This window comes from Microbispora sp. H13382 (genome assembly GCF_014161445.1).
Taxonomy (GTDB): domain Bacteria; phylum Actinomycetota; class Actinomycetes; order Streptosporangiales; family Streptosporangiaceae; genus Microbispora.
On the sequence record NZ_JABBXA010000012.1, the window covers coordinates 112,615 to 227,957 of the forward strand.

Below are 115,343 nucleotides of genomic sequence, written 5' to 3' on the forward strand. Positions count from 1 at the left end.
CTGATCGTGCGGGGGTCGAAGAAGTCGGGGTCCGCCGCGGGGTCAGGCGGCGAGGACCCTTCCACGGGGGCGGGCGGGGTGCGGACGGGCCGGCGCGCCCGGGTGCGCCGGGCCGCGGCGAAGACGCCCAGCACGACGACCGTGGCGAGGCTCAGCACGATCACGATCGCTGTCGTCATGGCGCGCGATCCTACTGGAGGCGGCTGACCGCCGCATCGACGCGCTCGTCCGTCGCGGTGACGGCGATGCGGACGTGGCCACGCCCGGCGTCGCCGTAGAACTCGCCCGGCGCGACGAGGATTCCCCTGTCGGCCAGGGCACGCACCTGGTCCCAGCAGCCGGAGCCGTTCGTGGCCCACAGGTAGAGCCCCGCGGCCGAGTGCTCGACCCGCCAGCCGGCCCGCTCCAGCGCGGGCCGCAGCACCGCCCTGCGCCGGGCGTACCGCTCGCGCTGCTCGTCGGCGTGCGCGTCGTCGTCCAGCACGGCCGCCGTCGCGGCCTGGACCGGGGCGGGCATCATCATGCCGGCGTGCTTGCGCACCTCCAGCAACCGCCGTACGAGCCGGGGGTCGCCGGTGACGAAGCCCGCGCGGTATCCGGCGAAGTTCGACCGCTTCGACAGCGAGTGGACCGCGAGCAGGTTCTCGTGGGAGCCCTCGCACACGTCCGGATGGAGGACGGAGACCGGGTGCTCCTCCCAGCCCAGCTCGATGTAGCACTCGTCCGACGCGACGACCGCGCCGCGCTCGCGCGCCCACGCGACGACCTTGCGCAGGTGCTCGGCGGGCAGGACGCGCCCGGTGGGGTTGGACGGCGAGTTGACCCAGACGAGCGGGACCCGCTCCGGGCCCAGCGCGAGGAGCCCGTCGGACGCGTAGGGCTCGGCCCCGACCAGCCTCGCGCCCACGTCGTACGTGGGATAGGCGAGCTCGGGGAAGACCACGCGGTCGCCGGGGCGCACGCCGAGCAGCGTCGGCAGCCAGGCCACCAGTTCCTTGGAGCCGATGGTCGGCAGCACGTCGCCGGGATCGACCGTGACGCCGTGCCGCCGCCGCAGCCAGCCCACGGCCGCCTCACGCAGCCGCGGCGTGCCGTACGTCAGGGGATAGCCGGGGCTGTCGGCGGCGGCGGCGAGCGCGTCGCGGGCGACCGGGGGAACCGGGTCGACCGGCGTGCCGACCGAGAGGTCGACGATCCCGCCGGGATGCGCCCGCGCCAGGTCCTGATAGGGCACGAGCCGATCCCATGGGAAGTCCGGCAACGCAAGCAAAGAAAATCCCCCAGTCGTCACGGACCACGCCGGTCAGGCGTCGGTCAGTGGTCCTCACCCTGCGGCGGGAGCGCCGCGACCAGCGGGTGGTCCTTGTTGATCTTGCCGACCTTCGAGGCGCCGCCGGGCGAGCCCAGCTCCTCGAAGAAATCGACGTTGGCCTTGTAGAAGTCCTTCCACTGCTCGGGAAGGTCGTCTTCGTAGAAAATCGCCTCTACGGGGCACACCGGCTCGCACGCACCGCAGTCCACGCACTCGTCGGGGTGGATGTAGAGCATGCGTTCGCCCTCGTAGATGCAATCGACGGGGCATTCCTCGATGCACGCCTTGTCCAGGACGTCCACGCAAGGCTGCGCGATGACGTACGTCACCTCGGGCTCCTTCTGGGTTGCACGGCTCGACCGCGGGTTGCTAGCCCTAGTATTGCGGTGCCTGCCGACTAGCCGGAACAGGAGGGGGGCAATCGTGGTGGCCCCTCGGCTCGGAGCCCGTCTCGTGGTCGCCGTCACCCCCGCCGACGTGGGCAAACGGGTGACTACGCGGCGCAGGGTGCCCGGTGGGTACCGGGACGCGGTCGGCGTGTTGGAGTCCTGGCACGATGGGGTGCTCATCGTGCGGAAGCGGGACGGAAGCCTCGTGGAGATCGCCGAGGACACCCTGGCCGCCGCCAAGATCGTGCCGCCCGCGCCGCCCGCCCGGTAATCCCCGCGCCCGGTAATCGGCGTGCATGGTGCGGACGCCGACTCGGTAATCCCCCAGCGCGCCGACGCGAACGGCCCCCGCGACGCGGGGAGCATACGCGGCGTGACCATACGTGCCTGCGTCGTGACGATCTCCTCGGCGGCGATCCTCCTGTCCGCGGCCTCCGCGTGCTCGAAGCCGTCGTCGCCGTCCTCGTCGGACAAGCCGCTGCCTCCTCTGAACCCTCGCGCCGACAGCCTGGAGTCCGGGTTCGGGACCATGGACAGGCTCGTCGACGCGGCCAAGAAGGAGGGCGCGCTCACCGTCGTGGGCCTGCCGGGCGGCTGGGTGGGCTACAAGGAGATCATCGCCAGGTTCTCCGACAAGTACGGCATCAAGGTGACCTCGATCGTGCCGGAGGCGAGCAGCAAGCAGGAGATCGAAACCGCGGCCAGGCTGAAGGGGACCAAGCAGGCGCCGGACGTCTTCGACCTCACCCTGGAGGTCGCGGTCGCCAACGCCAAGCTCTTCGCGCCCTACCGGGTGACCGGCTGGCCGGACATCCCCGACGACGTCAAGGAGCAGAGGGGACGCTGGTTCGCCGCCTACGGCGGCTACATGTCGATCGGCTACGACCCGCGGAAGGTGCCCGCCCCCGCGTCGTACGGCGCGCTGGCCAGGCCCGGGACCGTGGTGGCGCTGCCGGGCGACCCGCGCCGGGTGGCGTCGGCGTTCGACGCCGTGATGGCCGCCTCGCTCGGCAAGGGACTGCCGGACGCCGCGCGGGGCGTGAACCTGTTCGCGCGGCTGAAGAAGGGCGGCATGCTCGGCCGGCCCGACCAGGCGACCGCCGTGGTGGACTGGGACTTCATGAACGCGGCGCGGGCGGCCTCCGGGCGCGGCGCGGCGGCCTGGCGGGTGACGATCCCCAAGAACGAGGTGCTCGCCTCCTACTACATGCAGGCGGTCAGCGCCGAGGCGCCGCACCCCGCCGCCGCACGGCTCTGGGAGGAGTTCCTGCTGTCCGACGAGGGTCAGAACCTCTTCCTCAAGGCGTTCGCCCGCCCCGCCCGCCTCGAGGCGATGGAGATGCGCGACACGCTGGACGGGGACGCCGCCGCCAGGCTGCCCGAGGTGTCCGGCGACCCGGTCATCCTGAGCGTCCCCGAGCAGGACCAGGCCAAGTCGTACGTGGCCGCGAACTGGGCCCGGATGGTCGGCTGAGCCACCTGATCTCGCGGGGGCGACGGAAGCCGTAAAGTGTGTCGTCAGCCCAGCAGTCTCACAAGTCGGCATGAGACTGCGGCAATCCCGACACAGGGCACCACGTGTCAGAATGCGAGCCGATCTTGAGGTACGAAACTCCCAGTCTCACCCGATGGAACGCTCGCGCCTACGACAGCTCCTTCGGCTACGTCTCCGCTCACGGCGCCCCGCTGGTGGAACTGCTCGACCCTCGCCCCGGTGAGCGCGTGCTCGACCTCGGATGCGGCACCGGCGTGCTCACCGCCGACATCGCCAGGCGCGGCGCCCACGTGCTGGGCATCGACGGCTCCCACTCAATGATCGAGCAGGCCATCGCGCACCATCCCGGACTCGACTTCACCGTGGGCGACGGTTACGACTTCACCGTCGCCCAGCCGTACGACGCGGTCTTCTCGAACGCGGCCCTGCACTGGATGAGCCGTGACCCCGACGCGGTGATCGACTGCGTGCGGGAGGCGCTGCGGCCGGGCGGCCGGTTCGTCGCCGAGATGGGCGGCGCCGGCAACTGCGCGGCCCTGACCGCCGCCGTGTTCACCGCCTGGCGCGAGTACGGCCTGCGCGAGCCCGAGCTGCCGTGGTACTTCCCCAGCCCCGCCGAGTACGCCCTCCGCCTGGAGAAGGGCGGCTTCACGGTCCGGCTGCTGGAGTATTTCGACCGCCCCACTCCCCTCGACGAGTGCCCGAACGGCGCGGCCGACTGGGTCCGCATGTTCGCCGGATCGCTGCTCGACCGGGTTCCCCCGGCGGCCGTGGAGCCGCTGCTGCGCCGGGTCAACGAACTGGCCGCCCCCGCCCTGCGCCGGGAGACCGGCTGGATGGCCGACTACGTCCGCCTCCGCTTCGCGGCCGAACGCCGCTGAGTCGCGTGCACCCCGAACCTCCACCACAGCGGGGGCGATTTGCCAGACTATGGACTGGTCTCTGTGAGTGATGAGGAAAGCATGAACTTCTGCCTGAGTGACCTCGTGCCACCGCTGCGCTGGAGTGACGCTGCCCGTATCACCGCGCTGACCGACCGGCCCGGCCTGCCGGACGCCTGGTGGCGGACGCTGCCCCTGCACCGCGTGCTCGCCGTCCTGGGCGCCGAGGCGCTCGGCGACCTGCTCACCGGGCTCGCGCTCGACCACTGGCCGGCGGCGGCCGTCGGCGACGTGCTGCCCGCGCTGCACGTGATGGACCCCGACGAGGCCGACGACCCCCAGGTCGCGATCGCGCTCGACCGGGCGGGGTCGTGGCACGGCCTGCTCGCGCTGTCCGGCCGGGAGCTCGCCGACCAACCGTTCGTCAAGGCCCGGCCCGTGCTGACGGCTCTCTTCACCGCCGTGTTCTTACAGATGTCCCCCGAAGAGACGGCCCCCGAAGAGGCGCCCCCGGAGGATGTGGCCCCGGAGGAGGTGGCCCCGGAGGAGGTGGCCGAGCCGGCTCTGGAAGAGGACCTGCCCGCGCTCATCGACGCGGCGTTCGGCGACCTGGACGACCAGACCTGGATGGTGGCGCAGAACCGGGTCTTCACCGGCGAGCCGTCCGCGCCCGAGCAACTGGCCAAACTGCTGGCCGTCCCTCCCGCCGTCATCCACGAGTTGGAAGCGGCCCTGCGCGACCGGCTGTCGCGCTGGCTCGCGCTGCCCGCGGCGACGCCGTACAACGAGCACCTGGCCCGTCTCGCCGACGAGCTCGGAGCCGCGGCCCCGAAGGCGCGGTTCGTCGCGGCGGCCGGGTGGCACGAGCGCGAACTGCGCTCGCTGGAGGTGCCCGCCTGGCGGTTCGTGCTCGCCACGCTCCCCGGCCACCGCCTCTTCGGCGACTGGCTCGTGGCCGGCGACATCGAGGAACTGCGGGAGAAGACGCGGAACCTGATCGCCTCGGCCGAGCGCCCGCCGACCGTCTCCCAGGCACTGGAGATGATCTCCTCTCTCGGCATACGTCCCGACGTGGCACGGCAGTGGCTGGAGAGCGTGCCTCAACTACGCGCCCAGAAGGCGGACCGGCAGCAGAGCGGGCTCAAGGACGTGGCGCTGACCCGGCGGTGTTTCCGGCAGCCGGACGGCAGGTGGTGGCTCAGGGTGGACGTGTCCGGCCGGCACCTCGACGGTGTCGAGGTGCCGCTGCCGAGCGGGTTCGCCGCCTACATCGGCCTCGCGCCGGGCGACGACCGCACGGTGCACAGCGCGGCCGGCGAGGTCGGACTCTCCTGGCGCGCGCGGCCGGCGCTGAGCTCCCTCCAGCGGATTCTCAGCGAGATCTCCGCGGAGGAGGGCAGCCACATCTTCCTGACCCTGTCCGAGGAGGGCATGCTGCGCGTACGGCACCTGCCCGCCGCCGACGGCGGCGACCAGGCGAGCCGGGCCCTGCGCCTGGTGGGCTACACCACGCCGAGCGACACGCCCGAGCAGGCGGAGCAGGTGATCGCGACGCGCGTCGGCCTCACCGGAGCCGTCGAGCGGCCGGAACTCCTCGCGCGGCTGCGTGAACGCGGGGACCGCGACCTGCTGACCCTGCTGGGATAGCCCATGCCCCGGCTCGCGATCTCCCCGGAGTTCCTGCGCGGGCTCGGCGCGCTCACCCGGCCCGTCCGCCGGGACGTCGCCGTAGCGGTACGCCGGTTCCTGCTGAACGCGTCCGCCGCGCCGCACCCCGAGAGGGTGCGCAACAGCCGCGATTCCCGGATCGCCACGCTCCGGCTCGCCGACCGTCACCGGGGGGTGGTGGTGCGGCAGGAGGACGTCTACTGGCTGCTCACCGTGCTCCCGGACGCCGAGGCGTGGTCGTACGCCCAGCGGCACAGGGTCGGCGTGAACACGGCGATCGGGATCGTCGAGACCTGGGACGCCGAGGCCCTCGATCGGATCGAGCCCGCGCTGCGCCGCGCGGCGGGGACCGGCGGCCGGCCGCTCTTCGAGAACTGGTGCGACACCGACCTGCTGAACATCGGCGTCGACGCCCGCCTGCTGCCGCTGCTGCGGCTGATGACATCGGAGTCGCATCTCGCGGCCGTGGAGCCCATGCTCCCGCAGAGTCAGTACGCGCCGCTCGCGGCGCTCGCCCGCGGCGGCTCGCTCGCCGCGGCCTGGCGCGAGCTGGACGCCTACCGCTCGCGCGTCGCCGACGACGTCGACCCCGAGGACCTGCTCGCGGCGCTGCGGCGCAGCCCCGACCGGGCCGCGTTCGCCGCCGACGCCGCGGAGCTCGAGCGCGTCCTCACGCTGCCCACCTGGTGCACGTTCCTGTACCCGCCGCAGCACACGTACGCCAACTGGCCGGCGTACGAGCAGCCGGTGCTGATCACCGGGGGCGCGGGCACCGGCAAGACGGTCATCGCGCTGCACCGGGCCGCCCTGCTGGCCCGCGCGGCCACCGGCCCGGTGCTGCTCGTCACGTTCTCGCAGGGCCTCGCGACCGAGCTGTCCGCGCGGCTCGACGTGATCATCGATGACGAGCTGGTCCGCAAGCGCGTCGAGGTGGGCAACGTCGACAGGATCGCCCACCGCATCGTCGCCGCGGCGGAGGGCCGCGCCCCGGCGCTCGTCTCCTCCGACGACCTGGCCGACCTGTGGCAGGAGGCGGCCGTCGGGCGCTTCGGCAGCGCCTTCCTGCTGCGCGAGTGGGAGCAGGTGATCCTCGCGCAGGACCTGCGCACGCTGGAGGAGTACCAGGCCGCGGCCCGGCCCGGCCGCAGCGTCCGCCTGGACGCCGAGGCGAGGACCGTGGTGTGGGAGGCCGTCCAGCACGTCGTACGGCGGCTGCGCGAGTCCGGCCGGCGCACTCTGCTCCAGCTCGCCTCCGAGGCGGCGGGCCTGCTCGGGCGGGCCGTCGGCGATCTGCTGGGCGACGAGGCGCCGGGGCGGGAGCCGTACCGGCACATCGTCGTGGACGAGGCGCAGGACCTGCACCCGGCGCAGTGGCGGCTGCTGCGGGCGGCGGTCCCCGCCGCCCCGAACGACCTGTTCATCCTGGGGGACCCGCACCAGCGGATGTTCGACACGCGCGTCGCGCTGGCGGACGTCGGCATCCCCGCCCGCGGGTTCCGCCTGAGGATCTCCCACCGGCTGCCCGCCGAGATCCTCTCGTGGGGGGTGCGGCTGCGGGGCGGCGGCCCGGTGGACGGTCTGGTCGCGGGCAACGCCGCGATGTACGGCTACCGCGCGCTGGAGCACGGCCCGCGTCCGATGGTGCGCGAGTACGTGAGCGCGGAGGCGGAGATCGCCGGGCTCGTCGCCACCGTGGCCGAGTGGCTGGAGGAGGGCGTGCCGACCGCACAGATCGCGGTCGCCGCACGCACCCCCGACCTCGTGCGTACCGCCCGCACCGCACTACGCGAAGCGGGCATCACGGTCAAAGTCACGTCCCTCCATGGCATGAAAGGGCTGGAATTCCGTCGGGTGGCCGTGATAGGCGTGGCTGACGGAATCGTGCCGGCGCCGGACGCGCTGACCCCGGCCGACGAGGACCCGACGGCCCGGGCGCACGATCTGCAACGCGAACGGGGGCTGCTCTACGTGGCATGTACGCGGGCGGGGGAGTTGCTCTACGTGTCCTATTCCGGCCGAGCCAGTCCCTTCATCCCGTCCTGACGTCGGATCCCCTAGTCTGAACTGCGGATATATTCCCCTTGCCGGTTGGACCTGCATGAACCTCAGCCTTAGCGACATCGTGCCTCCGCTGCGCTGGACCGCGCCCAGCCAGGTAGAGCCGATCGCGAGCGACCCCGGTCTTCCCGACGCGTGGTGGCAGGCGCTCCCCCTCGACCGGGCCTGTGCGGCGGTGGGGACCGGCCAGGTCGCCTCCCGGCTCGCCGACCTCACGATCGCCTGCTGGGCGCACCTGGTCCTCGGCGACATCCTGCCGCTGCTGAGGTTCACCCACCCCGAGGAGAGCCTGCAGACGCCCGGCCCCCGGGAGAGCGTCCACGAGCTGTACGTCGACGTGATCGACAAGCTGCTGGCCACCGAGCCGGCGCGGGAGCCGGCCGGGGCCGCGGTCCCGCCCGCCCTCCCCGAGCGGCCGATGCCCGAGATCATCGACGAGATCTTCGCCCGGCTGGACGACCGCCAGCGGGCCATCGCGCGGGACCGGCTCTACTTCGACGCATCCCAGCAGCCGGGCCAGGCCCAGCGGGCCACCCTGGACGAGCTGGCCCAGCGCTTCTCGGTCACCCGCGAGCGCATCCGGCAGATCGAGCGCGACCTGCGCGACCACGTGAATGACTGGCTGAACGGCCCGGCGGCCGCGCCGCTGAACGCGCACCTGTCCTGGCTGCGCACCCGGCTGGGCTCGGCCGTGCCCGCCGACGACCTCGCGGCGGCCGTGCCGTGGCACCGTACCGAGCTGGTCACGCTCGCGATCCCCGCCTGGCGGTTCGTCCGCACGCTGCTCACGGGGTACGAGCAGGTGGACGGCTGGCTGGTCGCGGGCGGCGCGGACGAGATCAGGGAGAAGACGCGGCAGCTGTTCACCGACGGCCCCCGGCCACTCGACGAGGCGGTCTCCCTCGTCGCCCAGCTCGGCATCCGGGAGGACGTCGCCGAGCGCTGGCTCGCGTCGGTGCCGCACCTGCGCGTACTGGACGGCCACGTCGTCCCCTGGCCGCGCAGCATGGGCGACAAGGCGGAGGCCGTGCTGGCGGTGACCCGCGCGCCGCTCACCCCTGAGGAGATCCAGACACGCATCGGCGAGGACTACAGCCTCGTCGGCATCCGCAACCAGCTCGCTTCCGACGAGCGGTTCATCCGGCTCGACCGCAGCAAGTACGGCCTGCGGCGCTGGGGCGGCGACGAGTACCTCGGCATCCGGGAGATGATCATCCGGGAGATCGAGCGCGCGGGCGGCGAGGCGTCCGTGAGCACGGTGGTGGACAACCTGACCTCCCGCTACGACGTGAGCGAGAGCTCCATCAGGGCGTACGCCGGAGGGCCCGGGTTCGAGCGGACCCAGCGCGGCTACATCAGGGTGGCCGGGCAGGACCAGGCCGAGCCGTACCAGCCGCGCCGTGACGTGTCGACGACCCGCCGCTGCTTCCGCAGCAGGGACGGCCGCTGGTGGCACCGGGTGGACGTGAACGCCGAGCACCTGCGCGGCTCGGGCTCCCCGCTGCCGACCGGTTTCGCCGCGCACCTCGGCATGGCGCCCGGCGGCCAGCTCACCGCCTCCACCGCGTCTGGCGAGGTGGTGATCAGCTGGCACAACCAGCCGACGATCGGCTCGATCAGGAACGTGCTGGCCGAGTACAACGCGTCCGAGGGCGACCACGTCTTCCTCACGGTCTCCGACGGCGGCGAGCTGCTGACCCGTTTCCTGCCCGCCGCGGGAGCCGGGCTGCCCGCGATCAACCAGGCGCTGCACCTGATCGGGTACACCGCTCCGGTGGCGTCGGAGGCCGAGGGCCTGCGGCTCATCGGCGCGCGTATCGGCCTGCCCGAGGGGGTCGCCCGCGAGGAGGTCCTCGACCGCCTGCGCGACCGCGGCGACCGCGACATCCTGACCTTCCTCGCCTGACTCCGGGCAAAGGGATGTCGGGGGCAGCACATAGGCTCAGACCATGTTGCGGCTCCACGACACCCTGACCCGGCAGGTCGTGCCTGCCGCCCCGACCGGCTCGCGGATCCTGCGGGTGTACACCTGCACCGCACACGAGACCGCCGGTATCGCCGACCTAAGGCCCGCCCTGCTCGCCGACCTGGTCCGCCGCGTCGCCGAGCGCGCCGGACTGCGGGTGCTCGCCTGCCGCAACGTCTCCGACCTCCGCGGCGGAGACGGCGCCTCGCTGGACGCCGACACGCTCGCACTCAACATGCGCGCCCCCGAGCACTCCCCCCGGACCAGCGAGACCATGGGCCTGGTGATCGAGCTCATCGGACGGCTCATCGAGCGTGGCCATGCCTACGTGACCCCCGAGGGGGCGGTGTTCTTCGACGCGGCCTCCTTCCCCGCGTACGGCGACATCTCCGGCAAGCCGGGCTCGGTGTCCGACTGGCCCCTGTGGGAGCCTCTGGGGGATGCGGCGGGCGGCGGTGCCGGGGCGGTCTGGGACGCGCCCTGGGGACGCGGTCTCCCCGGCCGCGACATCGAATGTTCGGCCACGCCGCTGCGGTTCCTCGGCGCGCGCTTCGACCTGTACGTGGGCGGGGCCGACCTGTGCTTCCCCCATCACGAGAGGGCGCGGGCCCAGTCCAACGCCGCGACGGGTCAGGAGGCCGCCGCCCACTGGGCGCACTCCGGGCGCCTGCTGTTCGACGGCCGCCGGGCCGGCGCCGGTGACGTCGTCTCGCTGTCGGGCGTCGCCGCCGCCGGCCTCGACCCCCTCGCCGTACGGCTGGCCCTGCTCGAGCACCACTACCGGCGACCGGTCGATCTCACCTGGGACGCCCTCCGCGCCGCCGACGAGGAACTGCGGCGGCTTCGGCGGCGGGTGGCCGAATGGGCCGAATCGCCGAGCCGCCCGATCGACGACGCCCACGCCGAGCGCGTCCAGCGGGCACTGGACGACGACCTCGACACGCCGGGGGCGCTGCGCCTGCTGCGCGACCTGGAAGCCGACGAGTCGGTCGCGCCGGGCTCCAAGTTCGAGACCTTCCTCCACTTCGACCACGTGCTCGCCCTCGGCCTGCCCGCCGACATCGGCCGGATCTGACGGGCGCTCCTTCCCTCGCAGCCCAACCTGTCGCTCCAACAAATCGCCGCTCATAGGTGTTCGCGATGCGATGGCGTGAAAGAATTCATACAAGAGTTCGAATCAGATTGGGAGGCGCGATGGACCCGTTCGCCGTCGATCCTGACCGCTCTCGCCGTTCGAATGGCTCCGACGGCGGCTGGTGGGAACGACTGACGGCCGACTCACCGTTGTGGGCCTCCAAGGAGTCGTGCACCTGCGGCGGCGGCGAGGAGGCTGGCGGCGCCGGTAGCGGTCCTCTTGGGGCGGATGCCGCTGGCGCGGGTGATCGCCGGGGTCGGTCGTCGTGGGTGCTGATCGGTTCTGTTCGTGAGTTGGCGCAGGCGTTGGCGTTGGCGCTGGTTCCGGACGATGTGGATATCTGTCTGGCCGAGGCCGAGGAGTTGGTGTTCGCGCGGGATCGGATCACGTGTGCTCTGGCTGATCGGGTGGGGCGGGTGCATCGGGCGGGGCAGGCCCGGCGGCACGGGCATGCCTCCACCCGCAGCTGGCTGCGCACCGCCGCAGGGATGACCGTGGCGGGTGCGGGCCGGCTGCTGAGCCTGGGGATCGAGTTGGCCCGCCTGCCGAAGGTGCGGGAGAAGTTCGCCGCCGGTGGGTTGGCGGCGGGGGTGGTGGAGGCCATCTGCACCGCCGTTGCCGGCCTGTCCGATGAGCAGGCCGCGGTGGCCGAGCCGATCCTGCTGGAGCTGGCGGGCAAGGCGGGCGCGGCGGAGGTGGCCAAGGCGGGCCGTTATCTGCGGGCGGTGCTGGACCCCGATGGTGAGGACCGTGATGAGCGGGCCGATTACGGGCGGCGGTTCCTGCGGGTGCGCCCCGGCAAGGGCGGCGGGCTGGAGGGGGAGTTCTATCTCCCGCGTGAGCATGCCGCCCGGTTGCAGGCCTTGCTGGATGCGTATGCCAGGCCGAAGGCGGAGGGCGATGACCGGCCGCTGCGAGTGCGTCAGGCGGATGCGTTCATGGCGTTGCTGGAGGAGAAGATCGCCGCCGAGCTCCTGGTGCTGGTCAACGCCGAATCCCTCCCTGCCGACCCCGCCACCGGCCCCGAGAGCGCCGACCATCCCGAGACCCCCGAAGGCACCCAGGGCACCGAGCACACCGAGGGCGTTCGGAAGACGCAGGACGCCGAGGCGGCTGAGGAATCCGTTTCGGTGGTAGGTGCCGGTGCCGATGTAGCGGCAGAGGCCGCCGTCGAGAGCACCGCCGAGAGCGCCGTCGAGAGCACCGTAGACAGCCTCAACCTGGCGACCGGGTCCCGTGACGTGCAGTCCGGCGATGACGCGACCGGACGCGTGCAGGCGAAGAGCACACAGCGGAGCGAGTCGCAGCAGGAGCCACAGCAGAGCGCGCCACAGCGACAGGAGTCGCGTTCGTGGGAGTCGCGGTGGGGCGAGTGGCGATCGCCTGATCCTCCCGGGGACACCTGTGCCCATCACGCCCACGCCGGGCCTCGGCCTGCGGGGGACTGCAGGCACGCGCAGGCCACGCGTGAGGACGACGGCCACGAACACCAGGGGCACGGCCAGGGCGCGTGCGGGTGCGGGTGCGGGTGCGGCAGTAGGGCGCGGTGCTCGTCCACAGCGCCGGGGGCGGGACCGGACAGATCGGGAGGACCCGGAGGGCCGAGAGCGGAGACGCGGGAGGCGCCCGGCGCGAGGGGACCAGAGCCGGGGACGCCACCGGGACCGGAGCCGGGGGCGCCGCCGGGCGTGCTGGGACCAGAACCGGAGGCGTCATCGGGAGCAGAGCCGGGGTCGCCACCGGGAGCAGAGCCCGGAGCAGCGGCCGGAGGGCTGCCGGGGGCGCTGCTAGGGACGGCGTTGGGGACGGCGCCGGGGTTGCTGCTGGCGACCGGGCAGGTGCTGCCCGTCTCCAGCGTGCACCGACTGGCCCGCACCTCCACCCTGGTGCGGATCGTCATGGACGCCGACGGGCAGGTCCTGGACATGGGCCGCAAAGTCCGCCTGGCCACCCCCGCCCAGCGGCGGGCGATCTACGCCCGCTACGCCACCTGCTGGATCGACGGCTGCCCGCTCCCGGCCACCAGGTGCCAGATCGACCACGCCGACAACTGGAGCACCGGCGGCCTGACCGACCTCAAACTGCTGGGCCCGGCCTGCCAGTTCCACAACCGCGACCGCTACCAGCACCCCGACCGCTACACCCGCCGAAGGGTCGGCACAGACCGCTGGGCCTTCACCTACCACCCGGCCCGGACCAGGCGGGTGCGGATCTAGGTCCTGTACGGCGTTCAGATCTTCCCGAGGACCTTGAAGCCTGATGACAACGGTGACCACAACGTCGGCCACCCGCTTTCCATGGAGTCAGAGATCTCCTTGCCTCAAAGGATCACGGGCGCCCTCGGACCGTGACGTTGTGCGTGCCGCTTGTGTACATGAAGACGTTCTTGCCGTCCCACCGGACCTCATACATGTGCTGACCGCCCACAGTGGGGGTGTCGACAAAGCCAAACGATCCCTCGCTGTTCGTGTTCACCGTCCCCACCAACTGCAGGTTTCCGCCAGAGACGGTCCGGTACACCACGAGCAGGGCGCCCGATGGAGGAGTTTGATCGCCTGCGTCCAGATGGGTGCCTGGCCACGGTGACAGTTGCAGAGGCCCGGCTCCATCGGAAGTCCGCGTTGCCGTTCCAGAGCACCTCGTACGTGATCGCCCCGGAGATCGGTGGGGTGTCGGTGAAGGTGAACGCGCCGTCCGGGGAGGTTGTCACGCCCGGAATCGTGGTACTGGTGCCGTCGGGAAGTTTCCGGGTCACCGCGAGTGGTTGCGGCCCAGGAGCCGAGCCGTCCGCCGGCGTGAGCTTGCCCATTGCAAGTCTCCGGCCTGCCTGAAGATCGGAACCTCGTACAGGTCCTAGTGCTGGGCACACACGTTCACCGGGCTGGAGGGAGCGGAGCGGAAGGGAGCGAGGACCGCAGCGAAGGCCCAGCGGAGCGGGCCTCGCGAGGACCGGAGGTTCCTTCCGGCGCAGTGACCGACCGGGCCAAGCATCGTGGCAGTGACCGGCCGGGCCAACCATCGTGGACCGCCCACGATCAGGTGTCGAGGTGATGCTCGCTGAGGAGGATGCCGTCCTCGTCGCTGTAGAGCCACTCCCCCGGAGTGAAGGTCACATCCCCGAAGGTCACCGGGACGTCGACCTCTCCGAGGCCGGTCTTGGCGCTCTTGCGGGGGTTGGAACCGAGCGCCTTGACGCCGAGGTCGAGCCGGTCCAGGGCGGCCGTGTCCCGCACAGCGCCGTTGATCACTACGCCGGCCCAGCCGTTCTTCACGGCCGCGGCCGCGATCATGTCGCCGAGCAGCGCGGTGCGCAGCGACCCGCCGCCGTCGACCACCAGGACGCGTCCCCCGCCGGGCGTCGCGAGCGTCTGCTTGACGAGCGCGTTGTCCTCCAGGCATCGGACCGTCGAAATCTGTCCGGAGAACCGCGCGCGGGCGCCGTACGAGCGGAACTGCGTGACGCAACTGCGCAGCGCGTCGCCGTGGGCGTCGTAGAGGTCAGCGGTCGCGAAGCTCATGCCCGAATTGTGCCAGGGCCGCCCGGCGTGGCCCCGCGCCCCGCCCGGAGCCGTCCCCTCAGGGGAGCGTACGGCTCTCGCCGACGGCGAGGTCCCACAGGTCGGCGGGGTCGAGGCCGCGTGACTCCCACACGGCGCGGGCCTCGCGTACGGGCTCCAGCAGGGGCTCGCCCGACAGCACGAAAGTGCCCCAGTGCATGGTGGCCATCCGCCGCGCACCCACGTCGAGGCACCCCTGCACGGCCTGGGCGGGATCGACGTGCGAGACCTTCATGAACCAGCGCGGCTCGTAGGCCCCGACCGGCATGAGGGCGAGGTTGATGCCCGGGTAACGCTCGCCGATCTGGGCGAACCGCTCCCCGTAGGCCGTGTCGCCGGCGAAGTAGACCCGATGGTCGCGGGAGGTGAGCACCCATCCGCCCCACAGGGTGCGGCAGGTGTCCCACAGCGTACGGCGGCTCCAGTGGTGGGCCGGGACGAAGTCGAACGTCACGTCGCCGAGACGGGCCGACTCCCACCAGTCCAGTTCGGTCACGTCGCGGAAGCCGCGCCGCCGGAACCACCCCGCGAGCCTGGCCGGCACGAAGACCGCCGTGTCCCTCGGCAGGCGGCGGATCGTCGGCGCGTCCAGGTGGTCGTAGTGGTTGTGGCTGATCACGATCGCGTCGACCTTGGGCAGGTCGGACCAGGCGACGCCGGGAGGGGTCAGCCGCTGGCGGACGCCGGGGATCTTGCGGGACCACACCGGGTCGGTCAGCACGGTCAGCCCGCCGATCTGGAGGACGAACGTCGCGTGGCCGACCCAGGTCACCACGGTCTCGGTCGCGGCGGCGCGGGGCAGGCCGACGCGGTGGACGGGAATCTGGTCGCTGTCGCCGATGTCGGGCCGCAGTTGCCCATGCCACATGACGCTCGTGACCTCGCGGAAGTCCGGGAGAGGTGCGGTCAGCCTGTCGGCGAAGCTGGACGGCCACCGGCGGGGTCCCGTCGGCGCGGTCGGCTTCGGCGGCGCTACCGGAACGGAGGGAACGGGAGAAACGGGAGAAACCGTAGAAACCGCAGAAACAGGGACCTCAGGGCTTTCCGGTTGGATCGTTTGCGACATGGGGAACTCCCTTCCGCTCTCCATGATCCCCACAGGACCGGAAATATTCCTCCTACGACCGGCCGATTCCGCTCACGTCGCCTCCGCCCTCAGAGGGAACGCGATCTCCTCCACCGTGGATGAACCCGGGGATAACCGCCGTCGTCGAGACCGGCCATCCGCTCGAAGAGGTTCCACGAGGCCGGGTGGCCGCAGACGGCGTACGAGACGGCCGAGGCGAGCACGTACAGCGCGAGCATGGGCAGGCCGACGCAGAACGCGTACTGGGTGGCGTGCCGGGACTCGTGGTCGAGCAGGCAGCCGGTGAGGTAGCCCTCCCCGTGCTTGGTGAGGACCACGTTGCCCACGGTGAACGCCCCCGCGACGGGAAAGGGGATGCGGTAGCCGTGGGCGTAGACGAGGCCGCGCTCCCCTCTGCGGGTGCGGGCTCCGCCGATCCGCGCGATCAGCAGCCCGAGGGGCGTGGAGAGGTTGACGTAGTTGATGACCTGCCGGACCCGGTGCGACCGCCGCATGCCCCCAGCATCGGCGACCAGTCCCACCTGAACAAGCTCACGCGCGGCCGTACGACTTCAGCAGCCACGAACCGGTGGAGCGGGTGACGACCACGGCCGCCGCGACCGCGACGGCGCCGCCATACAGATACCAGTAGCCGGCCGAGTTGCCCGCGACGGCGAGGTCGCCGGCCCGCTGCGGTGTGGCCAGCAGGAACGACACGAGGAGCCAGCCGACGGCGGGGACGAGCGCGGCCAGCTTGCCGCCCATCAGCCTGCCCATGGCGTACGGCACGGCGAACAGCACCGCCAGCCAGGCGATCGCGGCGACCGGCATCTGCCCGACGTACCACGCGTGCTGGAAGCCGCCGACGACGCCGAGCACCACGCCCAGCAGGAAGAGCACACCGTACGCCGCGCCGGTCACGACCCCGGCCAGCAGGCCGGGGGCGTCCTCGGTGGGTTCGACGCCGATCTGCGCCTCCTGGGTCATACCGCCCAACTTAGCCGATGCCGGCGAACAGGTCGGTCTCACGGTTGTACGGCTCGCCCAGGCCGCCGACCTCGGGCGGAGCGCCGATGCCGGGCCGGCCGGGAACCCCCGCGCGCAGGATGAAGTGCTCGATCCCGAGGGCCTGCTGGCCGACGTTGTTGGACAGCGCGAACCACGGCGCGTCCACGGCGATCTGCGTCGCGTGCGCCCGCATCGCGTCGAGCTTGGCCTCCACGTACGGCCGGGCGTCGATCTCCGTCGTGACGTCCTTGTCCGCGCATCCCGGCATGTCGTCGGCGGACTCCGGCACCCAGAAGTCGACGTCGGCCTCGCGCATGGTCTCCATGGTCCGCAGCAGCACCGACTTCGGCATGGCGGTGAGGTAGAACTTGGCGATCCGCCACGGCTCCCCGCCGGGGAACTCGGGGTCCGCGGCCAGCTCGAAGGCCCGCCAGGCGACGCGGTGCGCCTGGATGTGGTCGGGATGGCCGTAGAAGCCGTTCTCGTCGTACGTCACGAGAACCTGGGGCCTGACCTCGCGGATCACCGTGACCAGCTCGCCCGCGGCCTCGTCGAGGTCCGCCTGCCAGAAACAGCCGGGACGGTCGTTGGTCGCCGCGCCCATCATGCCCGAGTCGCGCCAGCGGCCGGCCCCGCCCAGGAACCGGTGATCGGTGACGCCGAGCGCCTTGCACGCGGAGGCCAGCTCGCCGATGCGGTACTGACCGAGGGTGTCGTCCCTGTCGGCCGTGTGGTGGGCGAGCTCCGCGGGGATGACCTCGCCCTCCTCCCCCAGGGTGCAGGTCACGAGCGTCACGTGCGCGCCCTCGGCGGCGTACTTGGCCATGGTCGCCCCGGTGCCGATCGTCTCGTCGTCGGGGTGGGCGTGCACGAGCAGCAAGCGACGGTCAGTCATGCCTCCGAGGGTAGTGCCCTTGTGCTGGCAGTATGAGGAGCTATGACGGAGAGCTTCCCACGGTTGCATGCCAGGACCCGGCGCTTCACCCTCGGGGTGCCGCGCAACTTCACGATCTCCCCTGACGGCGGTCGGGTGACCTTCCTCAGGACGAGATCGGGCACCGATCCGGTCACCTGCCTGTGGGAGCTGGACGTCGCGTCCGGAGCCGAGCGGCTCGTCGTCGACCCCCTCGCCCTGGGCGCCGCCGACGAGGACCTGCCGCCGGAGGAGCGCGCCCGCCGCGAGCGGTCGAGAGAGTCGGCGGGCGGCGTGGTGGCGTACGCCACGGACCGGGAGGTCCGGCAGGCCGTCTTCGCGCTGTCGGGCGACCTCTACCTGACCGACCTCGCCTCCGGCGAGTCGCGGCGGCTCCCGGCGGCCGGACCGGTCATCGACCCCCGGCTCGACCCCACCGGCACCCGGGTCGCGTATGTCACGGGCGGGGCGCTGCACGTGCTGGAGCTCGCCACCGGAGCGGACACCGGAGCGGACACCGCACTCGCCGAGCCGGAAGGCGACCAGGTCACCTACGGCCTCGCGGAGTTCATCGCGGCCGAGGAGATGGAGCGGATGCGCGGCTACTGGTGGTCGCCGTCCGGAGACCGGCTGCTGGTGTCTCGCGTGGACGAGTCGCCGGTGGCCCTGTGGCACATCGCCGACCCGGCCAACCCCGGCCGCCAGCCCGTCTCCCAGCGCTATCCCGCCGCGGGCACGGCCAACGCCGAGGTCACACTGCACGTCATCGGCCTGGACGGCGCGCGTACGGCGGTGCCGTTCGAGCAGGAGTACCTGGTGACGGCGGCCTGGGACGCCCACGGTCTCGCGATCGTGACGCTCTCGCGCGACCAGCGGACCATGCGCCTGCTGTCCGTCGACCCCGGCACGGGCGAGACGACGCTCCTGCGCGAGGACACCGACCCCGCCTGGGTGGACATCGTCACCGGTGTCCCGGCCCGCCTGTCGGACGGCACCCTGGTCTGGGTCGCCGACGCCGACGGCGGTCACCGCCTCGTGGTCGGCGACGAGCCGGTCACCCCGCCGTCGCTGCAGGTCCGGGCGGTGCTCGACGTCGACGGCGACACCGTGCTCTTCTCCGCGAGCGGCGAGCCCACCGAGGTCCACGTGTGGACGTACTCGGCGGGCACCGGCACAAAGGGCACCATCAGCCCGGTGACCACCGAGCCGGGCGTCCACTCCGGCCGCCGCGCGGGCGGCGTGACGCTCGTGGCCCGGCAGAGCCTCGACACCGAGGGCACGACGGTGACGGTCGGGTCGGTCTCCATCAAGTCCCTCGCCGAGCGGCCCGGCCTGGAGCCGCGCGTGTCGCTCGTCCGCTCGGGTTCGCGCGAGCTGTCCACGGCGGTCCTGCTGCCCTCGTGGCACGTGCCCGGCTCGGGCCCGCTGCCCGTCCTGATGGACCCGTACGGCGGGCCGCACGCCCAGCGGGTGCTGTCGGCCCGGCGGATGTTCCTGGAGTCCCAGTGGTGGGCCGAGCAGGGCTTCGCGGTCGTGGTGGCCGACGGACGCGGCACCCCGGGGCGCGGCCCGGCCTTCGAGCGCGAGATGCTGCACGACTTCACGATCGCGCTGCAGGACCAGGTGGACGCCCTCCAGGGCGTGGCGGCCCTGCACCCCGGTGACCTCGACCTGTCGCGGGTGGCGATCCGGGGCTGGTCGTTCGGCGGTTATCTCGCCGCGCTCGCGGTGCTGCGCCGCCCGGACGTGTTCCACGCCGCCGTCGCGGGCGCGCCGGTCACCGACTGGCGGCTGTACGACACCTGCTACACCGAGCGCTACCTCGGCCACCCGGACGAGGGGCACTACGAGAGGTCGTCCCTCCTCGGCGATGCCGAAAAGGATGCCGAGAAGCTGGAGCGCCCGCTGCTGCTGATCCACGGTCTGGCGGACGACAACGTGGTCGCCGCGCACACGCTGCGGCTGTCGTCGGCCCTGCTCGCGGCCGGCCGCCCGCACACCGTGCTCCCCCTGTCGGGCGTCACCCACATGACGCCGCAGGAGGTCGTCGCCGAGAACCTGCTGCTCCTGCAGCTCGACTTCCTCAAGAAGTCGCTCAACGTGAGCTGAACGTGAGCTGAACGTGAGCCGAGTCAGCGGGCGGTGCCGTGCCAGCTGTCCCACAGCGCGGCATAGGCGCCGCCCGCCGCCACCAGCTCGTCGTGCGAGCCCAGCTCGCTGATCCGGCCGTCCTCCACCACGGCCACCCGGTCGGCGTCGTGCGCCGTGTACAGCCGGTGCGCGATGGCGATCACCGTACGGCCCTCCAGCACGGCCGCGAGCGACCGCTCCAGGTCGCGGGCGGCCCGTGGGTCGATCAGCGAGGTGGCCTCGTCCAGCACGAGCGTGTGCGGGTCGGCCAGCACCAGCCGGGCGAGCGCGAGCTGCTGCGCCTGGGCCGGGGAGATCGCCGTGCCGCCGGAGCCGACGACGGTGTCCAGCGCGCCGTCGAGGGCGGCCACCCAGTCCCAGGCGTCCACGGCCTCCAGCGACCGGCGCACCTCCGCGTCGGAGGCGTCCGGCCGCGCGATGAGGAGGTTGTCGCGCAGCGTGCCCCGGAAGACGTGGTGCTCCTGGGTGACCAGGGCGACGTGCCCGCGCAGCTCGTCGAGCGGCAGCTCGACGATCGGCACCCCGCCGACCGTGACCGACCCGCTCCCCGGCGCGTGCACCCCGGCGATGAGGCGGCCCAGCGTCGACTTGCCCGCCCCTGACGGCCCGACCATGGCCAGCCGTTCTCCCTGGCGTACGTCGAGGTCGATGCCGTGCAGCACGTCGTGGCCCGCGCGGTAGGCGTACCGCACGCCGCTGACCTTCAGCTCCTCCCCCACCGGCCGGGCGTCGCCCGCGCTGCGGTCGTCGGGCACGTTGGCCACGCCCAGCAGGCGGGCCATCGAGGCCCCGCCGACCTGGAGCTCGTCCACCCACGACAGCAGCCGGTCGAGCGGGTCGATGAGCTGCTGGACGTAGAGCGTGGCCGTCGTCACCTGGGCCACCGTCACCCAGCCCTCGATGGAGAACAGCCCGCCGAGGAACAGGGTCGCCACGACCGGGATCACGTAGCCGAACTCGACCGCCGGGAACCACACCATGCGCAGGCCCAGGGTGTACCGCTCGGCCGCGAACGACCGGGCGATGTCCCGGTCCGTACGGGCCCGGCGGCGGCCTTCCAGCCCCAGCGCCTCGATGGTGCGCGCGCCCTCGACGGTCTCCGCCAGTCCTTCGGTCATGTCGGCGTACGCCGCGTTCTCCCGCAGGTAGCCGTCCCTGGCCCGGTTGAGGTACCAGCGGGTGGCGCCCCACAGCAGCGGCACGGCGACGAGCGACGGCACCGCCATGACCGGGCCGACGAGGATCACGGCGCCCACGACGAAGGCGCCGGTCACGACCGCGATCAACGTCTCCGGCACGGCGTGGCGCACGCTGCGGGACAACGCGTCCACATCCCTGGAGGTGCGGGTGAGGAGGTCGCCGGAACCGGCCCGCTCGACCGTCGAGAGCGGCAGCGCGAGCACCCGGTCGACGAACTCCTCGCGCAGCTCGGCCAGCACCTTCTCGCCCAGCCGTGACGACGCGTACACCGCGAACCTGACCAGCACCCCCTGCGCGACCACGAAGCCGGCGATGGCCAGGGCGACGGCGTCCACGCGCAGGTCGGCCCGGCCCTCGGCCAGGCCCTGCACCAGCTCGCCGAGCATGCGGGGCGCGAACAGACCGGCGACCGCCGCGAGGGCGTGCAGGGCCAGAGCCAGGGCGAGCTCGCGCGGATACTTCAGCGTCAGCCGCCGCGCGTAGGCGCGCACCTGCGCGCGGTCGGCGACCGGCAGGATCTCGCGGGCCATGCTCAGTCCTCCCCTCGTGTCACGGTCGAGCGATAACCGGGCTCCGCGTCCAGCAGCGCCCGGTGGGTGCCTTCGGCCCGCACCACGCCGCCCTCGACGTACAGCACGTGGTCGGCCCGGTCGAGCACGAGCGGGCTGGTCGTGCAGACCAGGGTCGCGCGGCCCGCCCGCGCCTTGCCCAGCCGTTCGGCGACGCGCGCCTCCGTGTGCGCGTCCACGGCGCTGGTGGGCTCGACCAGGATGAGGATCTCCGGGTCGGCGAGCAGTGCCCGGGCCAGCCGCAGCCGTTGCTGCTGGCCGCCGGAGAACTCGCGGCCCGACTCGGCCACGTACGCGTCCAGGCCCTCGGGCAGCGCCGTCACGATGTCCTCGGCGCAGGCGGCGTACAGCGCCTGGCGGACCTCCTCGTCGCCGGCCGTGCCCCGCACGTCCAGCTCGTCGCGCAGCCGTCCGCTGAACAGCCGCGCGCCGTTGTCGGCCACCAGGATGTGCCGCCTGACCTCGGCGAGCGGCAGCTCCGCGAGCGGCCCGCCGCCGAGCGCGACGTCGCCGGGGGCGAACCCGCCGAGCCGGTCGGCGATGGCGATGGCGTCCTCCGGCGCGGCCGCCGCGAGCGCGGTGAGCCGGCCGGGCCGGACCTCGGCGCCCGACCCGCCGTCGCGGAGCGTGCCCTCACCCGTGAAGAAGCGGCCGTCGCCGCCCGCGATCTCGGGCTCCAGGGACAGGATCCGGCAGACGCGGCGCGCCGCCACGTGCCCCTTGGTGAGCTTGTCGGCGGCCTCGGTCAGCGTACGCAGGGGCGCGATCAGGAAGACCGCGTAGCCGTAGAACGCGACGAGCTGACCGGGGGTGATGCGGCCCTCCAGTGCGAAGTGCGCGCCGAGCCAGGTCACGCACGCGATCAGCAAGCCGGGCAGCAGGATCTGGGCGCCCTCCAGCAGGGACTCCACCGAGGCCACCCGCACACCCGCCCGCCGTACGAGCTGCGACTCCTCGCGGTAGCGGGCGGCGAAGACCTGCTCGCCGCCGACGCCCCGCAGCACCCGCAGGCCGGCCACGATGTCGGCCGCCCGGGTGGCCAGGTCGCCCTGCAGGTCGCGTTGCGCGTGCTGGCGCCGGTGCAGCGGCTTGAGCAGGGGCCCCACCGCGGCCGCCATCAGCGGCACTCCGACCAGCACGACAAGACCGAGCGGAACCGAGGTGGTGATGAGGATCACGGTCACCGCAACGACCGCGACGACCGCGCCGGCGCCCCGCAGGAGGATGTCCATCGCGTTGCCGATGTGCGCGATGTCCGAGTTGCCCACGCTGACGACCTCACCCGTCGACAGCCGCTTCGGCAGGGTCGCCCCGAGCCTGGCCGCCTGCCGTACGGTGACCTGCACCGTGCGATAGGCCGCCGACAGCCAGGTGAAGACGGCGAAACGGTGCCGCAGGACGCCGGAGACCGCCTGGACCACGCCGAGGCCGAGCACCACCGCCGACCACTTCACCAGCGTGCCCGCGTCCCGCTGGGCCATCGCGTCGATCGCCTTGCCCAGGGCCGCGGGCACGAGCGCCTGTCCCAGCCACCACAGCACCGCAAGGCCGACTCCGGCCAGCAGCGGAGCGGCCTGGGCGCGCGCCACCCACCACAGGTAGCGGAGCGGCCCGCGGGCGTCGGGAGTGCCGGGATCGGCCACAGGAAGAGAGCGCATGGTCGTTCCAGGCTCGCAAACACGCAGGTCGACGGGCAAATCGTTTTCCCGCAGGATGAATGCGTCAACCAAGGTTGACAGTAGGCCGATTGTCAACCTATGTTGACGGCATGAGCGATACGGCACAGCTGGCGAGCGACGCCGGCAGCCGCGATCCGGCCGTCGGTCTGCGGGCCGTACGGGCCCTGCGGCTCCTGGTGGAACGGCTCGAAGCGCTGCAGGTGGAGAACGCCCGCACCGCGGGGTGGTCGTGGCAGGACATCGCGCTCCTGCTCGGGGTGTCCCGGCAGGCGGTGCACAAGAAGTACGCGGGCGGCCGAGGACTGCTGAGACGGGAGAAGTAGATGTTCGAACGGTTCACCGACGACGCCCGGCAGGTCGTCAAGCACGCGGTGGAGCAGGCGCGCGAGCTCCGGCACGGGCAGGCGGGCACCGAGCACGTCCTGCTCGGTCTGCTGACCCCGCAGACGTCGTCCGCGCGCCTCCTCGCGGCCCACGGGATCGACCACGCGCGGGTGCGCGCCGAGATCGTCCGCAGACACGGCGACCTGACCGGCGGGGACATCGACGCCGAGGCCCTGGAGTCGATCGGCATCGACCTGTCGGCCGTGCGGGAGAAGGTCGAGGGCGTCTTCGGGCCCGGAGCCCTGGACCGCGCCCCGCAGCGCGACCGCCGAGGGGTCCTCGTCAGCGGCTGGCGCGTTCCGTTCGGGCCCCGGGCCAGGAAGGTGCTCGAACTCTCGCTACGCGAGGCTCTCGCGATGAAGAGCCGGAGCATCCGGGACGGGCACATCCTCCTCGGCGTCATCCGGGAGGGCGAGGGCATGGGCGCCCGCATCCTGGCCGACGCCGGAGTCGACCTGCCCGCGCTCCGGGTGGAGGTCGTGAGCAGCCTCTGACGGGCCGGCGTCAGTCGTCCAGCGCCGCCAGGGCGTCCGCGGGGGTCTCGTAGATGGGGAACGCCGCGTGCAGCCCGGTCACCGTGAGGATCCTGCGGAAGACGCCCCGGACGCCGGCGAGCTTCATGAACCCGCCCGCCTCGACCGCGCGATCGTGCGCCTCCAGCAGCAGCCGCAGGCCCATGGAGTCGCAGAAGGTCAGCTCGGACGCGTCCACGACCAGCCGGGTGTTGCCCTCGTCCGACAACTTGCCGAACACGGTGCGCAGCCGCTCGCCGGAGATCACGTCCAGTTCGCCGGTCAGAGTGACGAGAGCGTGCGTCGCCTCATGGCTCACCGTGACGCCAAGTCTCGTCGTCATTCCCTGTCCTCGGTCCGAAGATCTTCACCCGGAAGATCTACAGAGAAGTTACACCTCTAATTACCCCGGCAGGCAGGGGGAGGCAAGGCAATCGGGCTTCACCTTCGTGGAGGACAGATGGTGCGGTCCGGCCCGGCTCAGCGGTCACCGGCGGTTTCGTACAGTCCGCCCGAGCCGGCGCCCGAGTCGCCGTCCGTTCGAGGGCGGCGCGGACCGGCGTCCGCGGCCTGGCTGAGCGCCTCCGCGACCGTCTCATGCTGCTCGAACACGTTGCGCAGCCCGGTGATCGTCAGCACCCGGCGCAGCACGCCCTGCACACCGGTCAGGATCAACCGGACGTTCAGGGCCTGACCGCGCTGCAACGCGGAGATCAGCTCGCTCAGCCCACGCGAGTCGCAGAACATGATCTCGGCGACGTCGATCACGAGGACGGACGTCTCGGGCGACTCCCAGACCCGGTGCAACTCGTCGTGGAGCAGGTGGACGGTGCCGGCGTCGAGGTCCCCTTCCACACGCACGACGACGGCCGCGCCGTGGACCGCGGACGCGACCTTCAAAGTGGAACGTGGACCGGACACGGGCATGCTCACTCCCTCGCCTGCGGGATCACGGCAGGCGTGTTACGCCAACACAAAGGACACGTTACCCGGGAGGAGGGGGGATTAGTCGCAGTGAAGGCGTGAGCCGTGCGGCTCACGCCTTCTCCGGATGTGGTCACGCTACTTGGAGGCGGCCTTGATGTAGTCGGCGTTCATCTGGGCGATGGTGTCGAACGGGATGCCCTTGGGGCACACCGCGGTGCACTCACCGGTGTTGGTGCAGCCGCCGAAGCCCTCGGCGTCCATCTGCTCGACCATCGCCCGAGCGCGGGACTCGCGCTCCGGCTGGCCCTGCGGCAGCAGGCCCAGGTGGGTGATCTTCGCCGCGGTGAACAGCGAGGCCGAGCCGTTGGGGCAGGCCGCGACGCACGCGCCGCAGCCGATGCAGGTCGCGGCGTCGAAGGCGGCGTCGGCGTCGGCCTTCGGCACCGGGACGGAGTGCGCTTCGGGGGCGGACCCGGCGGGGACGGAGATGAAGCCGCCCGCCTGGATGATCCGGTCGAACGCCGACCTGTTCACCACGAGGTCCTTGATCACCGGGAACGCCGCGGACCGCCACGGCTCGATGGTGACGACGTCGCCGTCCTTGAAGTGCCGCATGTGCAGCTGACAGGTCGTGGTGAGCTTCTGCTCGCCGTGCGCGACGCCGTTGATGACCATGCCGCACATGCCGCAGATGCCCTCACGGCAGTCGTGGTCGAAGGCGACCGGGTCGTCGCCCTCCAGGATCAGCCGCTCGTTCAGCACGTCGAGCATTTCCAGGAACGACATGTCCGGCGAGACGTCTTCGACCCGGTAGGTCACCATCCGTCCCTTGTCCGACGAGCCGTTCTGCCGCCAGATCTTGAGGGTCAGGTTCACTTGTAGCTCCGCTGGGTCATCTTGACGTACTCGTAGTCGAGCTCTTCCTTGTGCAGGACCGGGCCGTCCGGGGTCCACTCCCACGCGGCGACGTAGGCGAAGTTCTCGTCGTCGCGCAGCGCCTCGCCGTCCGCGTCCTGCGACTCGGCCCTGAAGTGACCGCCGCACGACTCCGTACGGTGCAGCGCGTCGATGCACATCAGCTCGGCGAGCTCGAAGAAGTCGGCCACCCGGCCGGCGCGTTCGAGCGCCTGGTTGAGTCCCTCGGCGTCGCCCGGCACCTTGACGTTGTTCCAGAACTCCTCGCGCAGCTCGGGGATGCGCTCCAGCGCCTTGCGCAGCGACTCCTCGGTGCGCTCCATGCCGCAGTAGTCCCACATGATCCGGCCGAGCTCACGGTGGTAGGAGTCGGCGGTGCGGTCGCCGTTCACGGACAGGAGCTTGTCGATCTTGTCCTGGACCGCCTTCCTGGCCTCCGCGACGTCGCCCTCCTCGACCGGGCCGAACGAGCCGGCTCCGGCGAGGTAGTCCCCGATCGTCGTCGGCAGCACGAAGTAGCCGTCCGCCAGGCCCTGCATGAGCGCCGAGGCGCCCAGTCGGTTGGCGCCGTGGTCGGAGAAGTTGGCCTCACCGACGACGAACAGCCCGGGGATCGTCGACTGCAGGTCGTAGTCCACCCACAGTCCGCCCATCGTGTAGTGGACGGCCGGGTAGATGCGCATCGGCACCTCGTACGGGTTCTCGCCGGTGATGCGCTCGTACATCTCGAAGAGGTTGCCGTACTTCTTCTCGACCGCGTCGCGGCCCATCCGGGAGATGGCGTCGGCGAAGTCGAGGTAGACGCCGAGGCCGCCGGGACCGACGCCGCGGCCCTCGTCGCAGACGTTCTTGGCGGCGCGGCTGGCGATGTCACGCGGGACGAGGTTGCCGAACGCCGGGTAGATGCGCTCCAGGTAGTAGTCGCGCTCGTCCTCGGGAATGGCGCCGGGGGCCCGGTTGTCGCCCTTGCGCTTCGGCACCCACACGCGGCCGTCGTTGCGCAGCGACTCCGACATCAGCGTCAGCTTCGACTGGTGGTCGCCGCTCTGCGGGATGCAGGTCGGGTGGATCTGCGTGTAGCAGGGGTTGCCGAAGTAGGCGCCCTTCTTGTGCGCCCGCCAGATGGCCGTGGTGTTGCAGCCCTTGGCGTTCGTCGACAGGAAGAACACGTTGCCGTAGCCGCCGCTGGCGAGCACGACGGCGTCGGCGAGGTGGGTCTCGATCTCCCCGGTGACCATGTCGCGGACCACGATGCCCCGGGCCCGGCCGCCGCTGACGATGAGTTCGAGCATCTCGTGGCGGGTGTGGACCTCCACGTTCCCCGCCGCGACCTGCCGCTCCAGGGCCTGGTACGCGCCCAGCAGGAGCTGCTGGCCCGTCTGGCCGCGGGCGTAGAAGGTCCGCGACACCTGGGTGCCGCCGAAGGAGCGGGTGTCGAGCAGGCCGCCGTACTCGCGGGCGAACGGCACGCCCTGCGCCACCGCCTGGTCGATGATGTTCACGCTGACCTGGGCGAGGCGGTACACGTTCGACTCGCGGGCGCGGTAGTCGCCGCCCTTCACGGTGTCGTAGAACAGCCGGTAGATGCTGTCGCCGTCACCGCGGTAGTTCTTGGCCGCGTTGATGCCGCCCTGCGCGGCGATCGAGTGGGCCCGGCGGGGCGAGTCCTGGTAGCAGAAAGACTTGACCTTGTAGCCCAGCTCGCCGAGCGTGGCCGCGGCGGAGCCGCCGGCCAGGCCGGTGCCGACGACGATGACGGTCAGCTTGCGCTTGTTGACCGGGTTGACCAGCTTGGCCTGGAAACGACGCGTGTCCCAGCGGTCCTCGATGGGACCCTCCGGCGCCTTGGTGTCCCGGATGGGCTCGCCCACCCGGTACATCCCGGGAAGGCTCACGCGCTCCTCCTGCTGCTGGGCGCGGCGGCGGAACTTCACTTGACCACTCCGATCATGATGCAGATGGGCGCGGCGACGAATCCGAGCACCAGCACCGCGGAGACCGCGGCGGCGCCCGTCTGCAGCGCGCCGCGAGAGCGGGGACGGCGGGTCAGGCCGAGCGACTGGAACGCGCTCCACAGGCCGTGGCGCAGGTGGAGGCCGATCATCACCATGGCGACCAGGTAGAACACCGTCACCCACCAGCGCTCGGGCTGGAAGCCGGCGATCATCCGGTCGAACGGCGTGGCGTCGCCGCCCTTGGGGTTGACCGTGCCGAAGGTCATGTCGAGCAGGTGCCAGATCACGAACAGCAGGATGATCACGCCGCCGTACCGCATGGTGTGGGTGGCGTACCCCTTGGCCTGCGACTTCCGCTTGGCCGCGTACTTCACGGGCCGCGCCTTGGCCGCCCGGCGGGCGAGCGACACGGCCGCCCACATGTGCAGCACGACGCAGAGCGCGAGCACGATCTCGGTGATCGTCAAAATCGTCCGGTTCGGCAACGCGGGCGAGCCCACGGTCCGCAACCATTCGGCATAGTGGTTGAAGGAGTCGGCGCCCAGGAAAATCTTGAGATTGCCCAGCATGTGGGTGATCAGGAAGAGCACGAGAACGGCGCCGGTGACGGCCATGACGGCCTTCCTGCCGGCCGAGGTGCCGAGCAGGCCGCGACGGGCAGGCGTACGCGGCGCGGCCCCGGCGGGCTTGCGAGGTGCCTCGTGCGCGGGAACCGGCGCGGTCGCCGAGCCCCTGTCCACAGAAGCATGGTCCACGGAGTGGTCAACAGTGGCAGTCACGTGAATAAACGCTAGGTTCGCGCTTTTCAGGCGTCCAAGTCATGACAGGTCTGGTCTCGATAGCCGCTGGCTATGCGCTCTGTCCCCTCCGGTTTCCAAGAGTCGAAAGTCACAAGGTGTGCGACGAAATTCACACCTGTTCCCCGTGCGGGACCCGCATCGAGCCGGTTCCGGCGATAGCCCTAGGCTATTGAGTCGTGCAGCTCCAGCAACTGGCCTACTTCATGGCCGTGGCCGAGACGCGGCACTTCACCCAGGCCGCCGAGCGGATGCGGGTCGCGCAGCCGTCGCTGAGCAAGCAGATCAAGAGCCTGGAGACCGAGCTGGGAGCGCCCCTGTTCAGCCGGGCGCGGGGCAACGTCACGCTCACCCCCGCGGGTGAGGCGCTGCTCCCGCTCGCCCGTCGCATGCTCGCCGACGCCGAGACCGCCCGGCGCGAGGTCGCCGAACTGGCGGGGCTACGGCGGGGGCGGGTGCGCCTCGGCGCGACCCCGTCGCTGTGCGCCGGGCTGCTGGCCGACGCGCTGGCGCGCTTCCACCACGACTACCCGGGGGTGGAGCTGCAGGTGGAGGAGGGCGGATCCCGCGACCTCGTCCGCGATCTCGCCCGGGGCCAGCTCGACCTGGCGCTGATCATCCTCCCGCTGCAGAGCAGCGACCCGTCCCTGGTGACCCAGGAGATCCTGAGCGAGAACCTCGTCGTGGCCTCCATGTCGGCCCGGGGGCGCAGGTCGTACATGCGGATCGAGGACCTGCGCGGACGGCCCATGGTCATGTTCCGCCGGGGCTACGACGTGCGGGAGGCGACGCTGGCGGCCTGCCGGCAGGCGGGCTTCGAGCCGCGCTTCGCGGTGGAGGGCGGGGAGATGGACGCGGTGCTGCGGTTCGTCGAGGCCGGGCTGGGAATCGCGGTCGTGCCCTCGATGGTGCTGGAGAACCGGCCGAGGCTGACGGGCACGCCGCTGCTGCCCGGGCTGCGCCGTACGGTCGCCCTCGCCCACCGCAAGGACGTCGAGCCGACCCGGGCGGCGCAGGCCTTCCGCGGGACGCTGCTGTCGTTCCTCGGCGAGGCGGCACGTGACGGCACGCTTCCCCAGGGAATAGAGGCGCTCGTTGATGTGTGACCCCTAGCGCCCGACCCCCAGACGATAGGTTTGTGCCCACGATGATGCCGACGCTGACGAGAGGCGTTCGTGACCCCCGTCTCACCTGATCTGCCCGATCCGCTCACCCTCCTGCTGATCGAGGACGACGCCGGCGACGCGTTTCTCGTCGAGGAGTTGCTGGCGGGCGCCGAGAGGCCGCCGAAGATCACCTGGGCGCGGACGCTCGCCGAGGGACGGGCGCGGCTCACCGACGACGTGCAGTGCGTGCTCGTCGACCTCTCTCTTCCCGACGCCTCGGGACTGGAGGCGCTCCAGCAGATCCTCGCCATGGCCACGGACACGGCGGTGCTCGTCCTCACCGGACTCGGGGACGCGCACGTCGGCATCGAGGCGGTCGCCGCCGGGGCGCAGGACTTCCTGGTCAAGCAGGACGTCGACGCCCGGCTGCTGATCCGCGCCATCCGGTACGCCATCGAGCGCAAGCGCGCCGACCTCGCCATGCGCGAGCTCCTGCAGGAGCGCATCGTCAGCAAGGAGAACTCCCGGCTCGAACGCGGCCTGCTGCCCGTCCCCCTGCTCGACCCCATGCTCCTGCACCACCAGGCCCGCTACCTTCCCGGACGTACGGGCGGGCTGCTCGCGGGCGACTTCTGGGACACGGTGCAGACGCCCGACGGGGCGGTCCACGTGCTGATCGGCGACGTGTGCGGGCACGGGCCCGACGAGGCCGCGCTCGGCACGGCGCTGCGCATCGCCTGGCGCACGCTGGTGCTGGCCGGGCAGACCGGCAACGACGTGCTGCGCACGATGGACACGCTGCTGCGGCACGAGCGCAAGTCGCCGGAGATCTTCACGACGTTGTGCACCGCGGCCATCTCCCCCGACCTCACCAGCGCCCGCCTGCACGTGATCGGCCACCCGCCGCCGCTGCTCCTGCGCGACGGCCGGCTCGGCGTGGTCACCGAGACGCCGTCGGGCCCGCCGCTGGGCATCTTCCCGGACATCGAGTGGTCGCCCATCGACGTCACACTGGGCGACAGGTGGTCGCTGCTGCTCTACACCGACGGCCTGATCGAGGCCACGGTCGGCGAGAACCGCGACCTGCTCGGCACCGAGGGGCTCGCGAACCTGATCCGCGCCCAGGAGGGCATCGACCTCGACCGCATCATCGCCAGCCTCGACGGCGCGATGCACGACGACGTCGCCGCCGTGCTCGTGGCCCGCGGCCACCCCGAGCAGCGTGTCCGGGAGGCCGGAGCATGACCGTGCCCGACGTCACGACCCCGCCCCCGCTGCCCCCGCTCGCCCCGTCCGGGCGGGGCGCCCGCCTGCCGGTCGGCCGATGGTTCCTGCTCGCCGGTGCGGGCGTCCTGGTCATCTTCGTGATCGCGCTCAGCGCGATCCTGCTCGCGCTCTCCACGACGTACGAGGCCCGGCGGACCCTCGTCGACGCGGTCGACCCCGCCGCCCTGCAGACGCTGCGGGTCGCCCGGGCGGTGCAGACCCAGGAGGGCGCGATCCGCGGCTACGGGCTGACCGGCGAGCAGCAGTACCTCGACAGCTATCGCCAGGGCGTCGCGGAGGAGGAGTCGGCCAAGGACGCCATCGCCAAGCTCGTCCCCGAGCTGCCCCAGGGATACGGCGTGCGCCACCAGATCCGCGAGCTCACCGACGCCACGGGCGCGTGGCGGCGCGACTACGCCGAGCCCGTGGTCGAGCGGACGCTCAAGAGCGGCCCGGGCCCGCTCACCGACCTGGCCAGGCACAACCTGCAGCACTTCTCGGCGGTCAGGGCCGCCCTCGACGAGCAGCAGGCCCTGCTGGGACGGCTGCACGACGTCGCCAGGGACCGGCTCTACTCCGGTTGGAACACCATCTACTGGGCGGTCGCGGCGCTGGCCGGCGCGATGGTACTGGCGATCGTGTTCTGTGCGATGATCGTGCGCCGCGCCGTCGCCGGCCCGATCGCGCGGCTCACCCGGCAGGTCCGGGCGGTCGCGGCGGGCGACTTCGACCACGAGCTCGGGGTCGAGCGGCCGGCCGAGCTGTGGGAGCTGTCCGGCCACATCGACGGGATGCGCCGCCGCATCATGACCGAGTGGCAGTCGTCCGTCGAGGCCCGCCAGCAGCTCGCCGAGCAGGCCGAGGAGCTCAAGCGCTCCAACCGGGAGCTGGAGCAGTTCGCCTACGTGGCCAGCCACGACCTGCAGGAGCCGCTGCGCAAGGTGGCGAGCTTCACCCAGATGCTGGAGCAGCGCTACGCCGACCGCCTCGACGACCGCGCGCGGCAGTACATCGGCTTCGCGGTCGACGGCGCCCGCCGCATGCAGCTGCTCATCAACGACCTGCTCGACTTCTCCCGGGTGGGCCGGGTCGGCGGCGAACGGGAGGAGATGGACACGGGCGACGCGCTGGCCGCCGCCCTGCGCAACCTCGACTCCCGGCTGTCGGAGACCGGCGCCACGGTCACGAACGACGACCTGCCCAAGATCCTCGGCAACCGCACGCTGCTGACCCAGCTCTTCCAGAACCTGGTCAGCAACGCGCTCAAGTTCCGTTCCGAGGAGCCTCCCCGCGTCCACGTCGGCGTACGGCGGGACGGCGACATGTGGGAGTTCAGCTGCGCGGACAACGGCATCGGCGTCGAGCCGAAGTACGCCGACCGGATCTTCCTGATCTTCCAGCGCCTGCACCCGAGGGACGTCTATCCGGGGACGGGCATCGGACTGGCCCTGTGCCGCAAAATCGTCGAATATCATGGCGGCCGGATCTGGCTCGACACGAACGAGAGCGCCGGAGCCACGTTCCGCTGGACGCTGCCGGCCCTGGGAGATCCCGATGACTGAACTCCGCCCGATCGAGGTCCTCCTGGTCGAGGACGACCCGGGCGACGTCCTGCTCTGCCAGGAGGCGTTCTCCTACAACAAGGTCGGCAACAACCTCCATGTGGTCAACGACGGCGAGCAGGCGCTGGCCTTCCTGCGCGGCGAGGGGCCGTACGCGTCGGCGCCCCGGCCCGACCTGGTCCTGCTCGACCTGAACCTGCCCCGCGTGAACGGCTTCGAGGTGCTGGAGGAGGTCAAGAAGGACCCCTCCCTCCGGAGCATCCCCGTTGTGATCCTCACCACTTCGGAGGCCGAGCAGGATATTCTGCATGGATATAACCTGCACGCCAACGCGTACATCACCAAACCCGTGGATTTCGACCAGTTCACGCGGGTAGTACGGCAGGTCGACGAATTCTTCGTGACCGTGGTCAAGCTGCCGGGGAAGTGACCGAGATCACATGGGGGAGGAGTGACCCTCCTCACAGTTCGTGATGTGCTCGTCGTAATGTGTGCCCCACCAATAACGCGCACGGCCTGAGCAGTACGGCGCGGTCGCTCCGGCGTGCGCGGAGTCAGTGAGGGTGGAAGGTCTCCGATGACCCAGACAACGGCCGAGAGCGCGGCAAGGAAACAGCGCGCGCAGATCAGGGTGCGCACTCTTCGCACCGACCGATGGTGGCTGGCCCCGGCGCTCACGTTCGCCGGGCTCCTGTTGTTCTTGATTTACGGTGTGTGGGCGACCTTTGACGGGAGCTACTTCACCGACCCGTACATTGCGCCCTTCTCGTCGCCGTGTCTGGCGACGTCGTGTCCCGAAGGGGCCCGGTTGTTCGGGTTCGCCCCCTTCGGCGACTGGTATGCGCTGCCGCCCGGGATACTGATCCTCGGACTGCCCGGTGGGTTCCGGCTCACCTGCTACTACTACCGCAAGGCCTACTACCGGTCGTTCTGGCTGTCGCCGCCGGCGTGCGCCGTGGCCGAGCCGCACGGGAAGTACACCGGCGAGACGCGTCTGCCGCTGATCCTGCAGAACATCCACCGCTACTTCTTCTACTTCGCCATCGTCATCGGCCTGATCCTGACGTACGACGCGGTGCTCGCGCTGGTGCACAGGCCCGCCGGGCTGGGCAGCTGGATTCTGCTCGTGAACGCGGCGCTGATCCTCGGCTACACGTTCGGCTGCCACTCGTGCCGTCACATCACCGCCGGGCGCCTGAACCACTTCTCCAAGCACCCGCTGCGCTACAAGGCGTGGACCCTGGTCTCGAAGCTCAACGCCAGGCACCAGCAGTTCGCCTGGGCCTCGTTGTTCTCCGTCATGATCGCCGACCTGTACGTGCGGCTCGTCGCCAAGGGCGTCATCAACTTCCCGTTCGCATAAGGATTTCACGTGGAGCGTCACGAATACGACGTCGTCGTCATCGGAGCCGGTGGAGCGGGACTCCGCGCGGCGATCGAGGCGCGGCAGCAGGGCAAGCGGACGGCCATCGTCTGCAAGTCGCTGTTCGGCAAGGCCCACACGGTCATGGCCGAAGGCGGCGCCGCCGCCGCGATGGGCAACGTCAACAGCAGCGACAACTGGATGGTGCACTTCCGCGACACCATGCGCGGAGGCAAGTTCCTCAACAACTGGCGCATGGCGGAGCTGCACGCCAAGGAGGCCCCGGACCGCGTCTGGGAGCTGGAGGCCTGGGGCGCGCTGTTCGACCGCACCAAGGACGGCAAGATCAGCCAGCGCAACTTCGGCGGCCACGAGTACCCTCGCCTCGCCCACGTCGGCGACCGTACCGGCCTGGAGCTGATCCGCACCCTCCAGCAGCGGGTCGTCGCCCTCCAGCAGGAGGACGAGAAGCTGCACGGCGACCCCGAGGCGTACATCAAGGTCTTCGCCGAGTGCACGATCACCCGCCTGATGAAGGACGGGGACGCGATTTCCGGGGCCTTCGGCTACTGGCGCGAGACGGGCGACTTCATCGTCTTCGACGCCCCCGCCGTGGTGCTGGCCACCGGCGGCATCGGCAAGTCGTACGTCGTCACGTCGAACTCCTGGGAGTACACCGGTGACGGTCACGCGCTGGCCCTGCTCGCCGGCGCGAAGCTCATCAACATGGAGTTCATCCAGTTCCACCCGACGGGCATGGTCTGGCCCCCGTCGGTGCGCGGCATCCTGGTGACGGAGTCGGTGCGCGGCGACGGCGGCGTCCTGCGCAACTCCGAGGGCCGCCGCTTCATGTTCGACTACGTCCCGGACGTGTTCAAGGACAAGTACGCCACGACCGAGGAGGAGGCGGACCGCTGGTACGACGACCAGGCCAACAACCGGCGTCCGCCGGAGCTGCTGCCCCGTGACGAGGTGGCCAGGGCGATCAACGCCGAGGTGAAGGCCGGGCGCGGGTCACCGCAGGGCGGCGTGTTCCTCGACGTGTCCACCCGGCTCCCGGCGGCCGAGATCACCAGGCGGCTGCCGTCGATGCACCACCAGTTCAAGGAGCTGGCGGACGTCGACATCACCAAGGAGCCCATGCAGGTCGGCCCGACCTGCCACTACGTCATGGGCGGCGTCGAGGTGGACGCCGACACCGGCGCGGCGTCGGTCCCCGGGCTGTTCGCGGCCGGCGAGGTCTCCGGCGGCATGCACGGCTCGAACCGCCTCGGCGGCAACTCGCTGTCAGACCTGCTGGTGTTCGGCCGCCGGGCCGGCGCGGGAGCCGCCGCGTACGTGGACGGGCTGGCCAGGCGGCCGGCGGTGACCGGCCTCGACGAGGTCAGGGCCGAGGCGCTGGCCCCGCTGGAGCGCAGCGGCGGGGAGAACCCGTACGAGGTCCACCACGAGCTGCAGCGCACGATGAACGACCTGGTCGGCATCATCCGCAAGTCCGAGGAGATCAGCGAGGCCCTCCAGGTCATCGAGAAGCTCAAGGAGCGAGCCAAGAACTGCGCCTCCTCGGGCAGCCGGATCTACAACCCCGGCTGGCACCTGGCGCTCGACCTGCGGAACATGCTGCTGGTGAGCGAGTGTGTGGCGAAGGCCGCGCTGCTGCGGGAGGAGAGCCGCGGCGGTCACACCCGCGACGACTACCCGGGCATGTCGGCCGAGTGGCGGCGCAGGCTGCTGGTCTGCTCCGCCTCCCAGGACGGCACGTCCATCACGGTCGAGGAGCAGGTCCAGCCGTCCATGCGGGGCGACCTCATCGGTCTGTTCGAGCGCTCCGAGCTGGAGAAGTACCTCACCGAGGAAGAGCTGGCGGAATACGACGCCGCGGTCAAGGAGTCGTGATGGGATACAAGGCGAAGTTCCGCGTCTGGCGCGGTGAGGGCGGCGAGGGCCGCCTGGAGGACTTCACCGTCGAGGTGAACGAGGGCGAGGTCGTCCTCGACGTCATCCACCGGCTCCAGGCCACACAGGCGCCCGACCTCGCGGTCCGCTGGAACTGCAAGGCCGGCAAGTGCGGGTCGTGCTCGATGGAGATCAACGGCAAGCCCCGGCTGGGCTGCATGACCCGGATGTCCACCTTCGAGGAGAGCGAGACCATCACGGTCACGCCGCTGCGGACGTTCCCGGTCATCAAGGACCTGGTGACGGACGTGTCGTTCAACTACCAGAAGGCCCGCGAGGTCCCGTCGTTCACGCCGCCGGCCGACGTGAAGCCGGGCGAGTACCGCATGCAGCAGGTCGACGTCGAGCGGTCTCAGGAGTTCCGCAAGTGCATCGAGTGCTTCATGTGCCAGAACGTCTGCCACGTGATCCGCGACCATGAGGAGAACAAGCCGGCCTTCTCCGGCCCGCGCTACTTCATCCGGATCGCCGAGCTCGACATGCACCCGTACGACGTGGCGGAGCGCAAGGAGTCGGCGCAGGACGAGCACGGCCTCGGCTACTGCAACATCACCAAGTGCTGCACCGAGGTCTGCCCGGAGCACATCAAGATCACCGACAACGCGATCATTCCGATGAAGGAGCGCGTGGTCGACCGGAAGTACGACCCGCTGGTCTGGCTGGGCTCGAAGATCTTCAAGCGTCAGCGCTGAGCCCGGGGAGGAAGCGCCGATCGGCCGGTCCGATCGGCGCTTCTCGTTTTCAGCGGCGGCTGCCCGGGTCCTCGCCGGCGCCGGTGGCCTCGGCCCAGGGGTCGGCCGGGGCCGGATACTGCTGCTGGCCCTGTGCCTGCTGCTGGGCCTGCATCTGGGCGGGGTCCGCCGGCGGATAGCCGTACGGCTGGGCGTAGCCGTACGGCACCGGGTAGCCGTAGGGCTGCTGCGGATACCCCATCGTGTAGTGCTGGACGGGCACGAAGCCGACCATCGGGGCGTAGCCGGGCGTGGCCGCCGGGTACGCCGCCGGCTCGGGAGCCGCCGTCCGCGCCGCGGCCGGGCCTCCTCGCCGTACGGCGGCGGCATGCGCCATCCTGCGCAGCCGGCCCTCGAAGATCAGCCAGGCGATCAGCGCGATGCCCACGAGCACCCCGGCGGGGATGGCGAGCCGGTGGGCCAGCGTCGGCTTGTCGTACTCCGGAGACGCGTTGCGGATCTCGATCGGCACCGTCTCGGGATCGGGCTGCTCGAACGACGCGCCCGCGGTGGGGGTCTGCTGCGCCACGTCCGGTGACGCGGACGCCTGGGGCAGCTGCACCTGTCCGACGTCCTCCGGGGACGGGGTGGGACTCGGGGTGGAGACCTCGTTCAGCGAGGGGAGCGTCTGCGTGTTCTGCGGCGGGAGGTCCTGCTCCGTGGTGGACGCGGGGGGAGCGGTGGTCGTCGCGGCCGGCTTGGGCGTCTTCGTCTTGGTCGGCTTCGGCGTCGGCGTGATGGTGACGGTCTTGGTCACCACGGGCTCCGCGGTGGGGCTCGCCGCCCCCGAGGGGGTGACCGGCGGCGTCTGGGTGACAGTGACCGTGACGACGGCGCACTGGGGGTCCTGGACGGGGTCGCACGGCTCCACGGGGTCGGCGTTGGCGCCGATCACCGGGCCCATGGCCAGGATCGCCACCGTGGCGATGGCCACGGACGCGACCGCCGAGGACGCGGCTCTCATGTACGCGCGTCCGATCACCGCTCGCCTCCCGTCGGCCCGGCTCCCAAGTCAAGACCGATTGTAGTTCGGTAAAAGGAGGAGCCAAGCCGGATCTTGCGAACGATTCGGCGACTATGTGGTCGCGGAACCGGGCAGCAGCTTCTCGATCGCGGCGACGACCGGCAGGTCCGCCGGAAGCCAGGCGACGTCGTACAACTCGTGCGGCTCCAGCCACCGCAGCTCGAGGTGCTCCAGCGGGCGGGGCACGCCCGTGACGACGGTGGCGAGCCACACGTGCATCAGGTGGCCGCCGGGCAGTGGCCAATCCCCGCCGACGCGGCGTCCGAGGACGACCTGGACGCCGAGCTCCTCCGCGCATTCGCGCACCAGCGCGGCGTGCTCGTCCTCCCCCGGGTCGACCTTCCCGCCGGGGAACTCCCAGCCGCCTCGCAGCTCGGGGGGCGCGGCGCGCTGGGCGGCCAGGAGGCGGCCGTCCCGGACGATCGCGGCGCCGACGACGAGGCGCGTCATGTCACGGCCCGCTTCAGCTGCGCGACGACGGTCTCGTTCTCCAGCGGGCGGGTGAAGCCGACGATGTTCGGCCGGTCGCGGTAGGTCGTGACCTTGATCGGCCCGCACAGCGTGCACCGTGCCTCGATCATCTTCCCGGGCGACACGACCATGCCGACATGCCCGGGATTGTCCGCGGACGTGCCCGGACCGGCGTTGAAGAAGACGAGGTCTCCGGGCCGCTCCTCGCCTTCCTCGATCTTCATGCCGAAGGGCCACTGGCCGAAGGTCGTCCGGGGAATGGTCAGACCCGCGTTCCGGTAGGCCATGTAGATGATCCCCGAGCAGTCGAAGGCGTCCGGGCCGGTACCGCCCCACCGGTACGGCTTGCCCCGCTGCGCCAGGGCGTACTCGAGGATGTCGCGCACGACGTCGTCGGTGGCGCTGTCGACGTAGCCGGAGTCGCAGGCCGGGTCGGCCTCGGGCGGCACGCCGATGTCCCCGGTCGCCGCGTAGCGTTTGGCGATCTCCAGCACCTGGTCCACGTACCAGGTGGCCCGGTTGTAGACGAAGATCGCCTTTCTGAGGTCGTCGGGCGCGCCGTTGCGCTTGAGCATCTTGGCGGCGCCGAGAATGGCGTCCGCCGGGTTGTAGACGTCGCCGTAGCCGTCCCCGTCGCCGTCGGAGGCGTAGCCGTTGATGCCCGGCTCGATCTTCATCTTGGCCTGGCCGCCCCAGGTGCTGATGAGGAACTGCATCGGCCCGGCGGCCCCCGCGTAGTTGGTGCCGCTGCTCACGCCCGGCAACGTCGAGCGCCCGTGATTCGTCTCCCGCTTGCCGATGGCCGCCAGGACGTTCCACTGCACGCCGATCTGCTTGCCGAACTTCTTGTAGAGCTCCAGGTAGTCCGTCGGGATGTCGCCCTGGGCCGTCTGGGAGACGTCCGCCGTGTCTCCTGTGGCCGCCTCGGCACAGTTCTCGGCCGCGCCGCCGCCGAGGAGGATCGACGGGCTGGGGGTCATCAGGATGATCGAGCCGAACAGCGTGACCGGGACGATCACGACCAGGGCCACGGCGATCGTCCGCCAGTCCCGCCCCGCCGACGCGAGCCTGCGCACGACGCGCGTCGAGGCGGTCACGGCGAGGTGTCCCCGTCCTGACCGGCGTCGGCCAGTTGCAGGTCGTACACCCGCCAGTCGGTCCCCGCCTTGACCACGGTCACGGCGAACCGCTCCGGCACGTCCTTCTGACCGTTCTTGTCCGTCACGTGGCGGACCGAGTCGACGACGAACGCCACCTGGTTGGCCGTCATGTCGCGGATCGTCGCCACCTTCGCCGACCCCTTCGAGGTCACCTGGTCGGCCTCGTTCTGGTCCACCACCGCGGGGTCGGTGACGGTCCTGGTGAGCTGCCCGGCGAACTCGTCGGTCGCGAACCGCTTCAGCCGGTCGGCGCGGGCCGCCGGCTCCTCACCGGCCGAGAAGGTGCCGTACGCCTCGGTGAAACGGCGCGCCAGGTCGGCCGCCGCGCCGATCTCCTCCCTCGACAGCGGCAGGTACGCGTAGACGTCGAAGGCGCCGGGGGTCGTGGCCACCGGGCTGGGCTCCCGGACCGCCCTCGTCGCCGGAGCGGTGGCCACGACGGACTGCTCCCGCGGCTGCTCGTCGCCCTCGGACGGCGGGGCCATCGTGAGATAGACGCCGACGGCGGCGAGCACCACGACGGCCGCCGCGAAGGCCAGGCCCTTGCCTCGATCGCTGTTCCGGCTTCTCATCAGTCGCCGGAGTCGCGGTCGGCGGGCTTGGCCCAGAACGGGGTCGGCGCGTCGCTGTCGCGGCGTGTGCCCGCTCCCCTGCTCGGCAGCCAGAGCGGGGGCGGCTCGGCCGAACGGGAACGGCTGGAGGACGAGCCGGAGTCGCGTGGCGGGGCGGGGCGGGAACGGCCGCCGTCACTCCGCCGGGACGAACCGCCGAACAGGCCACCCGAGCCACCCGAGCCACCCGACCTGCTCGACCCAGCGGACCTGCTCGAGCCGCCGGACGAGCCGCGCGAGCCGCCGAAGAACCCGCCCGAGCCGCCGCCGGACGGCCGCGGGGACGACGGCCGGGAGGCCCAGCCGCCCGACCTGCCGCTGAACCAGCCGCCACCCGAACCACCGCTCGAACCGCCACGGGACGGCGCGGCGGACGCGGCTGAGACGCCGGTGACCCGCTGCGGCGGGGCGGCCGGGCTCCCCGCCGACGGCGCCGCCGACGACCCCGACTGTGGGGCGGACCGGGCCGGGGAGGCGGGCCGAACGCCCGACAGGTTGAGCGGCGGGGCCGTTCCCGGACGGGAGGCGGCGACTCCGGCCTTGCGGCGACCGGCCCCCTGCGCGTCGGCGTCGAGCGGCGCGGGTTGCGCCCCCGCACGTGCTCCGACCTGGGCGGCGACGTTGCCCGCGCCCTCCTCGCCGCGCACGCGTCCCTGTGCCACGCCCGCCGCGGCGGCGGCCGCCGTGCCCGCGCCGGTGGCCATCGCGGCCGCGCCGATGACCGGCTCGGCCTTGCGCAGGCCCCACCGGCCCGCCCGGACCGCCGCCACCGGCGGCAGCGCGTTGGCCGCCCGCGACAGCGTCGGCGCGGCGGTGGCCTCGCCGAGCATCCGGGTGGTGATCGTGTGCCCGTCCATCGAGGCGAACAGATGCTGGAACGGCCGTCTGTAGAAGAAGACCGCGATCGTCATCAGCGCCATGAACAGGATCTGCATGCCCCAGGGCAGGTTGGTCGAGATGATCAGCGCGTAGCCGTACACGAGGATCCCGAGCACCAGAGCCAGCACGGCCTGGCGCAGCAGGGTGCCGACCAGCATCTCCACCCAGCGCATGGCGATGATGCGGCCCGAGCCCGGATGCACGCCGATCAACAGGAAGATCGGCCCGAGCATCAGCAGCAGGAGGAAGCCGACCTTCAGGACGAGCAGCGACACCGCGACGAGGAAGATGAGCAGACCGGCGACCATCGCCGCGATGAACGCGCCGATCGCGATGCCCAGGCGGCTGGTCCAGTCCTTGCCCTGGAAGAGGAAGTACGCCGGGGTGCTCTCCAGCGGCTTGGCGACCTCCTCCTCGAACCGCTTCTGGTGGGAGTCGGAGGCCGGCGTCTGCCTGTCCGCCTGTTCCGCCGCGTCGATCGCCTGAATTCCGAGCAGCTTCGCGCCGAGGCCCTTGACGAGACCGGCGTCGGGATCGGCCGTGCCGAACTCGCCCATCAGCCACGGCTTGCAGACCAGGACCGACCACAGCGCGTCGGCGTTCTGCGCCACGCCGGGCGTGCCCTGGCGGCCGTAGCCACCCGCGGTGGGCTCGCTCGGCACCTCGCCGGGCGCGGTCTCCTTCATCGGCAGACAGGACGCGCCACCCGCCCCGGGCAGCCCCGAGAACGCGGAGTTGACGATCTCGCCGGTCTTGTCGGTCACGGTCTTGCCGAGGCTGGTGAAGTCACCCGGGCGGCTGAAGAACCAGATCGCGACCGTGACGGCGAGGACCATCCAGATGACGCCCTCGGTGGTGGTCGTCGCGCGCTTGCGGATCAGGCCGTACCACGCCAGCCAGATCGCGCCGAGGATGACGATCGGCCGCAGGTACGGCCAGTACATCGCGTTGGCGAGGTTGGTGACGATCTCGTCGGCGACTTCCTTGATGGGCTGCAGCGGGCCCTCGGTGGCCGCCGCCTGGTAGGTGCTGATCGTCAGCCGGTCGACGGCCTTGGCCCAGGAGAAGACCGTGTTGGCCCAGGCGTTGCCGAGCACGGCCGTGACGTCGGAACACCCCAGGTCGTAGGTGTGCCAGAACTGGCCGGCCATGCCGTACCGCTCGTAGTTGGTCGCCGGTTCCTTTGGCGTCTGTGCGGTGTTCTGGCCGTCGGCCGCGCTCACGTCCCCGGCCGGCGGCTGGACCAGCCCGTCGACGCCGCCGCCCACGATCTCCGGGGCGAGGGCCGGCGACAGGTCGCAGGGCCCGACGGCGCTCGCCGTGTCCGCCGGGAAGACCAGCGGAAGCGTCACGAACGCCGCGAAGGCGACGAACAGCAGGGCCAGGGTCCGGCGGACCCGCCTGCCTCGTCTGCCGCCCTCTCTGGTGCGACCTCTGGGACCGTTCCTGCGCACGCTCACGATCGCACCTCCTGCGTGACCCCCGACCGACCGGAGCCCCCGTCAAGAAGATCATGCACGTTCTCGTTGGGTTTGTCGTGTGTCGGATTGGTGTCGAGCCAGCGCAGCAGTTCCTCCGAGATAAGGTCCACCCCGATACGGCCTGCCCGGCCGTCCAGATCCCGGAAGACGCACTCCCCGTTGCCCAGGGAGCGCAGCACCGCCTTGTGCTCCTCCGACGGGTCCACGCCGAGGAGCTCCATCACGTGCTCGACCTCCACGCGTTCGGTCGATCGGAACGCGAAGACCGACGACAGACAGTTGGTCACCTGCTCGTTGAGCAGGTCACCGGCGTTCTGCGAGACCAGGACGAGCGCCGTGTTGCGCGAGCGGCCCATCCGGGAGACCTCGGGCACGAGCTTGGCGCCCTCGGGCGTGGACGTGATCGCCCACGCCTCGTCGAGGAAGATCGCCTTCGGCGTGCGCCGGTCGAGCCCGTTCATCAGGCGGCGCGCGAACTGCGACACCAGGTAGAGCAGCGCGACCGACAGCCGCTGCTCGTAGGAGTAGTCGTCCCTGGCCGTCATCACGTCGGGCAGCGTGAGGCCGCCGAGCGTGAACACGGTCGTCCAGCCCTCGGTGTCGATCTGCTCGCCGCCGGAGGCGTCGAAGCACAGCCGGGCCAGGTGCATCTCCGACATCGACCGGAGCACGGCCCCCAGGTTCTTGGACGCCGGGTCGGTCGACTGCTCCAGGTGGTCGACCACCTTGCCCAGCGAGGGGTCGGGTTCGTTGGAGATCGCGGCGACCGCCTGGATCATGGCGGACTCACGCTCCTCGGACATCCTCGGCAGCAGCAGCCGCAGGGTCTCGGTCGCCATCGTCTTCTTCGTCGCGATGTCGTCGCCGAACGAGAACGGGTCGAGCAGGCCCGGCGCGGCCGACCCCAGCGGGATGACCCGCGCCTTGCGGCCCCGCCGTTGCAGCAGCCGTACGAGCGACTCGGCGTCGCCCTTGGGGTCGATGACCGCGATCGTGACGCCGCGCAGCGCCATCTGGTAGATCAGCAGCAACGCGAGCGTGGTCTTGCCGCCGCCCGGCTCACCGGTGATCGCGATGGCGGTCGGGCGGTTGCGCGCCGCCGCGACGAGCGGGTCGAAGTGCACGATGCTGCGGGCCCGTCCCAGCGTCTCCCCGACGTACGGCCCGATCCATCCGGCGTTCGACTCGTCCACCCGGTCGCCGAGCTCGACGGTCGCGGTGGCCATGCCGCCCGCGATCGTGCGCAGCGGCTGCCGCTGGGCGTACGCGTTGACCCGCAGCCGCTCGCCCGGAAGTGCCTCGCAGAACAGCGAGAACTGGTCGCCGGTGGAGTTGACGACGTCGATGCCGATATCGCGGTAGTGCTCCACGACGGCCTCGACGCGCTGCACGCACATCTCCTCGGTCGGCGCGCTGACGCTGAGCCGGTGCCAGCCGTACACGAACGGCAGGCGCTCCTTGGTGATGCCGTGCTCCAGCATGCGGGCGGCGTCGATCTGCTCGGCCAGCGCGAGCGGCGCCTCGGCGCCCGCCTCGCGGATGTGGATGTCCATGTCGCGCGCGTGGGCCAGCTTGCGCGCCACGTCCTTGCTCGCCCTGACCGGGGGGATCAGCCGCATCCGGCTGGAGACCTCCACCGGGAACGGCAACTGGTCGGCGAAGTGCAGCCACGGCTCCCCGTCGGGGAACGGCATCAGGTCGGGGAACCGGGCGAACGACAGGTGCGCGGTCCAGGAGTCTCCGGCCGGCTGCTCGATGCGCAGCAGCGACCTGCCGTTGTGGATCTGCCCCTCGACCAGCGACTCGATCTCGCCCTTGCCCCACCTGCGGCGCGGCGTGGCCGAGGGCAGCGGCTCACCGAGGCCGCCCGCCGCCGCGTGCTGGTACAGCCAGGCGATCTCCGTGGAGGTGGCGTGGCGGGCGTACAACGCGCTGGAGGCGAGCGCCCGGCCGAGCCGTTCCGCGGCCTCGGTCCACCGGGCGATCTCCTTGTCCGGCACGTGGTCGTCCTCGATGCCGAGCGTCTTCTCGCCGCGCTGGTAGAAGCCGAAGAGCTGGGCCAGCACGCCGGTGCCGAGCTGCGCGCCGCGCGGCCCGAGCCGTACGCCGAGGTAGATCTCCTTGCTCCAGAAGTCCTTCGCCCAGACGTGGCGGTACATCTCCTCCAGGTACTCCCGCCAGCCCGGGCCCTCGTCCGAGGTCGAGTTGAGCGCCATCGCCCACTCGGCGGCCGGATAGGCCCGGTGCGCGATCCGCAGGTGCACCTCGGCGTCCTGCATCCTGATCGCGGCCAGCGCGATCGTGATGTTGGTGGCCAGCGCCTCGCGCTCCTCGGGGGTGAGGAACTCGTAACTCACCGTCGGCAGCCGGAAGTAGGCCCAGGCCGCCGAGTCGGTGAGGAGAACGCGATCGTCGAAGTAACGCACCGCGAGGCGACTGCGCGCCCTGCTCATCGACCTCTCACCAGCTTCCTCGCTCGCCCCTCATCTGGCCACCTCCTGCTTGGCCTGGACAGTCGCCAGGCCGCTAACGATCACACCCGCAAGCGCAACGTACGCCCTGCGGCCGCCTATTCGGAGGTGATTGACGTCGACCGGTCCCGGCCGCCCGGGAGCCAGCTCGTCCTCCCAGGGCACCCGGACGATGGCCCGGCAGCGGCCGCTGGCCACCGCCTCGGCCTGCTCCACCTCGGGGAGGCTGCGGCGGCTCACGCCGTTGATCACCATCACGGCGCGGCGCCGCAGGTCGGAGCAGCCGTGCCCATCGAGCCACTCGTAGGTCATCGCCACCGCCTCGGAGGCGTCCTCGCTTGCGGGGGCGACCAGCACGAGCTGGTCGGCGTACGGCAGGAGCCGGGCCGCCAGCGCGGCCGCGGGGTCGATCACGGTAAGCCGGTAGTGCCGGTCGAGCGCGGCGAGCGTCCTGCGCCAGTCGGCCAGGAAGGCGCGGTCCGCCAGGCGCTGCGTCACCCGGTCGTCGGTGTCCGCCCCGACGACCTCCAGTCCCGATTCGCAGCGCGTCGTGTACGCCCGCATGCCGAGGTAGCCGGTCACCTCTTCCGAGCTCTCGATGAGCGAGCTCAGCGTCTCGGGCGAGTCGGCGGCGATCCTCGTCGTGAGGGTGTCCTCTCCGGTGTTCGCGTCGAGCGCGAGCACGCGGTCCTCCCGGTAACGGGCCAGCGTGTGGCCCAGCATTAACGCCGTGGTCGTCTGCCCGGCGCCGCCCGTGCAGCCGAGCACCATGATCCGGCTGCTGCTGGTGAGCGGGACGCGGGCCCGGGCCTCGTCGACCTCCATGCCGTCTGTACGGCTGCCGCCCACGACGACCTGTGCCAGGCGCCGCCAGCCGCCCGATGTGTCACGGCCGACTACGGCCTCGACGCGGCGCAGCCGCGGCGGCTCCTCGTGCGCCGGCCTGCCGGGGGTGGTCCTGTGCGCGGCGGGCAGCGACGGCCGGGCGGGACCGGCAGGGCCGGCCGCCCGGGGTCCCGCGGGCACGGCCCGGATCGACACCCCCGCGGGGGCCGCGGGAGGCGTCACGGCGGGGCCGGCGCCGGTGCCGCCGGGGGTGGTGCCACGGGGGGCGCCCCCGGCACTCTCGTACGGCCGGGACCCCGGTGTGTGCGTCCCCTCCCGCGTGGCGTCCGGGGAGGAACCGGCGTCGGCCGTCGTGGGCTCCGCCGGAAGGTCCGTCGCGGCGGGAGCGACCGTCGCGGGCTCGTCCGTCTCCGCGTCTCCCGTCTCCGCGTCTCCCGTGGCCGCGTCTTCGGTGGCCGCGGGCGCTTCGTCCGCCGCCGGAGGCGTCCGCTCCGGCTCCGGCGAGGATGTCCGGGACGTCTCGCCCCAGGCGTCTCCCGGCACCCGTGGCCGTACGAGCCGCGGCGGCCGGCCCTTGCGATGCTGTTCGAGCGCCTCGGCGTCCCGCTCGCCACCGGCGGACTCCTGGGGCGCGGACGGCGCCTCCTCCGTCTGTGCCTCCTCCCCCGGTGTCTCCTCCGCCGGTGTCTCCTCCGCCGCCTGCTCGCCGGGCCGCGGGGGCGCCTCGGCGAAGGGCGTCACACCGGAGTGCCCTATGGCGCGGGGTTCGGCCGAAGCGGCGAGCCGGCGCAGGCGGCGCAGCGCCTCCGTGCCGATGGGCGGGACGGCGGGCGCGTCCGGAGCCTCGGCGGGAGCTGCGGGAGCGGCGTGCGAGGCCGCAGTGACGGGGCCCCGCTCGTGGCCCTCGTGCCTCTCGTGGCTCTCGTGCTGCTGCTCGCGCTCACGTTCCGGGCCGGTGGCGTAGCCGCCCCGCGCCTCCTCACGTACGGGAGGTGCGGACGGCTCCGGGAGGTAGAGGACGCGCTCACCGGTGGCGCCGGCACCGCCGCGGGCGGTCTTGGCCGAGGTGGTGGCCGGGATGGGGGCCGGGGTGTCGGCGACGACCGGTGCGGCGGCGGCCGCGGCGGCCGCCACGGCGGGGCGTACCACGCGTGAGGGGTCCACCTGACGCGCGCCCGCTCGCACGGCGGCCCCCGAGGCCGGCCGTGCGCCGGTTGCGGAGACCTCCGGGACCGGCACCTTGACCGAGACGGCACGGCGCGCCTTGCGGGCCGCCCTGCCGTTCCCCGCCACGGCCGGCGGCGTGGTCCGCCAGACGCGCGCCGTGAGTGCGACCTCGTCCGGCTCGTCGAACGGGGCCATCCGGCACCACGTCCGGGGCTCGCTCATGTAGCGGAGCTGTGACTGAAGCAGCTCGGTGAGGCGCTTGCTCTCGATGACGGGACGGGTGGACAGCCAGGTGAGCACGCCGGGGGGAACCAGGTAGATGACGTGCCACGGGGCCGCGAAGGGCAGGCCGATCAGGTAGAGGAAGACCCACCACGGCACGGAGACACCCACGAACACACCGATCCAGACGACCGGAAGCGGCATCGGCAGCCGTAGGTCGTACAGCTTGTACAGCCGCTTCTCGATGCGCCAGATATTGGTATATGTGGGCAGATCCACCCCGAACCTCCTCTCCGCCCGCTCACTTGATGCCAAGTGCGCCCGCGATCGCCTTCGCCGTCACCTCGATGATGTTGGGAACGTAGAAGATCACGCCGATCGCGATCGCCAGGATGATGAACTGGACGAACCTGGTGATCTCGCGGGTGAAGAGGAAGAAGAGCGCCACGACGGAGACGACCGCGAGGAAGAGCGGAGCGAAGAACTTCCGGAGGAAGTCGGCGAGACCCTCGGTGTTGATGCCCGTCGCCGGGGCAGGCGACGGCGCGGCCAGATCAAGGACGTGGTCCGCGATGGTCTTCAGTATCAACTCTCGCCCTCCCGGGGGTATGGATCAGCGATGTCTTTGCCGGGCATGCGCTACCCCACGGACCGGTTCGCACCCTGGATGTCCCTGACGAACCACTTGCCGCCCTGCTTTTCGATCGTCAACTGATAGGCCTGCTCGAGACCGGCGGGCTGCGCCGCCGGGTCCTGCGACGGACTCGCCAGTGCCGCCTGCTCGCCGGACGCCACCGCCCACACGACCACCGCCGTGACCTTCCTGCTGTCGGTGCCGCCCGGCGGGACCACGACGTCCTTCAGCTCGGCGAGGGTGAACTCGCCGCCGAACCCGTTGACGGTCACCCCGCTCGCGACGTACCGCTGCAGGTCGACCTGGTTGCCCGCGGCGTACGCCTTGAAGAAGCCTTCGAGCTGGGGACGCAGTTCGGCCTCGGTGCTGGAGTCGCGGTCGGGGTCCGGGAGCTGCGGCAGGCCGGCCGGCCCCGGCGCGGGCAGCAGGGCCGGTTGGGCCGCAACCACGAACCTGCCGTTTTCGTAGTAGACCGGCACGGACAGCAGCCCACGGCTGCCTCCGGACTGGTACGTCACCGTCACCCGGGCGTTGTGGTCGTCGACGACGTCGATCCCGGCGAACTGGAAGGCCCCGGCCGACATGCGCCCGTAGCCGTTCCAGCCGAACTGGTCGTCCGCGCCCTCCGGCAGGAACGACTTCAGCCGTTCCGCGCGCTGCTGGGGGTTGGCCGCGTCGTAGTTGAGGTAGACCGCCGCGAACTGGTTGGCGAAGGCCGCCGCCTGCGTCGCAGGGAACCCGGAGGTGGCCGTCCCGGCCGGCGTCGAGGGGGCGCCGTCGTCCTGTAGGGAGCGCTCGAACACCGCACGGACGCCGTTGACCACGATGACGACGATCAGCGCCCAGAGGATGACCCGCCCGGTCCAGACGAGCCAGCGGCCTCCGCCGCCGCTCCAGCCTCTGCGGCGAGGGGCCGCGGCGCGCGCCGCGCTCGCCGGATCGAAGCCTTCCAGTGGGTACGGGTCAGGGTCGCCAGCGATCCGCGGATCCTGCTGGACGTCTGACCTGCGAGCCATCACGCCTCCGCTCGCGCCGATCCCTCCGGCTGGCGCGGTTTCCTCTTGCTCTCGATCCGGTTAACCGCATTGAAGTATTCACCCTAGCGGTCTCGCCAATTCTTCCAGGTAAGCCACGCCCATGGTGCAAGCATCGCCGCGACCGAGCAAACCGGGTCCACATCCCGTCGAGACGCCCCACGCCTATCCACTCCGCGGAAAAGCACGTTACGCCTGGCCAGCCGGGGCATCGATTACCTAACCGCCACCTATTGCTGTCTTCGCAGCTCGCAGGCATATCGAAACCGACCGCACCCCCGCACCCGGACAGCCGACGGCCCCGCGCGAAGCGGGGCCGTCGTGTCGTGAACGGGCCTGCGCCCTACTGGCACGCCTCCGAGGAGGACGAGGAGGACGACTCGATCGAGGTCTCCGGGATGCCCGCCGGCGGCGCGCTCTCCGGACCCGTGATCGTGGGCGGGATGCTCTCCGGCGCGCTTCCCAGAGCGCTCTCCGGAGCACTTTCCGGAGCGCTCTGCGGCAGCGAGGAGCTCTGCGACTCGCTCGCCGACGACTGCGTCTCCGACAGCTGCTGCTGTGCGTGCAGGGACATCTGCTCGATGCGCTGCTGCGCGTTCATCGCCTCCTGCATGATCTGCTGCTTGGCGCTGCTCGCCTCGTCCCTGATGGTCTGCCGGGCCTCCTCCGCCATCTGCTCCATCGACGCGGCCGGGAACGCCTCGCTCCGCAGGCTCGCGCCGGCTGAAGACTCGCTGCGCCACGACGAGCCGCTGGAACCGCTGTACTGCCGTGCGGACCACTGCGCCGGGAACTGCTCGCGGACCGTGACCGAGACGGTCCGCGGCAGCGCCGAGGCGGACATCTGCGGCATGGAGACGGTGAGCTGCGGCGCCTGGGGCACCAGGCCGGTCGGCGGGAGCACCTCAGGGGCGAAGACCGGCGCGCTCTCCGCGATCAGCGGCGCGCTGATCAGCGGAGCCGAGATCGTGCTGGCCTGGGATGCGGACTCCGTCGCCAGCAGCGGCTCGCTGATGGTGTACGACGTCACCCGCACAGATCCGCCGGGCTCACCCGCCTGCGGGGCGCCGGTGGCCGCGGAGGCGGTGCCGCCGAGCAGCGCGATTCCGCCGGCCGTGAAGGTCGAGGCGACAATCGCCGCGAGAGCGAGCTGTCTGGATTTCCGGTGCATGGTCCCCTCCTTGGGCCCGATCGGGGCCTCGGCAGGTCAGGCCACCTGGGCTTTTCCCGGTGCCCGAATTCGGCCGTCTCCCTTCCGCCCACGCCGGATTACGGCACCGATGGAATTTGTCACGAAAAGGGAGAATTCACGGGCGACTTCGCGCCCAAACGGCCTCATCTCGATGCTTCAACGAGCCTCCCGAATGCGTCTAGGGCAGTTGGCCCAAGCGTTTCCGCAGGCCATGGAGGATCTGACCGGAGGGAGGGCTGCGGCAGGTGATGCCCCAGGGTGGTTTGCGGCTTCTTATACGCCAGAGCAGTCTGCGATGGTCCGGCCCTGATCGTCGCCAGGTTCCGGCACCCGGAGAACGGCGAGCCCGCCGCTCACGCCCGATGACGGGTCCCCGCCACCGTGACCGCCGCTTTGCGTGATCCCCCGTCCCCGCCGACCGGCTACGGCCGTTCGAGATCGTAGGTGACGTCCGCCACGCGGACCGTCCGGACCAGCGGATCCTCGATGATCTTCCGCAGTTGCCCGACCGTCGCCAACGAGTCCACGTAGGCGTAGGCCAGGCCGGCGTTCGCCGCCTTGCGCAGCCGGGCCAGGCTCAAATCGAAGTCGTGCAGGTTGTCGTCGTCGTAGTCCTTCAGCATGCCCACCCAGCGGCGGAAGTTCGCGAGGTCCAGCTTGATCGCATCGTCGGGCTCGATCCAGCCTTCCGGCACCGGGGCCCGGTCCCACATCGTCAGTCCTCCCCACGTGATGGGGATCGACCTGGGACGCCGTTCGAAGACCACCTTCTCGGCGATCGACTTGTACCCGGCGGTGAAGGCGGCCAGCTCATCGGTGGTGAGCGGTTTGGCGAACTCGACCACCGCCAGCGCGTTGAGCCCTTCCGGGAGCCTGGCCAGCACCTTGCGGCCGTCCTCCTTGGGCTGATTGCCCGTGCCCACGTTGATCAGCGCCCTGCTCAGCGTGGTGCCGGCGTAGGTGCCGAGTGGCAGCCTGCCCACGTGACCGAAGAAATCCTGGGTGACGACATGCTCCACGCCGCCGTAACCGTCGGCGAAACCTCCGACGGCCCGCATCGGCCTGACGGCCACCGTGAACGACATCGACAACGGTGCGGTGGCACCCCTCTCCCGAACTTCGATGTCGTAGCCGGGATTGTAGATCTTGAAGGCGGTGCCCAGCACGTCGGTCATGCGCAGTTCCCGGTCGCCGCGCCGCTGCACCAGGCCAGAGCCCACGGTCGCCGCCAGGACGAGGGCGAGCAGTGCCGCCAGCACCGTGATCGCGGTGCGGACGACACCGCGCCGGACGGCCCGTCGGGTCGCCTTCTGATCGAAGTCGGGCATGGGCGGCAGCAGATCGTCAGTCATGAGGAACTCCGTAGAGATCGGCGAAGGCGGTCCTGGCCCGCCACACGGCCGTTTTGATCGTGGTGTGCTTCTTGCCGGTCATCGCGGCCACCTCGACCAGGGAGAAGCCCTCGAAGTAGACCAAGGTGAGCAGCCTGCGATGCTCCTCGGACAGCCGTTCCAGGACATCGCGCACGGCCAGCGACTCGGCGTGCAGCGCGGGCACGCCGAGCTCGTCGGGATGGGGCAGGCCCAGTTCGAGGCGGTGGCGCCGGAGATGGTCGACCAGGACGTTGCGGGCGATGGTGAGCAGCCATGCCGCCGGGTTCTCACCGCGCCAGCCGAGCAGCGCCCTCGTCGCCTTGACGAACGTCTCCTGGGCCAGGTCCTCGGCGAGATGGGGGTCGCGGGTGCGGCGTAGAAGGAACCCGCACACGAGCGCCCAGTGCTCGCGGTACAGCTCCTCGATGATGATGCCCCCCGCGTTCTTGTGTCTGTCACAACAGACCAGACGCGATCGGGGCGGGAATGGTCACACCGCTCTCTCTAGCGGGGTGAAGGGTGACGGCTCAGCCGCCTATGCCGCTGGTCTCGGGGTCCTTCCGCACCCAGGGGCCACCGGACCGGTCGCCCGGGTCCTCAGAGGGGCTGGAGCCGGGCGTGCAGGAGGCAGAACTCGTTGCCTTCCGGGTCGGCCAGGACGTGCCAGTTCTCGGTGCCGGTCTGGCCGACGTCGGCGGGCCTGGCGCCGAGAGCGAGCAGCCGCTCCAGCTCGGCGTCCTGGTCGCGGTCGGTGGCGTTGACGTCGATGTGCAGCCGGAGCTTCCCGGTCCGCGGGGCGCTGCTGGGGCTGAGGATGAGGGTGGGCTGCGGGCCGCCGAAGCCGGTGCCGGGCGGCCCGATCTCGATGCTCCCGTCGTCTTCCCTGCCGAGTTCGACGTAGCCGAGGACCTTGCTCCAGAACTCGGCGAGCCGTTCGGGATCGGCGGCGTCGATGACGAGCTCACTGATGCGGCATGCCATGCCCGACAGTGTACGTAGACGACCCGGGAGTCGATCTACACCGGTTCAGACGTTGAAGCGGAACTCCACGACGTCGCCGTCGCGCATCACGTAGTCCTTGCCCTCGATCCTGGCCTTGCCCGCGGCCCGGGCGGCGGTCATCGAGCCCGCCTCCACCAGGTCGTCGAACGAGATGACCTCGGCCTTGATGAAACCGCGCTGGAAGTCGGTGTGGATGACCCCGGCGGCCTCGGGAGCGGTGGCGCCCTTGCGGATCGTCCAGGCCCGGGCCTCCTTGGGCCCGGCGGTCAGGTACGTCTGCAGGCCCAGCGTCTCGAAGCCGACCCGGGCGAGCTGGGCGAGGCCGGACTCCTCCTGGCCGACCGACTGCAGCAGTTCCAGCGCCTCGTCGTCGGGCAGCTCCACCAGCTCGGACTCGATCTTGGCGTCGAGGAACACGGCCTCCGCCGGCGCCACGAGCGCGGAGAGCTTGGCCCGCAGGTCGGCGTCGGTCAGCTCGTCGGCGTCGAGGTTGAAGACGTACAGGAACGGCTTGGCCGTGAGGAGGTGGAGCTCGCGCAGGTCGGCGAGGTCGATCCCGGCCGCCTTGCCCCCGGCGTACAGGGTGGTGCCGGTGTCGAGCAGCTTCGCCGCGGCCTCGGCGGCCTCCAGGAGGACCTTGCGGTCCTTGTTGGTGCGCGCCTCCTTCTGCAAGCGGGGCAGCGCCTTCTCGATCGTCTGCAGGTCGGCGAGGATCAGCTCGGTGTTGATCGTCTCGATGTCGCGCTCCGGCGCCACCTCACCGTCCACGTGGGTGACGTCGGGGTCGGAGAAGACCCGGATGACCTGGCAGATCGCGTCGGTCTCGCGGATGTTGGCGAGGAACTGGTTGCCCCTGCCCTGCCCCTCCGAGGCGCCCTTCACCAGGCCCGCGATGTCGACGAACTCGACCTTGGCCGGGAGGATGCGCGCGGAACCGTAGATCTCCGCCAGCTTGTCCAGACGCGGGTCGGGCACGCCGACGATGCCCACGTTCGGCTCGATCGTGGCGAACGGGTAGTTGGCCGCCAAGGCGTTCGCGCTCTTGGTCAGGGCGTTGAAAAGCGTGGACTTGCCGACGTTGGGCAGGCCGACGATGCCGATGCTCAGGCTCACGTACCCCGAGTTTAGGGGGCTCGGTGGGTGCGCCGGACATCGACGGCCTCGGCCCGCTGCCAGGCGCGCCTCCCTGTTTGGCACGCCAATGCCTGAAATCATCCAGACCGTGGATGTCGTGGCACTCGTACTGGGACTCGCCGTGGGGCTGGTGATCGGCCTCGCGCTGGCCGCCGCACGGACCGCGGGCCGTGCCGCCCAGGAGGCCGCCAGGGTGGCCGAGGCCGAGGCGAGGACGCGGGCGGCCGAGGACAAGGTGGCCTACATGGAGAACCAGCTCACCGAGCGGTTCCAGGCCATCTCCGCGCATGCCCTCGACGTGGCCAACCTGCGCTTCCTCGAACTCGCGGAAAACCGGCTGAACACCACGAGGGCCGAGGCCGCAGGCGATCTCGACCAGCGCAGGCAGGCGGTCGAGAACCTGGTCGCGCCGCTGCGGGAGACCCTCGCCAAGGTGGAGAGCCAGCTCAGGGAGAGCGAGTCGGGCGCCCGCGCCGCCCGCGCCGAGCTGAGCAAGCAGATGGAGTTCGTACGGCAGAGTTCCGAGCGGCTCAAGGCGCAGACGGACGCGCTGGTGCGGGCGCTGCAGCGGCCGGAGGCGCGGGGGCGCTGGGGAGAGCTGCAGCTGCGCCGGGTGGCGGAGATCGCCGGGATGGCCCGCTTCTGCGACTTCGACGAGCAGGTGAGCGCCGTCACCCGCGACGGCGTCGTCCGGCCCGACATGGTCGTACGGCTCAGCGGCGGCAAGAACGTCATCGTGGACGCGAAGGTGTCGCTCGCCGCCTACCTGGACGCGGCCGAGGCCGCCGATTCCGACTTCGCCTCGGCGCGGCTGGACGCCCACGCGCGGCACCTGCGCGAGCACGTGGACCGGTTAGCCGCCAAGTCCTACTGGCAGGCGTTCAGCCCGTCGCCCGAGTTCGTGGTCCTGTTCATCCCCGGCGAGGCGTTCCTCGCGCCCGCCCTGGAGCGCGATCCGGGGCTGCTGGAGTACGCCATGCGCAAGCGCGTCCACATCGCCACTCCGACGACGCTCGTCACGATGCTCCGCACCGCGCAGTACGCCTGGCAGCAGACCGCGGTCAGCGAGAACGCCAAGGCCGTCTTCGATCTCGGCAAGGAACTGTACGACCGGCTCGGCGGCCTCGGGCGGCACGTGGACAGCCTGGGCAAGGCGCTCACCCGAGCGGTCACCGCGTACAACCAGACGGTCGGCTCGCTGGAGAGCCGGGTCCTGGTCAGCGCGCGGAGGATGAACGACCTCGGCCTGGTGGACTACTCGCTCGACGCCCCGGCGGCGGTGGAGGAGGTCCCCCGGCCGGTCGCCATCCCGGAACTCGAAGGTGAAGAGCGGGTAAGCCCCCCACCCCCGCATCCTCAGAACGGTAAATTGACGCGAGACTTGTCGTAAGGGGGGCCCGATGACAGGCACCGGTCGAGCGGGGCTGCGGCTGACCGCTCGGGGGGCGATCGTCATGCTCTTCGTGATCACGCTGGTGGGCATGCCGTTCCTGCCCGGGCCCGTGTTCGTGGCCGGCTGCCTCGCGGCAGCCCTGCTGGTGCGGCCCCGGGACCTGCTGCCGCTGGTGGTGACGCCTCCGCTGGTCTTCTTCGCCGCGGCCCTGCTGGTGGAGCTCGTACGGGCGCTCGGGTCCGGTTCGATGCTCAAGACGTTCGGGCTCGGCATGTTCACCGTGCTGTCGTCCGGCGCGCCGTGGCTGTTCCTCGGGTCCGCGCTGGCCCTGGGGGTCGCGTGGTTCCGCGGCCTGCCCGCCAACTTCATGGAGCTGCGCGGTGCGCCGGCGCCCAGCGCGGCGCCGGCCTCCCGCTCCCGCCGTGGCCGCGCGTTCGACCCCGAGCCCGAGGGCTACTTCGAGCCCCGCGTGTACGGCAGGTCCGCCGACGAGTGACCCCGGCGGTTCAGACCGCGCGGAGGTCCTTGCGGAGCTCGTGCGGCAGGGCGAAACGCATGCTCTCCTGCACCGACTCGACCTCCTCGACGTCGGTGAAACCGTGGCCGGCCAGCTTGGCGAGCACGCCCTCCACCAGTTCCTCCGGCACGGAGGCGCCGCTCGTCAGGCCGACCGTGCGCACACCCTCCAGCCACTCGTCCCGTACGAACGAGGCGTCGTCGACGAGGTAGGCAGCGGCGGCGCCGTAGTCCTTGGCGACCTCGACCAGCCGCTTGGAGTTGGAGGAGTTGGCCGAGCCGACGACGATGACCAGGTCGGATTCGGCGGCGATCCGCTTGACGGCCGTCTGCCTGTTGGAGGTGGCGTAGCAGATGTCGTCGCTCGGCGGGTCGATGAGGTTCGGGAACCGCGTCCGCAGCCGTGCGACCGTCTCGGTGGTCTCGTCCACCGACAGGGTCGTCTGGGAGAGCCAGACCACCTTCTCCGGGTCGCGTACGGACACTCCGTCGACGCCGTCGAGACCGTCCACGAGCTGGATGTGCTCCGGCGCCTCGCCCGCGGTGCCCTCGACCTCCTCGTGCCCCTCGTGTCCGATGAGCAGGATGTCGTAGTCCTTGGCCGCGAACCTCTTGGCCTCGTTGTGCACCTTGGTCACCAGCGGGCACGTCGCGTCGACGGTGCGCAGACGGCGGCTCGCGGCCTCCTCGTGCACGGCCGGCGCAACGCCGTGGGCGGAGAAGACCACGATGGCGCCCTCGGGGACCTCCTCGGTCTCCTCCACGAAGACGGCGCCGCGCTCCTCCAGCGTCTTCACGACGTGGGTGTTGTGCACGATCTGCTTGCGTACGTAGATGGGCGCGCCATACTGCTCCAGCGCACGTTCCACCGCCTGCACCGCGCGGTCGACCCCCGCGCAGTAGCCGCGGGGCTTGGCGACCAGGACACGGCGGGTCGCTGAGGTCTGCACGTCCATGTTCCTATGCTATGTGGAACGCGAGCCGCTTCTTGACCCTGGTCTTGCAAGACTGGGCGTACCAGATACACATCTCCCCGGGAGCCGAAATGTCCGTCCTTAGAGCAATAACGACAGTGCTACAGACCGCTCTGAACGGGGTCGGGCAGGCACTGGTGGCCGGCGACAAGATCAAGACCACGATCAAGCATCGCTTCGCCGGTGGTGAGGCGCAGGACGGCGAGCGTCCCGAGACCGCCGACGCGACCGGGACCGAGCAGGCCGCCGCCCAGTCCACCGCACAGTCCACCGCACAGTCCACCGCACAGGCCACCGAGGAACGGACCGAGCCCCGCAAGCCCGTCATCTACGCCCCTCGCCCGAGCAAGACCGAGCAGGCCGAGCGGGCCGAGCAGGCCGACGCGGTGACCACCGAGACGCCCGCGGCGGCCGAGACACCGGCCGAGACACCCGCGGAGACACCCGCGGAGACACCGGCGGCGGAGCCTGCCCCGGCCGAGACGGCGTCCGCCGAGGCCGAGACCCCCGTCGCCGCCGAGGTCGCGGACCAGGCCCCCGCCCCCAGGAAGCCGCGCACCCGCAAGGCCGCCGCCAAGCCCGCGGAAACGGCCGAAGCCACGGAAAGCGCCGGAACCGCCGAGGCCACCGGAACCGCTGAGGCCACGGGAACCGCCGAGGCCGCCCCCGCCGAGGCGCCCAAGAAGCCGCGCACCCGGCGCAAGGCCGCCGCCGAGACGCCCGAAGCCGCACCCCAGACTTCCGAAGCGACCCCCGAGGCCGCGGCCGCCGCCGCGCCGAAGGCCACCAGGACCCGCCGCAAGGCCGCCGCCCCCGAGGCGCCGGAGAGCCCCGCCGAGGCGACGGCAGAACAGCCCGCCGGGGCCGCCGCCGAGCCCGCCGAGCCCACCGAGCCGATGCCGGGCTACGCGAACCTCTCCGTGGCGTCGCTGCGGGCGCGGATGCGCGGCAAGTCGGCCGAGCAGGTGCACGCGCTGCTGGACTACGAGCAGGCACACCTGAACCGCCCCGAGGTGGTCCGGATGTTCCAGAACCGGCTGTCCAAGCTCCAGTCCGAGTCCTGATCCCCGGGCCGCGCCCGCCCGGCCGCCGGTGGATTGTCGGCGGGTACGGCTAGCCTGCAGGTGCGAGCGGCGAGCGTACGGCGGGTGACGCGGCCGGGTCAGGCGAGGAGGGCACTTGAGCGCGAAGACGTCCCCGGAGGCGCCCCTGCCGATCAGGTCGGTGCTGCAGATGGTCGCCCAGTGGATCGGCAAGCTGGGCACCGTCTGGGTCGAGGGGCAGATCACCGAGCTGACGGCCCGGGGCGGCACCGTCTTCCTGACGCTGCGCGACCCCGTGGCCAACGTCTCGGCGCGCATCACCTGCGCGCGGGCCGTCTACGAGGCGAGTGTGCCGCGTCCCGTGGACGGCGCACGCGTCGTGATGCACGTCAAGCCGGACTTCTGGGTCAACAGGGGCTCGTTCGCGTTCACGGCCCTGGAGATCCGCCCGGTCGGCATCGGCGAACTGCTGGCCCGGCTCGAACGGCTCCGTCAGGTGCTGGCGGGCGAGGGCCTGTTCAACGTCGACAGGAAAAGACGGCTGCCGTTCCTGCCGGGCACCGTCGGCCTCGTCTGCGGGCGGGACTCGGCGGCCGAGCGCGACGTGCTGGAGAACTCCCGCCGCCGCTGGCCCGCCGTCCGATTCAAGGTGGAGCAGGTCGCCGTCCAGGGGCCGTACGCCGTGGGCGAGGTGACCGAGGCGCTGCGGAAGCTCGACGCCGACCGCGAGGTCGACGTGATCATCATCGCCAGGGGCGGCGGCTCGCTGGAAGACCTGCTGCCGTTCTCCGACGAGTCGCTGGTGCGGGCCGTCGCGGCCTGCCGCACACCCGTGGTGAGCGCCATCGGCCACGAGCAGGACAGCCCGCTGCTCGATCTCGTGGCCGACGTGCGCGCGTCGACCCCGACGGACGCGGCCAAGAAGGTGGTTCCCGACGTGGGCGAGCAGCTCACGCTGATCCACCAGCTCAGGGACCGGGGCAGACGGGTGCTGCGCGGCTGGGTCGACCGTGAGATGTCGTGGCTCGAGTCCGTCCGCTCCCGGCCGTCGCTCGCCGATCCCGTCCGGGAGCTCGACCGGCGGGCCGAGCAGGTCGACGCGTTGCGCGAGCGGTCCAGGCGCTGCCTGTCGGCGTCCCTGGACCGCTCGGCCGACTCGCTGGAACATCTCAGGGCCAGGCTCGTGGCCCTCTCCCCCGCGGCGACCCTGGAGCGGGGTTACGCCATCGCGCAGCGTCCTTCCGGAGAGGTCGTCCGCCTGGCCGGGGACGTCAAGCCGGGTGACGAGCTCACGATCCGCTTCTCCGACGACCGTGTGACGGTGACCGCCCAGGACTCGTGACCCGGCTTACGCGCCGCAGCGGGTCAGATCGCGAGGCGCACGTCGTAGGCGCCGAGCCACGCGTTCATCTGCAGGATGCCCTCCAGCGACGTCCGGGCGCCCTGCAGGCTGACCGCGCCCATGGGCTGGTCGAGCATCGTGCGCACCTTGCCCGCGTCCACCAAGCAGCCGATGGCGGAGTCCCCGTCCAGCACGCGGGTGACCTCGGCACGCAGCGCGCGCTCGTAGGCCGGGTCCTGGGTCGAGGGGTAGGGCACCTTGCGGCGCTCCACCACCGAGCGGGGCAGCACGTCGGCCGTCGCCGCGCGCAGCAGGCTCTTCTCGTGCCCGTCGAAGGTCTTCATGGCCCAGGGGGCGTTGAAGACGTACTCGACCAGGCGGTGGTCGCAGAACGGCACCCGGACCTCCAGCCCGACGGCCATGCTCATGCGGTCCTTGCGGTCGAGCAGGATCTGCACGAACCGGGTGAGGTGCAGGTAGCTGATCTCCCGCATCCGCTTCTGCAGCCCGGTCTCCCCCGGCACCCGGGGCACCTCGGCCAGCGCCCGCTGGTAGCTGTCGGCGCGGTAGGCGGGGATGTCGAGCTTGCGCAGCAGCTCCTCGTTCAGGAACTCGCCCCGGCTGGACAGGCCCGTCTGGCCCTGGATGGCGAGCCACGGGAAGGTGCCGGAGTTGACCGCCTCCGGATCGTGGAACCACCGGTAGCCGCCGAACACCTCGTCGGCGGACTCCCCCGACAGCGCCACCGTCGAGTGCCCCCTGATCGCCTTGAAGAGCAGGTAGAGCGAGGTGTCCATGTCGCCGATGCCGAGCGGGAGGTCCCTCGCCCGCAGGACGGCCGCGCGGACGGCGGGATCCATGAGATCGGCCGAGTCCAGCACGATGTCCGTGTGATCGGAGCCGACGTGCCGCACGACGTCGTGGACGTACGGCGTGTCCGGGGTGTCGCGCATGTCGTCGGCCTGGAAGTTCTCGCTGTAGCCGGCGAAGTCGACGGAGAACGACCGCACCCCGCCCTGGCCGGCCAGCGCGCGGGCCGCGAGCGCGGTGACCGCGCTGGAGTCGAGCCCGCCGGACAGCAGCGTGCACAGCGGCACGTCGGAGATGAGCTGCCGCTCGACGATGTCGTCGAGCAGCTCCCGCACGGTCCGGATGGTGGTCTGCAGGTCGTCGGTGTGCTCGCGCGACTCCAGCCGCCAGTAGCGCCGCTTGCTCAGGCCCTCGCGCCGCAGCTTCACCACCTGGCCGGGCCGCACCTCGTGCATGCCGCGGAAGACGGCGGACTCGGGCGTCTTGACGAAGGCCAGGATCTCGCGCAGGCCGTCGGCGTCGATCACCCGCTCGGCGAGCGGGTTGGCCAGGATGGCCTTGGGCTCGGAGCCGAACAGCACCCCGTTCGGTGTGGGGTAGTAGTACAGGGGCTTGATCCCCATGCGGTCGCGCACGAGCAGCAGTTCCTCGCGGCGGGCGTCCCAGATGGCGAAGGCGTACATTCCGTTGAGGCGGGAGACGAAGTCCTCGCCCCATTCGAGGTACGCCTCCAGGACGACCTCGGTGTCGCTCTGCGTCCGGAACCGGTGCCCGCGCCGTTCGAGCTCGGCGCGCAGCTCCCTGAAGTTGTAGACCTCGCCGCTGTAGGTGAGCGCGGCCACGACCTCGTCCCCGGTCCCGGCGGTCATGGGCTGGCGCCCGCCCTCGATGTCGATGATGGCCAGCCGCCGGTGGCCGAACGCGACGTGCGGAGCGAGCCACGCCCCCTCGGCGTCGGGCCCCCGGCACGCCATCGTGTCCGTCATGGCCTGCACGGTCTCCCGTTCGCGACGAAGGTCACGTCCGTAGTCCACCCAGCCGCTGATTCCACACATAAGGATGACCCCCCGATCATTGCCCCCGAAGATGGTTAGTACAGCTAAATAACGGACTAATCACCTCTTTTATGCCCAAAGCGGACAGCTCTAAGGGACCGCGGAGTGTCGGCCCCGGCCTCTAAGGTGGGGGACGTGGCTGAGGACAAGCAGACCCCGTCGGACAAGCAGACCCCGTCGTACGAGCAGGCCCGCGAGGAGCTGACCGACGTGGTCCGCCGCCTGGAGACCGGCGGGCTCACGCTGGAGCAGTCGATAGAGCTGTGGGAGCGGGGAGAGCGGCTGGCCGCGATCTGCGAGGAGTGGCTCCAGGGCGCCCGCGCGAAGCTGGCCGCCGCGATGGCTCAGCGGCAGGAGCCCCAGCCCAACGGCCCGGAGGAAGCGCCCTTCTGACTCCTGGGCTCGGCTGCGACGCGTCCGCCTTGCTCCACGCTCGCGAGGGGCGACAACTGCCGGACCCTCAGGCGTTCCAGAGGGCGGCGAGCTGCCGGGTGGCCAGCCGGGACGGCACGGCGCGCAGCAACGTGTCACGCAGCCACGCGGCGATGCCGGTCCGGGAGGTCAGCCGTGACTGCCGGGACGCCGCCCGCATCATGTGGTTGGCGCGGGGCCTGCGCTCGGTGTCGTAGCGCAGGAGCCGCTCGGCCACATCCACCGGCTCGGCGTTGCCCAGGTGGCGGCACAGTGCGGCGGCGTCCTCGAACGCCTGGCTGGCACCCTGACCGAGGTCCGGTGACATGGCGTGCGCGGCGTCGCCGAGGAGCGCGATCCTGCCGACCGCGAACGAGGGCAGGGGTTCGGCCAGGCAGGCGATCGGATCGACGTAGACGGCGGCGGGCGGGGTGGCCTCGATCAGCGTCGTGACGAGGGGGTGCCAGTCGGCCATCAGCGACAGCATTTGGCGGCGCGCCTCGTCCGCGTCCGGCGGCGTGCCGTGCAGGGCGGAGTCGGTGAACCAGTACAGGCGGTCCTCGCCGACGGGGAACAGGCCGAACATCGCCCCACTCCGGCGGTCGACCAGCTGGCCGGCGAGCAGATCCGGGTCCAGGCCGGGCGGACGGGGCAGCATGCCGCGCAGGTCCATCCGGCCGGTCCGCCGCAGCCCGGGGTGGGCGGGGAACAGCTGTGCGCGCAGCGTGCTTCCGATGCCGTCGGCCACGATCACGGCGTCCGCTCTCACGACGGGGTTTCCCTCGCTGATCACCGTCACTCCGGTGGGGCCGGGCTCCAGGCGTTCGACCGGAGTCGCGGTCCGCACCAGCTCGGACGGCAGCGGGGCGCGAAGCGATCGGTGCAGTTCCGCTCGCTCGATCATGGCGGGCGCCCCGATCTCCTGCCGCGCCCGGGCCATGTCGGTGACCAGCAGCGGCCGCCCGCGCCAGTCCCGCAATCCCCCGTGGGTCACCCGCATCACGTGCCCGCGGACGTCTTCGGCCAGCCCCAGTGCGTCCAGAGCGCGTAGCCCGTTGGGCATGACCACGATCCCGGTGCCCGCTTCCCTCAGCTCGGCGCCCCGTTCGAAGAGTGTCACCTCATGACCCAGGCGATGCAGCCCCACCGCCGCCGCCACTCCGCCGAGCCCGGCGCCGACTACCACGACCCGCACGAGACCTCCCGGTAGGTTCACTACGCTCGTACTACTACGGGTATTGGTAGCATGACCCCATGCCGCCCACCAACGCGGCCCGGCGCCGGGCCCTGACCGATGCCGCCATCGGCTTGCTGGCGTCGGCGGGCGTGCACGGCCTGACCCACCGGGCGGTGGAGAAAGCGGCGGACGTCCCACCGGGAACCGCTTCGAACTACTTCCGCAGCCGGGAAGCGCTGCTGGTGGCCGCCGCGGAGCGCATCGCCGAACTGCATCACGCGGACACCGGCCAGGCCGTCAAACAGCCGGCGACACTGGTCGACCTGCTGACGGACTCGTTGTTCACAGCGGCGACCACACTCCGCAGCCGCTACCTGGCGATCTTCGAACTGCAACTGGAGGCCGCGCGCCGGCCGGTGCTCGCATCGGCGCTCGCGGGCCTGCGGGACACGGCGTCGCTGGTCACCGCCGGGCACCACGACGAACTCGGCCTCGACATTCCACGCGAGAAGATCCCCGCCCTGATCGCGCTCTACGGCGGTGCGCTGTTCACCTTGGTCGGCGCACCACCGGAGCACGTCAGCAGGGACGTCGTGCGCAGCATGGTCGAGGTCATCGTGCACGGCTGTATTCCGCGGACGTGAGCGTGGGTCCGGCGTGATGGCAGGGGTCGTCAGACGCCGGACCGCCGCGCGTCCACCTCGATCTCGATCTTCATACGGGGGTCGGCCAGGCCGCACGCCAGCATCGTGGCGGCCGGCCGTACCTCGCCGAACCGGCGGCGCAGGACCGGCCAGCACGGCTCGAAGTCGGCCCGGTCGGGCAGCAGGTAGCGCACCCGCACGACGTCGGCGAAGGTGCACCCCGCCTCGGACAGCGCCGCCTCGATGTTCCGCAGGCACTGCTCGGCCTGCTCCACCACGTCCTCGGAGATCGTCATCGTGGCGTAGTCGAAACCGGTCGTCCCGGAAACGTGCACCCGGTCGCCGTCCACCACGGCACGGGCGTAGCCGATCTGCTCCTCGAACGTCGAACCGCCGAGGATCGCGCGTCGCTCTGTCATGCGCCAGAACGCTAGGCCGAGGCATGTCGATACGTCTAATACATCCTCAGACATCGCCTGATATCACTGGGCATATGGAGCGCCCCGAACTCCCCCTGGCGCAGTTGCACGCCTTCGTCGTGCTCGCCGAGGAACTGCACTTCGGCCACGCGGCCGCCCGCCTGGGCATCGCCCAGCCGCCGCTGAGCCAGCAGATCCGCCGCCTGGAGGACAAGGTCGGTCACGCGCTGTTCACCCGGGAACCGGGACGTGTCGCGCTGACCGCGGCGGGCCGCGAGCTGCTGCCCGCCGCCCGGCGCGCCCTCGCCGATCTCGCCGACGGGCTGTCCGCCGCCAGGGCCGCCGGCAGCGGCCGGATCGGCCGCCTCCGTATCGGCTTCGCCGCCTCCGCCGCCCTGACCGTCCTGCCCGGCCTGCTGCGCGCGTTCCGGCGGCGTTACCCCGGCGTCCGCCTGGACATCCAGGAGATGACCACCGCGCCGCAGATCGCCGCCCTGCGCGACAGGACCATCGACGTCGGACTGCTGCGCGAGCCCCCCGCGGACGAGCCGGACCTGAACTTCCGGACGGTGCTCACCGAGCCCTTCGTGGCCGTGCTGCCGTCCGCCCACCCGCTGGCCGCCCTGCGGTCCGTACGGCTCGCGCAGCTGGCGGACTCGCCCTTCGTGCTTCTGCCCCGCGCGGCCGGGCCAGGACTCCACGATCAGATCGTCGGTCTGTGCGCGGCGGCGGGCTTCACACCCCGGGTCGCTCAGCGCGCGGTGGAATGGCAGACCGTGTGCGCCCTCGTGGAGACCGGCCTGGGCGTCTCCCTGGCCCCGGCGAGCATCCGGCGCATCCGCCTCAAGGGTGTGGCCTTCCGCACGATCGAGTCCGGCGCGCGTACCCGGGTCGCCGTCGGCTGGCGCGAGGACGACCGCAGCCCCCTGGTCGCGCATCTGCTGGCGGCCGTCAGCCCGGCTCCCGAATCAGCCCGCTGACGGCGTCGCAGAGGGTTTGGCCTGGGGGGCGAGGGTCCGGACGAGGGCGGTCAGCTCGTCCCAGTCGGCCGACCCGGTGACGACCACCGCGTGGTCGGGGAAGACGCGGACCAGCGTCCGCTGGTTCTTGTCCTGGCGGAACCGCTCCTCCCAGGTCACGCCGTCGATCTGACGGCTTCCGCCGGGCTTGTCGGTGTTGGCCATGCGGTTGACGAAGTCCGCGGACGGCCTCTCGTCGCTCTGGGCGAGCATGGCGTGCTGACGCTTGGCGGTCGCGAACCCCAGCCGCCACGTCACGACGCCGTTCTTCTGGGTCAGCGAGGAGCTGTTGGGGACCCAGTTCTCCGGAACCCGGCTCGGGGCGACGACCTCGTACGGCGCGGTGCGCGCCGCGTTGACCTGGTCGATCGAGAAGTCCACCCGCGGGATGTGCTCGGTGCGGTTTTGCGGCGTGATGAGCAGGAACACGCCGACGGCGGCGAGGCAGACGAAGAGCGCGAACGCGTAACCGTACAGTCCCTGGGTGAATCGTCCCACGTGATGCGAGACTAGCCGGTGATGCGGGCGGTGGCCGTACCGGCCGTCACGGATGCCGAATATCGCCGATGATGCGAAGAGCGTCCTCGGCCATCCTGCGGGCCGCCTCCGGGTCGTCGGACAGCGTCACCTCCTGCACGACGGCCGCCAGGGCGCCGGTGACGACGACGACCAGCGCGTCCTCGTGCTCGAACAGCGCCGCGGTGCGCCTGGCCCACTGCCGGAGCCGGTCGCGCATGATGACCTCGAACCCGGGCGGGGCGTCGCCGCGCAGGAAGAGCGCGGCGAGGTCGCGCTCGGCGAGGCAGCCCTCCAGATAGGCCCGCGCCGCGGCGAGGAACTGGGGCATCGGGTCGGTCTCTCCGGCCCCCCGGGCCTCCTGCACGGCCTGCCGGGTGCGCTGGGCCTGCCGCTTCTGGAACTCCTCGAACAGCGTCAGGTAGAGGTCGGCCTTGCCGGAGAAGTGGTGGTAGAGGCTGCCGACACTGGCGCCGGCCCGGGCCACGACGTCGGTGACGCCCGCCTCGGCGAAGCCGCTCGTGATGAAGGTCTCCTTCGCGGCCTCCAGGAGGGCTCCCCTGGTCGCCGCGCCCCGCTCCGACGTGCGCATCGTCACTGGTCGTTCTGTGTCGCTGCTCATGCGGCGACGATATCCCCGAGCCGTCCGTTCCGGGGGTCCGCACTCGCAAATGGCCTCCTACCTGGCCCAACAGGTCCAGACCAATCGGACAAGAACGGCTTCGCGAACTACGATCGCTGGAACGGCACCTACCTAAAAGGGGACTAATGGCTGATCACGTACCGGCCGCTCTGGCGACGGGGGAACGCGCACCCGACCGCAATCTGGCTCTGGAACTGGTCAGGGTGACCGAGGCGGCGGCGATGGCGGCCGCGCGCTGGGTGGGACGGGGAGACAAGAACGGGGCGGACGGCGCCGCCGTGAACGCCATGCGTCAACTGATCAACACGGTCTCGATGAAGGGCGTCGTGGTGATCGGCGAGGGCGAGAAGGACAACGCCCCGATGCTGTTCAACGGCGAGGACGTCGGCGACGGGACCGGCCCCGAGTGCGACGTCGCCGTGGACCCGATCGACGGCACCCGGCTGTGCGCGCTCGGCATGAACAACGCGATCTCCGTGATCGCGGTCAGCGAGCGCGGCTCGATGTACGACCCGTCCGCGGTCTTCTACATGGAGAAGCTGGTCACGGGCCCGCAGGCGGCCGAACATGTGGACATCAACGCCCCTGTGGGCGACAACATCCGCGCGGTGGCGCGGGCCAAGGGCGCCAAGCCGTCCGACGTCACCGTGGTGATCCTGGACCGGCCTCGGCACGAGCGGATCGTCAAGGAGATCCGGGAGACCGGCGCGCGGATCCGTTTCATCACCGACGGCGACGTGGCCGGCGCGATCATGGCGGCGCGCAGCGGCACCGGCGTCGACCTGATGCTCGGCATCGGCGGCACGCCCGAGGGCATCGTCGCCGCCTGCGCCCTCAAGTGCATGGGCGGCGTCATCCAGGGCAAGCTGTGGCCGCGCGACGAGGAGGAGCGCCGCAAGGCCCTCGACGCCGGGCTCGACCTCGACCAGGTGCTCACCACCGACGACCTCGTACGCTCCGACGACGTGTTCTTCGCCGCCACGGGCATCACGGACGGCGAGCTGGGGCACGGCGTGCGGTTCCAGGGCGGCGCGGCGGTGACGCACTCCCTCGTCATGCGGGGGCGGTCGGGCACGATCCGGAAGATCGAGAGCGAGCACCAGCTCTGGAAGCTCGGCGCCTACAGCGCCATCAACTTCGACACAGCGGTCTAACGCCCGAACAGGCGGCGGCGGGGGCGCTTCGGCGAGCGGGCGACGACCTTGCCGCCGAAGACGAACCCGGCGAGCTCGATCACGGGCGCGTCCGGCGCGAAGTCGGTCGCGCCCGGCGGGAGCCGTACCTCGTTCCTGAACGACCGGACGCGGGCGTCCGGGGCGGTCACGATCCGCACGCCCTCGGGAACCGTCAGGTTGACCGTGCCGGCCATGACGGCGAGCTGGACCACCACGTGCCGCGACTGGAGCAGCGCCTCGCACAGGTCCATCGACACCGTGCCGCCCAGGGACGTCACCGGCACCTGGGAGGGCACGACCCACCGGCCGCCGCGGGTCTCGGTGCGGAAGAAGGCGGTGACGGGACGGCTGTCCATGCGGAACGGCTGGCTCTCCGGCGGCAGCAGGTCCACGGTCAACTCGGCCAGCTCGCCGAGGGTGCGCGCGGCCCACACGCGCTCGATCCGTTCCTCGTGCTCGATCGGGGTGAGCCGCCCGTCGGTGACGGCGTCCGCGAGCACCGCGACGATCCGCTCCCGATCGGCGTCGGAGGCCCGTAGCAGGGAGGGGTCCGGCGTGTCGGCGGTGCGCGGCGAGAGAAAGGCGGAGATCCACTTCGCGGCTGAGGACTCGCTGCTGCTCACACCATCGAGAGTAAGCGGTCTTCACGCGGCGGTCACCACGCGACGCGGCGCCCGGCCCCGACCGGCGGCGACGTTGACCGGGGACTCGTGGCCGCTTAGCGTGAGGAGGTGGTCGCGGGGGCGGTGACACGGCAGGTCGGCAACCTTCCGGCCGACCTGACGAGTTTCGTCGGCCGCAGGCGTGAGCTGGCCGAGATCAGGCGGCTGCTTTCGGCGTCGCGCCTGGTGACCCTCACGGGAGTGGGCGGCGTCGGCAAGACCCGGCTGGCCCTGCGGGCGGCCGCCGAGCAGCGCCGCGCGTTCGACGGCGTCTGGCTGGTGGACCTGAGCACCGTCGGCGACCCCGGGCTCGTCGCGGAGACGGTGGCGGCGACCATGGGCGTACGGGACGAGGCCGCGGCCTGCCCGCTGGACGCGCTGGAGCGGGTGCTGTCCTCCCAGCGCACCCTGCTCGTGCTGGACAACTGCGAGCACCTGCGCGACGCCTGCGCCGTGCTCGCCGACCGGCTCCTGCGGGCGGCTCCCGAACTGCGCATCCTCGCGACGAGCCGGCAGTCGCTCGGCATCACCGGCGAGCACCGGATGAAGATTTCGCCGCTGCCCGTCCCGGAGCCGGACCGGCCGCTCGACCGCAGGTCGCTGGAGTTGTACGACGGGGTCAGCCTGCTGACGGAGCGGGCGGCCGCGGTCCTGCCCGGTTTCGCCGTCACCGAGGACAACCAGGCGGCCGTCGCCGAGCTGTGCCGCCAGCTGGACGGCATCCCCCTGGCCATCGAGCTGGCCGCGGTGCGGCTGCGGGCCCTGTCGGTGAAAGCGCTGGTCGAGCGCCTGCGCGACCGCTACCGCCTGCTCACCGGAGGCAGCAGTACGGCGGTGCCGCGGCAGCAGACCCTGCACGCGCTGGTCGACTGGAGCTTCCAGCTGCTGCCCGCCGCCGAGCGGACGTTGTGGACCCGGTTGTCGATCTTTCCCTCGCACTTCGACCTGGACGCCGTCGAGGCGGTGTGCACCGGCGACGGCATCGAACGCGACGACGTGCTCGACCTGCTCGACGCGCTGCTGGACAAGTCGCTGCTGCTGCGTGAGGAGCACGCGGGCGCGGTCCGCTACCGCATGCTGGACACCCTGCGCGAGTTCGGCCGCAAGCGTCTCGGCGGCCCCGCGGAGCGCCGGTCGCTCCAGCGGCGGCACCGGGACCGGTATCTCCTGCTGGCGCGGCGGGCGGCCGCCGAGTGGTTCGGCCCCGACCAGCTCTCCTGGTTGCGGCGGCTCGACCTGGAGCAGGCGAACCTGCGCGCCGCGATGGACTTCTGCCTGCAGGAGCCCGGGGAGGCGGAGACCGGGCTGCGGATGGCCCTCTACCTGACCGACCCCTGCTGGCTGCCCAACGCGTACTACAACGAGGGCCGCCACTGGCTGGACCGCATGCTGTGGGCGGTGCCCGCGCCCACCGTCATGCGGGCGCGGGCGCTGTGCGCCGACGCGGAACTGGTGCTCACGCAGGGCGACACCGACAGGGGCCGGCTCCTGCTGGCCGAGAGCCGGAGGCTCGCCGAGAGGCTGGGCGACCCGGAGGCACTCGCCCAGACGTCCCTTGTCGCCGGGCTGGCGGAGCACTACGCCGGCGACTACGCGAGGGCGGCCCCGCTGCTGGAACGGGCCGTCGAGGAGGAAGAGGCCGTCGGCAACCTGAGCGGCCGGCTGATCGCCCTGATCACGCTGGCGGCGGGCGTCGGCTACCTCGGCGACCGGGCCCGCGCCAGGGAGCTGTTCGAACGCGCGCTGGCGCTGACCGAGGCCCACGGCGAATGCTCCGGCCGGGCCTGGGTGTTCACGATCTTCGCCGTCCATCTGTGGCAGGACGGGGAGAACGACCGCGCGCTGGCGATGGCACGTGAAGCCCTCCTGCTCGCCCGCGACCTGGGCGACCGGATGAACATCGCGACGAACCTGGCGGTCCTCGCCTGGGTGCAGGCCGGCGAAGGCCGCCACGCCCATGCCGCCCGGCTGCTCGCGGCCTCGGAGGAGATCGGCCGCAGGGTCGGGCTCGTGCCCAGTCGCGACAAGCGGTTCGCCGAGTTCCACGAGCGGTGCCTGACCGATCTCCGTACGAATCTGGGCGACCGGGCCATGAACCGCGAGACCCGCAGGGGGCAGCGGCTGACGCCGGACGAGATGGTCGAGGAGGCGCTCGGCGGCCGGGCCGAGGGCGCGCCCGCGCGCCCGGACGACGCGGCCGCAGGCGCCGAACCCACACGACCCGCGACGGTGGTCTCCGCGGCCGAGCCGTCCCCGCTCACCCGGCGGGAGCGGGAGATCGCCGAACTGGTCGCCCAGGGACGCAGCAACAAGGAGATCGCCTCGGCCCTCGTCATCTCGCAACGCACGGTGGAGGGCCACGTCGAGCACATCCTGGACAAGCTCGGCTTCGCCTCCCGGGCCCAGATCGCCGCCTGGGTGGCGGCACGCGAAGCAGGCGGCAGGCCCTGACCGGCGCACCCCATTGACCGGGCGGGTGGCGGATCCTACGCTGGCGAAAACTTGAACCACCCTCATGTTTCGGAGGCCCGCGGTGTCAGCAGAGGGCACGGTGCCCACTCCTCGGCCCACTCCTCGCGACCGGCAGGCGCGCCTGGCCACGTTCGCGGTGTTCTTCGTCCAGGGCCTCACCTTCGCCACGCTGCTCACCCAGGTGGCGGCGTTGCAGAAGAAGCACGGCCTGACGGACGGCGAGCTGACCATCCTGCTCCTGGTCGTCCCGGTCATCGCGGGAGCCGGGAGCGTGCTCGCCGGCGCCGCCGCGTCGCGGTGGGGCAGCCGGCTGATCCTGCGCCTGGTGCAGCCGCTCGCCTGCGCCGCCGTCGTGCTCGCGGGCCTCGCCGCGAACGTCCCCATGCTGGTGGCGGCCAACGTCCTGTTCGGCCTCGGCCTGGGCGGGGTGGACGCCGGCATGAACATGCAGGGCGTCGCGGTCGAGCGGGAGTACGGCCGGGCGGTGCTCACCGGGTTCCACGCGCTGTGGAGCGTGGCGGCGGTCATCGGGTCGCTGTGGGCCTCGGCGGCGGCCACGCTCGGCCTCGGCCTGCCCGTCACGTTCACAATCGCCCTCGTCCCGGCCGCCGCGCTCGCCGTCCTGTCCTCCCTCTGGCTCTACCGGCCGCAGGAGGAACACCGCGCGTCCGCGGACCGCGACGAGCACGCGGACGCGGGCGGGCCGGCCGGGGTCGCGTGGCGCCCGATCATCCCTCTCTGTCTCGCGATGGCGTTCCTCTACGTCGGCGACTCGTCGGTCTCCAACTTCGGGACCGTCTTCATGGACAAGGTCCTGCACGCCTCGGCGACCGTGATCCCGCTGGCTCTGGGGGCCTACCAGCTCACGACGTTCCTGGTGCGCGTCGGCGGCGACTTCGCGGTGCGCAGGTGGGGCCCGGCGGCGATCGTGCGCGCCGGGGGCGCCGTCGCGACGCTGGGCTTCGTCGCGATCGTGGCCGCGCCGTCCGTGCCGCTGGCGATCGCGGGCTTCGCCCTCACCGGGATCGGTCTGTCCGTCGTCGCCCCGCAGTCGTTCTCCGCGGCCGGCCGCCTCGACCCGGCGGGCACCGGCGTGGCGATCGCCCGGGTCAACATGTTCAACTACGTGGGCTTCATCGTGGGGGCCGCGCTCGTCGGAGGCGTCGCGGACGCCGCCGGCTTCCGCGTCGCCTTCGCGGCTCCGCTCGCGCTCGCCGCCGCGATCATCCTGCTCGCGCGCGGCTTCCAGCCCCGTACGGCCCGCCCCGCCCCTACGACGGCTCCCCTGACGTCCTAGCCGGGAGCGTGGCGGCCAGGGCGCGGACGGCCTCGGTCACGCGGTGGGCGGGCAGGCGGGCGAAGCCGATCACCAACCCCGGCGACCCGTGGGCCGGCGTCACGACCTCGGCGGACAGGCCGGCGGCGTGGGCGGCCGCCACCAGCGCGGACGGGTCGCCGTCCGGCTCGGCGTACAGGTGCAGCCCCGCCGAGATGCCGTGCACGGTGACCCGTGGCAGGTGCTCGGCCAGGGCGCGGACCAGGGCGTCCCTGCGCCGCCGGTACTCGCGGCGCATGCGGCGCAGGTGCCGGTCGTACGCGCCGACGGCGATGAGGTGGGCGAGCGCGTACTGGTCGATGACCGGCGAGCCGAGGTCGAGCTCCCCGCGCGCGAGCCGTACGGCACCGGCGACGCGCGGGGGCGCCGCGACCCAGCCGAGCCGCAGCCCCGGGGCGAGGGCCTTGCTCACGCTGCCCGAGAGCACGACCCGGTCGGGCGCGAGGCCCTGCAGGCACCCGACGGGGTCCCGGTCGAAGCGCAACTCGGCGTCGTAGTCGTCCTCGAGTACGAGGGCGCCCGTGCGGCCCGCCCAGTCGACCAGCGCGGCGCGGCGGGCCGGAGACAGGACGACACCGGTCGGGTACTGGTGCGCCGGGGTCACCAGCACGGCGTCGGCGTCGCCGGGCAGGGCCCCGACGACGATCCCCTCCCGGTCGACGGGCACGGGGACGATGTCCGCTCCGGCTCGCCGGAGCAGTGGAAGCTGACGGGGGCTCGTCGGGTCCTCGACCGCCAGGACGACCCTGCGGCCCAGATCCCGCGCCAGCGCCTGCACGGCGAGGCTGAGCCCCTGGGCCACCCCGGTCACGATCACCACGTCATCCGCCGGCGCGTCCGCCGCGCGCACCCGGCCGAGGTACGCGGCGAGTTCGCGGCGCAGGGTGGGCACCCCACCCGGGTCGCCGTAGTCGAGCGCGTCGTTCGGCAGCGTGGCCAGGACGTGGCGGACGGCGGCGAGCCAGGCCTGCCGGGGGAAGGTGCCGAGATCGGGCGAGGTGGGCCGATGACCGTAGTGAGGCCGGCCGTCCCGATCCTGCGGGGTCTGCTCGGCGGCGTGCCGCCCCGCCCCCGCCGCGACCCGGGTGCCGGCGCCCGTCCTTGACTCGAGGACGCCCTCGGCCACCAGTTGCTCGTACGCCTCGACCACGACGCCGCGCGACAGGCCGAGGTCACGGGCGAGGTCGCGGGTGGCGGGCAGGCGGGTGCCGGGGGCGAGCCGGCCGGACCGGACGGCCTCCCGCACCTCGCGGGCTATCTGGGCGGCGAGCCCGCCCGCGGCCCTGTCGACCACAAGGTGAAGATCGGCCATTGGTCCACGATAACGCGCCACGATTGGACCGGTTGCGAGGACCAAGGTCTTCCTAGCATCGCCAGACATGAACACTCATGTCGCCGGTGCCGCCGGAGCGATGTTCCTCGTGGGGACGCTCGCGGCGGTCTCGGATGTCATCGCCGGCTATCCGGTCTACGGCGGCCAGGCGCTCCGCTACGCCCTCGCCGCCGTGATCCTGCTCGCCGCCGCCCGGGCGCGCGGCCTCGGCCCGGTACGGCTGCGGCCACGCCAGTGGGGCCTGCTCGGCGCGCTGTCGCTGACCGGGCTCGTGCTGTTCAACGTCTGTGTGATCGAGGCGACCCAGGCGGCCGGGCCGGCGCTGCCCGGCATCGTCCTCGGCGCGGTGCCGCTGGCGCTCGCCCTCGTGGGGCCGGTCGCGACGGGCGCCCGGCCATCGCCACGCGTCGTGGCGGCGGGCCTGGTCGTGGCCGCCGGGGCGGTCCTGGCGACCGGCGCCGGCAGCGGGAACCTGGCCGGGCTGCTGTGGTCCGTCGGAGCCCTGGCCTGCGAACTCTGCTTCTCGCTGCTGGCCCTGCCGCTGCTGCCGGTGATCGGGCCCGTCAGGGTGTCGGCCTGGTCGGCCGCGCTCGCGGTACCGTTCCTGCTGGTCGCCGGCGTCGCCCTGGACGGCCGTCACGTGCTGCGCGTGCCGACCGCCGCGGAGGCGGCCGGTCTGGCCTACCTCGCCGTGGTGGTGACGACCGTGGCGTTCTTCCTGTGGTACCGCTCGCTGCCCCGGCTGGGCGCTGACCGGGCCGGGCTGTTCGCCGGGATGATCCCCGTGGGCGCGATCGCCACGGCGGCCCTCCTGGGCGTGGCCATCCCCTCCGCGGCCGACCTGGCCGGAGCGGCCCTCGTGATCAGCGGGATCGCCCTCGGGCTCCGTTCGTCCTCACCTCGTCCGCCGGTTCGGGTCGCGGCTCACGAGATGCCCTGACCTGGTCCGCGGCCTCGCTCGACGGCGGCCACTCACCGGAGGGCCGCCCCGCGCCGGGAGAGGACAACCATGTGATGTCGCCGTCCTTGACCTGCCGCAGCACGAGCGTGAGCAACGACACCGCCAGGGCCACGAGGATGCCGATCGCGAATATGACCATGACCCATACTTCGCCGTCCATGGCCCCTCCCCTCTCTATGTCTCAATTATCCCCTTTTGTGCTCGGATATTCAGTATGAACTTATTCAAAAGCTACTCATAGCCCGGACATGATGACCGCGGCCCGCGCGCCGTACGCTGTGCAAAGACCATGGGCGGTCCGCGCGGCGGGCGCGCCCGACCAGGCAGACCACGAGGAACCGAGGACGATGCCGGAGTTCGACTACACCGACCTGCTCCCGCTTGGACCGGACGAGACGGAATACCGCCTGATCACCACCGAGGGGGTGCGGGTCACCGAGGCGGCCGGGCGCAGGTTCCTGGAGGTCGAGCCCGAGGCCCTGCGGCTGCTCACCGAGACCGCGATCCACGACATCTCGCACTACCTGCGGGCGTCCCACCTGGCGCAGCTCCGCAAGATCGTCGACGACCCCGAGTCGAGCGGCAACGACCGCTTCGTCGCCCTCGACCTGCTCAAGAACGCGAGCATCTCGGCCGGCGGCGTGCTGCCGATGTGCCAGGACACCGGCACCGCGATCGTCATGGGCAAGCGCGGCCGCCACGTGCTCACCGACGGGCGCGACGCCGAGCACCTCAGCCGCGGCGTGTACGACGCCTACACCCGGCTCAACCTGCGCTACTCGCAGATGGCCCCGCTGACGATGTGGGACGAGAAGAACACAGGCTCCAACCTGCCGGCCCAGATCGAGCTGTACGCCGAGGACCCGAACGGGCACCCGGACGAGTACAAGTTCCTGTTCATGGCCAAGGGCGGCGGCTCGGCCAACAAGTCGTTCCTCTACCAGGAGACCAAGGCGGTGCTCAACGAGAAGCGCATGCTCGCCTTCCTTGAGGAGAAGATCCGCTCGCTCGGCACCGCCGCCTGCCCGCCGTACCACCTGGCGATCGTCGTGGGCGGCACCAGCGCGGAGTACGCCCTGAAGACGGCGAAGTACGCCTCGGCCCGCTACCTCGACTCCATCCCCACCGAGGGTTCGCCCGTCGGGCACGGCTTCCGCGACCTGGAGATGGAGAAGAAGGTCTTCGAGCTGACCCAGAAGCTGGGCATCGGCGCGCAGTTCGGCGGCAAGTACTTCTGCCACGACGTGCGGGTCATCCGGCTGCCGAGGCACGGCGCGTCCTGCCCGGTCGCCATCGCGGTGAGCTGCAGCGCGGACCGGCAGGCGCTGGCGAAGATCACGCCGGAGGGCGTCTTCCTCGAACAGCTGGAGACCGATCCCGCCCGGTTCCTCCCGGACACGACGGACGAGCACCTCGGCGGCGACGTGGTGAGCGTCGACCTCAACCGCCCGATGCCGGAGATCCTCGCCGAGCTGAGCAGGTATCCGGTCAAGACCCGGCTGTCGCTCACCGGCCCCCTCGTCGTGGCCCGCGACATCGCCCACGCCAAGATCGCCGAACGACTCGACGCCGGCGAGGACATGCCGCAGTACATGAAGGACCACGCCGTCTACTACGCCGGTCCGGCCAAGACCCCCGAGGGCTACGCGTCCGGTTCCTTCGGCCCCACCACCGCGGGGCGGATGGACTCCTACGTCGAGCGCTTCCAGGCGGCGGGCGGCTCGATGGTGATGCTGGCCAAGGGCAACCGGTCCAAGCAGGTGACGGACGCGTGCCAGAAGTACGGCGGCTTCTACCTCGGCTCCATCGGCGGTCCGGCCGCCCGGCTGGCCCAGGACTGCATCAAGAAGGTCGAGGTCCTGGAATATCCGGAGCTCGGCATGGAGGCGGTCTGGAAGATCGAGGTCGTGGACTTTCCCGCGTTCATCGTGGTGGACGACAAGGGCGACGACTTTTTCACCGATACGACCGGGCCCGTCCTTACCATCGGACGACGCTGATCCTGCGGGGAGGTTGTCAGGATCTTTGACAGAAGATCTCAACAATTTCCCGGCATGGTCTCTACAGGTCGCACTACACAAATCGGTAAGCTGCCACTCATGCGTGCGCCGTCCGGATACCTGCTAGCCGCGCGCTATCGGCTGATCGAGCCGGTCGGGCGCGGCGGGATGGGCACTGTGTGGCGCGCGCGTGACGAGCTGCTCGACCGCGAGGTGGCTGTCAAGGAGGTGCGCCTCCCCCTGGTCCTGGACGAGGACCTGCGGGCCGAGCTGTGCGCGCGCACCGAACGCGAGGGCCGGGCGACCGCCATGGTCGCCCACCCCTCGGTCATCACGGTCTTCGACGTCATCACCGAGGACGACCGTCCCTGGATCGTGATGGAGCTGCTCAGGGCGCGCTCGCTGGAGGAGCTCATCCGCCAGGAGGGGCCGCTGCCGCCACGCCGGGTGGCCGACATCGGCCGGCAGGTGCTCGGCGCGCTGCGCGCCGTCCACGCCAAGGGCATCCTGCACCGCGACGTGAAGCCCAGCAACGTGCTGGTGACCGACGACGACCGAACCGTGCTGACCGACTTCGGGCTGGCCGCCCTCGAAGGCGACGCCTCCATCACCCAGGCCGGGATCGTCCTCGGCTCCGCCGGGTACATCGCCCCCGAGCGCGTCCTCGGCGACAAGGCGAGCCCGGCGGCCGACCTGTGGTCGCTGGGCGCCACCCTCTACACCGCCGTCGAGGGCCGCGGCCTGCACGGGCGCCGGACGGCGGCGGCCGCGCTCGCGGCCCTGACAAGCGGCGCTCCCATCCCCATGGAGAAGGCCGGCCCGCTCGCCCAGGTCCTGCGCGGCCTGCTCCAGATCGACCCCGCGGCCAGGCTCGACGGCGTCCGCGCGGCCCACGCGCTGTCCAGGATCGCCGCCGGAGGCTCGGCCGAGGACCCCTTCGCCTCCCCGCTCCGCGGCGGCCGTTCCACACCGCCGCCGACCGCCCCGCAGCCCACGGCCCCGGAGACCCGCAAGCCGCCGCAGCGCAGCCAGCGGGGGCAGCACCGCGCCGAGTCGCGGCCCACGCCCAAGGTGACCCCGCGCGACCGCGACTCGGGGCCCCACCGGCAGCCGGGCCCGTACGGCCAGCCGTACCGGCCGGCGGAGTACGGCCAGCCCCACCCGTACGACTCGTACGCCTCGGGGCGCTACGACCTGTACGGCTCCCGCGGGCAGTCGGGACAGTACGGGCAGTTCGGCCAGAGTGGTCAGCTACGGCACAGCGGCTCCTACACCGGGAGCCACAGCGGCTCCCACAGTGGCTCGTTCAGTGGCCCGCATCCGCAGTACGGGCAGTCCGGCCACCACCACCGGGAGATGCCGGCCGTGCCGTCCCCGCGCCGACGGCCGAGCGAGGGCCTGCACCGCAAGCCGTCGGAGCCCGCTCTCCACCACGTCGTGCGCATCCCCATGATGCGGCACGTGGCGAAGATGATCAAGATCCTGCTCCCCCGCCGGTATTGGCCCAGAATCTTCATGCGGTAGCCGGGCCGGATCTCCGGCCCGGCTCTGGCGTTCTTCACCCCGCGACCGAGTGGCCTACCACTTGGTCATGTCCGGGAGCTGATCGATGGAGATGGTCCTGGGGTTCGCCATCGCCGTCTTCCACAGCCCTTGGACGTCCTTGCCGCTGCCTGCCCAGTCGCGTGAGGCCCACACGACGAAGTAGGGCCAGGCCGGATCGGAGGCCGGGTTGAGCGGGCTGAACGTCTCCGCGATGCCGAGCGTCTTGCCGCTGCCGATGGCCCTGAGCGTGTTGTAGTCGCCGGAGCTCTGGTAATAGTCCGAGGTGACGAGGTCGACGTAGGCGTCACCCGGATACCAGGACGACATCGGGGTGCTCTGGCCGCTCGCCATGCCGTTGAAGACCCACAGCACGTTGTGGACGCCGGCGAGCCGGGCCCGCTGGAAGATCAGCCGCCAGAGCTGCTTGTAGGCGTCCGAGCCCTTCTTGGTCCACCACATGTAATTGTTGTTGCTCTCGTGCAGCGGACGGAACAGGACCGGGATGCCGGCGTCGCCCATCTTCTTCAGCTCCCGCACCACGAGGTCGATGTCCTGGTAGAGCTTGGACGAGGGGTTGCTCAGATCCGGCACGAAGTCGCAGTCGGCCGCGTAGTTGCCGCCGCGCGGGCAGTACCAGTGCCACTGGAAGGCCACGATGCCGTGGTGGGAGTTGTACCAGTCGACAACGCTCTGGGTCTGGATGCTGCCTCTGGTGTACTCCATGAAGTCGAAGGCGACGATGGCCGGGTAGCGGCCGGTCAGCGACTTCACCTTGTCCGCGTCGGGCGCGTCGGTCTGGCCGCTCACGTACGCGTGGGTCTTGAGGTAGCACAGCAGGTTCCTGGCCTTGGAATCCGCCCCGGGGTCGGCGGGGGTCTGCCCGCAGGCGGGGCCGGTCGGGCTGGGCGACGGGCTCGGCGTGACGCCGTAGACCTCGAACTCGTAGAGCGAGTAGCCCCAGCTCGTGCCGCGGGCGGTGCCGTACAGGCGGACGTAGCGCCCGGTGCCGGAGACGGCGAGGTTCTCGACGCCGCCCGCGCCGCTGGTGGTGCTGTAGACCGAGGTCCAGGTGGCGCCGTCGTCCGAGGTCTGGATCTGGTAGCTCTTCCCGTACGCCGCCTCCCACTGCAGGGTCACCTGGCGGATGGGGTAGCTCGCGCCGAGGTCGACCTGGATCCACTGCGGGTCGCTGTACGCGGTGGACCAGCGGGTGCCGAGGTCGCCGTCCACCGCGTAAGCGGCGGCCAGGCTGCCGCTCTCGTCGGACGAGGACCTCACCGGCCTGCGGAGGGCCAGGTTTCCGGCCGGCGGAGTGACGGTCGGCGTTGCGCTCGGTGTGGCGCTCGGTGTGGCGCTCGGGCTGTCGTCGGGTGTGGGGCTGGGCGACGCGTCGCCACCGCAGGAGGCGCCGTTCAGGGTGAACGCGGTGGGGGCGGGGTTGGAGCCGCTGTAGCGGACGTTGAAGCCGAAGGCGACCGAGCCGCCGTTCGCCGGGATGACGGCGTTGTAGTCCACGTTGGTGGCCGACACGCCGGAGCCGGTCTGGGTGTAGGTCGCGCTCCACACGTCGACGACGGTCTGGCCGCCGGGAAACGCCCAGGCAAGGGTCCAGCCGTTGATCGTGGTCGAGCCGCCGTTGGTGACGACGACGTCCACGGTGGCGCCCGAGCCCCAGTCGTTGGTGACCTGGTAGCGCACCTGGCAGGGGGCCGGGGCGGCGTGGGCGCCGGGCAACACGACGAGCGCCGCCGACAGCAGGGCCAGTGCCACTGCCGTCGCGAGGCCGGCCAGGCTCGCCGGGCGGCGACGTTCAGGATGGTTCATTGGTTCTCCCGAGGTAGGGGGGTGCGACGCCCTCCGTGTCCCGCGCGCCTGGGGTCGCCGCCGCACGGGACACCTCGTACGGGCCGTGGGCGCCCGCACAAGAGGGTGTCCCGATAGTGGGAATGAACCGGTTAATACGTCAATAGAGGACCTTAGATCTTGGCCGCCCGTGGAGGAGCGGTAAGCCGCCCTGCCACTTCAGCGGCAGCGGGGGCCCCGGCGCGACGGGATGAAACGTTCATCACACATGATCTTTCCGCTCTGCCGCAGGTTGCGCCGAGGGACACAGATGTCGCATGGCCGGCCGGCGCCCGCCGATCCCGGCGGCCGGTCACGCCAATAGGTGTGTTGAATCGGCATCGATATGTGTTCGATTTCGCGCATGCAACCGCTCGCAGCATATGTGAATCCACAGTTTGTTGACCGGTTCATCCATCTTCGAAGGTAGGGTGCCTTTTCCGGTCCGGCCGGTGCCCCCGGTCCGTGCGAGGGGCCGGGCGGGGGGCGCGACGGGTCCAGGCGCCGGGCCGGGCCCCACGCCTGCCGTCGCCGGCCCGTCCGGGCGAGGACGCGGCCAGGGAACGGGCTTCGGCCGGCCTGTCTCAACTCCGCGAAGTGGATCACGCTGGGAATAAAGCGCTCTGCAAGGTCGAATCGCTATCTTTCTAGACATGCCGGAACAGCACCCGCCGCTGCTCGCCGACCGCTACGAGCTGCGCACCCGAATCGGCCGGGGCACCATGGGCACCGTCTGGCGTGCGTACGACCGGTCGCTGGGCCGGGAGATCGCGGTCAAGGAGATCCGCCAGGACCCCTCGCTCAGCCCGCGGCAACGTCAGGAGCTGCGCGAACGCATGATGCGCGAGGGCCGCATGGCCGCGCGCGTCAGCCATCCCTCCGTCGCCACCATCCACGACGTGATCGTGTCCGACGGCATCCCGTGGATCATCATGGAGCTCGTCGAAGGACGCTCGCTGGAACAGGTGATCGACGAGGAGGGGCCGTTGCCGCCGCGTCTGGTGGCGGAGATCGGCTACGACCTGCTCGGCGCGCTGCGCGCGGCCCACGCGCAGAACATCCTGCACCGTGACGTCAAGCCGGCGAACGTGCTGCTCACCGAGACGGGCAGGGTGGTGCTGACCGACTTCGGCATCGCCAAGGCCCTGGGCGACAACGCGCTCACCCAGACCGGCATGGTGATCGGTTCTCCGGGTTACACCGCCCCGGAGCGGGCCCGGGGCGAGTACACCGGCCCCGAGTCCGACCTGTGGTCGCTCGGCGCGACGCTGTACTTCGCCGTCGAGGGGCGGCCGGCGTACGAACGGGCGACCGTGGGCGAGACGCTGGCCGCGTTGATGACGGAGAAAGCGGACCCGCCCAGGCAGGCCGGGCCGCTGCGGCAGGTCCTGGACGGGCTGCTGGAGAAGGACCACACCGCGCGCCTCACGCCCGAGCGCGCCGCCGCGATACTGCGGGTGATCGCCGACACCCCAACGGGCGCCATTCCCGCGGTGCCTCCGGCACCCCCGGCGCCGTCCCCTCGCCCCACACCCGCTCCCTCCGCCGCGCCTGCCGGGCCCGTCGCGCCCGTCGCGCCCGTCGCGAGGCAGGACGGCCCGGCCGGGGCCGACGAGGACGACGCCAACCGCACGATGGTCGTCGTCCGCCCCAAGGGCGGGCTGCGCATCCCACCGCCCGGCGAGGCGCGGCAGTCCGGGCAGGACGTACAGGACGCCGCCGCCCGGCCGCCGGCCGGCAACGGCTCGGAAGCCGCCGACAGGCACAGCACCACGGTCCCCGGGAGGCTCCCCGGCCGGGGACCCGCGACGCCTCCGCCATCCGGCCCTGTCGCCGGGAACCGTCCCGCGCCCGTCATGCCGGGACAGCCCGCCGGTCCGCACCCACCGCACACTCCGCACCCGCCGCACCCCGGCCCCTTCCCGCCGGGGAACGGCGTCCCCGGCCGACCGCCCAGCCTGGGCACCGACCTGTTCACGATGCGCGGCCCCGACGAGCCGGACACCGGAACGCGGGTCCGGGTGCTCGTGACGATGGGGATCGTGCTCGTCGTCGTCCTCGTGTTGATCCTCCTGGGCGTGTTCTTCTTCGCGAGGTGATGTTGCGCCGGGCGCCCGGACACTGCTAGCAAGGTCACGAATACGTTCGGTTTCCCCCTGGAGTGACCGGTGCGCAAAGGGATCAGCTACGCCGACGCCGTCCGCCTGCTCGGCCAGGAGAGCACGGTGGCGAAGGTCCTCACCGGCACCCTCGCCGGGGCCGTGCCGGTGCTGTCCCTGCTCGACGTCAAGGACGAGGCCGTACGGCTGGCGGGCGAGGCGAGCGGCAGGCTCCGCGACCGGCTGACCGGCCTGAACCGGTACGACCGCACGGCCCGGCTGGAGGCGGCCCAGACCGTTCTCGTCGTCGCGGCGTTCTTCGAGGCCCTCGGCGAGCTGTCCCTGCCGTTCGATCCCAAGGAACTGCGCATCACCGGGGACGAGCAGGCGACGCTGGCAGGGTCCGGCGCGGTTGAGGGATCATTCGTCGACAGACTGAAGGCGATCGAGCCGGCGGGCTTCCGGGCCGGCCACTCCTATGCGGAAATGGTCGACTCGATCGACGCGTACTACCGCACGCTCGGATCGGCGCTGACCGGGTTCATCGTGAAGCTGGCGGTCCGTGACCGGCTGAACGCGACCGAGTGGGCGCGCGCCAAGGCGGCGATCGAGGAGGAGCTGCCCGAGGCCGCCCGCCGGAAGTACGAGGAACTGCACCGGCGGCTGGCCCTGGACGTCCCCGAGTTCGCGCTGTGGCAGCAGATGATCGACCGGCAGCGGGTCGCCACCGGCCTGGGCGAGCTGGAGTCGCTGCTCACTCAGGTCGCCGCGCGGACAAGGACCCCGGAGCACCGGCACACGCTGTCGCGCGCCCACCGGGCCCTGTTGCACCGCCCGATCGCGCAGTCCGGCGAGGCCCCCTCCGGCATGCGCATGCCCACGCTCGTCGACGCGTACGTGAACCCGGACTTCCGGCTGGCCGAGTACGGCGAGCAGGCCGATCCGAGCGCGGAGTGGTGGTGGGACAAGGCGGAGCCGAGCGACGACATCGCCGGCTTCCTGGCCCATTACCTCACCTCACCCGAGGCGGCCAGGATGCCGCTGGTCGTGCTCGGCCAGCCCGGCGCGGGCAAGTCGGTGCTCACCAAGATCCTGGCCGGTCGTCTCCCCGACGGCGACTTCCTTCCGGTGCGGGTGCCGCTGCGGGAGGTGCCGGCCGACGGGACGATCCAGGAGCAGATCGAGGCCGCGGTCCTGGACGCGACCGGCGAGCACGTCAGCTGGCCGGAGCTGACGAGGTCGGCGGACGGCGCGCTGCCGGTCGTCATGCTCGACGGGCTGGACGAGCTGCTCCAGGCCACCGGAATCCACCGGTCCGACTATCTGACCAAGGTGGTCGAATTCCAGCTCCGGGAGGCGGAGCTGGGCCGGCCGGCGGTGGTGCTCGTGACCACCCGGACGGCGGTCGCCGACCGGATGCGCTTCCCGCCCGGGTGCCTGACGATCCGGCTGGAACCCTTCAAGGAGGAGCAGGTCCGCCGCTGGCTGACGGTGTGGAACGCCGCGAACCAGGACTACTTCACCGCTCAAGGCCTGAGACCCCTGCCGCCGGAGACGGCGCTGGCGCAGGGTCAGCTGGCGTCGCAGCCGCTGCTGCTGCTGATGCTCGCGCTGTACGACGCCGACGGAAACCCCCTCCAGCGCGGCGAGACCGGGCTCAGCCAGGCCGAGCTGTACGAGCGGCTGCTGACCCGCTTCGCCCGCCGGGAGGTGGACAAGCACCAGCCGGGGCTCCCGGATTCCCAGGCCGTCCAGGCTGTGGAGATGGAACTGCGCACGCTGGCCGTCGCGGCGTTCGCGATGTTCAACCGGGGCAGGCAGTGGGTCACGACCGACGACCTCAACGGCGACCTGGCCGCGCTGCTCCCGGCGCCCCCGAGTCAGACAACGAGCTTCCAGACGCCCTTGTCGCAGGCGGACAAGGTGATCGGGAAGTTCTTCTTCGTCCACCAGGCGTCCGCCGTCCGCGATCACGCCTCGCTGCAGACATACGAGTTCCTGCACGCCACCTTCGGCGAGTACCTGATCGCGCGGATGACCCGCGACGTCCTGCGCCGCATGGTCACCCGCGAGATCGCCACCGCGGGCGATCCGTTCCTCGGCCGCCCACAGCCGGACGACGGGCTCCTCTACTCGCTGCTGTCGTTCTCGGTGCTGACCGAACGGCAGCCGATCGTGGAATTCCTCCGCGACCTGCTGCCCGCCCTCGACCGCGAGCCCACCGTCGACCTGCTCGTCCGCCTGCTGCACGCCGCCGAGACCCGCACCGGCGATAGTTACCCCGGCTACCAGCCCAAACGGTCCACCTTCATCACGCGGTACGCCTACTACACGGCCAACCTGGTGATCCTCGCCTCCCTCTCCGCCGACGGGATCACGGGCAGCACGCTGTTCCCCGATGACGAGCATCCCGGCATTCCCTGGTATCGCTTGGCGGCGCTATGGCACTCACGCCTGAGCAACGACGCCTTCAGCGGTCTGTCCCTGGGATTTGAGATCGACAGGGACAGCCCGGCCGGCCTGTTCGTGCGCTATGTCGGCGACACCGGGGAACGGCGGATCGGATTGCTTCAGCGGTGGACCAAGGGGCAGCAGTGGTATCCGCCGAACGAGGGGACGCTCGACGTGGCGTACTTCCTTTGCGACCCTTTGGCGGACAGCTTGGCCGAGGCCGCTGAGCAGCTGATTCTGGCGGACGACCACCGCTTCGTCGCAGAACTCTTCGCCGACTATGGGGACCGCGCCCGGCACCTGGCCGAGGCGTGGCGACTCACCGGAGGAGTGCGGGACTTGGTTGAGGCGATCCTCACCCAGCTCCACTGGGCATATCGACACGATCCGGACGCAGTCGCGGCGGCCTTCCGGGAGGCGACAGGGTCGGAGCTGCCCGACGCGGTGCTCGAGACCGACCGTTCGGACGGCGCGGATCCGGGCAGGAACGATGCGATTAGGGACGGGCTGAAGGACTGAGACATGGACGAATTCCGCATCGAGCACGACTCCATGGGCGAGGTCCGGGTGCCCGCCCGCGCCAAGTGGCGGGCGCAGACGCAGCGGGCGGTGGAGAACTTCCCCGTGTCCGGCCGGGGGCTGGAGCCCGCGCACATCGCCGCGCTCGCCCGGATCAAGGCCGCCTGCGCGAAGGTCAACGCCGAGTACGGCGTGCTCGGCGAAGACATGGCACAGGCGATCCAGGAGGCCGCCGGCGAGGTCGCCGAAGGCAGTTGGGACGACCAGTTTCCCGTGGACGTGTTCCAGACCGGCTCGGGCACCTCGTCCAACATGAACATGAACGAGGTGGTCGCCACGCTCGCCCAGGAGCGGCTCGGGCAGCCCGTCCATCCCAACGACCACGTCAACGCCGCCCAGTCGTCCAACGACGTCTTCCCGTCCTCGATCCACGTCGCGGCGACGTACGCCGTGGTGCACGAGCTGACGCCCGCACTGGAGCATCTGGCGACCGCGCTGGAGGAGAAGTCCATCGAGTTCGCCGACGTGGTGAAGTCGGGCCGCACCCACCTCATGGACGCCACGCCGGTCACGCTCGGCCAGGAGTTCGGCGGCTACTCCACCCAGATCGAGCTGGGCATCGAACGGCTCCAGGCCGCGCTGCCGCGCCTGGCCGAGCTGCCCCTGGGCGGCACGGCCGTGGGCACCGGGGTGAACGTGCCCGGCCCCGGCTGGGCGCAGGCCGTGATCGCCGAGCTGAGCCGGACGACCGGCCTGCCGTTCACCGAGGCGAGGGACCACTTCGAGGCGCAGGGCGCGCGTGACGGGCTGGTCGAGCTGTCGGGCATGCTCAAGGTGATCGCCGTCTCGCTCAGCAAGATCGCCAACGACCTGCGGTGGATGGGGTCGGGCCCGCGCGCCGGACTGGGCGAGATCAACCTCCCCGACCTCCAGCCCGGCTCGTCGATCATGCCGGGAAAGGTCAACCCCGTGATCCCGGAGGCCGTCACGATGGTGGCCGCGCAGGTCGTGGGCAACGACGCCGCCGTCACGATGGGCGGGGCCTCGGGATCGTTCGAGCTCAACGTGATGCTGCCGGTGATGGCCCGCAACGTGCTGGAGTCGATCCGGCTGCTGGCCGGCGTGTCGCGACTGCTCGCCGACCGGTGCGTCGCCGGGATCACCGCCAACGTGGACCGCCTGCGCGAGTACGCCGAGTCGTCGCCGTCGATCGTCACCCCACTGAACCGGTACGTGGGATACGAGGAGGCAGCCAAGATCGCCAAGCAGGCGTTGAAGGAGCGCAAGACGATCAGGGAGGTCGTGATCGAGCGCGGCCACGTGGCGAACGGCACGCTGACCGAGGAGCAGCTCGACCGGGCACTGGACGTGCTGTCCATGACCCGCCCCACATAGGAAGGCAGGCATCTATGTCGCCCACCGCCATGTGCTGGCAGCGGCGCGCTTTCTATCGTGAGGCGTCATGAGCCTTGAAGGGCGTACGGCCCTCGTCACCGGCGCGGGGAGCGGCATCGGCCGGGCGTGTGCCCGGCGCCTGGCCGCCGAGGGCGCGCACGTCGTCGTCGCCGACATGAACGCCGAGGCCGCGGGCAAGGTGGCGGCCGAGATCGGCGGTACGCCGGTGGCCGTCGACCTGTCCGACCCGGAGTTCCTGGTCGCCTGGCGAGGCCAGCTCCCGCTCTCGCCGGACACCCGCCTGCACGCCGACATCGTGGTGAACAACGCGGGGTTCCAGCACGTCGCCCCGATCGAGGAGTTCCCGCCCGAGATCTTCAGCAAGATCATGCGGGTGATGGTCGAGGCGCCGTTCCTGCTCGTGCGGGCCGTGCTGCCCGGCATGTACGAGCGCGGCTGGGGCCGGATCGTCAACATCTCCTCGGTGCACGGCCTGCGCGCCTCGCCGTACAAGTCGGCCTATGTCACGGCCAAGCACGCGCTGGAGGGCCTGTCGAAGGTGATCGCCCTCGAAGGGGCGCCGCACGGCGTGACCTCCAACTGCGTCAACCCCGCCTACGTGCGCACGCCGCTGGTGGAGAACCAGATCGCCGACCAGGCGCGCACCCACGGGATCAGCGAGGACGAGGTGGTGGAGCAGATCATGCTCGCCCCGGCGGCGATCAAGCGGCTGATCGAGCCGGACGAGGTGGCCGAGGTGGTGGCCTACCTGTGCGGGCCGCGGGGATCGTTCGTCACCGGCGTCTCGATCCCCATCGACGGAGGATGGAGCGCGCGCTGACCCCGAAGGCCCCGAGAAAGACGGACGGCGCCTACGCGTACCTCGACCTGCTCGCCCGGGAGGCGTCGGCGGTCGAGTTCGAGGGGCCGATCCTGCAGGCCAGGGCGGCCGGGGCCGACTCCGCCACGCTGGAGGAGCTGGAGCGGGCCAAGGTCGCCGCACTGCAGGTGCGGGCCGCGCTGCGCCGGCGGGCCAAGCGCGAGGCGGAGCTGTCGGCGCTGTTCGACACCGCGAGCGACCTGGCCGGGCTGCGCGACCTCGACGCGGTGCTGGAGGCCATCGTGCACCGGGCCAGGCAGCTGCTCGCCACCGACATCGCGTACATGACGCTGAACGACCCCGAGCGCGGCGACACCTACATGCGGGTGACCGACGGGTCGATCTCGGCCAGCTTCCGGCGGCTGCGGCTGCCGATGGGCGCCGGGCTGGGCGGGCTGGTGGCGCAGAGCGGCACGCCGTACAACACGGCGGACTACTTCGCCGACCCGAGGTTCCGGCACACGAACACGATCGACGTGGCCGTGCACGAGGAGGGCCTGGTGGCGATCCTCGGGGTGCCGCTGCGGCTCGGCACGCAGGTCATCGGCGTGCTGTTCGCGGCCAACCGCAGCGCCAGGCCGTTCGTGCAGGAGGAGGTGGCGCTGCTGTGCTCGCTGGCGGCGCACGCCGCGGTCGCCATCGACACCGCCCGGCTGCTGCAGGAGACCCGGGCGGCGCTGGCCGAGCTGAGCGAGGCGAACACGCTGATCAGGGCGCACAGCGAGTCGATCGAGCGGGCCGCGGACGCGCACGACCGGATGACCGGACTCGTGCTGCGCGGCGGCGGGGTCGAGGACGTCGCCGCGGTCGTCACCGAGGTGCTGGGCGGCCGGCTGACCGTGCTGGACGAGGAGGGCCGCCCTCTCGTGGGCGAGTCCGGCGATCTCGACACAGGCGTGTTCGACGCCGCCCAGTCGTCGCGGGCCCTCGGCCGCACGGTCAAGCGGGGCGGCGCGTACGTCGCCTCGGTGGACGTCGGCGCGGCGCCGCTGTGCACGCTGGTCCTGCGGACCGACCACCCGGTGTCCGACACCGACCAGCGGATCCTGGAGCGCGCCGCGATCGTCACCGCGCTGCTGCTGCTGTTCCGCCGCAGCGTGGCCGAGGCGGAGGGGCGGGTGCGCGGCGAACTACTCGACGACCTGGTCTCCCGCCCGGAGCTGCGCGGGCTGGACGACCGGGCACGACGGCTCGGCGTCGACCTCGGCGCGCCGCACGTGCTGGTCGTGGCGCGGCACGACGGGCAGCGGGAGCGCGCCGCCTTCTGGGCGTCGTCGCAGGCGACGCTGGCGCACGGCCTGGCCACCGCCCGGGGCGACGAGGTCGTGCTGCTGCTGCCCGGCGACCGGCCGGGCGCGCTGGCCCGGCGCGTCGCCGCCGAGCTGAGCGCCTCTCTCGGCCGCCCGGCCACTGCGGGGGCCGCGCCGGCCTCCGGGCCGGTGACGGCGGTCGCCGCCGCCTACGCCGAGGCCCGGCGCTGCGCCGGGGCGCTGGTCGCGCTGGGCCGTACGGGTGACGGCGCGAGCGCGGACGAGCTGGGCTTCGTCGGCCTGCTGGTGGGCGAGCGGCGCGAGGTGTCCGGCTTCCTGTCCGGCGCGCTCGGGCCGGTTCTCGACTACGACGCGCGCCGGGGAACCGCCCTGGTCAAGACGCTGAACGCCTATTTCGGCACGGGCGGCTCGCTGTCGCGTACGGCCGAGGCCCTGCACATCCACGTCAACACGGTGACCCAGCGCCTCGACCGGGTGGGACAGCTGCTCGGCGCGGACTGGCAGGAGCCCGAGCGCGCGCTGGAGATCCAGCTCGCCCTGCGACTGCACCGGCTGCGCACCCACATGCCGGATGCCTGAGGTGTGTGGCGGCGCCCCATAGGAGTGACCTCCGTCACTGCGTACGGTGGCCGGAACCCCCCATCGGAGGAGTTCCCATGGCAAACACCCCACCCACCCGGATCGGAAAGGTCGTCGGGGCCAGCCTGATCGGCACCACGATCGAGTGGTACGACTTCTTCCTCTACGGCTCCGCCGCGGCCCTGGTCTTCAACAAGCTGTTCTTCCCCACCCACGACGAGCTGACCGGCACGCTCCTCGCGTTCCTCACCTACGCCGTCGGCTTCGTCGCCCGGCCCCTCGGCGGGCTGGTCTTCGGTCACTACGGCGACCGGCTCGGCCGCAAGCGGCTGCTCGTCATCAGCCTGCTGATGATGGGCGGCGCGACGTTCCTGATCGGCCTGCTGCCGACGTACGCCACCCTGGGCGTGGCCGCGCCACTGCTGCTGACCCTCCTCCGCCTGGTGCAGGGCTTCGCCCTGGGCGGCGAGTGGGGCGGCGCGGTGCTGCTGGTCTCCGAGCACGGCCACCCCCGCAACCGGGGCTTCTGGGCGTCCTGGCCGCAGGCAGGCGCTCCCGGCGGCAACCTGATCGCCACCGGCGTGCTGGCGCTGCTGGCCGCGGTGCAGCCGGACGAGGCGTTCCTCGCCTGGGGCTGGCGGATCGCGTTCCTGCTGTCCGGCGTGCTCGTGCTGATCGGCCTGTGGATCAGGCTCACGGTCGCCGAGTCGCCGGTGTTCCAGGAGGCGCTGGCCCGGCAGGAGCCCGCGCCGAAGGCCCCCATCCTCGGCGTGCTGCGCCACCACTGGCGCGACGTGCTGGTGGCGATGGGTGCCCGGATGGCCGAAAACGTCTCCTACTACGTGATCACGGCCTTCGTGCTGGTCTACGGCACCACCACGGCGGGCCTGCCCAAGGGCACCGTGCTCAACGCCGTGCTGATCGGTTCGGCGATCCACTTCGTCACGATCCCACTGTGGGGCGCGCTGTCGGACCGGCTCGGCCGGCGGCCCGTCTACCTGATCGGCGCGGCCGGAGTGGGTCTGTGGGCGTTCGCGTTCTTCCCGCTGATCGACAGCAAGAACTTCGCCCTGGTCACCGTGGCGGTGACCGTCGGCCTCGTGCTGCACGGCGCGATGTACGGCCCGCAGGCGGCGTTCTTCTCCGAGCTGTTCGCCACCCGGATGCGCTACTCCGGCGTGTCCATCGGCTACCAGCTCGCGTCGATCGTGGCCGGCGGCGTCGCCCCGCTGATCGCGGTCGCCCTGCTCGACGCGTACGGATCGAGCGTGCCGATCTCCGTTTACGTGCTGGCGGCGGCCGTCCTCACGATGATCGCGGTGATCGCCTCCAGGGAGACCCGCGACCGCGACCTGTCCGCCATCGAACCCACCTCCGGCGCCGCCCAGGCCGCCGCGATCGCGAAGGAGGCCTGATGAGGGCTCTGGCCGTCCTGGCGCTGGCGCTCCCCTTAGCCGTCGCCGTCCCGTCCGAGGCCGCCGCCTGCCCGAACGTGACCGTGCCGGGCGCGGCCAAGCAGGTCACCGCGTGCCTCGACGACCTGACCACCAAGGGCACGCTGGCCTCCGGGCACACCGACCAGTCGGACTGGTCGGGACTCAACTCGGCGGGCGCCGTCAACCCCACCGGCGTCCCCGGCATGCAGATCGACGGCTACTTCCCCGACACCTCCACCGGGAACACCAACCACGGCTGGAACCACGACGCCCAGTTCGTGATCCGGCTGCCGCAGCAGTGGAACGGCGGCCTGGTCGTCGCCGGGTCGCCCGGCAACCGGGAAACCTACGCCAACGACTTCACGATCTCCGACTGGGCGCTGGCCAAGGGCTACGCGTACGCCGCGACCGACAAGGGCAACACCGGCGTCAACTTCTACCGTGACGGCGTACGGCCCGGCGACGCGGTGGCCGAGTGGAACCACCGGGTCAGCGAGCTGGCGGTCGCCGCCAAGGCCGTCGTACGGCAGCGGTACGGCAGGCCGGCCCGCACGACGATCGCGGCCGGCCAGTCGAACGGCGGCTACCTGGTCCGCTGGCAGATCGAGAACCGTCCCGACCTGTTCGACGGCGGCGTCGACTGGGAGGGCACGCTCTTCACCGCCGACGGGCCCAACCTGCTGACGTTCCTGCCGCCCGCGCTGCGCGCGTACGCGAAGGGCGACGCGGCCGGGGTCGCGGCGGCGGGCTTCGCCCCCGAGTCCGACTTCCTGTGGCCGTTCCACTACCAGTACTACTGGGACTTCACCCAGCGCGTCTTCCGTGAGGAGTTCGACCCGACCTACGACGGCGACGCCGAGGCGGGCACGCCGTTCTGCGCCTCCGGCACGCCCGGCTGCGACACGGACTACGACTACGCCTCCAGGCCCGCGGCCGTGAAGCAGGCGATGGCGCGGGTGAGCGTCACGGGGAAGATCAAGCGCCCGCTGATCGTCGTCCACGGCACTCTGGACGCGCTGCTGCCGATCCGGGAGGATTCGGACGTCTACGCCAAGATGATCGCCGACCGGCACCGCGACCGGCTGCTGCGCTACTACCGCGTCGAGGACGGCACTCACGTCGACAGCCTCTATCCGGCCTTCCCCGACCGCCTGCGGCCCCTGCTGCCCTGCTTCCGCAGCGCGTTCACCGCGCTGGAGGCGTGGATCGGCACGGGCACGCCGCCGCCCCCGAGCGCCACCCTGCCCCGGCCGGCCACGGGCGACCTCGAGAACACCTGCACACTGGGAGCGACACCATGACCCTGCCCATATCCGCCGAGCGTGTCGGCACGCCCCGGCTGACCCTGAACGTCCTGTCCGTCCCCGGCTCATCGGGCGACCCGGTGCTGTTCGTGCACGGCAACGTCTCCTCCAGCGCGTTCTGGCGTCCGACGATGACCGCGGTCGCGGCGGAGGGCTTCCGTCCGTACGCCGTCGACCTGCGCGGCTTCGGCGACTCCGACCCCGAGCCGGTGGACGCGAGCCGGGGCGTGCGCGACTACTCCGACGACGTGCTGGCGCTGCTCGACCAGATCGGACCGGCGCACCTGGTGGGCTGGAGCCTCGGCGGCGGGGTCGTCATGCAGGCCCTGCGCGACCGGCCCGCGGCGGCCCGCAGCGTGACGCTGGTCAACCCCGTCTCGCCGTACGGCTTCGGCGGCACCGTCGGCCCGGACGGCGTGCTCACCGGCTCCGACGGCGTCGGCTCCGGCGGCGGCGCGGCCAACCCCGACTTCGTGGCGGCGCTGCGGGCGGGCGACCGGTCGGCCGACTCCCCCGTCTCGCCCCGGAACGTGCTGCGCGCCACGTACGTCGCCCCCGGCACCGACCTGGGCGAGGAGGAGGACACGTACGTGGAGTCGATGCTGTCCACCCGGATCGGCGACGACCACTACCCGGGCGACTCCCTGCCCTCGGACGCCTGGCCGAACGTCGCCCCGGGCAAGCGCGGCGTGCTCAACACGATCGCGCCGACCAACTTCCGGATCGACGACCTGCACGAGATCGACCCGAAGCCGCCCATCCTGTGGATCAGGGGCGACCAGGACGTGATCGTCTCGGACACGTCGCTGTTCGACCTCGCCCACCTGGGTGCGATCGGCGCCGTGCCCGGCTGGGACGGCACGCCCGCCCAGCCGATGGTGACCCAGACGCGGGCCGCCCTGGACCGCTACGGCGTATACCGCGAGGTGGTCATCGAGGGCGCCGGCCACGGGCCGCAGCTCGACAAGCCCGAGGAGTTCCGCGCGGCGCTGCTCACGCACCTGCGCCGATAGCCGGCGGGTAGCTATCGGCGGTCGCGCAGGACGCGTACGGCGATGCGCCGCAGCAGTGAGGGGGCCTGCGGCGAAGCCCCGGCGGGCAGGACGGACACCTGCCCGCCGCGGCGCACCGCCAGCCCGAACAGCAGGTCCACGTCCTTCTGGTCGACCCGGAGCGCGGGCCGCCAGGAGCCCGGGCCGAGGCAGTCGTCCCCGCCGATCCGGCTCACCGGCACCCGGGCGACGAGCTGCCCGGCCACCCTGCCGGGTATGCCCGGCTCGACCAGCGCGGGCACGACCATGCTGCGCCCGCGCCCGTCCTGCTCGCGCAGCACCAGCTCGGCCGGCGGCCCGCCGCTCGGCGGCACGTACGGCACGGGCACGACGACGAAGACGTGCCCCTCCTGCCGGGCCACGGTGGCCCGGGACGAGACCAGCGCGATCGACTCGGGAAACGACTTCGGCTCCACGCACACGCCCAGCTCGCCGTGCTCCGACCAGCAGGGCACCACGAGGCGCCTGGGCTCCCCGGCGAGCGCGCCCGCGCAGCTCATCGGCAGTGCGGGCCGCGCCACCCGGGTGCGGCCAGCCTGCACGCCCCGCATGCGCACGTGGACCTCCCACAGCCCGGCCGGCAGCGGCCGTCCGAGGGCCGCCGCTCCGGCGTCGAGGCGGGCCTGGCCGCTCACCCAGACCCGCACCTGGCCGCCGCCCGCCCGGTCGCCCAGGCCGGCGCGGCCCACCGAGCAGGTCACCGGCAGGGAGTGGACCACCCCTGTCTCCACGTGGCGGACGCAGACCTCGACGCGGGCCCTGCGCACCGCGTCGGTCATGTCGGCGCCCTCGTCGTCGAGCAGGCCGTCGAGCAGGCCCTCGACCGAGGGGGGCGGGGCCCACAGCAGCCGGTCGTCCCGCTGCCGCAGCCACACCGGGGCGCCCCCGGCCCGCAGGATCTCCACGCTCAGGTCGAGCAGCAGCACGCCCTGGTCCCAGCGCAGCTCCCGCAGCTCCGCGCTGAGCCTGGTGCCCCGGGACGCCTCGGCGAGGGCGACCAGCGCGTCGAGACGGTCCTGGCGCAGCAGCGCCGTACGGGCCCGCAGGTGCGCGGGCAGGTGGACGTCGAGCGCGGCGGGGAAGCGGTCGAGGGTGAAGCGGCGCAGGAAGGAGAACAGGACCATCCGCTCGTCCGGCTCGGCCGCGAGGAAGCGCGCGCCCGCAAGCCGGCGCAGCCCGAGCGTCCGATACCAGTGGGCGTGGATGCGCTCACGCTGCGAGCCCGGCTCGGTGTAGGCGTCCACCACGTCGAAGACGGCGTTCAGGCCGTCGAAGAGCGCCTCGCCGTCCGGCCCCTCCTCCTCCGCCGCCGTCCCCGCGGACGCCGGGGCCAGGTGGCAGCAGATCTCGCCGGCCAGCACGGCGATCACCTTCGCGGCGAGGTACGCCCTGGTCACGAAGGCCTGCTCGGACAGCGGCCGGTCGGCGAAGCGGAGCTGGCAGGTCTCCAGGAAGTCGCGGCTGAACAGCTTGTGCGCCGTGGGCAGCGCGAGGAGGTGGTCGCGCAGGACGTCCGCCCGGTCCCGGTCGCGGGCGAAGGCGGCCGCCGGCGGCCCCTGGCTCGCGAGCCTGCCGATCAGCACGTCGGCGTCGGTCTCCACCGCCCTGTCGTACATCACCTCCAGGGCCCGCGGCTCCAGCCTGTCGTACTGGCCGAGCAGGTAGACGTACTCGCCGCGCGCCACCGACAGGCCGACGTTACGGCCCCGCGCGGGCGAGCCGCTGTGGTCGAGGTGCAGGACCCGCACGTTGTCGCGCTGCCCGGCGATCGCGTCGAGCCGCCTGCGGGTCCCGTCCGTCGACCCGTCGTCCGCGAAGATGACCTCGTACTCTTCCGGCGGCAGCGACTGCTCCAGCACCGAACGCACACACGCGCCGAAGGCGTCGTTCGACAGCCCGGGGTTGGACACGGGCATAACCACGCTGACCTTCACACCCATGAGCCCAAGGGTGCAGTGCGACCCCCCGCCGGACGCGCGGGCTTGCCGAAAGGTCGAACAACCCTGACCAGAGTTTCGCGGATCAGGCGCCTCGACCGGCAGGAGCTAGTACCAGCCGGTGGACTGGGAGTGCGCCCAGGCGCCGCAGGGCGTCTTGTAGCGGCCGGCGATGTAGCCGAGGCCCCACTTGATCTGCGTGGCGGGGTTGGTCTGCCAGTCCGAGCCCGCGCTCGCCATCTTGCTGCCGGGCAGCGACTGGGGAATCCCGTAGGCGCCGCTGTAGCGGTTCATGGCCCGCTCGTTCCAGTGGCTCTCCTTGTCCCACAGGCGCTCCAGGCAACCCCACTCCGCGCCGGACCAGCCGCGGGCCGCGGCCATCTCCTTGCCGACGGCCTTGTTGCTGCCCGGGTCGGGCGTGGAGCCGGGCGGGAAGTCGGCCGGGTTGAAACCGCCGCCGCCGGGGGCCTTCTCGACGATGTCGACCGGGTCGAGGCCGCCCTTCCGGTCGCGGGTCCGCTCCAGCCTCTCCTTGCGCAGCGCCTGGACCGCGTTCTCCTTGAGGATGTCGGCCTCGGGGTCGGGCGCGTTCGGGTCGAGGGCGAGGAAGCTGTCCGGCTCCAGCACCTTCTTGGGCGCGCTGTTGTTCGCCACCGAGGTGCGGTACAGGAAGGTCCCGCCGCCCGCGACCACGGCCACGCTGACGGCGAGGATGGCGACGCGCTTGAGGGTCAGCCGGCCGGGGCCGGAACCGTTGTCTCCTCCCCGCCGCGACCGGGAGGCGCGGGGGCGATCCTTCAACTGCTGACCAGAGCTCACGGCTTATGAGCTTGCCCTGTGTTGGGGGGTGGTCCGCAACCGATTCGTGGTACCTGTTTGGTGACACCTTGACCCGACCATCGATCACATGGACTTTCCCGCAGCATGTGATTTTGGTCACACTTTACGCGGCGTCGAGCGGCACGGCCTCCCGGCACCAGCGTGCTCCCCCTTCTTGACGATGAGGTGTGGACCAGTTCACAGGACCATGACAAATAGGGAATTGGTGCGGTCCGCACCATAATGACCGAGTGGCAGGCATCCTCCTGGTCGAAGACGACCCCTCGGTCCGGGCCGGACTCGAGCTCGCGCTCACCCGGCAGGGCCACTCGGTGACCGCGTACGCCACGGGCGAGGAGGCCCTCGAACACATACGCTCCCGGCGTCCGGAGATCGCGATCCTCGACGTCATGCTGCCCGGCATCGACGGGGTCGAGGTGTGCCGCCGCATCCGCAGGCTCGACCCGCTGCCCGTCATCCTGCTCACCGCCAGGGGCGACGACCTGGACGTGGTGGTGGGGCTGGAGGCCGGCGCGGACGACTACGTGGTCAAGCCCGTCGAGCCGCGGGTGCTGGACGCCCGCATCCGCGCCGTGCTGCGCCGCCTGGAGTCGGCCTCGCCCGACCGCCTCACCTTCGGCGACCTCGTGATCGACCGCGGAGCCCTCAAGGTGAGCCTCGCGGGCAAGGAGATCCACCTCACCCCCACCGAGCTGCGCCTGCTGCTCGAACTGGTCCGCCACCCCGGCCAGGTCCTCAACCGCCGCTACCTCCTGCGCGCCGTCTGGGACCACACGCACGTGGCGGACTCCCGCCTGGTCGACGCGTGTGTGCAGCGCATCCGCGCCAAGATCGAGCCGGTGCCCGCCGACCCCGTCTACATCCACACCGTGCGCGGCTTCGGGTACCGCTTCAGCCCGCCATGACCTGGGTGCCCACCGGGTTGCGGGCCCGGCTGGTGATCACCTTCCTGCTGGTGGCGATCACGGCGTCCGCCATGGTCGCGGGGCTGGGATACCAGATCGTCCGCCGGGGGCTGCTGGAGCGCGCGGAGCGGGGCGCGGTCGCCGACGTGCGCGAGACGCTCTCCAGGATCACGCTGCCGATCGGCGCGAGCGAGGTGGTCTGGCCGAGCGACACCACCGTCACCGACGAGGACCTCGACGGAGTGGTGCGGGCGCTGGAGGCCCCCGAGCGGACCGTCATCGTGACCTACGGGGACCACCGGCGCGCCAACACCGGGGCCCAGTTCACCATGACCGACGTGCCCGACCAGCTCCGCTGGCAGGCGGCGCGGCGGCTGGTCTACCAGAGGGTGCTGTTCAGGGACCGGGCCTGGCTGATCGTCGCCACGCAGATCCAGCGGGCCAACCGCGACGGTGTGCTACGCCCGACGGGCCTGACCGCCTATGTCTTCGTGCCTCTGTCGGACGAGGAGGCCGTGCTTACCCGCCTCAGGACCGCACTCGCGCAGGCCGGAGGCATCACGCTCGTCCTGGCGCTGACCCTGGCCCTGCTGTCGGCCCGGCGGGTGCTGCTGCCCGTACGGCGGCTGGGCGCGGCCGCCCGCGCGCTCGGCGCGGGGGAACTGCACGTCCGCCTCCCCGTACGGGGCAGGGACGAGCTGGCCGAGCTGACCGCGACGTTCAACGAGACGGCGGCGGCGCTGGAGGACACGGTCTCCGAGCTGCGGACGCTGGAGTCGACGTCGCGGCGGTTCGTCGCGGACGTCTCCCACGAGCTGCGCACGCCGCTGACCGCGATGACCGCGGTGACGGACATGCTGTCGGAGGACGCCGAGGACCTGCCGGACGACGCCGGGGAGGCCGTGCGGATCGTCGTCCGCGAGATCGACAGGCTCCGGGTGCTGGTCGAGCACCTCATCGAGATCAGCAGGTTCGACGCGGGCGCCGCCACGCTCCGCCGGGAGACCGTCGACGTGGGCGACACGCTGGCCGACTGCCTGGAGGTGCGGGGCTGGGCCGACCGGGTGAAGCTCACCGTGCCCGTCGGGCTCACGTTCTCCCTGGACGCCCGGAGGTTCGACGTGATGGTGGCCAATCTCGTCGGCAACGCGCTGAACCACGGCGCGCCGCCCGTCGTGGTGAGCGCGCGGGTCGCGGTCGGCGGCAAGACCCACGGGTGGCTGGAGGTGACCGTGCGCGACCACGGGAGCGGCATCCCCGAACAGGTCCTCCCCCTCGTCTTCGACCGCTTCTACAAGGCGGGCACCGACCGGGCCAGGAGCGCGGGCAGCGGCCTCGGCCTGGCCATCGCCAAGGCCAACGCGGAGCTGCACGGCGGCTCGATCACGGCCGAGCGGTGCGAGCCCGGCACCCTCTTCCTGCTGCGGATTCCCAAGCCATGAAAGCGCCGAGGCTCAGAACGGCGCTGGCGGCCCTGCTCGCGGGGCTCCTCGTGGCGCCGGCGGCGGCCTGCGGGGTCGCGCCGACCGGGGTGACCGACGCCGGTCCCGCGCCGGTCATCAGCGGCACCCCCACCCTCGTCACGATCTACCTGCTGCGGAACGGCCGCTTGGCGCCGACGCGGGTCGCGGCCCGGTCGCCGCACGTCAACGACGTGCTCGACGCCCTGTTCAAGGCCAGTGGACGGTCGTCGAACCGGCTGTCCACGGCGCTGACCGGGCTCACGCCGACGCAGGTGCAGCTCGTCAGGTACGCCCCGGACGCGGGCAGCCGCAACGACCCCGACAACACCCTCAGCCTGCGGGTGCGGCTGTTCGTGACCGGCTGGAAGATCACCAGGACCGCCATGGCTCAGATCACCTGCACGGCGCGGCTGCGTCCCGAGATCTGGGCCGTGGAAATCGCTCACGCGACTCCTGGCAGGAACGGGCCCCTCAAGACCCACACCTGCCAGGAGTTCTGGGATCTGGCCCCGAAGGACGGCCATCTCCCGCCGTGAGGGAGTTCTAGAGCGTGATGTCCTCCAGCATCTCGGTCACCAGGGCGGCGATCGGCGACCGCTCGGACCTGGTCAGCGTGATGTGGGCGAACAGCGGGTGGCCCTTGAGCTTCTCCACCACCGCGACGACGCCGTCGTGCCGGCCCACCCGCAGGTTGTCCCGCTGGGCGATGTCGTGGGTGAGCACGACCCGCGAGTTGGCCCCGATGCGGGACAGGACCGTCAGCAGCACGCCGCGCTCCAGCGACTGCGCCTCGTCCACGATCACGAACGCGTCGTGGAGGGAACGGCCGCGGATGTGGGTCAGCGGGAGGACCTCCAGCATGCCGCGGTCGATGACCTCCTCGATGACCTCGGGAGACGTCACCGCGCCCAGCGTGTCGTAGACCGCCTGGGCCCAGGGGCCCATCTTGTCGTTCTCCGTGCCGGGCAGGTAGCCCAGCTCCTGGCCGCCCACGGCGTACAGGGGCCGGAACACGATGATCTTGCGGTGCTGGCGGCGCTCCAGCACCGCCTCCAGGCCCGCGCACAGCGCCAGCGCGGACTTGCCGGTGCCCGCCCGGCCGCCCATCGAGACGATGCCGACGTCGGGGTCCATGAGCAGGTCGAGCGCGATGCGCTGCTCGGCGGACCGGCCGTGCAGCCCGAAGACCTCCCGGTCGCCCCGGACCAGCCGTACCGACTTGTCCGGCAGGACGCGGCCGAGCGCCGAGCCGCGGCTCGACAGCAGCCGCAGGCCGGTGTGACACGGCAGGTCGCGCGCCTCGTCGATGTCGGCCGTGCCGGACTCGAAGAGGGCGTCCATCTCCTCCGTGGTGACCTGGAGCTCCGCCATACCGGTCCAGCCGGACTCGACCACCATGCCGGCGCGGTACTCCTCCGCGCTGAGGCCGATGGACGCGGCCTTGACCCGCATCGGCAGGTCCTTCGACACCAGCACCACGTCCTTGCCCTCCACCGCCAGGTTCTGGGCGACGGTGAGGATGCGGGTGTCGTTGTCGCCCAGGCGGAAGCCCGCCGGGAGACAGGATGGATCACTATGGTTCAGCTCGACCCGGATGGTCCCGTCGCCGATCGGCATGGGCTCATCCAGCCGTCCGTACCGCACTCTGAGGTCATCGAGGAAGCGCAGCGCCTCCCTGGCGAAGTAGCCCAGCTCGGGGTGGTGGCGCTTGGCCTCCAGTTCCGTGATGACGACGATCGGAACGACGACCTCGTGCTCGGCGAAGCGGCTCATCGCCGCCGGGTCGGCGAGCAGGACGGACGTGTCCAGAACGTAGGTGCGGGATGTGGACGGGTTGCTCGAGGACACTGCCACGCGTTCTCCCCCGGGCGCCTGAGGTGGGCGCCCTGCCTTGACTGGTGGTGAACGGACCGGGCCCGTGACCTGCGAGGGCAGACCGGGGCTCCGGCCCTCCCCGCATGGTGGTCGCGCAAGGACGGGCCCTCTCCCGAGGTGATGGCCGCCGATCTCCTCGACGGCCGCTCAGCTACCACGGTACGTAACGAATCTCCCGGGCCCAATAGGTCTGCGCCGTTTGGAAGATGCTGGTCACGTACCGTCTCAGGAGCCGTACCGACGGTGTCGTGCGGCGTACGAGCGGAGCGCCCGCAGGAAGTCGACTCTGCGGAAGTCGGGCCAGTAGGCCTCGCAGAAGTAGAACTCGGAGTGGGCGCTCTGCCAGAGCAGGAATCCGGAGAGTCGCTGCTCTCCCGAGGTCCGGATGACGAGATCCGGGTCGGGCAGGCCGCGCGTGTAGAGATGCTCCGCGATGTGCTCGACGTCGAGGACCTCGACGAGGTCCTCGATGCTCGCGCCCTTGCTGGCATGCTCCTGGAGGAGGGAGCGCACCGCATCAGCGATCTCACGCCTTCCTCCATACCCAACGGCAACGTTCACAATCAGGCCTGGACGATGCGATGTGGTTTCTTTTGCGTGTTTGAGGACACGAGCCGTGTGATCGGGCAGAAGGTCGAGCGAGCCCATGGGGTTGAGGTGCCATCCCTGGTCCACGAGATCCTGCACGAGGTTCTCGATCACCTGGAGCAGCGGCTCCAGCTCGGCCTTGTCCCTGGTGAGGTTGTCGGTGGAGAGCAGCCACAGCGTCACGTACTCGACGCCGGCCTCGCGGCACCACGCGACCAGCTCGGAGATCTTGTCGGCGCCCTTCTGATGGCCCCGGCTGACGTCCCGCAACCCCATGGCCCGCGCCCACCGGCGGTTGCCGTCCACTATGACGCCGACATGGCGGGGAATCTGGTCGGAGGACAGCTTCCGTTCGAGCCTGCGCTCGTACAGCTTGTACACGAGATCGCGCACGCTCATGCCACCTCCTCGCCTGTCGGCTCGGAGTTCGGTCGTGCCGGAGGCGCGCAGGTCAGCACTTCGCGAAACGCGCTGTGTTTATCGATTCGCTCGCTGCGCTCGCTCATGCAACCCTCTTCCTCGCGACCGGTGGGGCTCGATCACCAATTATCGCGGGCGAACCGGCATGCCCTGCCCTCTCCTCAGAGGCTTTCCTGGGCACGGCCGGAGTAACCCGCGCCGCGTGGTCAGGGGCGTCCGCGGGCCCGCATCCAGGCGGTGAAGTCCCGCGCGTCCGCCCTCGGCCCGCCCTCGGGCTTCACGTTTCCGGCGGCGTACGCGGCGAACAGACCGGCGAACTCGGCGCCGAGTGCCTCGGCGAGGTCAGGGGCGGCGCGGGCGACCGAGCCGCACCGTTTGGCCAGCAGCCCGCGGGCCTGGACGGCCAGCCTGCCGGGATCGAAGCCGTCCGGCACGCGTCCGCCCGCGACCAGGGCCGCCACCAGCTCCGCCTGGGCGGCGGCCAGCGCGGCCCGCGCGTTCCGGGGAGCCGCCGGCTCAGGCACGGGACATCGCCTCCCGGATCCGGCCCAGCTCGCCCGCCAGGACGCCGTCGCCGGGATAGGCGTCGTCCCACTCCAGCAGTACGCCCGGCGGCGTCACCCGGCCGCACAGCTCGGTCAGCAGGTCGAGCACCTCGGCGGGAGGGGAGGCGGTGTGCGTGTCGTGCCAGAGGCCGTCGTGAGCGTGCCCGCCCGCCACGTGCACGTACGCGACGGCCTCCAGCGGCAGCGCGTCGAGCGCCCGCCGCGCGTCCAGACCGAGATTGACCTGGTTCGTGTAGAGGTTGGCCACGTCGACCAGCAGCCGCACGCCCGTACGCTCGACCAGTTCGCCGAGAAACCGCGCCTCGGTCAGTTCGTCGTCCGGCCAGCCGAACAGGGCCGCCACGTTCTCGAGCGCGAGCGGCACGGGAAGCGCGTCCTGCGCCTCCCGCACGTTCTCCACGATCACCGACAGGGCCTCCCGGGTGCGCGGGACCGGCAGCAGGTGGCCGGCCTCCACGCCCCCGGCCCGCACGAAGGCCACGTGCTCGCTCACGAGAGGCGCGTCCAACGCCTCGGCACACGCCGCGAGGCGCGCCAGCCGGGCCGGATCGGGACGGTCCGCCCCGCCGACACCCAGGCCCACGCCGTGGGGCACAACGGGCACCCCGGCGGCGCGCAGCACGGTCAGGGACTCGGGCGGCCGGGCCGGATCGACGTTCTCGGCGATCACTTCGACGAACCCGACGCCGGGCAGCCGCTCCACCGTGAGATCGATCTCCGGCCGCCAGCCGATGCCGACGCCGAGACCGGCACTTCGACCGGCATTCTGGCCGGCACCGGCGGCGTGCCTCTTGTGCCCCCCGGCAGGCCTGCCGGACGGCAGCCACCTCCCGAACCGGCGCTCAGCCACCGCCGCAACCGCCTCCACAGCCGCCGCCGCAACCCCCTCCGCAGGAATGCGAGCCGCCGGAGCCGCATCCGCTCGACGCGCAGCCCACGAACCCGCCGCCGTCACCGCCCGAGGGCCCACCGTCGACGGGACGGCGCATGAGGACCTCGTCGGTCGCGATCTGGGCCGCGAGGTGCGGGTCGCCGAGCTCGCCCAGGCCGTACAGGGCGATGGGCGTCACCGCGGCGAGACCCGCCGCGCCGCCCACGCCGAGCGCCCCGGCGGTTCCGTGCGCGAAGACGCCCCTCGGATGCCTTTCGCGCGCCTGCCGCAGCGCCTCCTCGCCCGCCGGGCTCAGCGGGTTCCGCAGGGACGCGGCGTACGTGAGGGAGGCGATCAGTGCGCAGCCGCCGGAGACCGCGGCGATCCCGGCCGTGACCCAGTCGGCCGCGGTGGCGGCGACGGTCCCGATGAAGAGGATCAGCACGAGCGTGACGGAGGCGGCGGCGAGGGCGAGCACCGCGAGTGCGCGCAGGCGTGCGTTGAGGCGGCGCGCGCCCTCCAGAGAGCCCTCGGGCAGCAGGTAGCCCTGCGCGAGCAGGCGTTCCTTCAGCGCCGCCATCGCGGAGCCGTCGCCCGCGCGGCGCCTGACCTCGGCCGCGCTCGCCCCGCCGGCCCGCGTGGCCAGGTCGAGGACGGCCTGCTCGACGGGATCGGCGGAGGTGGCGGGGGCGCCGGCGACGGCGGTGACCCTGCCGCCGCGCGCGACCCGCACCTGCTCACCGACGGCCAGCGAGGCGAGCGCCGTGTTGACCACCTGCGGCGGCCCGCCCGCGAGATAGGCCAGTTCGTAGGCGTCGAGGCCGGACCCTGGCCGCGCTCCGGACGCGAGCCTTGCTTCGCGCCGCTCCCGGCCGACGGCGAGAGCGGTCGTGACGATGAGTGCCGCGAGAATCGCCGCGGCGACGACGAGCACCAGTTCCATGTGCGCCCTCCTCCGGGGGAGAAGAGGGGGACCCCGAACCGGGCCGGACGGCCCGCGCCCCGTCTATCCGCTAGACGAACCTCCCACGGGGAGAGTTCCGTGCCGGGACGACGGCGCGCGGGCCGTGGTCGAGGACTCAGCCGAGCCGCTGGACCAGGGCGCGGTATTCGTCCCACAGCTCCTTCGGCATGTGGTCGCCGAAGGTCTCGAAGTGGGACGGGATCAGCGCGGCCTCCTCGCGCCACACCTCGGGATCGACGCTGAGCAGAAGCTCCATGTCCTCGGGCGCGAGGTCGAGGCCCTCGGTGTCGAGCGAGGCCGGCAGGTTGCCGATCGGCGTGGGCACGGCGTCGGCCACGCCGTTCAGCCGGTCGACGATCCACTTGAGCACCCGGCTGTTCTCGCCGAAGCCCGGCCACAGGAAGCGGCCGTTCGCGTCCTTGCGGAACCAGTTCACGTAGTAGATCTTCGGCAGCTTCTCCGGGTCGGTCATCGTGCCGACCTCGACCCAGTGCGCGAAGTAGTCGCCCATGTTGTAGCCGCAGAACGGCAGCATCGCGAACGGGTCGCGGCGCAGCTCGCCGACCTTGCCCTCGGCGGCGGCCGTCTTCTCCGAGGCCACGTTGGCGCCCAGGAAGACGCCGTGCTGCCAGCTCAGCGACTCGGTCACCAGCGGCACGGCGGTCGCCCGGCGGCCGCCGAACAGGATGGCCGAGATCGGCACCCCGGCCGGGTCCTGCCACTCGCGGGCGATCGTCGGGCACTGCTCGGCCGGAGTGGTGAACCGGGCGTTCGGGTGGGCGGCGGGCTCCGGGGAGTCCGGCGTCCAGTCGCGGCCCTTCCAGTCGACGAGGTGCGCCGGCGGCTCGTCGGTGAGGCCCTCCCACCAGACGTCGCCGTCGTCGGTCAGCGCGACGTTGGTGAAGATGCTGTTGCCCCACAGCGTCTCGATCGCGTTGGCGTTCGTGGACTGGCCGGTCCCGGGCGCGACGCCGAAGAAGCCGGCCTCCGGGTTGATCGCGTAGAGCCTGCCGTCGGGGCCGAAGCGCATCCAGGCGATGTCGTCGCCGATCGTCTCGACCTTCCAGCCCGGGATCGTGGGCTGGAGCATGGCGAGGTTCGTCTTGCCGCACGCCGACGGGAAGGCCGCCGCGACGTACCGCGCCTCGCCCTGCGGCGGCGTGAGCTTGAGGATCAGCATGTGCTCGGCCAGCCAGCCCTCGTCGCGGGCCATCACGCTGGCGATGCGCAGTGCGTAGCACTTCTTGCCCAGCAGCGCGTTGCCGCCGTAGCCCGAGCCGTACGACCAGATCTCACGGGTCTCCGGGAAGTGGCTGATGTACTTGGTCTTGCTGCAGGGCCACGGCACGTCGGCCTGGCCGTGTTCCAGCGGCGCGCCCACCGAGTGGACCGCCTTGACGAAGTCGCCGCGTTCCTCGATCAGGCGCAGCGCCTCTTCCCCCATGCGGGTCATGATCCGCATCGACACGACGACGTACGGCGAGTCGGTGATCTCGACCCCGAGCTGCGAGATGTTCCCGCCCAGGGGACCCATGCAGAACGGCACGACGTACATCGTCCGGCCCCGCATGCAGCCCTTGAACAGCGTGGCGAACGTCCGGCGCATCTCGTCGGGCGCGATCCAGTTGTTGGTGGGGCCGGCGTCCTCCTCGCGCTCGGAGCAGATGAACGTCCGGTCCTCCACCCGGGCGACGTCGCTCGGGTCCGAGGCGGCGTAGAAGCTGTTGGGACGCTTGACCAGCCGCTTGAAGGTGCCCTGCTCCACCAGCAGGTTGGTCAGGCGCGTCCACTCGGCCTCGGAGCCGTCGCACCATTCGATCCGGTCCGGCTGGGTCAGCTCCGCGATCTGGCTCACCCAGGCCGCCAGATCGCTGTGCGTGGTGGGCGTCGGTACCTCTACTGAAATGGACACGGGGGCGGCTCCTTAATCTCTCAGGGCCAGAGCATCATGAGCGATGAATGGCCTCCGAATCCAATTGGAGTAGACCACCGTGTTTCCACTCCGTTAAATCGGCGCCATTCTTGGCTTCACGACCTCCAACAGCGTCGCCGCAGGCAGTGGTCGTGATGTCGTGGGACCTTACCCACTCCGGCCCTGTTGGAAAAAACGTCCTTCTCCCCCTTACCCGCCTCGCCGGCGTTACACATTGGTATAGGCCAATTCAATTGGTCCAGACCACTGGGCGAATTGGTTCAGTCCAATCCGCCGGGCCCTTCCGCCCTGATCCGGTCCACGTGCTGGAGGGCATCGCGCAGGTCAGCGAGCCAACTGTCGGTGTGTTTGCCGACGAGCCGGACGCACCAGGCCAGGGCGTCGCTGCGGCTGCGCGCGACACCCGCGGCGACCAGTGTGTCGAGGACCTGCCGTTCGGGCTGCCGCAGCCGGGTCATGACCGGGACGCTGAGAGTGGTGAACATCACCGTCTCATCGCCCACGACGACGCCCCAGGAGACCTTGCGGCGGAAGCGGTGCTCGGCCTCCCTCGCGATGTCGATCCTGCGCTCGCGGGTCTCCTCGCGGAAGCGTTCGACATATCCCTCGACGGCCGCCGCACGCTCCGGGTCGGGGAGCCCTTCGACCACCGACAGCGGCGGGAGCGTGCCCAGCACGCTGATCTCCTCGCGGTCGACGACGACCTCGGGGGTCCCGGTGAACCAGTTCTCGGGCAACCGGCCCGCGAACCAGGCACTCAGCTGTTCGTCTGCATTCATGTAATCAACATTACATCGCTACCCACAGCGGAAGCCGAGGTTGACAGTAGCTACTTTTTGAGAGTTACTTTCAAATTATGGCTTCTCCCACTTCCCGCTGGTGGGCGCTCGGCGCCCTCGTGCTGAGCGCCCTCGTCATCGGCATGGACGCGACGGTGCTCAACGTGGCGCTGCCTACGCTCGCGGCCGACCTGCACGCCTCGACCGGCGACCTGCAGTGGATCGTCGACGCGTACCTGATTCCGTTCGCCGCGCTCATGCTCCCGGCGGGCGCGCTCGGCGACCGCTTCGGCCGCAGGCGCCTGCTATTGGCCGGGCTCGCGGCCTTCGGGATCGCGTCGGTGCTCGCGACGTACGCGGGCGGCATCGGCGCCCTGATCGCGGCCCGCGCGCTGATGGGCGCCGGCGGCGCGGTGATCATGCCGCTGTCGACCTCGATCCTGCCGGTGGTCTTCCCTCCGGCCGAGCGTGGGCGCGCGATCGCCGTGTGGACGGCCGCCATGGCGCTCGGCCTGCCCCTCGGCCCCGTCGTGGGCGGCTACCTGCTCGACCACTTCTGGTGGGGCTCGGTCTTCCTCGTGAACATCCCCATGATCGTCGTCGCGGCGGTGGCGGTGGCCGTGTTCCTCCCCGAGTCGCGTGACCCCGCCGCGCCGCGGACCGACGTGCCCGGCGCGCTGCTGTCGGTGACGGGCCTGGCCGCGCTGGTGTACGGCGTCATCGAGGCTCCGGCGCGCGGCTGGGGCCACCCCGCCGTGCTGGGCGGTCTCGGCACCGGGGCGGCGCTGCTGGCGGTGTTCGTCCGCGTCGAGGCCCGCACCCGGCAGCCGATGATGGACCTCGGCCTGTTCCGCAGCCGGGTCTTCGTGTGGGGCGCGGCCGGCGCGACGTTCGTGAGCCTCGGCATGTCGGGCGTGCTGTTCGTCGTCCCCCAGCACCTGCAGGCCGTGCTCGGGCACGACGCTCTCGGCACCGGTGTACGGGTGATCCCCATGGTGGCCGGGCTGATGGCCGGCGGCCTGGCCGGAGAGCGGCTCACGACCCGCCTCGGGCTGCGCGTGGTGATGCCGGCGGGCCTGGTCGTGCTCGCCGCCGGGTTCTTCCTGGGCGCCGGGACCACGGTGTCGGGCGGGGCGTCCTCGGCGTACGGCTACGTCGCGGCCTGGCTGGCCGTCCTCGGCGCGGGTGTCGGCCTCGCCATGGTCCCCGCCATGGACGGCGTTCTCGCCACGCTGCCCGAGGACCGGTCGGGCTCCGGCTCGGCGACCCTGCAGACCGTGCGCCAGGTCGGCGGCGCGCTGGGCGTGGCCGGTCTCGGCAGCCTGCTCTCGGCGGCGTACGCCTCGGACCTGCCGGACGGAGTCCCGGAGGCGGCGGCCGACTCGATCACGGCCGCGGCGGTCCTGGCCGCGCGCGCGGGGGACGCCGCGCTGCTGAGCGCCGCCAGGGAGGCGTTCGTGAGCGGCATGGACCTGGTCCTGCTGGTGTGCGGGGCCACGTCGGTGCTGGCCGCCGCACTGGTGGCCGTCTTCCTACCAGGGAGTACGGCCGGGGGCGGAAAGACGGCAGAATCGGGACATGAGCTCACCCCAGCGCGCTGACCGGACCTCGCCCCCCTCCGACCGCGCTGTCACGAGCCTGCGCGAGCGCAAGAAGGCCAAGACCCGCAGGACCATCCAGGAGCAGGCCCTGCGGCTGTTCGCCGAGCAGGGGTACGACGCGACGACGGTGGAGCAGATCGCGGAGGCGGCGGAGGTCTCCCCCAGCACGTTCTTCCGCTACTTCCCCACGAAGGAGGACGTGGTCACCCAGGACGACTACGACCCGATCCTGATGGAGGCGATCAAGGCACAGCCGGCGGACCTGCCCCCGCTGACCGCCCTGCGCGCCGCCTTCCGCACGGCGTTCGAGTCGATAGGGGCCGAGGATCTCGACCAGGTGCTCGCCCGGACCAAGCTGTCCACCTCCGTGCCCGCCCTGCGGGCCCGCACGGTGGAAGGGCTGTTCGCCACGATCGACATGCTCGCGGGCGCGGTGGCCGAGCGGGCGGGCCGCGACCCCCGCAGCCCCGCCGTACGGACGCTCGTCGGCGCGGTCATGGGAGTCATGCTCCCTGCGCTGTTCACCTGGGTGGAACAGGACGGCAGGACACCGCTGCCCGTGCTGCTCGACGAGGCCCTCGGCTACCTGGAGGCCGGGCTGCCGATCTGACCGGCTCTCCCGAGGCCGGGGTCAGCGGACGCGGGCGGAGATCTGCGGGCTGACCCTGACGACTCCGGCGAGGTTCTTGGTGTAGACGTCGGCGATCTTCACGACGTCGCCGGTGTGCGGGGCGTGCAGCATCTTCCCGTTGCCCCAGTAGATGGCGACGTGCGAGATGTATCCGGGGTTGGTCGGATCGTTGCGCCAGAACAGCAGGTCGCCCGGCTGCGCCTGCGACAGCGGCACCTGCGGCCCGGTGACCCACTGCTGGTACGTCACGCGGGGCATGCGCACGCCCGCCTGCGCGTACGCCCACTGCACGAGCCCCGAACAGTCGAAGCTGTCGGGCCCCTCGGCGCCCCACACGTACGGCCGGCCGAGCTTGCCCACCGCCGCCGTGAGCGCGACCCTGAGCTGCTCCGCCGACATGAACGCCGTCTGCGGCCACACGGTCTGGCCCTTGGGCGTCACCACCACCGGGTTGATCGTGGCGACCTGGCTGCCCTTGGGCAGGATCTTCAGCAGCCTGAGGCGGAGCTTGCGGGAGTCGACCTTCGGTGCGCTCACCACCAGGGCGTTGCCGTCCGGGATGCCGAGCGCCGCCGCCGTCCCCTTCGAGACGATCGCCGCGATCGAGCCCATGCCCACCGTGGCGTACGCGCCGATGCGCAGGCGCCTGGCGCCGCTTTGGACCTGCGAGCCGAGCTGCACGCCGCCGTCGTTGCCGAGCTCGAAGGAGACCGCCATGTCGCCGGCGGCGATGTTGCGCCACAGCTCGTCGGAAGATGCCGTCACCTTCGGCGTGTACGAGCGGAAGGTCGACGGGTCGACGCCCATCGTCGGCACCCGCTTGCCGTCCACGGACACGTCGGCCGCGCCGGTCACCTCGGCCGCCGTCACGCCCTTGACCCGGCGCACCTTCTCCACGACCTCGGGCGGCAGCGGCCGATTGGCCACCACGAACAGGTGCGGGCGGACCAGCCGCCCCAGCGGGGCCACCGGCTGCTGCATCACCGTCTGGGCGGCCGGAGCCTGCCGCCCCGGCGTCGGGGACACCCCGTCGCGGGCCTGCCGTGCCGCCGCCACGTAGCGGTTGCCGGCGCGCCGGTCCGACAGCGCGACCACGCCCGAATCCGGGGAGCCGGACGAGAGTTCGCCGAGCACGAGCACGTCGGCCGTCAGCACGGTGACGAGCGAGACGGCGATGAGGGGAACCGTCCTGCGCAGGCGCCCCGGGCGGGGCAGCCGGGGGCGGTAGGCGAGGTCCTGGCGAGCCTCGGACACGGCTCTCGTGAGCTTCCTGCCTAACCGGGTGGATGGGCGCGCTCGGCGTTCGAGCACGATCTCACCCCTCCCGCGGCGAATGGTCCGGTCCAGGACGAGACTGCCGCACGGCCGGGAATACCGCAAACGAATGCGGAATTCCCGGCCGGGGCGGAAGCGGACTAGTTGCCGATGTACGGAACGGCCTCGAGGATCTCGACGGTGTTCTGCCTGCCGTTCGGCAGCGTGTACGTCGCCTTCTCCCCGATCTTCTTGCCGTTGATCGCGGACCCGAGGGGAGAGTTCGGCGAGTAGACGTCGATCGGCGCGCCGCTCTCCTCGCGGGAGGCCAGCAGGAAGGTGACCTCCTCGTCGTCGCCGTCGAAGCGGACCGTCACGGTCATGCCGGGACCCACGACGCCCTCGGCGCGGGGAGCCTCGCCGACCCTGGCGCTGTCCAGGATCTGCCGGAGGTGGAAGATGCGGGCCTCCATCTTGCCCTGCTCGTCCTTGGCGGCGTGGTAGCCGCCGTTCTCCCTGAGGTCACCCTCTTCCCGGGCGGCTTCGATCTTCTTGGCGATATCCGTGCGACCCGGGCCCGAAAGGTACTCGTACTCCTCCTTGAGGCGGTCGTACGCCTCTTGCGTCAGCCAGGTGACGTTGTCGTTCTGGGAGACGGCCACGGGCTCTCCTTGTTTCCGTAAGTGACTCGAAAGGCTGTCAAGATAACGCCTTCGAACGCTTCCCCAAAGATTCCACTATACGAGATCGCAGTAGTCGACATGTACCGCTGTGGCCTGCGCGCTCGTCCTCAGCCGCTCGGTGAACTCGAGGTCCGACCGGCCCTTGGGAATGTCGACCTCACGGCTGCCGACCTCCAGGTGCTTGGTGTCGAGCGCCTGGATCCGGCACGTCGCCGCCCGGTCGGCCGGCTTGTGCACGGTGAAGGTGATCACGGCGGAATCCGGAGCACTGGCGTCGAAGGTGATGACGTCCGCGCTCACGGAAGGATTCCCGTTGGCGCGCAGCATGACGTAGCCCCATCCGCCCGCGATCACCGCCACGATCAGCGCCATCACGACGTACGGCACCAGCCTGGCCGGCCGTGCGGGGCGGGGCGGGAAATCGTCCGGGGTGCCGAGCACCGGGCGTGTCCCCTGGCCGCCGGCCTCATCGGTGGGCATCGCGGAATCTCCCTGAGGATTGTCGGTGTTGTGCGAGACGATCGTCCCCACAAGTCGACCGTGGCGTGACGCGGGCCAGCCGGGTCCGGAACGCACGGTCACTTAGAAGCTAACCTCTTTCCGTAGCCAGAGGACACCATGAGGAGAGCCGTGAGTGCACCGTTGAGACTGATGGCCGTGCACGCGCACCCAGACGACGAGTCGAGCAAGGGCGCCGCCACGATGGCCCGCTACGTCGCGGAGGGCGTGGAGGTCCTCGTCGTCACGTGTACGGGCGGTGAACGCGGCTCGATCCTCAACCCCAAGATGGACCGGCCCGACATCCTCGAGAACATGGGCGAGGTGCGCCGCCAGGAGATGGAGAAGGCGCGCGAGATCCTCGGCGTGCAGCAGCGTTTCCTCGGCTTCGTCGACTCCGGGCTGCCGGAGGACGAGAACGAGCCGCTGCCCGAGGGGTGCTTCGCGCTGCAGCCGCTCGAAGCGGCCTCCGCGCCGCTCGTCGCCGCCGTCCGGGAGTTCCGGCCGCACGTGATCCTCACGTACGACGACAACGGCGGCTACCCGCACCCCGACCACATCATGACCAACCGGGTGTCGATCGAGGCGTTCGAGGCGGCGGGCGACCCCGACCGCTACCCGGGCACGGGCGAGCCGTGGCAGCCGCTGAAGCTCTACTACCACATGGGCTTCACGCGGGAGCGGTTCGAGGCGCTGCACAACGCGATGACCGAGCGCGACATGGGCTCGCCGTACGCCGACTGGATCGCGCGGTGGGAGGACCGGCCGCAGAAGTGGGAGGTCACCACCAAGGTCCCGTGCGCGGACTACTTCGAGATCCGCGACCTCGCCCTGCTCGCGCACGCCACCCAGGTGGACCCCGACGGGTTCTGGTTCGTCTGCCCCCGTGAGCTCCAGCAGGAGATCTGGCCGACCGAGGACTACCACCTCGCGCGGTCGCTCGTGGACACCGCACTGCCGGAGGACGACCTGTTCGCGGGGATCCACGCCGAGGTCACCCCTGCCTGCTCGTAAGCTGGGGGCGTGGATGCAAGCAGCTACGGGCCGGGTCTCCTGGGTTTCCTCGTCGTCGCCGCGATCGGCGTGGCCCTGTTCCTCCTTCTGAAGAACATGAACAAGCAGATGCGGAAGATCCAGGTGCCGCACGACGGCCGCGAGGACGAACGTCGCGGGAACGAGCCCGAGGCGTGAGCACGGACGCGCGGGTGGCCCACAACGCCGCCGCGTCGCGCTACGAGATCCTGTTCGACGACACGCTCGCCGGGTTCGCGCAGTACCGGCTGCGGGGCGGCTCGATGGTCTTCACGCACACCGAGGTGCGCGACGAGTTCGAGGGCCGCGGGCTGGGCGGCAGGCTGGTCGGCGCGGCCTTGGACGGAGCACGGGCGGCCGGCCTGCGGGTCGTGCCGCTGTGCTCGTTCGTGGCCTGGTACATCGAGAAGCACCCGGAATACCGCGGCCTGGTGGACAACGACTACCGCGGCCTCGTCGACACGCCGGAATAGGCCGGGACGGCGCCCGGCCCGCCGGTCGGCCGGGCGGCCCTGGACCGTCAGTCGGGTACGCGGAAACGCCGGCCGGGTACGGGGGACCGTCAGTCGGGCAGCGCGGGGCCTGAGGACCAGGCGCGTTCCAGCGCCTTGGGCAGGCCCCACCAGCCCAGCGGGGTCAGCACCTCGGACCGGTCCACGATGCCGAGGTGCGCCCACAGCGGCGTCACCGCCGTGAACAGCATCTCCGTCGCCTCAAGGTCCTCCGGCTCGTCCGGGTCCACGTCGACGTCCTCGGAGTCGGCGATGAACCTGGCGATCCGCTCGGGCGAGGCGAGCACCCCCGGGCCGTACCGGACCAGGGTGATCACCGACGCGAGCCAGTCGGCGTGGTGGATGGCGCACAGCGAGGCCAGTATGGAGTCCTCGTGGCTGAGCTCGCCCTCCATGTCGAAGAACCGGGCGGCGTCCTCCTCGTCCGGCAGGTCCGAGATGGGCGCGGCGATTCCGGCCGCGACGGTGAGCCACAGGTCCTCGTCCCCTTCGGGCAGGTCGCCGTCCTCCAGACCGGCGCAGGCGCGCAGCACGTTCCCCGGGTAGCCGGGCCGGGTCAGCGTCACGCGCAGCCGCCGGGCGGCCGAGCGGAGGTCGGCCTCGGGGAAGGGCGGCTCCGGCAGGTCGTCGAGCACCCGCCGCAGCTCGCTGAGCGCGAACGCCTCCTCCTCGTCCCAGGCGGCGTACAGCTCCCGGTCCTGCTCGTCGTTGACCACGACGCCCGGCACCCGGCCGTCCGGCAGCGGGGTGCCGAGCCAGTGCTCCTGGAGCTCCTCGTAGGCGTGCCGGGCGGCGGAGTCGCCGGCGGCCAGCGCGTCCGCGTCGATCTCTCCGGCCGCCAGCCTCTCCTCCAGGAACTCGACCAGCCGCTCGTACATCTCCGTGGCCACCGGGCCGCGCTCGCTCTCCTCGGGCCACAGGAAGTAGCTGCGGGTGAGCATGATCGGCTCGGTGCCGCTGGACTCCAGCCAGCGCTGCACGTCGCCGACCGTCGCGACGCCGGACTCGATGCTCGTCAGCACGGCCTTGGCCGAATCCCAGAACACGGGCGACAGCGGATTGCCCGCCGCGAGCAGCTGCCGCCGCAGGTCGGGAAGGGCGACCAGGGCCTGTCCGGACGGAACGGCCAGCAGCACCCGCGCGACGTCGCGCCGCGTCATGACGGCCGCGGGGCGTCCCGAGTGCCTGACAGCGAAGTCCAGATTCAAGCCCACGTCCTGTGAGCCTACGCCGGGACGCGCCGGAACACATCCCCGCGGTCTTCCGCGCGTTCTCCCGACATGACAAACAGCTCCACCCGGGAAAACAGACCATCCCGCATCACGGCGAGCGGCCCCGGAGCCAATCCGCACCCAGATCGTCCTTTTCCGACGGTGTGAGAGGCTGGCCCTATGAACCGGCTGGGTGGCGAGACCTCTCCCTACCTCCTGCAACACGCGGACAACCCGGTGGACTGGCTCCCCTGGGGCGAGGATGCCTTCGCGGAGGCCCGCGGGCGCGACGTCCCCCTGCTGATCAGCGTGGGGTATTCGGCCTGCCACTGGTGTCACGTCATGGCGCACGAGTCGTTCGAGGACGAGGCCACCGCGAAGCTGATGAACGAGATGTTCGTCAACGTCAAGGTGGACCGCGAGGAGCGGCCCGACGTGGACGCCGTCTACATGGGCGCGGTCCAGGCGATGACCGGCCAGGGCGGCTGGCCGATGACGGTCTTCGCCACCCCTGACGGGCACCCGTTCTACGCCGGCACCTACTTCCCCCGTCCGCACTTCCAGCGGCTGCTGCACGCCGTCTCGCAGGCCTGGCGGCAGGACCGGGAGGGCGTCCTGGCCCAGGGGGAGAAGGTGGTGGAGGCGCTCGCCGGGCAGACCGGGGCTCCGTCGGGCCCGGTGCCCACCGCCGAGACCCTCGGCCTCGCCGTACGCGACCTCGCGGACGGCTTCGACGAGCGGCGGGGCGGATTCGGCGGCGCGCCCAAGTTCCCGCCGTCCATGGTCCTGGAGTTCCTGCTGCGGCACGGCACCCGGGACGCTGTCGCCATGGCGGAGGCGACCATGGAGGCGATGGCCAGGGGCGGCATTTACGACCAGCTGGGCGGGGGCTTCGCCCGCTACTCCGTCGACGCGGGCTGGGTCGTGCCGCACTTCGAGAAGATGCTCTACGACAACGCGCTGCTGCTGCGGGTCTACGCCCACTGGTGGCGTGCGACCGGATCGGTCCTGGCCAGGCGGGTGGTCCTGGAGACCGCCGAATGGCTGCTGCGGGAGATGCGCACGCCGGAGGGCGGGTTCGCCTCCGCCCTCGATGCCGACAGCGAGGGACCGGACGGCACCCACGGCGAGGGCTTGTTCTACGTCTGGACCCCCGAGCAGCTCCGCGAGGTCCTCGGAGAGGACGACGGAGCCTGGGCGGCCTCGGTGTTCGAGGTGACCGGTACGTTCGAGCACGGCACGTCGGTGCTCCAGCTTCTCGCCGACCCCGACGACCCGGCCCGGTTCGACCGGGTCCGTACGGCCCTGCGCGCCGCGCGGGGGCGCCGGCCGCGGCCCGGGCGGGACGACAAGGTCGTGGCCTCCTGGAACGGACTGGCGATCGCCGCCCTGGCCGAGGCGGGCGCGCTCTTCGACCGGCCCGACCTGGTCGACGCCGCGCGTGAGACGGCCGTGCTGCTCGACGGCCTGCACACGGTGAGCCGCGACCCGGCCCGGCTGCTGCGCACCTCCCGGGACGGCCGGACGGGGGCCAACACCGGCATGCTGGAGGACTACGCCAACACGGCCGAGGGCTTCCTCGCCCTCTACGGCGTCACCGGCGAGAGCCGGTGGTTCCACCGCGCCGGAGACCTGCTGGAGACCGTGCTGACGCGGTTCCCCGACGGTTCCGGGGGGTTCTACGACGCCCCCGACGACGGTGAGCGGCTGTTCCAGCGGCCCCAGGACCCGACCGACAACGCGACGCCGTCGGGCCAGTTCGCGGCGGCGGGCGCGCTGCTGTCGTACGCCGCGCTCACCGGCTCGGCCCGGCACCGGGAGGCGGCCGAGGCGGCGCTGGGCACGGTCTCCGCGCTCGCGGAGCGGCACGCCCAGTTCGCCGGATGGGGTCTCGCGGTGGCGGAGGCGGCGCTGCGCGGCCCCGCCGAGGTGGCGATCATCGGCCCGGCCGACGACGCCCGCACGCGCGCGCTGCACCGGGCGGCCCTCATGTCCGGCACGCCGGGCCTGGTCGTCGCGCTGGGCACCGGGGAGTCCGGCGCCGTGCCCGTGGACGTGCCGCTGCTGGAGGGCCGGGGCATGGTCGACGGCTCACCCGCGGCCTACGTGTGCCGTCGGTTCACCTGCCACGCGCCGGTCACCACCCCCGCCGAGCTGCGGGCCGAACTGGTCCGGTAGAAGCGGCGGGCGCCCTCAGGCGTGGCCGCGGACCTTCCGCGGCGACTTCCCCGTCCTCGCCGAAGGGTCACGGTCGCCCGCCGCTGGAGTGCCCGGCTGAAGCCGTCAGCGGGCGGGAACCTGCGCGACCGGGAGCTGGGGCCCGGGGATCTGCGCGAGCGGGCCGGTCTGGTCACCATGACCGTCCTGGCCGGTCTGGGTCTGGCCGGTCCGCCTGGCGTCGGGCCCCGTGACGGCGCCCGGGGCCCTTCTGGCGCCCGTGCCCGTGGCGCCCGCGTCGGATCTGCCGTTCCCCGTCCCGGGGGCGGCGTCCGCGGGACCCGTGTCGCGGGCACGGGCCGCGCCGGCCGGGCCTGGCACGCCGTCGGTTCCGTTCGCGCCGCCTCTCGGGCCGGTGTCGGGGTCCTGGCCGGTCGTGCCCTGCTGCTCCTCCTCCGCGTCCGTGGTCGCGCCGGGCACGCCCTGGTCCGGCACCGCCGCTCCACCCGGGCCGTACGGTCCGTAGGGGGGCCCATACGGCCCGTCGGCACCGGGCGGGCCCGACGGGTAGGGACCGGACGGGTAGGCGGTGGGAACGCCGCTCGGCTGGGGCATGGCCATGCCGTAGGTGTCCCAGTTGTAGGGGTTCCACGTGACCGGGTCGGGGAACTCCCGGACCGGCTTGCCCTCCATGGCGGTGCTCATGAAGGTCTTCCAGATCTCGGCGGGCAGCGTGCCGCCGTACAGCTCGCCGTAGCCGGGAACGGTCACCGGCTTGTTGTCGTCGCGGAACATGTCGACCGCGACGGCCAGCTGGGGGACGTAGCCGGAGAACCAGACCGCGGCGGACTCGTCGGTGGTGCCGGTCTTGCCCGCCACCGGGCGGTCCCACAGGCCCGCGGCGCTGCCGGTGCCGCTGCGCACCACCTGCTCCAGCGCGTACGTCGTGTCGGCGGCGGTGTTCTCGCTGAAGGCGCGGGTGCCGGCTGGGGCGAACCTGCGGGTGAGTCCGGTGCCGTCGGTGACCGCCCGGATCACGTGCGGCTCGTGGTGGATGCCCCCGGCGGCGAACGTGGCGAACCCGGAGGCCTGCTGCACGGCGCTCACCGACGCCACGCCGAGGGGCA

General features: G+C 71.6%; 100 protein-coding genes (2 of these 100 only partly in view). 48 read left to right on the top strand and 52 right to left on the bottom strand.

The window, feature by feature from the left end; all coding sequences use genetic code 11:
* The 3 genes in view from HHX41_RS23660 to fdxA are tightly spaced (at most 44 nt apart) and all read right to left on the bottom strand, a layout consistent with a single transcriptional unit that may run on beyond the window.
* A protein-coding gene (locus tag HHX41_RS23660) for a DUF4178 domain-containing protein (RefSeq protein WP_182907758.1) crosses the window boundary here: on the bottom strand, positions 1-179 show its 5' portion. It extends 454 nt beyond the left edge of the window; 179 of the gene's 633 nt are visible here — the first part of the coding sequence; its start codon is at positions 177-179; the stop codon falls past the left edge of the window.
* An 11-nt stretch (positions 180-190) separates the two neighbouring features.
* Complete coding sequence (gene dapC, locus HHX41_RS23665; RefSeq protein ID WP_182907759.1) at positions 191-1,270, bottom strand: succinyldiaminopimelate transaminase; 1,080 nt, start codon at positions 1,268-1,270, stop codon at positions 191-193.
* Positions 1,271-1,314: 44 nt separating this feature from the next.
* On the bottom strand, positions 1,315-1,641 hold the full coding sequence (gene fdxA, locus HHX41_RS23670) for a ferredoxin (RefSeq protein WP_030507471.1): 327 nt from the start codon (positions 1,639-1,641) through the stop codon (positions 1,315-1,317).
* A gap of 94 nt (positions 1,642-1,735) precedes the next feature.
* Between fdxA and HHX41_RS23675 the strand changes: the two genes are divergently transcribed.
* The 8 genes from HHX41_RS23675 (at position 1,736) to HHX41_RS23710 (ending at position 13,120) form a co-directional block, all read left to right on the top strand.
* Entirely contained in the window at positions 1,736-1,972 is a 237-nt protein-coding gene (locus HHX41_RS23675; RefSeq protein ID WP_396706218.1) for a hypothetical protein, read from the top strand.
* Positions 1,973-2,074: 102 nt separating this feature from the next.
* Positions 2,075-3,175 carry an ABC transporter substrate-binding protein gene (locus tag HHX41_RS23680; RefSeq protein ID WP_169987247.1) on the top strand — a complete coding sequence of 367 codons (1,101 nt, stop codon included), beginning with the start codon at positions 2,075-2,077 and terminating at the stop codon, positions 3,173-3,175.
* Between the two features lie 125 nt (positions 3,176-3,300).
* A complete protein-coding gene (locus HHX41_RS23685; protein ID WP_169987249.1) occupies positions 3,301-4,077 on the top strand; it encodes a trans-aconitate 2-methyltransferase in 777 nt (258 codons plus the stop codon).
* Between the two features lie 81 nt (positions 4,078-4,158).
* Positions 4,159-5,724 carry a hypothetical protein gene (locus HHX41_RS23690; RefSeq protein ID WP_220504363.1) on the top strand — a complete coding sequence of 522 codons (1,566 nt, stop codon included), beginning with the start codon at positions 4,159-4,161 and terminating at the stop codon, positions 5,722-5,724.
* 3 nt (positions 5,725-5,727) lie between these two features.
* Positions 5,728-7,788: a UvrD-helicase domain-containing protein gene (locus HHX41_RS23695; protein ID WP_182907761.1), complete on the top strand. Its 2,061-nt coding sequence runs from the start codon at positions 5,728-5,730 to the stop codon at positions 7,786-7,788.
* Between the two features lie 55 nt (positions 7,789-7,843).
* Positions 7,844-9,709 carry a sigma factor-like helix-turn-helix DNA-binding protein gene (locus HHX41_RS23700; protein WP_182907762.1) on the top strand — a complete coding sequence of 622 codons (1,866 nt, stop codon included), beginning with the start codon at positions 7,844-7,846 and terminating at the stop codon, positions 9,707-9,709.
* A 43-nt stretch (positions 9,710-9,752) separates the two neighbouring features.
* Complete coding sequence (locus tag HHX41_RS23705) at positions 9,753-10,844, top strand: cysteine--tRNA ligase (protein ID WP_182907763.1); 1,092 nt, start codon at positions 9,753-9,755, stop codon at positions 10,842-10,844.
* Positions 10,845-11,236: 392 nt separating this feature from the next.
* Positions 11,237-13,120: an HNH endonuclease signature motif containing protein gene (locus HHX41_RS23710; protein ID WP_220504364.1), complete on the top strand. Its 1,884-nt coding sequence runs from the start codon at positions 11,237-11,239 to the stop codon at positions 13,118-13,120.
* Between the two features lie 819 nt (positions 13,121-13,939).
* Here the strand turns inward: HHX41_RS23710 and rraA are convergent.
* The 5 genes from rraA to mshB form a co-directional block, all read right to left on the bottom strand.
* Positions 13,940-14,422, bottom strand: coding sequence for a ribonuclease E activity regulator RraA (gene rraA / locus HHX41_RS23715; protein ID WP_182907765.1), 483 nt, complete (start codon positions 14,420-14,422; stop codon positions 13,940-13,942).
* 58 nt (positions 14,423-14,480) lie between these two features.
* Complete coding sequence (locus HHX41_RS23720) at positions 14,481-15,329, bottom strand: MBL fold metallo-hydrolase (protein WP_259401242.1); 849 nt, start codon at positions 15,327-15,329, stop codon at positions 14,481-14,483.
* A gap of 287 nt (positions 15,330-15,616) precedes the next feature.
* Positions 15,617-16,042, bottom strand: coding sequence for a hypothetical protein (locus tag HHX41_RS23725; protein WP_169983350.1), 426 nt, complete (start codon positions 16,040-16,042; stop codon positions 15,617-15,619).
* Positions 16,043-16,079: 37 nt separating this feature from the next.
* Positions 16,080-16,514 (bottom strand): DUF6113 family protein, encoded by a 435-nt coding sequence (locus HHX41_RS23730; protein ID WP_169983351.1) that lies wholly within the window; start codon positions 16,512-16,514, stop codon positions 16,080-16,082.
* A gap of 10 nt (positions 16,515-16,524) precedes the next feature.
* Complete coding sequence (mshB, locus tag HHX41_RS23735) at positions 16,525-17,430, bottom strand: N-acetyl-1-D-myo-inositol-2-amino-2-deoxy-alpha-D-glucopyranoside deacetylase (protein ID WP_182907767.1); 906 nt, start codon at positions 17,428-17,430, stop codon at positions 16,525-16,527.
* A 42-nt stretch (positions 17,431-17,472) separates the two neighbouring features.
* Between mshB and HHX41_RS23740 the strand changes: the two genes are divergently transcribed.
* Positions 17,473-19,557 (top strand): DPP IV N-terminal domain-containing protein, encoded by a 2,085-nt coding sequence (locus HHX41_RS23740; protein ID WP_182907768.1) that lies wholly within the window; start codon positions 17,473-17,475, stop codon positions 19,555-19,557.
* A 23-nt stretch (positions 19,558-19,580) separates the two neighbouring features.
* Here HHX41_RS23740 and HHX41_RS23745 read toward each other — a convergent pair whose 3' ends face one another.
* Both HHX41_RS23745 and HHX41_RS23750 read right to left on the bottom strand, forming a co-directional pair.
* Complete coding sequence (locus tag HHX41_RS23745; RefSeq protein ID WP_182907769.1) at positions 19,581-21,329, bottom strand: ABC transporter ATP-binding protein; 1,749 nt, start codon at positions 21,327-21,329, stop codon at positions 19,581-19,583.
* Positions 21,330-21,331: 2 nt separating this feature from the next.
* Positions 21,332-23,026, bottom strand: a complete 1,695-nt coding sequence (locus HHX41_RS23750) for an ABC transporter ATP-binding protein (protein WP_182907770.1) — start codon at positions 23,024-23,026, stop codon at positions 21,332-21,334.
* 110 nt (positions 23,027-23,136) lie between these two features.
* Here HHX41_RS23750 and HHX41_RS23755 point away from each other — a divergent pair, with 110 nt between their 5' ends.
* Complete coding sequence (locus HHX41_RS23755; protein ID WP_079316659.1) at positions 23,137-23,370, top strand: RNA polymerase subunit sigma-70; 234 nt, start codon at positions 23,137-23,139, stop codon at positions 23,368-23,370.
* Entirely contained in the window at positions 23,371-23,925 is a 555-nt protein-coding gene (locus tag HHX41_RS23760) for a Clp protease N-terminal domain-containing protein (protein ID WP_182907771.1), read from the top strand.
* A 10-nt stretch (positions 23,926-23,935) separates the two neighbouring features.
* On the opposite strand, the gene HHX41_RS23765 is transcribed toward HHX41_RS23760, so the two are convergent.
* The 5 genes from HHX41_RS23765 to HHX41_RS23785 form a co-directional block, all read right to left on the bottom strand.
* Complete coding sequence (locus tag HHX41_RS23765; protein ID WP_169983358.1) at positions 23,936-24,286, bottom strand: STAS domain-containing protein; 351 nt, start codon at positions 24,284-24,286, stop codon at positions 23,936-23,938.
* Positions 24,287-24,423: 137 nt separating this feature from the next.
* Positions 24,424-24,864 (bottom strand): STAS domain-containing protein, encoded by a 441-nt coding sequence (locus HHX41_RS23770; RefSeq protein WP_182907772.1) that lies wholly within the window; start codon positions 24,862-24,864, stop codon positions 24,424-24,426.
* A gap of 141 nt (positions 24,865-25,005) precedes the next feature.
* Positions 25,006-25,746: a succinate dehydrogenase/fumarate reductase iron-sulfur subunit gene (locus HHX41_RS23775; RefSeq protein WP_169983360.1), complete on the bottom strand. Its 741-nt coding sequence runs from the start codon at positions 25,744-25,746 to the stop codon at positions 25,006-25,008.
* Complete coding sequence (locus HHX41_RS23780; RefSeq protein WP_182907837.1) at positions 25,743-27,665, bottom strand: fumarate reductase/succinate dehydrogenase flavoprotein subunit; 1,923 nt, start codon at positions 27,663-27,665, stop codon at positions 25,743-25,745. The genes HHX41_RS23775 and HHX41_RS23780 overlap by 4 nt, the downstream gene beginning before the upstream one ends.
* Positions 27,666-27,715: 50 nt before the next feature.
* Entirely contained in the window at positions 27,716-28,519 is an 804-nt protein-coding gene (locus HHX41_RS23785; RefSeq protein WP_310742141.1) for a succinate dehydrogenase cytochrome b subunit, read from the bottom strand.
* A gap of 197 nt (positions 28,520-28,716) precedes the next feature.
* On the opposite strand from HHX41_RS23785, the gene HHX41_RS23790 reads away from it, so the two are divergent.
* The 7 genes from HHX41_RS23790 to HHX41_RS23820 all read left to right on the top strand — a co-directional run bounded on the left by HHX41_RS23790 (position 28,717) and on the right by HHX41_RS23820 (position 36,482).
* Positions 28,717-29,643 carry a LysR family transcriptional regulator gene (locus HHX41_RS23790; protein ID WP_182907773.1) on the top strand — a complete coding sequence of 309 codons (927 nt, stop codon included), beginning with the start codon at positions 28,717-28,719 and terminating at the stop codon, positions 29,641-29,643.
* 69 nt (positions 29,644-29,712) lie between these two features.
* Positions 29,713-30,888 (top strand): PP2C family protein-serine/threonine phosphatase, encoded by a 1,176-nt coding sequence (locus HHX41_RS23795; protein ID WP_169983362.1) that lies wholly within the window; start codon positions 29,713-29,715, stop codon positions 30,886-30,888.
* Complete coding sequence (locus tag HHX41_RS23800; protein ID WP_182907774.1) at positions 30,885-32,471, top strand: ATP-binding protein; 1,587 nt, start codon at positions 30,885-30,887, stop codon at positions 32,469-32,471. The genes HHX41_RS23795 and HHX41_RS23800 overlap by 4 nt, the downstream gene beginning before the upstream one ends.
* Positions 32,464-32,901 (top strand): response regulator, encoded by a 438-nt coding sequence (locus HHX41_RS23805; RefSeq protein ID WP_169983364.1) that lies wholly within the window; start codon positions 32,464-32,466, stop codon positions 32,899-32,901. Before HHX41_RS23800 ends, HHX41_RS23805 begins: the two co-directional genes overlap by 8 nt.
* A 147-nt stretch (positions 32,902-33,048) precedes the next feature.
* Positions 33,049-33,834 (top strand): hypothetical protein, encoded by a 786-nt coding sequence (locus HHX41_RS23810; RefSeq protein WP_169983365.1) that lies wholly within the window; start codon positions 33,049-33,051, stop codon positions 33,832-33,834.
* Positions 33,835-33,843: 9 nt separating this feature from the next.
* Positions 33,844-35,730: a fumarate reductase/succinate dehydrogenase flavoprotein subunit gene (locus tag HHX41_RS23815; RefSeq protein ID WP_169983366.1), complete on the top strand. Its 1,887-nt coding sequence runs from the start codon at positions 33,844-33,846 to the stop codon at positions 35,728-35,730.
* A complete protein-coding gene (locus HHX41_RS23820) occupies positions 35,730-36,482 on the top strand; it encodes a succinate dehydrogenase/fumarate reductase iron-sulfur subunit (RefSeq protein ID WP_182907775.1) in 753 nt (250 codons plus the stop codon). Before HHX41_RS23815 ends, HHX41_RS23820 begins: the two co-directional genes overlap by 1 nt.
* 49 nt (positions 36,483-36,531) lie before the next feature.
* Here HHX41_RS23820 and HHX41_RS23825 read toward each other — a convergent pair whose 3' ends face one another.
* From HHX41_RS23825 to ychF, 14 genes are all read right to left on the bottom strand, one after another.
* Positions 36,532-37,503, bottom strand: a complete 972-nt coding sequence (locus HHX41_RS23825; protein WP_182907776.1) for a hypothetical protein — start codon at positions 37,501-37,503, stop codon at positions 36,532-36,534.
* 93 nt (positions 37,504-37,596) lie between these two features.
* Positions 37,597-37,995 (bottom strand): (deoxy)nucleoside triphosphate pyrophosphohydrolase, encoded by a 399-nt coding sequence (locus HHX41_RS23830; RefSeq protein WP_182907777.1) that lies wholly within the window; start codon positions 37,993-37,995, stop codon positions 37,597-37,599.
* Entirely contained in the window at positions 37,992-39,113 is a 1,122-nt protein-coding gene (locus HHX41_RS23835; RefSeq protein ID WP_310742142.1) for a bifunctional lytic transglycosylase/C40 family peptidase, read from the bottom strand. The genes HHX41_RS23830 and HHX41_RS23835 overlap by 4 nt, the downstream gene beginning before the upstream one ends.
* Complete coding sequence (locus HHX41_RS23840) at positions 39,110-39,748, bottom strand: hypothetical protein (RefSeq protein WP_169983370.1); 639 nt, start codon at positions 39,746-39,748, stop codon at positions 39,110-39,112. The genes HHX41_RS23835 and HHX41_RS23840 overlap by 4 nt, the downstream gene beginning before the upstream one ends.
* Positions 39,748-42,126, bottom strand: a complete 2,379-nt coding sequence (locus HHX41_RS23845) for a type IV secretion system protein (protein ID WP_310742143.1) — start codon at positions 42,124-42,126, stop codon at positions 39,748-39,750. The genes HHX41_RS23840 and HHX41_RS23845 overlap by 1 nt, the downstream gene beginning before the upstream one ends.
* On the bottom strand, positions 42,123-44,600 hold the full coding sequence (locus HHX41_RS23850) for an ATP-binding protein (protein WP_169983371.1): 2,478 nt from the start codon (positions 44,598-44,600) through the stop codon (positions 42,123-42,125). Before HHX41_RS23850 ends, HHX41_RS23845 begins: the two co-directional genes overlap by 4 nt.
* A gap of 30 nt (positions 44,601-44,630) precedes the next feature.
* Complete coding sequence (locus HHX41_RS23855; protein ID WP_182907778.1) at positions 44,631-47,132, bottom strand: TcpE family conjugal transfer membrane protein; 2,502 nt, start codon at positions 47,130-47,132, stop codon at positions 44,631-44,633.
* Between the two features lie 22 nt (positions 47,133-47,154).
* Positions 47,155-47,442, bottom strand: a complete 288-nt coding sequence (locus HHX41_RS23860) for a hypothetical protein (RefSeq protein ID WP_169983373.1) — start codon at positions 47,440-47,442, stop codon at positions 47,155-47,157.
* Positions 47,443-47,492: 50 nt separating this feature from the next.
* Positions 47,493-48,503, bottom strand: coding sequence for a conjugal transfer protein (locus HHX41_RS23865; RefSeq protein WP_182907779.1), 1,011 nt, complete (start codon positions 48,501-48,503; stop codon positions 47,493-47,495).
* Positions 48,504-48,864: 361 nt separating this feature from the next.
* Entirely contained in the window at positions 48,865-49,692 is an 828-nt protein-coding gene (locus HHX41_RS23870; protein WP_182907780.1) for a hypothetical protein, read from the bottom strand.
* Positions 49,693-50,135: 443 nt separating this feature from the next.
* The gene (locus tag HHX41_RS23875; RefSeq protein WP_182907781.1) at positions 50,136-51,065 is read right to left on the bottom strand and encodes a hypothetical protein; all 930 of its coding nucleotides are present in this window, start codon (positions 51,063-51,065) and stop codon (positions 50,136-50,138) included.
* A complete protein-coding gene (locus HHX41_RS23880; RefSeq protein WP_310742153.1) occupies positions 51,058-51,555 on the bottom strand; it encodes an RNA polymerase sigma factor in 498 nt (165 codons plus the stop codon). The genes HHX41_RS23875 and HHX41_RS23880 overlap by 8 nt, the downstream gene beginning before the upstream one ends.
* A gap of 128 nt (positions 51,556-51,683) precedes the next feature.
* Positions 51,684-52,067: a VOC family protein gene (locus HHX41_RS23885; RefSeq protein ID WP_182907783.1), complete on the bottom strand. Its 384-nt coding sequence runs from the start codon at positions 52,065-52,067 to the stop codon at positions 51,684-51,686.
* Between the two features lie 45 nt (positions 52,068-52,112).
* Positions 52,113-53,201 carry a redox-regulated ATPase YchF gene (ychF, locus tag HHX41_RS23890; protein ID WP_169983379.1) on the bottom strand — a complete coding sequence of 363 codons (1,089 nt, stop codon included), beginning with the start codon at positions 53,199-53,201 and terminating at the stop codon, positions 52,113-52,115.
* A gap of 88 nt (positions 53,202-53,289) precedes the next feature.
* Between ychF and HHX41_RS23895 the strand changes: the two genes are divergently transcribed.
* On the top strand, positions 53,290-54,612 hold the full coding sequence (locus HHX41_RS23895) for a DNA recombination protein RmuC (RefSeq protein WP_182907784.1): 1,323 nt from the start codon (positions 53,290-53,292) through the stop codon (positions 54,610-54,612).
* A gap of 10 nt (positions 54,613-54,622) precedes the next feature.
* Positions 54,623-55,111 carry a DUF6542 domain-containing protein gene (locus tag HHX41_RS23900; RefSeq protein ID WP_182907785.1) on the top strand — a complete coding sequence of 163 codons (489 nt, stop codon included), beginning with the start codon at positions 54,623-54,625 and terminating at the stop codon, positions 55,109-55,111.
* A 10-nt stretch (positions 55,112-55,121) separates the two neighbouring features.
* Here HHX41_RS23900 and HHX41_RS23905 read toward each other — a convergent pair whose 3' ends face one another.
* On the bottom strand, positions 55,122-56,087 hold the full coding sequence (locus tag HHX41_RS23905) for a 4-hydroxy-3-methylbut-2-enyl diphosphate reductase (RefSeq protein WP_169983382.1): 966 nt from the start codon (positions 56,085-56,087) through the stop codon (positions 55,122-55,124).
* 116 nt (positions 56,088-56,203) lie between these two features.
* Here HHX41_RS23905 and HHX41_RS23910 point away from each other — a divergent pair, with 116 nt between their 5' ends.
* Positions 56,204-57,169 carry a hypothetical protein gene (locus HHX41_RS23910; protein ID WP_182907786.1) on the top strand — a complete coding sequence of 322 codons (966 nt, stop codon included), beginning with the start codon at positions 56,204-56,206 and terminating at the stop codon, positions 57,167-57,169.
* Positions 57,170-57,284: 115 nt separating this feature from the next.
* Entirely contained in the window at positions 57,285-58,490 is a 1,206-nt protein-coding gene (gene xseA, locus HHX41_RS23915; protein WP_182907787.1) for an exodeoxyribonuclease VII large subunit, read from the top strand.
* A gap of 23 nt (positions 58,491-58,513) precedes the next feature.
* On the opposite strand, the gene asnB is transcribed toward xseA, so the two are convergent.
* On the bottom strand, positions 58,514-60,355 hold the full coding sequence (asnB, locus tag HHX41_RS23920; RefSeq protein WP_182907788.1) for an asparagine synthase (glutamine-hydrolyzing): 1,842 nt from the start codon (positions 60,353-60,355) through the stop codon (positions 58,514-58,516).
* A 135-nt stretch (positions 60,356-60,490) separates the two neighbouring features.
* On the opposite strand from asnB, the gene HHX41_RS23925 reads away from it, so the two are divergent.
* Positions 60,491-60,748, top strand: a complete 258-nt coding sequence (locus HHX41_RS23925) for an exodeoxyribonuclease VII small subunit (protein WP_310742144.1) — start codon at positions 60,491-60,493, stop codon at positions 60,746-60,748.
* 67 nt (positions 60,749-60,815) lie between these two features.
* On the opposite strand, the gene HHX41_RS23930 is transcribed toward HHX41_RS23925, so the two are convergent.
* Positions 60,816-61,961, bottom strand: a complete 1,146-nt coding sequence (locus HHX41_RS23930) for an FAD-dependent monooxygenase (RefSeq protein WP_182907789.1) — start codon at positions 61,959-61,961, stop codon at positions 60,816-60,818.
* 59 nt (positions 61,962-62,020) lie between these two features.
* On the opposite strand from HHX41_RS23930, the gene HHX41_RS23935 reads away from it, so the two are divergent.
* The gene (locus tag HHX41_RS23935; RefSeq protein ID WP_182907790.1) at positions 62,021-62,587 is read left to right on the top strand and encodes a TetR/AcrR family transcriptional regulator; all 567 of its coding nucleotides are present in this window, start codon (positions 62,021-62,023) and stop codon (positions 62,585-62,587) included.
* A 29-nt stretch (positions 62,588-62,616) separates the two neighbouring features.
* On the opposite strand, the gene HHX41_RS23940 is transcribed toward HHX41_RS23935, so the two are convergent.
* Positions 62,617-63,006 (bottom strand): RidA family protein, encoded by a 390-nt coding sequence (locus tag HHX41_RS23940; protein WP_169983389.1) that lies wholly within the window; start codon positions 63,004-63,006, stop codon positions 62,617-62,619.
* A 74-nt stretch (positions 63,007-63,080) separates the two neighbouring features.
* On the opposite strand from HHX41_RS23940, the gene HHX41_RS23945 reads away from it, so the two are divergent.
* Complete coding sequence (locus HHX41_RS23945; RefSeq protein ID WP_182907791.1) at positions 63,081-63,986, top strand: LysR family transcriptional regulator; 906 nt, start codon at positions 63,081-63,083, stop codon at positions 63,984-63,986.
* Here the strand turns inward: HHX41_RS23945 and HHX41_RS23950 are convergent.
* Together HHX41_RS23950 and HHX41_RS23955 are read right to left on the bottom strand one after the other, a co-directional pair.
* Positions 63,975-64,523 (bottom strand): DUF4245 domain-containing protein, encoded by a 549-nt coding sequence (locus HHX41_RS23950; protein WP_182907792.1) that lies wholly within the window; start codon positions 64,521-64,523, stop codon positions 63,975-63,977. The two genes, HHX41_RS23945 and HHX41_RS23950, sit on opposite strands and share 12 nt — an antisense overlap.
* A gap of 46 nt (positions 64,524-64,569) precedes the next feature.
* A complete protein-coding gene (locus tag HHX41_RS23955) occupies positions 64,570-65,163 on the bottom strand; it encodes a TetR/AcrR family transcriptional regulator (RefSeq protein ID WP_169983392.1) in 594 nt (197 codons plus the stop codon).
* A 146-nt stretch (positions 65,164-65,309) separates the two neighbouring features.
* Between HHX41_RS23955 and glpX the strand changes: the two genes are divergently transcribed.
* On the top strand, positions 65,310-66,338 hold the full coding sequence (gene glpX / locus HHX41_RS23960) for a class II fructose-bisphosphatase (RefSeq protein WP_169983393.1): 1,029 nt from the start codon (positions 65,310-65,312) through the stop codon (positions 66,336-66,338).
* On the opposite strand, the gene HHX41_RS23965 is transcribed toward glpX, so the two are convergent.
* Positions 66,335-66,982 (bottom strand): DUF1707 domain-containing protein, encoded by a 648-nt coding sequence (locus HHX41_RS23965; protein WP_182907793.1) that lies wholly within the window; start codon positions 66,980-66,982, stop codon positions 66,335-66,337. The two genes, glpX and HHX41_RS23965, sit on opposite strands and share 4 nt — an antisense overlap.
* 108 nt (positions 66,983-67,090) lie before the next feature.
* Here HHX41_RS23965 and HHX41_RS23970 point away from each other — a divergent pair, with 108 nt between their 5' ends.
* Complete coding sequence (locus tag HHX41_RS23970; RefSeq protein WP_182907794.1) at positions 67,091-69,472, top strand: LuxR C-terminal-related transcriptional regulator; 2,382 nt, start codon at positions 67,091-67,093, stop codon at positions 69,470-69,472.
* A gap of 82 nt (positions 69,473-69,554) precedes the next feature.
* Complete coding sequence (locus tag HHX41_RS23975; protein WP_310742145.1) at positions 69,555-70,790, top strand: MFS transporter; 1,236 nt, start codon at positions 69,555-69,557, stop codon at positions 70,788-70,790.
* Here the strand turns inward: HHX41_RS23975 and HHX41_RS23980 are convergent.
* Positions 70,765-72,141 carry a PLP-dependent aminotransferase family protein gene (locus tag HHX41_RS23980; RefSeq protein ID WP_182907796.1) on the bottom strand — a complete coding sequence of 459 codons (1,377 nt, stop codon included), beginning with the start codon at positions 72,139-72,141 and terminating at the stop codon, positions 70,765-70,767. The genes HHX41_RS23975 and HHX41_RS23980 overlap by 26 nt on opposite strands.
* Positions 72,142-72,208: 67 nt before the next feature.
* On the opposite strand from HHX41_RS23980, the gene HHX41_RS23985 reads away from it, so the two are divergent.
* From HHX41_RS23985 to HHX41_RS23995, 3 genes are all read left to right on the top strand, one after another.
* Positions 72,209-73,102 carry a DMT family transporter gene (locus HHX41_RS23985; RefSeq protein WP_182907797.1) on the top strand — a complete coding sequence of 298 codons (894 nt, stop codon included), beginning with the start codon at positions 72,209-72,211 and terminating at the stop codon, positions 73,100-73,102.
* A gap of 368 nt (positions 73,103-73,470) precedes the next feature.
* On the top strand, positions 73,471-75,123 hold the full coding sequence (locus HHX41_RS23990; protein WP_182907798.1) for a fumarate hydratase: 1,653 nt from the start codon (positions 73,471-73,473) through the stop codon (positions 75,121-75,123).
* Positions 75,124-75,222: 99 nt separating this feature from the next.
* On the top strand, positions 75,223-76,647 hold the full coding sequence (locus HHX41_RS23995) for a serine/threonine-protein kinase (RefSeq protein ID WP_182907799.1): 1,425 nt from the start codon (positions 75,223-75,225) through the stop codon (positions 76,645-76,647).
* A gap of 54 nt (positions 76,648-76,701) precedes the next feature.
* On the opposite strand, the gene HHX41_RS24000 is transcribed toward HHX41_RS23995, so the two are convergent.
* Positions 76,702-78,492, bottom strand: a complete 1,791-nt coding sequence (locus tag HHX41_RS24000) for a glycosyl hydrolase (protein WP_182907800.1) — start codon at positions 78,490-78,492, stop codon at positions 76,702-76,704.
* Between the two features lie 671 nt (positions 78,493-79,163).
* Here HHX41_RS24000 and HHX41_RS24005 point away from each other — a divergent pair.
* The 8 genes from HHX41_RS24005 (at position 79,164) to HHX41_RS24040 (ending at position 91,457) form a co-directional block, all read left to right on the top strand.
* A complete protein-coding gene (locus tag HHX41_RS24005; protein ID WP_182907801.1) occupies positions 79,164-80,609 on the top strand; it encodes a serine/threonine-protein kinase in 1,446 nt (481 codons plus the stop codon).
* Between the two features lie 69 nt (positions 80,610-80,678).
* On the top strand, positions 80,679-83,579 hold the full coding sequence (locus tag HHX41_RS24010; protein ID WP_182907802.1) for an NACHT domain-containing NTPase: 2,901 nt from the start codon (positions 80,679-80,681) through the stop codon (positions 83,577-83,579).
* Between the two features lie 3 nt (positions 83,580-83,582).
* On the top strand, positions 83,583-84,974 hold the full coding sequence (locus tag HHX41_RS24015) for an aspartate ammonia-lyase (protein WP_169983402.1): 1,392 nt from the start codon (positions 83,583-83,585) through the stop codon (positions 84,972-84,974).
* A 67-nt stretch (positions 84,975-85,041) separates the two neighbouring features.
* A complete protein-coding gene (locus tag HHX41_RS24020) occupies positions 85,042-85,815 on the top strand; it encodes a 3-hydroxybutyrate dehydrogenase (protein WP_182907803.1) in 774 nt (257 codons plus the stop codon).
* Positions 85,800-87,704 (top strand): helix-turn-helix domain-containing protein, encoded by a 1,905-nt coding sequence (locus tag HHX41_RS24025; RefSeq protein WP_182907804.1) that lies wholly within the window; start codon positions 85,800-85,802, stop codon positions 87,702-87,704. Before HHX41_RS24020 ends, HHX41_RS24025 begins: the two co-directional genes overlap by 16 nt.
* Positions 87,705-87,781: 77 nt before the next feature.
* Positions 87,782-89,119 carry an MFS transporter gene (locus HHX41_RS24030; protein WP_182907805.1) on the top strand — a complete coding sequence of 446 codons (1,338 nt, stop codon included), beginning with the start codon at positions 87,782-87,784 and terminating at the stop codon, positions 89,117-89,119.
* Positions 89,119-90,441: a 3-hydroxybutyrate oligomer hydrolase family protein gene (locus HHX41_RS24035; RefSeq protein WP_182907806.1), complete on the top strand. Its 1,323-nt coding sequence runs from the start codon at positions 89,119-89,121 to the stop codon at positions 90,439-90,441. The genes HHX41_RS24030 and HHX41_RS24035 overlap by 1 nt, the downstream gene beginning before the upstream one ends.
* Positions 90,438-91,457, top strand: a complete 1,020-nt coding sequence (locus tag HHX41_RS24040) for an alpha/beta fold hydrolase (protein ID WP_182907807.1) — start codon at positions 90,438-90,440, stop codon at positions 91,455-91,457. The genes HHX41_RS24035 and HHX41_RS24040 overlap by 4 nt, the downstream gene beginning before the upstream one ends.
* Positions 91,458-91,468: 11 nt before the next feature.
* Here the strand turns inward: HHX41_RS24040 and HHX41_RS24045 are convergent, their stop codons facing one another.
* Together HHX41_RS24045 and HHX41_RS40880 are read right to left on the bottom strand one after the other, a co-directional pair.
* Positions 91,469-93,436, bottom strand: a complete 1,968-nt coding sequence (locus HHX41_RS24045) for a glycosyltransferase family 2 protein (protein WP_169983408.1) — start codon at positions 93,434-93,436, stop codon at positions 91,469-91,471.
* Between the two features lie 105 nt (positions 93,437-93,541).
* Positions 93,542-94,252: a lytic transglycosylase domain-containing protein gene (locus HHX41_RS40880; RefSeq protein ID WP_182907808.1), complete on the bottom strand. Its 711-nt coding sequence runs from the start codon at positions 94,250-94,252 to the stop codon at positions 93,542-93,544.
* Positions 94,253-94,503: 251 nt separating this feature from the next.
* Here HHX41_RS40880 and HHX41_RS24055 point away from each other — a divergent pair, with 251 nt between their 5' ends.
* Genes HHX41_RS24055 through HHX41_RS24065 form a run of 3 tightly spaced genes read left to right on the top strand, consistent with a single transcriptional unit; the run spans position 94,504 to position 97,177 of the window.
* The gene (locus HHX41_RS24055; RefSeq protein ID WP_169983410.1) at positions 94,504-95,178 is read left to right on the top strand and encodes a response regulator transcription factor; all 675 of its coding nucleotides are present in this window, start codon (positions 94,504-94,506) and stop codon (positions 95,176-95,178) included.
* Positions 95,175-96,620 carry a cell wall metabolism sensor histidine kinase WalK gene (locus HHX41_RS24060; RefSeq protein ID WP_182907809.1) on the top strand — a complete coding sequence of 482 codons (1,446 nt, stop codon included), beginning with the start codon at positions 95,175-95,177 and terminating at the stop codon, positions 96,618-96,620. The genes HHX41_RS24055 and HHX41_RS24060 overlap by 4 nt, the downstream gene beginning before the upstream one ends.
* Complete coding sequence (locus tag HHX41_RS24065; RefSeq protein ID WP_182907810.1) at positions 96,617-97,177, top strand: hypothetical protein; 561 nt, start codon at positions 96,617-96,619, stop codon at positions 97,175-97,177. Before HHX41_RS24060 ends, HHX41_RS24065 begins: the two co-directional genes overlap by 4 nt.
* Positions 97,178-97,184: 7 nt before the next feature.
* Here HHX41_RS24065 and HHX41_RS24070 read toward each other — a convergent pair whose 3' ends face one another.
* From HHX41_RS24070 to HHX41_RS24095, 7 genes are all read right to left on the bottom strand, one after another.
* Entirely contained in the window at positions 97,185-98,495 is a 1,311-nt protein-coding gene (locus tag HHX41_RS24070) for a PhoH family protein (RefSeq protein WP_169983413.1), read from the bottom strand.
* Positions 98,496-98,741: 246 nt separating this feature from the next.
* The gene (locus tag HHX41_RS24075; RefSeq protein WP_169983414.1) at positions 98,742-99,503 is read right to left on the bottom strand and encodes an isoprenyl transferase; all 762 of its coding nucleotides are present in this window, start codon (positions 99,501-99,503) and stop codon (positions 98,742-98,744) included.
* Positions 99,504-99,730: 227 nt separating this feature from the next.
* The gene (locus HHX41_RS39785; protein ID WP_220504365.1) at positions 99,731-100,048 is read right to left on the bottom strand and encodes a hypothetical protein; all 318 of its coding nucleotides are present in this window, start codon (positions 100,046-100,048) and stop codon (positions 99,731-99,733) included.
* Positions 100,041-100,940, bottom strand: a complete 900-nt coding sequence (locus HHX41_RS24080; protein ID WP_310742146.1) for a DUF692 domain-containing protein — start codon at positions 100,938-100,940, stop codon at positions 100,041-100,043. Before HHX41_RS24080 ends, HHX41_RS39785 begins: the two co-directional genes overlap by 8 nt.
* Positions 100,933-101,904, bottom strand: a complete 972-nt coding sequence (locus tag HHX41_RS24085) for a TIGR04222 domain-containing membrane protein (RefSeq protein ID WP_182907811.1) — start codon at positions 101,902-101,904, stop codon at positions 100,933-100,935. The genes HHX41_RS24080 and HHX41_RS24085 overlap by 8 nt, the downstream gene beginning before the upstream one ends.
* A gap of 136 nt (positions 101,905-102,040) precedes the next feature.
* Positions 102,041-103,837, bottom strand: a complete 1,797-nt coding sequence (locus tag HHX41_RS24090; RefSeq protein ID WP_182907812.1) for a phosphoenolpyruvate carboxykinase (GTP) — start codon at positions 103,835-103,837, stop codon at positions 102,041-102,043.
* A gap of 281 nt (positions 103,838-104,118) precedes the next feature.
* Positions 104,119-104,637: a hypothetical protein gene (locus HHX41_RS24095; protein ID WP_182907813.1), complete on the bottom strand. Its 519-nt coding sequence runs from the start codon at positions 104,635-104,637 to the stop codon at positions 104,119-104,121.
* Between the two features lie 77 nt (positions 104,638-104,714).
* Here HHX41_RS24095 and HHX41_RS24100 point away from each other — a divergent pair, with 77 nt between their 5' ends.
* Positions 104,715-106,238: a DHA2 family efflux MFS transporter permease subunit gene (locus HHX41_RS24100; RefSeq protein WP_182907814.1), complete on the top strand. Its 1,524-nt coding sequence runs from the start codon at positions 104,715-104,717 to the stop codon at positions 106,236-106,238.
* Positions 106,216-106,848 carry a TetR family transcriptional regulator gene (locus tag HHX41_RS24105; RefSeq protein ID WP_169983419.1) on the top strand — a complete coding sequence of 211 codons (633 nt, stop codon included), beginning with the start codon at positions 106,216-106,218 and terminating at the stop codon, positions 106,846-106,848. Before HHX41_RS24100 ends, HHX41_RS24105 begins: the two co-directional genes overlap by 23 nt.
* Positions 106,849-106,869: 21 nt before the next feature.
* Here the strand turns inward: HHX41_RS24105 and HHX41_RS24110 are convergent, their stop codons facing one another.
* From HHX41_RS24110 to HHX41_RS24120, 3 genes are all read right to left on the bottom strand, one after another.
* Entirely contained in the window at positions 106,870-108,123 is a 1,254-nt protein-coding gene (locus HHX41_RS24110) for an NlpC/P60 family protein (protein WP_310742147.1), read from the bottom strand.
* 161 nt (positions 108,124-108,284) lie between these two features.
* Positions 108,285-108,785, bottom strand: a complete 501-nt coding sequence (gene greA, locus HHX41_RS24115) for a transcription elongation factor GreA (RefSeq protein ID WP_169983420.1) — start codon at positions 108,783-108,785, stop codon at positions 108,285-108,287.
* A gap of 75 nt (positions 108,786-108,860) precedes the next feature.
* Positions 108,861-109,286, bottom strand: a complete 426-nt coding sequence (locus tag HHX41_RS24120) for a DUF4307 domain-containing protein (RefSeq protein WP_169983421.1) — start codon at positions 109,284-109,286, stop codon at positions 108,861-108,863.
* A gap of 150 nt (positions 109,287-109,436) precedes the next feature.
* On the opposite strand from HHX41_RS24120, the gene mca reads away from it, so the two are divergent.
* Genes mca through HHX41_RS39795 form a run of 3 tightly spaced genes read left to right on the top strand, consistent with a single transcriptional unit; the run spans position 109,437 to position 110,809 of the window.
* A complete protein-coding gene (gene mca / locus HHX41_RS24125; protein WP_169983422.1) occupies positions 109,437-110,318 on the top strand; it encodes a mycothiol conjugate amidase Mca in 882 nt (293 codons plus the stop codon).
* 9 nt (positions 110,319-110,327) lie between these two features.
* A complete protein-coding gene (locus tag HHX41_RS39790) occupies positions 110,328-110,495 on the top strand; it encodes a hypothetical protein (protein WP_211592228.1) in 168 nt (55 codons plus the stop codon).
* Complete coding sequence (locus HHX41_RS39795; RefSeq protein WP_310742148.1) at positions 110,492-110,809, top strand: GNAT family N-acetyltransferase; 318 nt, start codon at positions 110,492-110,494, stop codon at positions 110,807-110,809. Before HHX41_RS39790 ends, HHX41_RS39795 begins: the two co-directional genes overlap by 4 nt.
* Positions 110,810-110,898: 89 nt before the next feature.
* Here the strand turns inward: HHX41_RS39795 and HHX41_RS24135 are convergent, their stop codons facing one another.
* Positions 110,899-112,062, bottom strand: coding sequence for a hypothetical protein (locus HHX41_RS24135; RefSeq protein WP_310742149.1), 1,164 nt, complete (start codon positions 112,060-112,062; stop codon positions 110,899-110,901).
* 177 nt (positions 112,063-112,239) lie between these two features.
* Here HHX41_RS24135 and HHX41_RS24140 point away from each other — a divergent pair, with 177 nt between their 5' ends.
* Positions 112,240-114,237 carry a thioredoxin domain-containing protein gene (locus tag HHX41_RS24140; protein WP_182907815.1) on the top strand — a complete coding sequence of 666 codons (1,998 nt, stop codon included), beginning with the start codon at positions 112,240-112,242 and terminating at the stop codon, positions 114,235-114,237.
* Positions 114,238-114,342: 105 nt separating this feature from the next.
* On the opposite strand, the gene HHX41_RS24145 is transcribed toward HHX41_RS24140, so the two are convergent.
* Positions 114,343-115,343 carry the end of a transglycosylase domain-containing protein gene (locus HHX41_RS24145; protein WP_310742150.1) on the bottom strand. Its footprint extends 1,465 nt past the window's final position, so only the last 1,001 of its 2,466 coding nucleotides appear in the window; the start codon falls outside the window, past its right edge; the stop codon is at positions 114,343-114,345.

Bases quoted from the DNA above. Each gene is read 5' to 3' on its own strand.
- HHX41_RS23690 (WP_220504363.1), top strand. From the start codon at position 4,159: ATGAACTTCTGCCTGAGTGACCTCGTGCCACCGCTGCGCTGGAGTGAC.
- HHX41_RS23695 (WP_182907761.1), top strand. From the start codon at position 5,728: ATGCCCCGGCTCGCGATCTCCCCGGAGTTCCTGCGCGGGCTCGGCGCG.
- HHX41_RS23700 (WP_182907762.1), top strand. From the start codon at position 7,844: ATGAACCTCAGCCTTAGCGACATCGTGCCTCCGCTGCGCTGGACCGCG.
- HHX41_RS23705 (WP_182907763.1), top strand. From the start codon at position 9,753: ATGTTGCGGCTCCACGACACCCTGACCCGGCAGGTCGTGCCTGCCGCC.
- rraA (WP_182907765.1), bottom strand. From the start codon at position 14,422: ATGAGCTTCGCGACCGCTGACCTCTACGACGCCCACGGCGACGCGCTG.
- HHX41_RS23720 (WP_259401242.1), bottom strand. From the start codon at position 15,329: ATGTGGCATGGGCAACTGCGGCCCGACATCGGCGACAGCGACCAGATT.
- HHX41_RS23725 (WP_169983350.1), bottom strand. From the start codon at position 16,042: ATGCGGCGGTCGCACCGGGTCCGGCAGGTCATCAACTACGTCAACCTC.
- HHX41_RS23730 (WP_169983351.1), bottom strand. From the start codon at position 16,514: ATGACCCAGGAGGCGCAGATCGGCGTCGAACCCACCGAGGACGCCCCC.
- mshB (WP_182907767.1), bottom strand. From the start codon at position 17,430: ATGACTGACCGTCGCTTGCTGCTCGTGCACGCCCACCCCGACGACGAG.
- HHX41_RS23740 (WP_182907768.1), top strand. From the start codon at position 17,473: ATGACGGAGAGCTTCCCACGGTTGCATGCCAGGACCCGGCGCTTCACC.
- HHX41_RS23745 (WP_182907769.1), bottom strand. From the start codon at position 21,329: ATGGCCCGCGAGATCCTGCCGGTCGCCGACCGCGCGCAGGTGCGCGCC.
- HHX41_RS23750 (WP_182907770.1), bottom strand. From the start codon at position 23,026: ATGCGCTCTCTTCCTGTGGCCGATCCCGGCACTCCCGACGCCCGCGGG.
- HHX41_RS23755 (WP_079316659.1), top strand. From the start codon at position 23,137: ATGAGCGATACGGCACAGCTGGCGAGCGACGCCGGCAGCCGCGATCCG.
- HHX41_RS23760 (WP_182907771.1), top strand. From the start codon at position 23,371: ATGTTCGAACGGTTCACCGACGACGCCCGGCAGGTCGTCAAGCACGCG.
- HHX41_RS23765 (WP_169983358.1), bottom strand. From the start codon at position 24,286: ATGACGACGAGACTTGGCGTCACGGTGAGCCATGAGGCGACGCACGCT.
- HHX41_RS23780 (WP_182907837.1), bottom strand. From the start codon at position 27,665: ATGTACCGGGTGGGCGAGCCCATCCGGGACACCAAGGCGCCGGAGGGT.
- HHX41_RS23800 (WP_182907774.1), top strand. From the start codon at position 30,885: ATGACCGTGCCCGACGTCACGACCCCGCCCCCGCTGCCCCCGCTCGCC.
- HHX41_RS23805 (WP_169983364.1), top strand. From the start codon at position 32,464: ATGACTGAACTCCGCCCGATCGAGGTCCTCCTGGTCGAGGACGACCCG.
- HHX41_RS23810 (WP_169983365.1), top strand. From the start codon at position 33,049: ATGACCCAGACAACGGCCGAGAGCGCGGCAAGGAAACAGCGCGCGCAG.
- HHX41_RS23820 (WP_182907775.1), top strand. From the start codon at position 35,730: ATGGGATACAAGGCGAAGTTCCGCGTCTGGCGCGGTGAGGGCGGCGAG.
- HHX41_RS23830 (WP_182907777.1), bottom strand. From the start codon at position 37,995: ATGACGCGCCTCGTCGTCGGCGCCGCGATCGTCCGGGACGGCCGCCTC.
- HHX41_RS23840 (WP_169983370.1), bottom strand. From the start codon at position 39,748: ATGAGAAGCCGGAACAGCGATCGAGGCAAGGGCCTGGCCTTCGCGGCG.
- HHX41_RS23850 (WP_169983371.1), bottom strand. From the start codon at position 44,600: ATGAGCAGGGCGCGCAGTCGCCTCGCGGTGCGTTACTTCGACGATCGC.
- HHX41_RS23865 (WP_182907779.1), bottom strand. From the start codon at position 48,503: ATGGCTCGCAGGTCAGACGTCCAGCAGGATCCGCGGATCGCTGGCGAC.
- HHX41_RS23870 (WP_182907780.1), bottom strand. From the start codon at position 49,692: ATGCACCGGAAATCCAGACAGCTCGCTCTCGCGGCGATTGTCGCCTCG.
- HHX41_RS23875 (WP_182907781.1), bottom strand. From the start codon at position 51,065: ATGACTGACGATCTGCTGCCGCCCATGCCCGACTTCGATCAGAAGGCG.
- HHX41_RS23885 (WP_182907783.1), bottom strand. From the start codon at position 52,067: ATGGCATGCCGCATCAGTGAGCTCGTCATCGACGCCGCCGATCCCGAA.
- HHX41_RS23895 (WP_182907784.1), top strand. From the start codon at position 53,290: ATGCCTGAAATCATCCAGACCGTGGATGTCGTGGCACTCGTACTGGGA.
- HHX41_RS23900 (WP_182907785.1), top strand. From the start codon at position 54,623: ATGACAGGCACCGGTCGAGCGGGGCTGCGGCTGACCGCTCGGGGGGCG.
- HHX41_RS23905 (WP_169983382.1), bottom strand. From the start codon at position 56,087: ATGGACGTGCAGACCTCAGCGACCCGCCGTGTCCTGGTCGCCAAGCCC.
- asnB (WP_182907788.1), bottom strand. From the start codon at position 60,355: ATGTGTGGAATCAGCGGCTGGGTGGACTACGGACGTGACCTTCGTCGC.
- HHX41_RS23935 (WP_182907790.1), top strand. From the start codon at position 62,021: ATGCCGCCCACCAACGCGGCCCGGCGCCGGGCCCTGACCGATGCCGCC.
- HHX41_RS23940 (WP_169983389.1), bottom strand. From the start codon at position 63,006: ATGACAGAGCGACGCGCGATCCTCGGCGGTTCGACGTTCGAGGAGCAG.
- HHX41_RS23945 (WP_182907791.1), top strand. From the start codon at position 63,081: ATGGAGCGCCCCGAACTCCCCCTGGCGCAGTTGCACGCCTTCGTCGTG.
- HHX41_RS23955 (WP_169983392.1), bottom strand. From the start codon at position 65,163: ATGAGCAGCGACACAGAACGACCAGTGACGATGCGCACGTCGGAGCGG.
- glpX (WP_169983393.1), top strand. From the start codon at position 65,310: ATGGCTGATCACGTACCGGCCGCTCTGGCGACGGGGGAACGCGCACCC.
- HHX41_RS23980 (WP_182907796.1), bottom strand. From the start codon at position 72,141: ATGGCCGATCTTCACCTTGTGGTCGACAGGGCCGCGGGCGGGCTCGCC.
- HHX41_RS23985 (WP_182907797.1), top strand. From the start codon at position 72,209: ATGAACACTCATGTCGCCGGTGCCGCCGGAGCGATGTTCCTCGTGGGG.
- HHX41_RS23990 (WP_182907798.1), top strand. From the start codon at position 73,471: ATGCCGGAGTTCGACTACACCGACCTGCTCCCGCTTGGACCGGACGAG.
- HHX41_RS23995 (WP_182907799.1), top strand. From the start codon at position 75,223: ATGCGTGCGCCGTCCGGATACCTGCTAGCCGCGCGCTATCGGCTGATC.
- HHX41_RS24000 (WP_182907800.1), bottom strand. From the start codon at position 78,492: ATGAACCATCCTGAACGTCGCCGCCCGGCGAGCCTGGCCGGCCTCGCG.
- HHX41_RS24005 (WP_182907801.1), top strand. From the start codon at position 79,164: ATGCCGGAACAGCACCCGCCGCTGCTCGCCGACCGCTACGAGCTGCGC.
- HHX41_RS24015 (WP_169983402.1), top strand. From the start codon at position 83,583: ATGGACGAATTCCGCATCGAGCACGACTCCATGGGCGAGGTCCGGGTG.
- HHX41_RS24020 (WP_182907803.1), top strand. From the start codon at position 85,042: ATGAGCCTTGAAGGGCGTACGGCCCTCGTCACCGGCGCGGGGAGCGGC.
- HHX41_RS24025 (WP_182907804.1), top strand. From the start codon at position 85,800: ATGGAGCGCGCGCTGACCCCGAAGGCCCCGAGAAAGACGGACGGCGCC.
- HHX41_RS24030 (WP_182907805.1), top strand. From the start codon at position 87,782: ATGGCAAACACCCCACCCACCCGGATCGGAAAGGTCGTCGGGGCCAGC.
- HHX41_RS24035 (WP_182907806.1), top strand. From the start codon at position 89,119: ATGAGGGCTCTGGCCGTCCTGGCGCTGGCGCTCCCCTTAGCCGTCGCC.
- HHX41_RS24040 (WP_182907807.1), top strand. From the start codon at position 90,438: ATGACCCTGCCCATATCCGCCGAGCGTGTCGGCACGCCCCGGCTGACC.
- HHX41_RS24045 (WP_169983408.1), bottom strand. From the start codon at position 93,436: ATGGGTGTGAAGGTCAGCGTGGTTATGCCCGTGTCCAACCCCGGGCTG.
- HHX41_RS24060 (WP_182907809.1), top strand. From the start codon at position 95,175: ATGACCTGGGTGCCCACCGGGTTGCGGGCCCGGCTGGTGATCACCTTC.
- HHX41_RS24065 (WP_182907810.1), top strand. From the start codon at position 96,617: ATGAAAGCGCCGAGGCTCAGAACGGCGCTGGCGGCCCTGCTCGCGGGG.
- HHX41_RS24075 (WP_169983414.1), bottom strand. From the start codon at position 99,503: ATGAGCGTGCGCGATCTCGTGTACAAGCTGTACGAGCGCAGGCTCGAA.
- HHX41_RS24085 (WP_182907811.1), bottom strand. From the start codon at position 101,904: ATGGAACTGGTGCTCGTCGTCGCCGCGGCGATTCTCGCGGCACTCATC.
- HHX41_RS24095 (WP_182907813.1), bottom strand. From the start codon at position 104,637: ATGAATGCAGACGAACAGCTGAGTGCCTGGTTCGCGGGCCGGTTGCCC.
- HHX41_RS24100 (WP_182907814.1), top strand. From the start codon at position 104,715: ATGGCTTCTCCCACTTCCCGCTGGTGGGCGCTCGGCGCCCTCGTGCTG.
- HHX41_RS24105 (WP_169983419.1), top strand. From the start codon at position 106,216: ATGAGCTCACCCCAGCGCGCTGACCGGACCTCGCCCCCCTCCGACCGC.
- HHX41_RS24120 (WP_169983421.1), bottom strand. From the start codon at position 109,286: ATGCCCACCGATGAGGCCGGCGGCCAGGGGACACGCCCGGTGCTCGGC.
- HHX41_RS24140 (WP_182907815.1), top strand. From the start codon at position 112,240: ATGAACCGGCTGGGTGGCGAGACCTCTCCCTACCTCCTGCAACACGCG.